The following is a 115343-nucleotide window of genomic DNA, read 5'->3' as shown; positions in this document are numbered from 1 at the left end:
TGCAAAGGCTTATCTCAGAACGCATCCTTACACGAGGAATCGGGTGTATAGCATGACACAGGACAAAATCGGGAATATCTGGTTTGCTACGGCTAATGCTGGTTTGTATCAGTATAACGGGCAGTATATTACTAATTTTCAGTATATCGACAATAAATGGGAAATAATGCCCGAAAATAGCATGGGCAACAAGAAAAACACCTGTAATAATCAGGTGCAATATGTTTTTACTGATAGCAAGGGAAAGGTCTGGATTAGCACTTATGAGCCAAGCGGGCTGTTTCAGTTCAACGGTAAAACTTTCCGTAATTTTGGGGCCGAGAAGCACATAAAAGGCAATGTATTTACTATTAATGAAGATAAAAACGGCAAGTTGTGGTTCAACATGGACAACATGAGCGTGTATAGCTACAACGGTGAAACCCTCACACAGTTTACTGAAAAGGACGGGGCCATAATGGGCTATAACACTTCTGCTTCGGCCGATAACAAGGGGGGTATGTGGTTCGGGGGGCTTTATGCTAAAACGCCTTATAAAAAAGAAGGGTATGTTTATCACTACGATGGCAAGAATTTCAGTAGTTTTCCGGTGAGTAGTCTGGAAAGTACTTATACATGGAGTGTTTTTGTAGATAGAAGCGGAAATTTGTGGATAGGTGCTAAAAACACAAGCCTGTACCGATACGACGGCCATGTTATTACTGATTTTTCGGAAAAAGCTACCAAACAATAAAGCTACGTAGGGTTTGTTGAAGCAAAATGATGAATAATAAAAATTGCGAGATTTTGCGAGAATCTCGCAATTTTTATTATTTTTGTTTGTAGCTAATCAGCAAAAATATGATTGAAACGCCTCCGGCCTACGCCAGTACAAATACTAACTACCTGCTTAGCGAAAGTTTTTTATGTAGGTGTCGTTAAAGTATTTGATATTGGTAATAAAGGAAATATTGTATGGGTCAAGGGCTATGTATCCCCGCCTGATACCTACCAGATCGGTTTCGGTAAGCCAGCCTGCTTTTGCTACATTACTCAGGTAAGTTTCGTTTATTTCGGGCATACCTAATTGCATGATTCCTACGATTTCGCCGTTCAGGTTAAAGACCGGAGACCCCGAAAACCCCGGATGCGCAGGCCCGAATACTACCAGTTGATAGGCAGCCTCTTTCTTGGCAAAAAACTGCGGATAAACATAAATAAGGGTATCGTTGCGAAGCCTGTTCGACTGGTTATCGAAGGCTATCATGGGTAAGGGTGTGTATTTGGGCAGATTACTGCCTGTATTCATGGGCAATGGCTTAACGGGTATTATGCGTTTGAGTTTCAGAATAATGAAGTCGGTTTCAAGCTGGTCTTCTTTGTAGATATGCTTCGAGAAATCGTACTGCTTGCCTGTGTATTTATAGGCGAGGTCTATCTCGACCGAATCGGATTTCAACTGCTTGTTGTCGGTCACGCTGAAATTGTAGTAAACAATCATGCGTTTGGCTCGTTTGGCACTCCATTTCGGATGGTACAGGTGGTAGCAGGTAGCCAGATATTTACCATTAACAATGAAACCGCCACCGGATACCGAATGTTGCCCTCCTTTTTCGTCAACGAATGTTGATTTTACCTGTATAAGCGTTTTAAGCATCAGTGAACTTACCTGCGCCGATGCCCCGCCCACTAAGAAAGTCAGGCCGACGAGCAAAAAAAGTATCCGTCTCATAAAAGTTTCAATGATTCTATCTCAATAACATTCTTCAAAATTAATTGTTAACCATAAAACCAGAAAATTTCTGTCAGTTTCTTTATTAAAAGGCTTTCCCATGCAGGTAGTTATGGGGGGCAGGATGGCGATTATTTTTTAAGTACTGCCTGCAAATAGCCTGTTACTTTGTTGGTATGTGTGAGGTAATCGGGGCTGCGAAGGTGATAAACGGTGTCGTAAAAAGATGAATCGGGGTATACCGAATCAATGGGTTTATTAAGCATTTGTGTGTGCAGTTTTGCTGTAAACTGCTGGTGAAGGTCTTCGATGGCTTCGGCGTTACGTTGGTACTGGCTTTGAGCTATTGACGGATAAACAAAGTATAGCTTGGCTCCTTTCTGTTCAATCTGTGCAATACAGTTATTTATTTTAGCAATATTGTGGCTATAATCAGTTTTTGAAAAGGGCAAGCCGTCTCTGAGCGGCAGGTGGGTTTGTAGCCTGATACTATCTTTTAAATCTCCGGTTTCAGTAAATGCACGCCGGCTATACGCTTCATCGTCGGTATTAACGGGTTTTCTGAACATAAAAAGCAGGATATAGTTCCTGATTTCGCGCGATATGAATACGCCATCTGCCTTGAGTGCTTCCAGCTTATTGGTGTAGTCGATGTATTTACCAGCAGGTTTGTATAATTCACGAAGCAGCCTTTGCACGTTGGCATCGCCTTCGGTCAGGAAATACTCTGGCGAAAACAGTACGATATCGCCGGCTCTTACGTTTTCTTTTACTTCGTTGAGCATAAAAGACAAACCCAGACTAGCCGCTAGCGACATATTCTGGACAGGAAGCCCAAGTTTTTTTTCCATCTCGCGGCTATTGTAACCAAACATGGCATTAGACCCGCCTATAATTAGTATGCGAGGCGAAGGCAGGGTTCTGAGCCGTGCGTGTTTGTCGATAATGGCCCCTGCCATTGTTTGGGCATTATAGGGGTATCGTTGCGCTCTGATATACCTGAACGAAACAAACAACGCCCCTGCAATAAACAAGGTTATGAGAATGGCTTTGATTAAAAACTTTTTCATATCCTGACTAAAACTGAAAGTAAATAAATTGTGAGGATTTTTCAAAAGCTCCGAAAATAAGTATCCAAGTTACAAGCAAGGCGTAAGCCCCCCACCTGAGCCACTTGTTTTTTGTGGCAAGCATAAGGCCAATGCTTTTGTTGCGCTGGTAATAATGAACGCTTTCCATGAATAGCCACGACAGCAACACCACCAAAAGGTATTGTTTTGATAGCCCAAGAAAGACGTTGTCTCGGAGGTAATCGGCGTTGCGGAGGTCGGCAAGGCGAATATTCGAGAACAAGTGCGTAACTATATATCTGGCATCGGCCCATGTGCTAGCTCTGAAAAATATCCAGCCGAAATCAACCAGTACAAACACCAATAACACATGAATGATTTTGGTAAAGAGGTTTGTTATTTTTAGTCTGATTTGTGGCAAGTAGGTGTCTCTGAGGCGGGCGGCTACCAGCAGAAAACCGTGCAAGGCTCCCCAGATAATAAAATTCCAGCTTGCGCCATGCCAAAGGCCGCTCACGAGCATTACCACAAAGAGGTTAAAGAGTTGCCTGAAATAAGGTACTTTGTTGCCTCCTAACGGAATATAGAGGTAGTCGCGGAACCATGTGGAGAGCGATATGTGCCAGCGACGCCAGAATTCGGAGATAGATTTTGAGAAATAGGGGCGGTCGAAGTTTTTCATGAGCTTGAAACCCATGGTTTGCGCCGAACCCAGAGCGATGTCGGAATAGCCCGAAAAATCGCAGTATATCTGAAATGCAAAGCAAACTGTGGCTACAATGAGCGGCACACCTTCATAGCTGGTGGGGTCGTTATAGACGCGGTCGACCATGAGCGAGAGGTTGTCGCCAATTACTACTTTCTTGAACATTCCCCAAGCCATGAGTTTAAGGCCGTCGGTCATGTTTTTATAAGAAAACTCATGTTTTTCATGAAACTGATGCAGCACATTCTGCGGGCGTTCGATAGGCCCGGCTACTAACTGCGGGTAAAACATCACATACAGCGCGTAAATACCAAAATGCCGCTCGGCTTTCTGGTTTCCGCGGTATACTTCAATGGAGTAACTCATGGCCTGAAACGTATGGAACGATAACCCCACAGGCAATAAGATAGACAGATACGGCAGGTGATGTGCAGGTAGTAATAAATTAATGTTTTCGATGAAGAAATTATAATATTTAAAAACTGCCAGCACGCCAATATTGGCAATCAGGCTTATGGTAAGGTAAGCCTTACGTTTTTTACCCTGAGCGTTTTCAATCAGGATTCCGGCAAAGTAATCTATCACGATTGTAAACCCTAAAATGAGGATATAAACCGGAATAAAAAACATATAGAAATAGCAACTAGCCAACAATAGCCATAACCACCGAAACTTATGTGGAATAGCAAAATAGCCTGAAGTCACTATCAGGAAGAAAATGATAAATTCTACCGAGTTAAAAAGCATTATGTGGCGGCCTATTCAAATAAGCCGCAAAATTACATAATAATAAATACAAACAGAAGTACACAAGGAAGCCCAAAACAGGCATGGTGGGGTTGTTGCCCAGCAGACTTACATAAAAACCCTCATAATTAGTACATTATGAGGGTTTTTAAAAACGTACCGTAAAATAATTTTTTTATTATAAGGCTGGCTTTTTTATTAAATGATTTTGGTGGCTGGGTTAAACGGGGCTTAGCGCAGCAAAGTGTTTACAGCTAATCTAAACAAAACAGCCCCTAAAGAAAGGGGCTGTTTGCGTTAATCTAATTTTTATTTTTAAACTCAAACAAAATTTGCATGAGCGTCTTTATCGCAGGTTGTGGGCCTGACGATACTCCCTTTGTGGAGCTAATATCTTTATTGTTTTTTTCCGTCAAAACTCATGCCCATTGCCTCAAGTTTTACTTTATTTACTTTCTGGTCGGCATCACGAAGGAATTTCAGTTTTATTTTCTCGCCGTCGCCGAAGGTATCAGGCCCATCGACAGGTTTGATTTCGGCACCCTGATCTCCAAATTTTACATTCAGTTTGCCGTCTTTGTTTTCAATTTCAATGTAGTCTACTGGCAAGCCTTCCATTTTGTATTTCCCAACGTAGTCGGTCAGGTTGGCTGCTGGTGCAGTGGCCGATGTACCTGTGGCAGCATCTTCAAGGCCATTGAGTTTAAATTCCAGCCCTGTAACTATCATAAGCGACTGATTTTCGGCTTTCGGATTCACAAAAACAACGTATACATCATGAATACCCTGCACGTTTTTGAGCGGAGCAACTAGGGTTTTGGGGTTCATTTCCATTTTTTCGGTTGGCTCCATAAAGACCGATTCCCCTACTAGCGTACCCTTAGGGTTGTCGAGATGTACTTCTACCTTACCCCCTACTGCATTTACCTGTGGCTTAGGAGCCATGGCTAATACAACAAGCTCGCTTACTTCGTTGAGGTCAATCTGGTTCAAGACCATGTAAGCACCCGATTTGGCCGGAATTGCAAAGGCATTGCCACCAAACGACATCTTGTTAACATCTTCGTACTTATCAAAATCGTGTGGGCCTACTTTGGCGTTTCTTAAAGTAAAGTTTTGCTCCGAACGGATTGACGGCAAGCCGTTAGCCCCTTGGTCTTCGTAAGCGGCTCTGATGATATACACACCTTTGCCTTTGTCGTTGCCTGAGGTTTTGGCCGTATACGAACCTTTTAATGGTAACGATTTTTCTTTTGGTTTTTCGTTAGCAAGGTTCAGAATATATTTGACCATTTCGGAGGCATCGCCTGTAGAGAGTTGCGGATGACCCGCCATGGCTACTTCTCCCCATACGCCGCTGCCTCCGGTAATTACTTTTTTCGTGAGGCGTTCAAGGGCATCTTTATCACCTTTATATTTAGCGGCTACCTCGCGGTAAGCTGGCCCGATAGATTTTTTATCGACACTATGGCAAGCCTTACAGTCGCTGGCTTCGATAAGTTTTTTACCTGTGCTGAATGCGGCACTGGCATCGGCCGAGCGGTGGCCTTGTGCAATGGCAATTTTATCAAAACCTTCGGCCAAATAATCGATATTCACAGCCACATTTTCGGGGTCAATGCCGTTGTTGAGGCTACCATCTTCTTTATCGTTTACTTTTACTTCGTAGTTAAAGGTTTTGTTAGGCACATAAAACGATTTGTTTCCTTTAGGCATCTCGAAGGTTACTACCGGAGGTTCGTTTCCGGCCGAAACTTCAATTGATTGAGAATTAATGCCGCCTTTGCCATCGTTTACGGTTAAAGTAGCTTTATAGATACCCGGTTTAGTAAGGGTCAGGTTGGCATCAGGCGTGGTAAATACTTTGTTGAAACCGTCTTTCGAGGTTATTTTCCAACTGTATTTGAGGGCATCGCCATCGGCATCAACGGTTCCTTTTGAGCTAAGTTTCAGGTTGAATGGCACAGCCCCGCCCATCTGGTTAGCGGCTAGTTGCAATTGTGGCTTGCGGTTACCACCGTTGTATTCGATACGAATCAGGCGGGCGTCGTCGTTAGCAGTAAACCATCCTGAACCATATTCGAGCATATATAAATCGCCGTTTTCGGCAAATTCCATATCCATTGGGTTGCTGAACTTGTAACTAGGCATAAAACGCTCCATTGATACGTAGTTGCCTTCTTTATCCATGGTTACGGCCATTATCCAGCCGCGCATCCACTCATATTCCAGAAATTTGCCATCATAGTATTTCGGGAACGCCCTTTGTGCTGTTTTGAAATCGTCGGCGTAAAACACAGGGCCAGCCATAGCGTTACGGCCGCCGCTTCCTACAAGCGGGAATTCTTTTGAAGCCGCATAAGGGTACCAGATAAATGCCTTTTGGGCAGGAGGTAATACGTTCAGACCGGTGTTGTTAGGCGAAGTATTGGTTGGGGCGTTTACGTCCCATTTCTCGAGCGATTCTTTTTTCTCAAAATCATATTTATTATAGGCTTTGTTGTCGCCTACGAAATGCGGCCAGCCAAAGTTACCAGCCTTGCGGGCCTGGCCTACTTCGTCGTGTCCGGCGGGGCCACGTTTTTCGTCAGGTTTGGCGGCATCGGGGCCTACTTCTCCCCAATACACATAGCCTGTTCTTTTATCGACCGAGATACGGAACGGGTTTCTGTGGCCCATTGTATAAATTTCGGGGCGGGTTTTAGGTGTTCCTTTCGGGAAAAGGTTTCCTTCAGGTATGGTGTATGTGCCATCGGGCTGTGGTTTGATACGGATAATTTTACCGCGTAAATCGTTGGTGTTTGCCGATGATTTTTGTGCATCCCATGCGCTGCGACCTTCGCGTTCGTCGCTTGGGCTATATCCGTTCGAGCCGTGCGGGTTGGTGTTGTCTCCGGTCGAAAGGTACAGGTTTCCGGCTTTGTCCCAAGCAATAGACCCCCCTGTGTGGCAGCATTCTTCGCGTTGGGTTGGTATTTCAAGCAATACTTTCTTTGAATCCATCACGAGTTCGTCGCCGCGTAGTTCAAATCTTGCCAATATGTTTTTAGGGGCTTCGGGTACTGAGTAGTACAGGTAAATCCAGTGGTTTTGAGCAAAGTTAGGGTCTTTGTTAAGCCCTAGCAGCCCATCTTCGCCCATCGACTCTTTGCCTTCTTTGTTTTTGTATTTGATACTTACCGGAATTTTAGCAATGGTTTTCAGTTGTTTGGTTTTGGTGTTATAAAGGCGCACCTCACCTTTACGCTGAATGAACAGAATACGGCCATCGTTCAAGACCGAAAGCTCCATAGGCTCGTCGAGTTTTTCTTCCAGAATTACTTTGGTAAAGCGGTTTTCTTCGGGGCGTGCCTTTGAGTAATCGAGGGGTTTGGGGGTTGGCCCACCTGCGGCGTAGCTGATACCTGCCCATAAATGGTTCAGGAAGAGCGGCTCGCTGAAGGTTTCGTCGGTATGCCCCATAGCAGTATAAAACGAGCGTCCGCCGTCATATTCCTGATACCAGCTTATGGGGTGGTTATCGCCGTTTTTGCCTCCTATATAGCTTTTTTCATCTATTTTTACTACTACGTTAATTTTCGGAGAAATATCTTTGAAAGAATAGAACTCATCGCTTCTTTCAAATTCGTCGGGCATACCTTGTGTAGCCCAATGGTTTTTCTTTACAACCATAAATTTACCCTTTTGCACGTTGCTTGGGGTCATGGGGTGGTCGAGGAAATAAGCTCCCGCCAGACCGCCATACCACGGCCAGTCGTACTCGGTGTCGGTAGCGGCATGAATACCTACGTAGCCGCCGCCTGCCTGAATAAAACGCTCAAAAGTAGCCTGTTGCTGGTCGTTGAGTACGTCGCCGGTGGTACTCAGAAACACCACCGCATTATATTTTTTGAGGTCGGTTTCGTTAAAAGCCGAGGCATCTTCTGTAAAAGTTACATTAAATCCTTTTTCTTTGGCCATTTTAGCTAAAGCGGCCTTGCCCGCCCCTATTGACTGGTGGCGAAACGCGGCTGTTTTGCTGAATACGAGCAAATTAATTTTACTTGCCTGTGCCAATGACGACAGCGCGAGTGCCATGGAGGCAAGCAAAGTGAGTAAAAATCTGATTTGTTTCGGTTGCATTTTTTGTAAATTGATAGGTAATTGTGACAAATTTACAAATGAAGATTGTATTAATGTCTTTTTTTGAGACAATATCTTGTTTTTATCTAGTATTTGGCTAAAAATAATGATAAACGGCGCATATTGCGGTTAAAAGACAAAAGTGCATTTATGTTATACCTGATTTTTTTAGAATGAAACCCCTGAGCGAACAGAATTTAATTAGCCAGCTTTCGATTGACTGTGTGATTTTTGGTTTTCATGAACGACAATTGAAAGTATTGCTACCCAAATTTAAAATGGTAGGCGATTTCTGGGCTTTGCCTAGCGGGTTTATTGCGCAGGATGAGGGGATTGACGAAACAGCGCACCGGATTCTGGAAGAACGAACGGGCATAAGCCCTGTATTTATGGAGCAGTTCAGGACTTTCGGGCGGGCGGGGCGTTCAAACAAGGCATTGATGGAGGAAATATTTGCGCTCAATGAGGGGACTTTCGGGGGAATACGGTTTTCGGATGATGATTTGCAATGGTTTACCAGAAGGTTTGTATCGGTAGGTTATTTTGCGCTGGTTGATATAGCGAAGGTGAAGCCCGTAAAAACGTTTCTGGATGAGTCGATAGGGTGGTATAATATCAGGCAGTTACCCAAGACTATACTCGACCACAACGAGATGATTGAAAAGGCCCTGCAAACCCTGCAACTGTATGTTGACCAGAAACCCGTGGCGTTTCATTTATTGCCCGAAACGTTTACCATGAAGGAAGTGCAGGATTTATACGAAACTATTTTTGGCCGCCCTTTCAGGCGTAATAATTTTCAGAAGAAAATTCTTGAACTGAATGTGCTGGAACGCCTCGACAAGAAGTTTACCGGAGCCGCCAATAAAGCACCGTACTTGTATCGGGTGAGGAAAAACTAAGCTCTACCGCCTGCTAGTGAGCTACCTACGGTGGGAAACATTATACTATTAGCGTTACATTAAACAAGAAGCTGCTACCCTCTGCCTAGTTCCTGAACATCTGCCAGACATCGTACCCAAACCGGAGAATAAGCCCGAAAACTACTATCAGGAAAATGATTCTCACAAAGGAATTGCCCCGCAGAATGGCAATTTTGCTGCCTGCGTAAGACCCCAGCATATTGCAGAGCATCATGGGCAGGGCTATCTGAAACATAACAAAGCCTTTGGTAACGAAAAATATAAGCGAGGAAACATCGGCTATGACATTTACTACTTTGGCTATGGCCGATGCCGACAAAAAGCTGTATCCGATAATGCTTACAAACCCAAACACCAGCAAACTGCCCGTGCCGGGGCCTACAAAGCCATTATAAAAGCCAGTAGCCATGCCTATGAGCAAGCCATAAAACGGAACGCTCGCAAGGGCAAAGCGAAGTTTTTCGTGCTGACCCAGTTCTTTTTTTCGGTAGGTGTAAAGGGCTATCAGGGTCATGAGTACCAGAATGGTGGGCTTTAGTATCTGCGCGCTCATGCGGCTCGAAATTAACGCGCCCAAGTATGACAGCACGGCTGCGCCTATGCCTGCAAAAATAACGGTGCGCCAAGGTATTTGTACCTTGCGGGCATACTGATACCCCGCTACCGCCGTACCCATAAACGAAGCAAAGCGGTTAGTGCCTATTACCTGAGGCACCGAATAATGCGGAAACAGAATAAAGAGGGCTGGCACTTGTACTAAACCGCCGCCACCCACGATGGAATCAATAAAACCTGCGAAAAAAGCAGCAATACAAGAAATGAGGGTTACCTGTGACATAATTGTTTTGAATACCCAAAGGCAAGAAGCTGGCCGTGTGCTGAGGCAGCCGGAAAAATCAGGATAAAACGGGGCAATGGGCGGGCCATTTACCCCGTAAAACTGTTAACTATTGTGACCACTCGGTTGGGGTTCTGTCCCAACGGTGGAGTTTGAGTTGCAAGCGTAGGTTTTCGTCCAGTTTTTTGCCGTCGCTGGTAGCGATGTTGGCATTTACGTGGCGGACTTTCCGCATACCGGGAATAATGGTGTGTACGTCGTCGTTGCAGAGAATAAACCGCAGGGCCATTTCGGGCATGGTCATGTTTTCTGGCACGAGTGGTTTCAGGGCATCGGCGTGTTCAACGCTCGGAATCAGGTTTTCAGGCACGAAGTAGGTCGAACGCCAGTCGTCGGCCGGAAAAGTAGTTTCTTTCGTAAACAAGCCAGTGAGTGTACCTTCGTCGAAAGGCACGCGGGCAATAACGGCGATGTCCAGCTCGCGGCACAGCGGAAAGAGAGCATCTTCGGGGTTCTGGTCAAATATGTTGTAAATAACCTGTACCGAATCAATCAGGCCCGTCTTGAGGGTTTCGAGCACGTTGTTTGGCTCCCAGCGGTTTACGCTTACGCCAAAGTGTTTTACTTTGCCTTCTTGTTTTAGTTTGGTTACGGCTTCTTTCCAGTCGTCGTTGGTTGCCCAGGCATCTTCCCAGACATGAAACTGTTGCAGGTCGATACACTCAACGCCCAGATTTTTCAGACTTTTTTCGGTGTATTCAATAATATGGCTGGCCGGAAAGCAGTCTTCCAGCAGGAAATCTGATTTTGAAGGCCAAATAAAGTTTTTAGGCGGAATTTTGGTGGCAAAATGCAGGTTTTTTTGCGCGTATTTTTTGAGTAGGCTACCCAGAATTTCCTCGCTGCGGCCTGCGCCATACCCCCATGCGGTATCGAAGAAATTACAGCCCAACTCAACCGAACGGGCCAGCGACTGCCCTACTTCGTCTTGGTCGGAGCCAGTCCAGCCTGCTAGTCCCCACATACCATAACCTATTTCGCTGACCTTCCAGTCAGTTCGTCCAAATCGTCTATACTCCATGATGCTTTCTGCTAGTTAAGAGTGAATAAGTATAAGTTTTAAAGCTACAATAAGCCAAAACACAAAATTGAATAATGTAAACGTAAAAGCGAAACGTAAGGGCCAAAATATCTGCTGACCCTTACGAATATTTCGGTATGGCTGTGGTTTACTGTACTTAGCCGCCGTGTTTTTGGTTGAGGTAAGCGGCGCGTATCCAAGCCCCGATACCTGTCAGAAAAAGCGCAATGGCTATGCCAAAGGTTATCCATTTGGCTATGCCAGCGTTAGAAGCCAACGCGGCGGCGGCATCGGCACGGTTGGGAAAGGCCGTGAGCATGGTAATGATACCCGCGTTTTCGAGCAAGTCGCAGATAATTACCAACAACGGAAAAACATTCAGCTTTTGCATGAAGCTATCGGCAGTAAAGCCTCTTTTAAAAACATAACTTAGCAGCAACAGGTTGGTAATGGTGTAAATAATGGGGTAAATGATGTCAACAAAGGCCTCTACAAAAAGGTAGTACTTGCGGCCTTGCTCCTGATAGCCGTCGAGCATGGCGTAGGCTTGGTCGGGGGTAAAACCGAATTTGAGGTCGAGTACGCCGAGTTTTTGATCGGGGTCGAATCGGGTCTGGATATAAGGCAGAATGAGCATCGAGATAATCATTTGCAGGGCAAAGAAAACAAGCACGTTACGCCCAGACGCGTACCGGCGTGCCAGATTAGCTATTTTAGTAAGCATGTTATAGGGTTTGGTATAATTGATAGTAAGCAGACAAATATAAAAATAATAATGCGCTTAAATCATAAAAGGCGTAAATCATTCAGAAAAATTGATTCTTCGGCCCCTACCCGATGTTTTTTCTTGAAAATAGCCTGAATTTACCCAAATCAGGCTATTTATGTGGGTAAATTCTAAATTAATTCAGAATTGAAATCATATTTTTGTTAGTATGAAAATACTGGTTATTGAAGACGAAAAAGAACTGGCACAAAACATTGCCGATTATCTGGAGGCAGAAAAATACCTGTGCGAGTTTGCAGTTACTTACGAACAGGCCATAGAAAAAATAAACCTCTATGCCTATGACTGTATACTGCTCGACCTGATGCTGCCCGGCGGCAATGGCTTACAGATTTTGCAAGCTATTAAAGCACAAAACAAGCAGGATGGGGTCATTATTATTTCGGCTAAAAATGCCATTGAAGATAAAGTTACCGGCCTAAAGTCGGGGGCTGACGATTACCTTGCCAAACCTTTTCATTTGCCTGAGTTATCGGCCCGCATTTACTCACTGGTGCGCCGCAAACAATTCAATAATGCCAATATTATTGAACAAAATGAAATACTGATTGATGTACTGGCCAAAACCGTAACGGTAAATGGCGAGGCGGTAAGCCTTACCCGCAAAGAGTTTGGGCTATTGTTGTTTTTTATTGGCAACAAAAATCGTGTTGTGTCAAAAAGTGCAATAGCCGAGTACCTTTCAGGCGATATAGCCGATATGCTCGACAACCACGATTTTATTTATGCCCATATTAAAAATTTAAAGAAAAAACTTACCGACGCTGGCTATGGAAATTACCTTAAAACCATGTATGGCTCAGGATACAAATGGGAACTATGAGTAAATTATTACACAAGCCGCTACGCGTTTTTACGCTCTATGCGCTGGTAATACTGGTGCTGAGTATTCCGGTTTATTACTGGGTAGTTGATACTATCTGGTTAAAAGAACTGGATGTGCATAACAAAACCGTTGAGGGCCACATAAAAGACGGTTTTAAAAACAGTAGCCTTAATGGCAGGCAAATTACTGACGCCATTAATATCTGGAGCCGCATACAACCCGGCGTAAAAATAAGTCAGGTGCGGGCTACTGACATCCGCAAAGACAGCGTTTATGAGGTTATCAGGCCGAACCCCTACGCACATGAGGTTTTTGAGCGTTTCAGGGGGCGTTCTACTTATTTCTATATTCAGGGGAAGCCCTATCATTTATCAGTAGAAACAAATGTGGAAGAAACCCACGAAACCATGCTTGCCATAGCTGTTGTTACTATTTTGTTTTTTATTTTGCTGGTAATAGGTTTTATTCTGCTGAACCGAAAAATTGCTACTACAATATGGCAGCCCTTTAAAAACACATTGAATGAACTGAAACGGTTTGACCTCAACAGCCATAAGTCTATACAATTGGCTGCTTCTGATATTGAAGAATTTGAGGAGCTGAATCGGGTACTTGGCAAACTCATAGACAATAATATTGCGGTATATAATCAGCAAAAACAATTTACCGAAAACGCCTCGCATGAGCTACAAACGCCTTTGGCTTTACTAAAGTCGAAAATAGACTTGCTCTTACAAAATGGCAGCTTCAACCAGCAACAACTGGCACTGATTACAAGCCTGAATACCCCATTGGCTAGGGTGTCGCGCATTAATAAAAATCTTTTGCTACTGGCTAAAATTGAGAATCATCAATATGCCGATGAGCAACTTATACCCCTGAACGAAGTACTGGACGAAACAATAGATATTTTGTCAGACTACGCCCTTAACAAGCAAATCAGGATTGATAATCTTATAGCCGAGCCAATTATGGTTAAAGGCAACAAACACCTTCTGGAAATTATGCTCTCAAATCTGGTTGTTAATGCTATCAGCCATAATATCGAACACGGAAGCATCGCCCTTGCGTATCAGGCTCCGGTGTTCAGCATTGCCAATTCGGGGCTTAATTCATTAAATAAAGATACGTTATTCAAGCGTTTTGTTTCGGCTTCGGCTCAAACAACCAATAGTGGCTTGGGGCTGGCCATTGTAAAAGAAATCTGTAACCGTTACAACTGGCCTATCGATTATACTTTTGCCGAAAACCAACATCGTTTTTTTATAACGTTTCAATAAATTCAGAATTTCTACAAAAAGGTGTCGCTAGTTTGCGTACACATTCCGGCAGATACCGGAATGTGATTTTAACTTACGACGCATATCATGAAGAATTTATTTTTATTACTTTTTCTGATTCCGCTCAGCAGCCTTGCGCAAACATCGGGCGTGAGTGTTTCGGGCCAGATAAAAGACCAGCAAAAGAAAGAAGTTTTGGCTTATGTAAATGTAGTGCTGAAAAACGAAAAAGACAGCAGCTTTGTTATTGGCACAGTTACCAACGAGGAAGGGCGTTTTACTTTAAGCAACATTAAAACCGGCAGGTATATGCTTGAATTTTCGTTTGTTGGGTATCTTACCAAAAAACAACCGCTGTTTGTTGGCAACATGAGTGCTTTTCTGGATATAGCCACCATTGAACTGACCGAAAAGACCGAACTTCTGAACGAAGTAACGGTAACAGCCCGCCAAGATGCCATTGGCAATAAAATGGATAAAAAGACCTTCAACGTAGCCGACAATATCAGCCAGAGTGGTGGGTCGGTGCTGCAAGCTATGTATAACCTGCCGGGTGTAACTATTCAGGATGGCAAGGTGCTGTTACGTGGCAGCGATAAAGTAACTGTACTGATTGATGGCAAACAAACGGCCCTGACGGGTTTCGGAAGCCAGACGAGTCTCGATAATATTCCGGCTTCGGCCATTGAAAAAATCGAAATTATTAATAATCCGTCGGCCAGATACGATGCCAACGGCAATGCGGGTATCATTAATATTATTTATAAAACCAATAAGCAAGAGGGTTTTAATGGAAAAGTAGGGTTGGCCGGAGGTTTGGGCGCACTCTGGATAAAACAAGAAAACCTGCCTTCTATTCGGCCGCAGTATCAGGCTACGCCTAAAATCAACCCTTCGTTGTCGCTCAATTATAGAAAAAACAAAATCAATGCCTTTTTTCAGGGCGATTACCTCTACACCAGAACCCTGAACAAAAACGAGTTTGTTGACCGTTTTTATGACAACGGCGATGTGGTGAGGCAACAAACCAAACGAAACAGGCGTACCAGTTTGCCAACCGCAAAAACAGGTATCGACTGGCGTATCAATAGCAGTAATATGCTGACGGTATCGGGCTTTTTTAGTAGTGAGAAAATACTTGACAACGGCGATGAACCCTTTTTTAATGCCGATTTGACCGAAAGGCGTCGCCTGTGGCAATTTCTGGAAGATGAACTCAAAACTACCGTAATGGCTTCAACGGCGTATCAACACAAGTTTAAAGAGGCAGGCCACTTGCTGAACATCGGCTTCAATTACACGTTTCACCGTGAAGATGAAAAGTATTTCTTTACTAACATTATGCCTACTTTCACGGGGCTTGATGCGTTTAAACTGATTTCGGACGAACACGTGGGCGACTTAACCCTCGACTATATACGTCCGCTAAGGTATGGTCGTTTTGAAACGGGCCTGAAATTCAGACGGAGGGTGATTCCGACCAATATGTTGTTTATTCCTGGGCTGAACTCTCCGCTTGACGTTAATGCCGGCGGGGCTGCTACCTATAAAGAAACGATTCCGGCAGCTTATGGCACTTATATTTTTGAAAACCCCAAATATGAACTCGAAGCAGGCTTACGTGTGGAGTACGTAGGTGTGAGGTATGAGGTTAACCCTAACCATAACACCTACAAAAGCGATGGCTACAATTATGTGCAGCCTTTCCCGAATGTGCGTCTGGCTTATAAAATTAACGATAAAAACAAGTTATCGTTCTTTTATAACCGCCGCGTTGACCGCCCCAATGAGGTAGATATTCGTATTTTTCCGAAATATGACGATGCCGAAATTATTAAAGTCGGGAATCCGGCACTTGGGCCGCAATTTACTAACTCGCTGGAGTTGGGCTACAAAACAGGCTGGGCAAAAGGGTATTTTTATTCGGCGGTGTATCATCGTATTGCCGACGGAACCATTACCCGCATAGCCAGTACTGTACCGGGCAGCAATTTAATTTATGCTATTTTCCAGAATGCCAAACGTAGTTATAACACGGGTTTAGAAGTGTTGCTTTCGCAAGAGGCTGGTGCTGCGCTTACCTTAAACCTGAACGCCAATATTTATAAAAATGTTATTGATGCTTTTAGCGTTGAAAACAAGTATCCGACACCGCACACGTTCTCGGCCGATAAACAGGCTTTAACCTCAGGTAATGTAAAATTAAGTGGAACCATACACCTGCCTAAAAAAGTAGATGCCCAGTTTGTAGCGGTGTATCTGGCTCCCGACATTATTCCGCAAGGGAAAATAGGCGCGCGGTTTTCGGTTGATGCCGGCATAAAAAAGGCCATTCCTAAAGGAGAGGTTTTTCTGAATGCCACCGACTTACTGAATACAATGGTTGTTAAAAAAGAGATTTTTGGCGATGGTTTCAGGTACGTAAGCAAAGACTACTACGAAACACAGGTAATAAGGGCGGGTTATAATTATAAGTTTTAGCTATAAGAATACCCACGTATATTTAGTATCCGAAGTACTAACTTTACTGTGCTACCTGCTCTGAGTGGGTTATTTATAGCTAGTTTATGCGTTGGTGCTTTTGCATTCTGTACAAAAACACCAACGCAATATGACACAAATATCGTCAGGTTTATTCTGCCCAAAAACCTTAAAAACACTAAAATAGTACCGACTAATAAATTTACATAAAAATATATCAACGAATCAGGTTATTTGCTACATTTGTGGCATGTTTCGATTCAAGCAAATAGCCCTTGTTTTTTTATCACTATCGCTAGTGATGAAATCTCTCATTGTGCCGTTAATCTGCCTTGACTACGAGCTTCGCAAAGATTTTATCATTAAAAACTACTGCGTTAACAAAAACAGACCCGAATTGCACTGCGATGGTAAGTGTTTTCTGGCTAAAAAAATCAAAACTGAAACCGAAAAGGAAGAACAAAGTGCGCTTCAGAACTTTATTTATAAACTTCTGGAAATTAATTCCTTCGGCAACCAAAACAGTTTTACGTTTGATAATGTAACCGAAATCAGCGAATTTCCGGCTAACAATTATCTCTTTACCACTAAGGCTACTATTTCGTTTTCTTCTTCTATTTTTCATCCGCCTTCTTATTGCTAACACCCTTTTTTATTGTTTTTTAGTCAGGCTCCGTTCGGTGTCTGCTTATTACTCTATATCTAGTTTTTAAACAAATCATGGGTGTTTTGCTGGAGTATGCGCGTGCGCATAGCTCAGAACACGTATTTATAATTTTAATAGAATGAAAACCTTCTCATATTTACTTATTGCTCTTTTTGTTGCTTTTGCCATTGTTTCATGCCAGAAAGAGGACGAAATTAATCCAAACGACAAAAATACTGTTACGCTTGAGTTTGATAACCGCGTAGGCGACCAGAAATTGGTATTAGGCACAACATCAGCTAAAAATGCTTTGAATGAGGATTTCACGGTTACCCGCCTGAACTACTTTGTTTCAAATATTTCGCTTAAAAACGAAAACGGAACCGTAGTAAAATTCCCGAACAAATATTTTCTTGTGAAACACTCAGACCCTAACTCATGGCTGATTAAACTTGAGGATGTTCCGGCTGGGAATTACAATGAGGTGTCGTACATGATAGGCGTTGATAGCCTGAAATCGGTTTCTGATGTGAGCCAACGCACAGGCGTGCTTGACCCCGCCTCGTACGGCGACGATAACATGTATTGGTCGTGGAATATGGGGTATATTTTCTTTAAGATGGAAGGCAAATCGTCGGCTATTCCGATGAACATGATGAACATGACCGAATATCAGTTTCATGTAGGCGGTTTCGGTGGTATGACGGGCAAAACACCTAACAACCTTAAAACCATTACTTTGCCCATGACAACGGCAGCACAGGTAAGAGGCAGCGTGGCACCGCAGATTCATATCATTAATGATGTGCAGAAGGTTTTCAGCGGCGTAAATCAGGTAAGTATTGCTAAATCTTACATGACCCACGCACCGGAAGCGGGTATTCCGATTGGCCAGAATTACGCCAAGAGCTTCATTGTTGACCATGTGCATAACGAAAAAGACTGATGAAATCGAAATTGGTTATACTGCTTACCAGCGGGTTGGTTTATCTGGGCGTTGCGTGTTCGCACAACAACGCTCAGGTAATCAAGCCTGAAGAATTGTTTAAAGTACCAGCTAATTTTCCGAAGCCCGTTTATGATTTCTCGAAAAACCCCATCACCAACGATGGTTTTGAGTTAGGCAAAGCCCTTTTTTATGACGGGAATTTATCAAGAGACGGAACCATTTCGTGTGCCGAGTGCCACAGCCAGTCCTATGCTTTTACACACCACGGGCATGACCTGAGCCACGGAATTGACAACAAAATAGGTATCAGAAACGCCCCTCCTATTCAGAATATGGCTTTTCAGAAAGAGTTTTTCTGGGATGGTGGCGTGTTTGACCTCGATTTGTTTTCTATTGCGCCTATTGAAAACCCCGTGGAAATGGACGAAAAACTGGGAAATGTGTTAGATAAACTCCGCAAGCAAGAAAAATACACTACGTTGTTTCAGAAAGCCTACGGTAGCAAAGACATCACAACCGAGCGTTTTCTGAAAGCACTTTCGCAGTTTATGCTCACGCTGGTTTCGGCCAATTCGCGCTATGATAAGTACGTCAGAAAAGAAGCGGGCGGCACACTTACAAGCGATGAGTTGGAGGGGCTGGAAATTTTTAAACAAAAGTGCGCTTCGTGCCATTCGGGCGAGCTTTTCACTGACCATTCTTACCGCAATAACGGGCTGCCTGTTTATAATAAAGATGATACCGGACGAATGCGCATTACGGCAGCCGAAACTGACAGCTATAAGTTTAAAGTGCCAAGCCTCCGAAACATTGCCGTTACGGCCCCTTATATGCACGATGGCCGTTTTTATAGCCTTGATACCGTGTTGAACCATTATTCGGACGGGGTAATTGATTCAAAAACGCTCGATGCCGCGCTGAAACAAAATCAGGCTTTAGGTATAGCCCTTAATAAAGATGAAAAGCTGAAACTGATTGCGTTTCTGAAAACATTAACCGACGATGAGTTTCTGAAAAATAAAAGGTTTGCTATTTAGGCGTTATCCTGCTGAGGTAAGCAGCCTGTGAGCCGGAATAAACAATGAACCGAAAAAAATTCATATCGACCCTGACACTTGCTTTTTCAGGCTTGGGGGCGGCAGGCCACAAGCCGTCGGCCAATTGCCTGATAAAAACAAAGCGTATTTGTAATGTGTGCAAATATAATCTGGGGCGAAACATTTATTTCGAGAAGGGCGTGAAAGACGTAGAAGTGGATTGGGTGAAAGAAACCATTAAAATTGTTTATGATTCGACCAGAACCAATGCCGAAAAACTAAAACAGTTTATTGTGTCGATTGGCTATGATGCCGACGAGCTAAAAGCCAACATAAAAAAACGGGAAATACTAAGACCCTGTTGTGAAGATACCATAACGATTTGTAAATAAAATGAAAAAAATACTCCTTCTGTTATTACTAATTGGCGGCTTTGATGCACTGGCCTGCGATATTTGTGGATGTGCCAATGGTAGTGCTTTTGTTGGGCTTACTCCGCGCGCCGGAACCCAGTTTATCGGGCTGCGTTACCGTAGCCGGACTTTCGACTCGCACCTGAATAGTGTGTTGCTTAAAACCCGTGAAACGTACCAGACGGCCGAATTATGGGCGAGGTTCTATCCGGTCAAGAATCTTCAGGTAATGGCGTTTCTGCCTTATAATTCAAATCATCAGTTATTGCTCAACAGTGGCACCGAAACCCTGAAAAATGGCATTGGTGATGCCATTGTGCTGGCGCACGTAAATGTGCTAAATACGTTTCTGGATACCACCAACACAAGCCATATTTACCAAAGCCTGATGATTGGCGGAGGGGTAAAACTGGCAACAGGCAAATTTGAGTACGGGTATGAAGGCGAAATAAATCCGAATTTTCAGTTGGGTACGGGTAGTACTGATTTTCTGTTGAGTGCTATTCATACTATTAAGATACATAGCTGGGGGCTGAATACTGAAATTGGGGGTAGAATCTCGACACGAAGTAACGATAAATATCGGTTCGGAAATCGGATAAATGGCTCATTAACGGCCTTTTACTCGAAAGCGTGGGGAGAGTTTTCGATGATGCCCAATGTAGGGGCCATTGTAGATTATGGTTTCAGGGATATAAAAGAAGGGAAACGAAACTCACAGACGGGAGGTGTAGCCACGCTTGCCAATGCAGGTATTGAGCTATACTACCGTAGGTTTAATGTTGGGGCATCGTACAGGATTCCGATTTACCAGAATCTGGGCGAAGGCGAACTGAAATCGTTGCCACAATATGGCATAAGCCTGACCGTGAATTTTTAAGGTATCGGGTATGTATACGCCTTTGTTTCATCAGGTTTTTGGCCTAGCTTCTGGCATCGGCTTTCAGGCTCCAGTTGGAGCCTATTACTGATGATTGACTAGCGGCTTTCACTCCTGTACTATCATACCTATTGAAATAGTGTATGATAGGTTTCCTTCCGTGAGCTTGTATAGGTTAAAATGAATCACTTATCATGCGTTATAAACCTTTTCTCCACAATTCAAGTTTCATAAAGGTTTTCCATTCAGGAAAATCCGGCTCATTAGGTAATCTTATATTGTTATCAAGCCCATTGCCAATAATTAAATCATGAAATTCATATAATCTTTCTTCCCCACTTTCATCAAAAAGATCGGGATAGTCTCTTACTTTTATGAATAGCTTTTCACTTTCAGTTACTAATTTCAATCTATCCCATCCTCTATTGCCAAAAAACTCCATGATATCCTCAAATCGATATATAAAATAATTCCAATCCTTAGCAACACTAAAGCATTTTTCAAAAAGCTCTTCCAAAGAGTTTAATTCGTTTTCGGCAGTTGTTTGCATTTTATGCTATTTACTATGAAGTTGTTTAAGATATTCACTAAATAAAATAGATGTACAAGAAATAGATAAATTTGTTTTGCGGAACAAAATTTCTAAATCAAATGAGCCTCTGTCCTGCTCCCCTAAGTTGCTACCCATATTAAACTAGAGATTAAGGTTTTTATCAACAAATTGTTGTAGTGGTATTACCCAAATGACCTTTAAAACAAAACAAACTTGACCTTTAAAACAAAGTCCACCCTTTTTGTTTAGTCTACCTTTGTATCATCAATTAATTATAAAAATAAATAAAAAAATGGTACAGAACAACTCAACCCGTGCAACAGTTGCAGGTCAGACAAAAACAGCATCTGAGGTGCTTACTACATTTCTTAACCATGTTGGCCGAGGGAATCCCCAACAAATTGCGTCCTATTTTGCACCAGATGGCTACATTGAAGCCCCTTATGTAGCCTCGATTGGTATGCCCACGATTATGGCTGGCCGAGAAACCATAGAAGCCACCATGCAAGGCTTGTTGCAAAACGCGCCTAACTTCCATTTTACTGATATCAGAATTATAATGGAAACGGCAACAGAAGCCATTGCTGAATACAAAAGTTCTGCCACCTTAACCAACGGACGAGCCTACAACCAAGCGTATATATGCCATGTGGTTACCAAGAACGGTGAAATTGTATCTCACAGAGAGTTTCTTAATACTATTCCGTTTGTGGAGGCTTTTTTCCCGAACGGCCTTTCAGATTTAATCATAAAATAATAAAACAGCCATGAGAGTAACCAAAGAAATGCACCATAGAGAACTTCAAGGAAGCTATGGTATAATGAAGTTTTCATCAAAACTATTGATGAACAACATAGGTATTAGCCTGCTAAATGCCAATAGTAGAAGAGCAAAAGGAAAGAATATTGAGGGCCTGCATTGTGAAGAAAAATATATACCCAGTAATAATGGTGGCCCAGATATTCGTGTTCGGGTTTTCAAGCCATTGAATTTTTCTGGCGAATTACCCGGAATGTTGTATATACACGGTGGTGGATATATGCTGGGGAATCCTGAAGAATTTATGCAAGTAATCAAGAATTTTATTGATGCCAAACCTTGTGTAGTAGTAGCCCCCGATTACCGCAAAGCCGTTGATGCTCCTTACCCTGCTGCCTTCAACGATTGCTACGATACCCTTTTGTGGTTGAACGAAAATGTAAAACATCTGCATATTATTCCAAACAAAATAATAGTAGCAGGCCATAGCTCAGGTGGTGGGCTGGCGGCGGCAGTTTCATTAAAAGCCACCGATACGGATGAGGTTAAAATTGCTTTTCAGATACCGGTTTATCCTATGATTGACGACAGGCAAAACACGGAGTCGGCAAGAGACAATAACTCGGCTGGCTGGAATGCCAACTCAAACAAATTGGGTTGGGCAAAATATTTAGGTGATTTAAAAGAGATACCGCCTTATGCTGCACCAGCAAGAGCCATGAATTATTCAAAACTTCCGCCCACAATAACGTTTGTTGGAGACTTAGAACCGTTTAGAGACGAAACCGTAAATTATGTAAACCAACTGCAAAAAGCCGGAATACCCGTATCATTCAAATTGTTTAATGGCTGTTACCACGCCTTTGAAGTGCTTTTCCCTCAATTAGAAATCAGCAAAGAGGCTTGGAGTTTTTTACTTGACACTTATACCTACTATGTAGAAAGGTACATTTATGAAACCAAATGACCTTTTAAACAAACCTTTTTGAACCTTAAAACAAAGGTAACACTATAAACTTGTTTTACCTTTGTTTTATAATTTTATCAAGACATGGAACATATCACAAAATTCATTACTAACGAAATCAAACTTTCAAGTTTGCGGGATAAGTATTTCAAAACAGAAGTAACACTGGAAGAACATGTGCTGGTTTTTATTTTTTCGGGTGAAACAAAATTGATACAAGCCGATGCCTCGTATTTATTTACGAGTGGTGATGTTTTCCTGATTCCAAGAAATCAGTTAACTACTGTTCTGAATTACCCTAAGGATGGGCTACCACATAGGGCAGTGGCTATTCATCTGTCAACAGAGCGTTTGAAACGAATTTACCAAGATATTACTCCAGCCGAACCTGTTAAAAAAGTTGAAATCTTGAGTTATAAAAACCACCCTTTGCTGGATAGTTACCTTGCTTCGTTATTGCCTTATTTTGACATGAAAGATACTATTCCTGAAAATATAGCTTCACTTAAAATACAGGAAGCCATTAGTATTCTTAGGGTAATAGACAAAAGCATCGATATTGTTTTAGCTAATTTTGAAGAACCCTGGAAGATACCCTTAACGGAGTTTATGGAAAAAAACTTCATGTTCAATATGCCCTTAGAGAAAATCAGCTATTTAACAGGGCGTAGTTTATCAACTTTCAAGCGAGATTTCAAAAAGCTATTCAATACTACCCCTCAAAAATGGCTCACAAAAAAACGGCTCGAATTGGCACATTATAACTTAGTACAAAATAAAAAACCAACCGATGTATATTTTGAAGTAGGCTTTGAAAACCTATCTCATTTTTCTTTTGCTTTCAAAAAACAATATGGCTATTCGCCTACTCAACTGCAATCAAATTCAGCCAGAAAATGAGTATCACCTTATTATCAATTTGGGCTTCGAGGAAGCTACTTTTGAAAAAAAAGAAAATATCCAGCTCAACGAGCTACACTTCAAATACGGCTTTGAATACTATTCGGCCAGCATGGGCAGGAACCCCTCTAGACGATAAAGGCAAATTTATATATCCTGAAAACCCGACGGTTTTAAGTTTTAGAGACATTCTGAAATTTATGTTTCAACAAAACCCTAAAAGAGCATTTAAAAAGCAAGATAACTGGCGTATTTCTGTAATAAAAAACAGCAATTGGTTAAATGATGGCAGCGATAAAATAGTTTGGTTGGGTCATGCAAGTTTTTTTATTCAGTTATCGTCTTTCAGGATATTAATTGACCCCATGTTTGGTGATTTACCGGTGGCCAGACGGTATTCCGATTTACCCGTTGAAGCCAATAAATTAAAGAATATTGATTACATTTTAATATCTCATGCTCATTACGACCATTGTGATAAAAAAAGCATCAGGCTCTTAGCAAAGAATAATCCTGATGCACAAATACTTTGTGGTTTAGGTCTCGAAAAACTAATGAGCAAGTGGGTTAATAACCCCATTCAGTCGGCGGGTTGGTACCAACAGTTTAATGTAATCAAGGATTTGAACATTACTTTTGTTCCGTCAAGACACTGGGCAAACAGAACCCCTTTTGATGTAAATACAACTCTATGGGGAGGCTTTGTTTTACAAATAAATGGTAAAACCATTTATTTTGGGGGTGACTCAGGCTATGGGTCTCATTTTAGAGAAATTGGTTCGGTGTTTCCCAACATTGATGTTGCGTTGATAGGTGCAGGTGCATACGCACCTACGTGGTTTATGGGGCAGCATCATCAAGACCCCTACCGAGCTGTTGAAGCGTTTCATGACACCGGAGCTAAAACGTTTGTCCCGTTTCATTATGGTACTTTCGACTCTGCTGATGAGCCTATGGGCGAACCTGAGGAAATTTTAATTCAACTGAATATAGAGGGAAAAATCAAAAATCAATTAAAAATCTTGAAACTGGGAGAAATGTTTTTGATTTAATACGTATTTCTGTAATAGATTCTAATAAAACATAACGCCGGGCCAGATCGTCTGCATTGTTTTGTGTAGTGGTTCCCTGTGATGGGCGTTCAATAATTTCTTTTGGCTTAAGTACCCGACTTCATCATACGCGTTTCTTGGTATTTCTACTGGAGTAGTCCTAATTCCATGAAAAACTTTCTTTACTCTGCCAGTCTGGTCAAGTTCATTCTGAATCAGCTGTAAAAAATAAGATTTAATATTACAGACAAGATGTGTTTAGGTGAGGAAAAATCTTACATTTTTTATAAGTAATAATTGCAGGCAAGCACTTTGTTTTCAGTCTCAATGATGAGAGTTGAAATGTATCTATTGTCAGATAATAAAAACCTAATTTTCTCCAAAGTGTTGATTTAAATGTTGTTTTTTACAGATTAGCCTACAAGTTGAGGATCTTCAATATGCATAATAAATAATATTTTAACGTGAGGTCGGGATTATGGTTTAATAAAAACGGTTGGTTTAGTTTCATAAAAGTAATAGGCGGCCAATGCTCCAAAAACATGAATAATGGCATTAATTGGACTAAGATGTCTCTAGCCTCTTGGGGATTTTACAAGGGTGTATGATGTAGTAGCTGCTACGCTTTGTGTATTACGAGTTGCATCTGAACCGCTAAACAAGTTAGTTAAATAGTTCCATGTCTTTTTATATAATGGCTCGTCCAATGCACCATCGGGGTCTATACGATTAACAAGGTTATTTTGAGCAAAAGTGTATGTCGTTAGCCACTCTCTTTTCTCAGCCAGTGGATCAACCCTATCAAACCTACCAATAGTAGGATTCAAAGTTCTTGCTCCTGATTGATTCTATTCAGGGTAAAAGTACTCTCTTTCTCTTTGCCCTGAAACTCAAACCTGTTCTGGAAGCCATTTGACTGATTGATACCATTCAAAACCACTCCTCACGGGTCGAATGAAGTGTCTGAGAGTTTCTCTGGTTGTGTGCACTGACGTGGCAACTTATTTTAGGACGAGACTAACTTTTTAGGAGATTAGATTATGAACCTCAATTTCCGTTTGGCCCGTTTCTTATTTCCACAAAGAATTTTTCCGTTTTTGTTTCGAAAAAATTTATTCGTTCTACTTTATTCTTTGTAAAGTATTCTCGCATAGAATATTTTAATAAATCATAGAATAAACTTACATCTCCCTCTGTAATTTTCCTTAAAATATATGTATCATTATATGAGATAAGTATTTGGGATTTATCAAAACTAAGATAATTTGGTTCTTTTAAGTTTACAGTTTTCGTCTTGTCTATTAGCTGAAAAGATTTATAAAGTAGTGCCGACCTTTTATCATCCAAAATAATTGAATAGCTACCTTTTAAAGATTCAGGAAATATAATATTTACATCTAGTTTTCTATCATTTAATATCAAATCATAGTTAAAATTACTATTGAAACTAAAATTCCCCATTTCGTAATTTGAAGCTTCAATAATTTCTTTCTTATCAGATGTATTTTTTAATGATATTTTTTTATAGTATACAGTATCTTCTTTACCCCAAATAGTAAAAACAGACGTATCATTTTTTAGGTATACGTTTGATGAGTCCCGTAAATCAGAAAAACAAAACTTATTTTCTAATTTAAATAAATGTTTTGAAAATGGTTTAGGGGATTGTGTGTAAAATGCGAAATCTTCATTTCTTTTCTCGCAAGATAGAGATAATATGACGCCTAAAATAGGAATTATACGAGAATTAGTCAATGAAATTATATAATGTATTAATGGTTTTTTGATCATTTTTTTGAATTTTATTATCCTTATAGTATTGTTGTAAAGGTTGTGATTCTAAAAGTATGATGCTTTACGATTTCTATGGTTTATCACCAATTTGATGGCACACCAATGATTTAAAACCTTTTTTGAAAAGCTAGTTGTCATTCTATTTAGCCTTTTACAGCTATTTCTTAGTGAAGTATTCACCCCCTCAATAGCTTTAGTAAAACGTTTGCCTATTAAGTGGTTTTGAGGTAATACTGCTTTAAAAGCGTCCCAATTATCTGACTACGCGTCCCTGTACAAAACCATTCTACACTTATGCCATTAAGTTTATCTAGCAATGTCAGTATTGGATTATTATAAAACTTTTCGTTTAAATAATTATGTATTTCCTTTTCTTGACATAAATAAACATACTTCTGCTATTAGTATAGATAATCGCTTAAGAAAGACTAAAAGACAAGTAAATGAAGACTTAAAAGAACTGGCTACCCTGGCAAAAATAGAAACGAATTTAACAACTTATGTAGCGAGGCATACTTTTGCCACAGTCTTAAAAAGGAGCGGTGTTTCAACCAGTTTAATTAGTGAGATGATGGGTCATGATTCAGAAGCTATTACACAAGTTTATCTGGATTCTTTTGAGAATAAGCAAATTTATGAGGCTGCTTTGAATTTACTTTAAGATTCTCGTGAAAAGGTAAATATTAATTTTAAAGAGAGAGAGGTTGTTACTTGTGTTGACCAGTCACTTCTTTATCATTTTTACGTACTAATAGTAAACTTTTACCTACCTCAACAACATCACTGCGTCTTTCTTTTCAAATTTATCACCATTTTTGAAGGTAACTTTAATGGTAATAGCATATAGACCACTTGGAGAAGGGTTAGATAATTCATTTCTCCAACCCCCGTTCCACATAGTATTTATATCGTTTGATTCAAAAACCGGCTCACCCCACTTATTATAGACTAGTAATTGAAAACTCTCAATATCGTTACCGAAAATAGCAAACTCATCATTTTTACCATCCATATTTGGTGTAAAAGTATTAGGAAAGTAGATTTGGCTGCCTATACTTGTTGTCCCCAGAACAATAATTTTAATGGTTTCACTTACTGTACATCCATCATCTGATGTGGCCACTACTGTATAAGTGATGGTCTTATCGGGGGTTGCAACCGGGTTTGCTATATGATGATCATCGAGGTATGTCTCGGGGTGCCAATGATATAAAACATTTGGATTGCTGCTGTTTGTAACTATATTTACGCTTTCGCCTTTATTAATAGTTGAATTCTGTGGGGTGACTGACAAAGTAAATGCCTGATTTACTTGTATCACACGTGTCTGCTTACCAGAACAGCCTGATGGTGACTTGTAGGTATAAGTGATATAATGCTTGCCCTGTCCGGCTAAATTTGCATCAAAAATGTTGTTATTAATTCCAGTGCCGGAAAAAACTCCGTTAGGAGGTGTTGCGGCTAATGCAATTTTCTTATTCCCAATGAGACAAAACGGGAAAATAGTATCGAACTTTACCGTTATAGAACTACTTATAGTAACTTTATAAATCTTCGAATCTACTTCACATCCTTTATCATCTTTTACTTTTACTGTATAATTGCCTGAATCTTTCACCCATAAGGTGCTTTTATCACCCTTTGATACATTATTATTGTTTACTTGCCATTGGTATTGAAGCAGGTTGCTATTGACCGTTTTAAGTTGAATGGAATCGCCGGAGCAGGCTTCATATCTGGCATCAGGGTCGGGTAATGGGGCTGAAATGGTTTTGGTGATAAGGATACTATCTTTATCGCTAAAGCATAGACCTGAATTTTTTTTTGCCTGTATAACGTACCACCCTTCTTTGGTTACAGTAATTTCATTACTGGTCTGAACGGGTGTATTTTTATAAGACCATAAGTAACTATGATTAGAATCCGGATTCTCTACACTTAATTTTATTGAAGCATTATTACAAATATTGGTATTATCGGCCTTAATTTTTGGTGTAGCAACTAAATTTTTCAACTTTACTACTTGTGAGATTGTATCACTTGAACAAGTGCTTTTAAAGCTTTTTACAACCTGATACTCCCCATAATCTGATACGACCAGTTTATTCTGGGTCTCGTTCGGAATATTATCTCCATTTTTTTGCCATTGAAAAACCCAGTTTGCGTTATTATCGGTTTCTAATGTAATTGTTTCTCCCGGGCAAAAAGAGACTTCTGTAGCCTTATTACCCTGATAGGATATAACAGGTGCTGGTGGTGTTGTAAGGCTGCACTGAATCACAGGCAACTGAAAATCGTGCTTTACCACTCCAATCCTTTTGCCGTTTCTCCACTCCTCGCACATAACTGAAAACAAGAAAAGGCCCGTTTTATTGGCTTTGACTGATAGTTGCCCTGAATTTACCTCTATTTTTAAAGCCGGATTACCCGGTATTGCATTGGTTTGATTATAACCGGCACTCCAGTCTACACCATTATATGGTGCTGGTGGCGGGTCATTACGCGAAACCCCGATAACCGGCTTTGGCCCCTGCCAGGGCTCGGCCATATAATACTTTAACTGATCTCCATCTTTATCGGTAGCGCTAAAATCAAACTTAAATAACTTATTGAGGCAAATAAAATCTCCGTTGATGGGAGGGAATTCGGGTGTAGAGTAATTAACTATCTGACCATTTTGTTTGAGTGCCGGAAACTCTGTATAGAACATGATAGTATTATTACCAGGGTCATCAACATTTGTCAGGTCGATATTCCTGCAACAGATATCTGTTACCATATAATAGCCATCAGGGTCATCATATTTATCTATATCAACTTTATAGATATACGCCCTTACATAGGCAGAGATTTTAAAGTTTTTCTGAGCTGCACATGCCGGATTATCAAAAATAATACTTCTGCTCGATTCGTAAGGAACATAAAATTTATCCATTACGAAATTATCTCTTTTGCGGAAAATCTTAATTTCAGAACTATAATTTTTTAATTCATCAATGTAACCAGCATAACCACGCGCATCGTCAATATAAAGATTAACACTAAATCTAAAGTTACCTTTTGCGGCATCCATTTGCTGCATGGAAATGTATCCCCCAAAAATATGATCTGCCCGTACTTTTGAGGGATACACCAAAGAAATCATACAGACAAGGCTAATTTTTAATGCGTGCTTCATACGAACCTGTGTTATCTGTTTCAAAACCCTCCTCAAGTGTAATTTCATCACAAGCTTCATCTAAGGTTTCGAATGTTCCTTTAATTGCCCAACTGCGGGAAATCTTTCCATTTCCCCTACAACCATTTGTTAATATTTTGGTTTCAGTAAATTTCCAGGCTGTAGTTTTTCCGTCATTCAAAATCCCTATTATGCCATATTTATATGGAATATTATAGCTAATATACTTATCCGTCATGGTAGTATGGTCAATCAGAGCTGACCTAACATATTCTCCATCATTTGTTCCTGTGAATCTGTATACTTCAAAATATTTTATATCACTACCTTCGGCAGTCCAACTTAGGTTGTTCTTTAAATTGACAGAATCCCCTACAACTCCAAACGTTAAAATCTGATTGATAGCTGAGGGTGCAGGCCTGCCAAGACCAGCGGTTGAACACGTGTTGTCAGTATAATGATAGGTATAGCTTTTAATTTTCTCTGTAGAGTTTACTCCGGCTTTTCTGCTTATCTGGAAGCGCATTTTTAGGAATATCCTGAATCGTTGTTTTCCCCGGAGGTAGAGGAAACGAGCCCTGATTAAAATATTGTACCAATTCCGGATGTTGTGAATAATCATCAGAACCGTATATAGTGCGGCTGATAACGCCACCGGCTTGTAAAGACCAGCCAAGCCCTACAATTCCGGCTTCCTCATCTACTTTTATGCCCCCTGAGTGATATCCCAATCCAACTGCCACAGAGGCATCACGTACATTGATCTGGTAAAAGGGGATACTGATATTCGCAATACCTGTATGTAAACTGACCGGAGTATCTGCATATTTGCTTAATGATGCCGCTGTTGGCGAAACATTTGAGGTGTTCGGCATACTGAGCTTAACCTGTGCTATCGTTTTGAATGATAGGCAAATGATGAATGATAAATAAAATATCTTGTTCATTGAAATGGGTACTTTTAAACTTATTATCCTTTTATATTCTTACTACGGTACTAATAATTTGCAAAATTTTACTCAATCCAATTATTAGGGTTCGATTTTATTTTATTAAACACTATCAACTAAATCAATCCTTTGTATTGTAATTCTTTTTTTGCATATTCTCTTATCCTTTTTGTTTTACTAATTGCTAGCAGCTTTAATTTCTCTATAGAACTTTCGTCAGATATAGCTGAAAGAGCCTTTATACATTTCCTTGCGAATTGGTAAGAATCATCATAGTTTAAATAATCAAACTTTAATTCAGAAGCTTTATATAAACAATCTACAGTACTTGGGTCAGCAATATCTTTAAGCAACATAGCAATATCCTCGTGTTTAAAGTGCCAAGGCAATTGCAATAATTCACACAATTGTACTACAAAGTAAGGTTTAGAAAATGAGCCCGTACAAATTAATACTATAGCTTCTTCAATCTCTGAATCACTTTTGTTTTCAATTCCTTTTTGTATAAGATTTAAAACATATTCATCGCTCTTGTGAATATCCTTAAAATATTCTCTAAGGAATAGTTCTTTACTTATTTTGCCTGAATACAGGGCAGTAAGTAGTAGATTAATTTCTGTTCTCATCATTCTAACTTTTTATAACTTTGAATATTAGAATTAAAAATGTTTAATGCATCCCTTCTCCCTAAGCCAATATTAACTTGATTATTTTCAAGTTTAAAAAATGCATTATTTTTATTCCAACCTTTACAACTAAAGGTAAAAAAGTGTATGGATGTGTATTCCCTTTATTACGTACTCCTATTTCTAGAAGTTTGGAAGTAGTTCCAAGTTTAACATTAATTTCAAATAAAGTTCTAGTATAATTTTTAGCCTCAGATTTTGTTGGAGATATCATTGTTTCTTTACTAGGACCTGATGGCATTCTTCCCGTCTTTAAAAATAATTGCGCGGCACTCTCAGGCATTGAGCAATAGTATGTTTCTACTGTCTTAGGTGTACCTAACTCTGTAAACTTTAGATTATTAGGAACTAAATTAATATCTACATTTTTTTCCTGCCTTAAAAGCTGAATAGGCAGTTAATAAATTATCAAACTGAGCAGCTTTAAAAGTTGCATCTTTTCCCCAAATCCAATAAGCTGCCGTTGCTATTAACCCTCCTCTAATATTCTCAGAAACCGCATTATCATAAGCTACCTGTTGATTTTTTATAAACTCCATCAATTCTCCCCTGGTGCCATAAAAAGATTTCCCAACGCCTAATTTGTCGGAATATATAAAACTTACAGGTTCATTAAAGTATTCTTCAGCAGGTGAACTTTTTTTCTGAATAATTGGCTCTTTTTTTGTGAATTCGAACCATTGTCTAATCCTGTTACGAATTCAGGGGTATTATTTTCATTAATCCCTTTCAATTTCTCTAAACCATCTAAATCAATATTTGAGATAGGTTCATTCTCCGCATAATCATAAGTACTCTTATAGGTATAATCATCAGCCAAAGGGTCCACCTGTATAAATCTGGCAACAGCCGCATCATACCATCTGAACCGATATTCATACAAGCCGTGATCTTTCTGGTATTCTTTGCCATTGTATCTGAATCTGTCGCTTGGATTGCCATTACCACCGTCTGGTCGGGTAGACATTGCCAATTTTACGCCCCATGGATCATAGGTCGCCTGCTGCGTTACAATCTGTGGATAGCCATGCTCCGGTTTGGTTTCGACTGCTTGCTCGGCACAGCGGCACGCTACACGTAAGTTACCTAAATGATCTTTAAGCTGATATTCATAGCACCAAAGGCTTAACAGCCGTATTAAGCTTAACCTGTGCTATCGTTTTGAATGATAGGCAAATGATGAGTAATAAATAAAATATCTTGTTCATGGTATTAAATCGTCTAAGTTTCAATTTTTCTATCATTTCCTTAAAATTCTTAACAAGAGGGCTTATATTAATTATTGAGCTATGTCAATATTAGACTATAGTTCGAAACATTAAATCGGCTTGTCCCAAGAATTAGCAATGGCTAATAAAAAGCTAAAATTAAAAATAGGTGTCGAATACTTAGCTTTTATTAATAATAAGCTCTCTCAATTTTTCTAAAAAATTCACAAATAACATTTTGTCCACATCTTTCCTCCATATCATTTGTAGTTTACTATTTTTTACAAATAAATTAATTTCTTCTTGAGGTATTTCTGAATCTTTTTTCTCTAAATACTTTAAAGTATTATCTATTAAGTTTATAAAAAAATCTATTCTGTCTCGTGAAATCAACCAGTCTTCAAAATTAAAATGTATATAACTTGGAAAATATCCCAATGAAATCGTTCTTAAAAACTCCTTGTATTCAAGAAACCATTCTGGAGTGGATTCCATTTGCTCACTTACCAGTAATAGATAACTTAAACTGATTTCTGTTATTGAGTCATTTTCCCAAAAACCGTTTTCGCTAAATTCGATAAAACTTGTTGCCATATTTATTCAAGTGTAATTAATCTATTTATGTCTTTTAAGTGTGTTTTATCTATATATTCAAATATCTCTGTTTTTTGAGCTTTATTAAAAAAGCGTACATCTAATAAAATAAAATCAACACTTTTATTAAAATGACTGGTAATTGATTTTTTAAATTCTGACATCTTAAATGATGATAGTGCTTCTTTTGGAATACCTAAATGATCAAATGTTTTTCTTGCATATTTGCCAGTTGTTGCGACAAAATCTCCAGCTTCGGTTTTTAAAGTCGCTCTAAATGTTGTACCAGTTGCATCTTCAAAAATAGATGCTGCTTCAGCCTCAGCATCTCGATAAGCATGCCCTGTTGCGGCATCGACAAACGAATTTAGTATTTCTTTTTTTCTACTGGAAATTTGCAGGCCTTTCAATATACTGCTTATACTACTTTTAATTATTGGAGAAACACTAATAAACATTAAACTTCCGGCAGCTGCTTTTATGAAAATCAAGACTACGGTTGACTAATTACTTAAAATTTGAGAAATTAGTATTTGTAAACTTGATATAATATGACAGCCAAAGCCCATTCTGATATTCGTAGGAAACTTAAGGTATTAAATTATGCCAAAGAAATAGGCAACATCACTAAAGCATGTCGCTATTTTGGAATTTCAAGAGAAACCTTTTATCAATGGAAACGTACTTATGAGGTACATGGAGAAACGGGGTTAATTAACAATAAACCTTGTCCAGTAAATCTAAAACTTCGTACGCCTCAGCATATAGAAGAAAAAATTGTCCATCTCAGAACTACCTACCATTTGGGGCAAAAGCGTATCATGTGGTATCTAAGCAGGTATCATGATATTCGTGTATCAGAAGGGGCAGTGTACTATGTGTTAAAGCGAAATAATCTGAATAAGTTACCTCAAAATCAGCGTAAAAGGTCAATTATGCCATTCAAAAGGTATGAAAAACAAGTACCTGGACATCGTATTCAAGTAGATGTAAAATTCTTGTCTTTTAAAGACCCAGAAGGAAAATTGAAGAAAATGTACCAATATACAGCGATTGATGATGCTACTCGGGCCAGAGCTTTACAAATATTCCCTAAACATAATCAAGAAACAGCTATTAAATTCATAGACTATGTTAGGGAACGTTTCCCTTTCAGAATCCATACTGTTCAAACGGATAATGGCCATGAATTTCAGGCAAAATTCCAACGGTCCGCCGTCGCGGTGGTATTGCGAGGATTTGGGTATGCAACATGTGTATATAAAACCACGAAGTCCCCATCTAAATGGAAAAGTAGAACGCTCGCACAAGACAGATGCACAGGAATTCTACCAGCTCATTGATTACACCGATGATATTGATATCAGAAAAAAGCTTCAGGAATGGGAAATGTTCTACAATTGTCAGCGACCCAATGCCGCTTTAAATGGGAGAACACCATATGAGGTACTAAGGGAAAGATTAATTATTTATGCACAATAATTTTTCTTTTCCGAATCCCTCCTCAATTAAAAAAGGAGGGTTTGGAAAAGAAAAAATCTTCGTCAGCCCTACTTTTGATTGACACACTTGGGTATGGCGTTGCAGCCAGAGCATTACCGTTTACTCCACAAGCATCACATACTCCACAAGTGGTGGTGGTTACATTTAATTTGATATCACTGATACAAGAACCTGTACCATCAGATTTTGTAAGTGTAACCCTATATGTAAATGAGCCTGCACTGCCTGGTTTAATGAATACAGGATTTGCTGTTGAAGTATTAGTGCCTACACTACCTACAGTAGGTGCACTGATATAGTAATCGTTTCCACCGTTGATGGTCGTCCAGCTAAACGTTCCCGGGCTTGGAACAGAAGCAATAGCTTTAATTGCTATGTATTCTCCTAGTTTTATATCGCTCGGAATGTCCTCAGTATAGGTAGCTCCTGTTTTCAGATCAAAACCACAAAGTGTTGGTAAATTATAAGGTCCCGGTTCAAAATGATCCAGATTAGCAGCCGGAATGATTTGGCGTGTCAGCCCTGGGGCTTCCCATTCCAATTTTACAAAACTTGAACTAATCCATTGTTTGTGGATAATCTCGAAATAATATTTCTGACCCCCGTTAAGCGTTACCGTAGCTGTAGCTGGTATATTGTGCTGAGCAGCGTCATCAGGATCTCCATTATCTTCTTTTGTAAGAATCAAAACCTTATTGGCAGGATTATTTGTAGTACTTAACCAAACTTTGGCGCTATTATCAGAAGTCAGATAGAATTTATAATTATTCCCTGCCGATAATGGCGGACAAATAAATCCTCTGATTCTTGCCCCAAAGTTTTGAGTTGTGGAGTTTTGAATATTTACCCCCCCTGGTACTGGTTCGAAGGAAAGAATATCGGGTGCAAAATTTCCTGTAAATCTCGGATTTGTCGTTAAATCACTTGTGCTATATCCGGCAATATTATCCCACCTTTCATAGGTTACTTTATTGTCGACAGTACAGTTGGCTTGTGGTTTGCGGGGGAGGTATTTGCTCAGGACAGTCAAGAATAAAGTTCTTTATTTGTGTAGAATCCTTATTTATTAAATCATTGAGCGTTTCTTTTGATTTATCCTGTACAATCTGTTTTTTCGTAACAATTTCGCTTCTATAAATAGGAACCAAAATTTCGGCTTTTTTCTCATAAACATCGGTTATGGTTGCCCCCGTAAATGAGCGGAGTAGTACAAAATCGGATAACTTAGGCTTTGCCTCAAAATACCCTTTAATAGTAAACTCCTGCCTTGGTATTTGTCTGGTTACTTTTCCTTGTATGAAATCATAATAAGTACCACCGGTTTGCACAAAATTATCCGGTAATAACATTTTTAATGTAAAACCATTTGAACCCTCAAATTGAAATATCAGGTGGGGACTTACGTCTAGAAATTCAGCTGTTATTTTTAGCTCAAATTCCTCACCTACAGCTACAGAGTCTTTGCTTATATTAAGTCTGAAACGTACAGGATCAAAACCAGCGATTGTTTTTATATTGTCAATTTTTTTGAAATTGTGGGCAGTAGAATCGTATCTGTAATACTCCTTTTTAAATAAGTTATCTTCATTTAACCATAGAATATGCTTAAAATCAATTAGCTTTTTAGAGATACTAATAGGTAATGGCTTTACTGGCAGTGGGGAAATAGGCGCAATAACTTCATTGAATAAACGTTCAGCCAGTGTTTCAAATACCTGAGCAGTTTTTGACACAGAATCTTTATTACTTACAATTTCAGGAATATTGATTGGTGAAGGTTCTATAGGGAGTGAAGTAATAGGTTCTATAACTTTATTGGGCACAGGTTCTACCTTTGCATCAAATACCTGAGCAACGTTTGAAACAAAATTACTATTTACTATATCAGTGGCAGTTGGAGGCTGTGCGCTACTTTCGGTTATTGAGAATGTAGGTTGTTGAAATAAACTAGTTCCTGATTTTTGATCCGAAAACAATTTTATATTTCGTACATCCAGAGTGTTGTTTGCTATGAAATTACTTTCAACCTTTTTTAAAGGACGAGTGAAACTTGCCAGAAGAAAAACGGCTAATAGTGAAACGAATAAGTGTTTAGGTCTAATATTTTTCATGCAAGCAGATAATTAAATGCAGGTAAAGAGTATTTTTTAGAGCCAGAAATTTATTTTTTCTCCAGTTGTTCTACTTTTAATTTCAGTGCTTTTATTTCTTTGTTCTGCTCTATCATATACAGCGTCAATTCCTCTACTTTCTTTAAGAGCAGTCGATTCATTTCACCTAAATCTTGGCCTTCGTTTTCAATTTCTCTGGCGGAGGGGATTTCGGGTAAGTGATTGTTTTTCTTTGTAAATTGTTCTATTTCTTCAAGACTAGGCAGTTTATACGTAGGGCTAAAGACATAGTCTGGCCAAGCACCATTTACCTGTTTTTTTACCTTTACTTTTTCGGCTATTATATTTCCGGCTACGGCTAGTTTATAATCTGTCGGGATATTGGCAGTGCCTATTCCGACTTTCCCTCCTTTTAAAATAAAATCTGAAGTTACAGTTTGATTATCCGCATTATTGTTCGCAATACGCCCTAAGACCAGCCCCCCGTTAAATCAGATGTAATTATAGTACCGACAATTCCTCTTGTCTTAAATGTATTAATAGCAGTGCCAGCCTCACAATTGAAACATAAAAAGGGTCTTCCGCTATAAGATTCAGCACCTAAAGTTGAAGCATATCCAGCTAAATTTTGTTGGGGTTTCTTATTTTTGAATCATACTAAAGTAATAATAGATATGCATCCAACAATGAGAACAGGTAGAGCTTTGCAATTGGAAGAAATTGCAAACTCACAAAACAAAGTAACCTTAGGATTTAAGTCTGATCCTCAATTGAAAATTGGTTTGGCAATGGAGGCTGAGGGGTATAGTATGAGTCTTTCTGAATATGTAGAAACCATCGTAGAGAATCGCCATGTACAAAAACAGAGTGCTGTATCCATTCAAGCGGCAAATGAAAATCCTGAAATCTGGCAGTTGAATAATCAGATTAAAGAACTGAAGTTAAAACTTGCTTTTTTCTATGAAGAACCAATGATGAAGAAAGCATTTCAGAATTGTAAAGGTCAGATCATACCTTACACAGATAAAAATGCGATTCCTCGAAGAGATTCCATTATAAACATAGAAGATGTCTATAGAATTTTGTTCAAAACCAATAAAATTGACTAAAGCTATGTTCAAACAAATGCAAAATCCTTTTGAAGAAGTAATTCAAATGCCTAACTCCTACTTTACCGCACATCCCAATTACTTCCATTATCCACAAAAGTCTTCGAATATTTGGAGCTGGATTATATGTATTATAGTTTTAATAGGAGGAGTCTTTCTATTTTTTATTTGGAAAGAGAAAATTAAAATTGAAGAAGACAAGCAAATAGAACTTGATAACACTGATAATAGTCTAGCTAAACTGGAGTGATTGTTTAAACTATGTTTAAACCTAAGTGTTTTATTTATTTTAAAACACAACAAAAATTCCTCATAATTGTTTGGCTATGAGGGATTTGTAATTTGTGACCTCGCAGAGGCTCGAACAGCAACGGCTGCCGCTCTCAACCCAATGATTAAGACTCGTTTAAATATTGTGTAACTAAAACAAAAAAGCACTCACAAGGAAATCCTCATAAGTGCTTGATTATCACGTGACCCCGCAGAGGCTCGAACAGCAACGGCTGCCGCTCTCAACCCAATGTTTAAGAGTCATTTGAATCTTGTGTAAATAAAACAAAAAAGCACTCACAAGGAAATCCTCATAAGTGCCTAATTATCACGTGACCCCGGAGAGGCTCGAACAGCAACGGCTGCCGCTCTCAACCCAATGTTTAAGACTCGTTTAAATATCGTGTAACTAAAACAAAAAAGCACTCACAAGGAAATCCTCATAAGTGCCTAATTATCAAGTGACCCCGGAGAGGCTCGAACTCTCGACCCACTGATTAAGAGTCAGTTGCTCTACCAACTGAGCTACGGAGTCTTTTATATTTCTATTACTAACTCAACCCAGACCCAATGATTAAGACCGGGGCGACGGCTCGCTCTGTTGCTCTACCAACTGAGCTACGGAGTCTTTTATATATTTCTGTCGCTAACTCAACCCAGACCCAATGATTAAGACCGGGGCGACGGCTCGCTCTGTTGCTCTACCAACTGAGCTACGGAGTCTTTTTCGGGTTTGTTGCTTCATCAGCTATCAATAGCCCTCGTATAAAACATCATTGTATGCAAAGTTAAACTTTTCAGGGTTTTATGCAAAATTATTTTCAGAGATGTATCACGTATAGTAACTAAGTTTTATGTATCAGGCTCTAATTAAATCAACCAAATCACTGACTTCTCGCTGAAAAGGTTTTTGTTGGAGAGTCATAACAGTTTGTAGTAATGATACCATTAAATATTTTATTACAAATATTCATAAAAATATTCTTTAAAGAATATTTCTATTTATGTTTGTATCATGAACAAAGCAAATACCTTTTTCATGAATATGAATAATAAAGTTGTGACTAAAAAATGCAAATGTCTCCCGTTTTTCAAGGCTATATGCTTGCAATCAGCTTACTTATTCTATTTTAAAATATACTGTTTTAGTTAAGACTTATGTTGATACGGGTAAATAAGTTGTGTTATCAAGACCCGAACTCAAAGAACTGGATATGCCAATATAGGAGTGTTATGAGTTTGTTACAGCCACTGTTGGCTCCCAGACAACCAATTCTCTATCTGTGGCTATCTACACTTTTACTATTACCAAAGATGCCACTAATAAACAGATTACATTGAATTGGAATACACCACAGGAACATCTCCGTCGGCTATCAGAGAGTTTGGGATTTATAAAAAGCTGTTTACAATGGCGCAACTCCTATGGCCGGACGTATGCAGTCTCTTTGGGAAATCGTAGATGCCGCCGAACCGACAATCACTGACCCTGAGCCACAGCCTGCTTATAGACATATACTATATAAGGGTTGTTTGTCAGAATGGTAAGATTTCAGCTTGGAAAGACGGATTAATTATTAGCCATTACAACTGCTCTTAAGTTTCTGATTTTTTTGGAATTACTTTGTTGAAACCACATAAATAATAAGTAATTAGACTGTTTTACATTGTTTAATATTTAAGCTCCCTCTAATGAAAAAACTTATATTATTAATTATTATTCTGACTGTTGGTGAGCGAGTACTGGCTCAACAGGTGTACCCTAGCAATAGAACTATCTCAAGCCTCGAAAAGAATATACTTTTCAATGCCCATAAGAAATTTACCTTTACACAACAGGGTGTGGCACGGCTGGATAGCAACGAGCTATTTAATGGTATTTTTTATCCATCTTATACAACGCTGGCTCCCAGTGACTCAACCCCTACGGTTATTACGATTGAGAACATAAATGCCCCATCAGTACAAGCAGGTGCATGGATTGGCTGGTCGAGCCGCTATTGGGGTCCTACAAAGTTCAAAATAGAAGTATATAATACAGCTGCAAGCACTCCACCTAATGCCCCACAAAATACATGGTTTACAGTGGCCAATATTGATAACTACACAGCGCAGGATTTTATAGCAGCAATTCCTACTTCTGCTCCGGGAAAAATCAGATTTACATTTTACAAAGCTTCAGGCACAAGCGGGCGTTTGGGTATCAGTGAGTTGTTCTTGCTACATAATGAAGGTGCGCAGGCTTATGAAAACCTGCTTGTAAAGTATGATAGAAACATGAATGTTGTATTGGGTAATGCTGTAAGTACCCCTGACTCTACTCGTGGCGATTTAGCTATTTATGCCAATGCAGCCCCCGACAACAGAGCTTCCTTGAAAATAGGTTATAATGAAAGTAATAACCTGGAGATTTACCGTGACAGGCTTCTAAGTGATATTAACTTTAAAACCAACCAACTTAATACAGGACACATGCGGTTCAGTACCAATAATGCAAACATGACTTTCAACGGGGGGAAAGTAGGGGTTGGTTTGCTTTCGCCTACCTACCCTTTTCAGGTAGAGGGTAGCATGGCAGTAGGTTCAAAAGTTACTGGCAGCATAGCTAGCCTGATAATTTTAGGGCCTAATTCACCTACTAGTAGTAGCAATACAAGAGATATCTCATTCGAGTTTTCGTCGGCCGGAAAAGCACAGATCAGGGCATACAGAGGAGGAAGTTGGGACACTTTCCTGCAATTTCTAACTACGCCTTACGCAACAAATACACCTATTGAACGTATGCACATTGATGGCAACGGAAACATCGGTATTGGCACTACAACTCCGGCATTTTTACTGGATGTTTCGGGTAATCAGGAGGCTACTGTTGGTATACGCGCCAAAAATATGTCTACACTAGCTAATGCTTTTGCCCAGTTAAGAGTAGAGGGTGACGGCGGACAAGGTTATTTGGGGTATTCAGGTACTGGAAACACAGTTACAGGATTACTCGAAAAAGACTATGTGTATTTGCAGGCCGATAATAATACTGCCGGATTAAACATCGGTGCAGGCACAAACGGCACTATCAAGTTCTATACTAATGGTTCGGCAATAGCCAATGAGCGTATGCGTATTGATAAAGACGGGAACGTTGGTATCGGTACAACTACACCCTTAAGCAAAATACATGCTATTACTAATGCAACTACTATAACTCCGCTACAAACCCTTGAAACAAATGGCACAGGCGGAAGGCCATATTCATTATTCAAGGCAGAAGGAACTAATTATGGTTATGTGGGGTTTGGAAAATCAAATACTGATGTTATGTCAGTATTTAACTATCGGAATGCTGCTTTGGAATTTGGCACAAACAACACTACACGAATGGCTATCAGTAACACTGGTGCCGTAGCCATAGGTATCTCTTCTAATGGCAGTTTATCTGTAAAAGGGAATGCAGGTTTATTTACACTTGAAGGCACAGACCACGGTTATATACAGTTTTACCCACAAACTTATGCCAGCGGGCGTAAAGCCTATATTGGTTTCCCTAGTGCCAATGCTACTGTATTAATGCTAACGAATGAGTTTAGTACTGGTACTACCATTATAAGAAATGGCTCAAGTAATACTATTTATACGAACAGCAGCGGTCAGGTGGGCATCAACACCACAGCTGTTCCGACAGGCTATAAACTGGCCGTAGCTGGTGATATGATTGTGGAAAAAGTAAAGGTAAAGAAACAGGCAAACGGGTGGCCTGACTACGTGTTCAGCCCTGAATACAAGCTGCCTAGCCTTGACGAAGTAGAGAAGTTTACCAAACAAAACAGCCACTTGCCCGAAATACCATCGGCCAAAGAAATTGAGAAAGAAGGGCAGGATTTAGGCGAAATGAATCGGTTATTACTGAAAAAAGTAGAGGAACTAACACTTTATATGATTGAGCTTAAAAAACAAAGCGATAAGCAAAGCACCTTGATTGAAACCCAGAACAATAAAATCGACAATCAAAGCAAGCGGCTGGAAGAACAGGAAATGGAAATTAAAAAACTAAAGGCTATTAAAAAATAAATACCATGTGTTTATAGCACCGGAGAAAGAACTGGTTCTTATTAATTCATATAAAATCAAGAAAGCGTATACATTAAACTTAGCTCGGAAATTTACTCGCACAACCTGTTAAGCATAATTGACCATTTTACACTATTTTAAATTTCATGAAAAAACTCTTGTTACTTGTATGTCTTCTTGCCATACAGAAAGCCTTTGCACAGAACACTTTCCCTACCAGCGGGAACGTCGGAATAGGTACCTCTACACCAGCTTATCTATTAGATGTCAATAGTGCTACACAACGACTTTACAACCCTTCCAATTCGGCTACTTTTCGTATTGAAGGCAATGGCACTGCCGCTTATGCAGGGTCTTATATTTATTTAAGTGCTGGTATGCCAAGAAGTGGTGATACTTTTACTAAAGCCCGTATCGACGCTAATCGTGGGGTTGACAGTACCACCAGTTTTCAGTTCGCACGTATGAATGACGAAACATATACAGGCTTGTTTTATCGCTATGACGATGTAGTGGGGCATCGATTCATGACAGTTGCCTCACGCACGGCTACTTCAACAGGTGAAGCCATGCGCATTATGCATGGAGGTGTTGTAGGCATTAATACTACTGCTGCGTATGGTTCGGCCAAGTTATCAGTTGGTGGGACAATAACTTCCAGCATGGGTGGGGTTTTCGGCTACAACATTGGAGCTTCTAATGTGGGGGTCGAAATTGGTGGAGGCCGTATAGCCGACGGCAGTTCGTATCTTGACCTCGTAGGGGATGCTACCTATACAGACTATGGCTTTCGTGCTATTCGTACCGGTACGGCCAACGGAGGTAGTACGCTTAGCCACAGAGGTACGGGTAATTTTGACATCAGTACCAATGAAGCAGCACCTATACGGTTTATTACGACAGGTGCGAGCCGGATGGTGGTAGACCCAGATGGCTTTATAGGTATTCCGACGCCCTATACAGGTTACTCGCTCAGGTTGAATAAAGCGCTAAGCGGTGCGGCTACCACACTAGCCATCATGAACGACGGGGTTATACAGACTGACGTTACAACGGCAGCACGTTATTATCAGGCTAATTTTAATGTGGCTGCCTCGGTCAATCTTCCGCAGCTTGTAGGTTATTATGTTTCTAAAGGTACATGGGGAACCGGTAGTACAGTAAGTGAGCAATCGGGTTTCTGGGTGTCGAGTTCGATGGCCGGAGCTACCAATAACTATGCGTTCAGGGGTTCACTTGCAGCCGGAACAGGCCAATGGAACCTTTTCATGCACGGCACAGCCAATAACTATCTGGGAGGGCGTTTGGGTCTTAACTCTACGGCACTAGCCGACCGCACCGTTCATATAGGTTTACCTATCAGCGGGGCAGCTTCATCGTTTGGTGTACTTAACAACGGTGCTGTGCAAAGTGATGTAAGCTCGGCAGCATACCTGAATTATTCACAGCTAAACACGCAAGCTACTGATTTTACTTTGCCTAATGCGGTCCATTTTATAGCTGCTGAGGGAACCATCGGTGCCGGCAGCGCAGTTACCACACAAACAGGTTTTTGGGTAGCCAACAACATGGTGAGTGCTAGTAATAACTATGCGTTCAGGGGTTCGGTTCCTGTCGGAACGGGCCGCTGGAATTTATATATGGACGGCTCTGCCAATAACTATATAAATGGTCGGCTTGGTATAGGTACTAATAGTATACCAAATAGTAATTTAGCTCTTTCTCTTCCGCTTACCGGAGGCACTAATGCAAATGCTATATTCCAAGTTGCTACTGTTAAAAGCGATGTTACCTCAACTGCTTCCTTCAATAATACATACGCCAGTACAGAAGCCGCAAGTTTCACACTCGGTAATCTTATTCATTATAGTGCTGGCCAAGGAACTATTGGTGCGGGTAGTACAGTAACCAACCAATATGGCTTTTTTGTTGCTGCTTCTTTAACAGGGGCTACCAATAACTATGGTATTTACTCTAGTATTGCCTCTGGTACAGGCCGCTGGAATTTATATATGGCTGGCAATGCAAATAATTATCTTAGTGGTAATGTGGGCATTGGCACTACAACTCCTACTGCCCGACTTGACGTAAGGGGCACTACCAGTACAGATGCACAGACAAACCCACTTATTAATGCCAGAGGTGCCAAAACTAGCTTTGAATTCGGACATCCTAACGCAGCCGGATATGTATCTACAATAGGAGCTAACTATACAAATGGGCGGCCTTTCTTATGTTTTAACTGTGAGGCCGGAACTACCAACGACACCTATAAAACCCGTGGAATTACTGGAACCATGATTACGCCTGACCTATCGGGTGGGTTATTGTTCGGGCGGGTAGCTAATAGCAATGCCGATAATCAGGCATTGACTGTTGACATGACACTCAAAAACGGGCAACTAGGCATAGGAACCAGCACTATTCCGACAGGCTATAAACTGGCCGTAGCTGGCGATATGATTGTGGAAAAAGTAAAGGTAAGAAAACAGGCAAGCGGGTGGCCTGACTACGTGTTCAGCCCTGAATACAAGCTGCCTAGCCTTGACGAAGTAGAGAAGTTTACCAAACAAAACAGCCACTTGCCCGAAATACCATCGGCCAAAGAAATTGAGAAAGAAGGGCAGGATTTAGGCGAAATGAATCGGTTATTACTGAAAAAAGTAGAGGAACTAACACTTTATATGATTGAGCTTAAAAAACAAAGCGACAAGCAAAGCACCTTGATTGAACAACAAAGTGCCGAAATTGAAAAATTAAAGGCGAATCAAAAGAAAAAATAAAAACAGATAATTTTGAAACACCACGGGCAACGCATAAGTGTTGCCCGTGGTGTTATAAGAACTCATGATGTTTTTGACTGGGTTGGTGGTGGAAGTATATCCGGCACATTTTTCAGGAAATAAGGTAAGCCAATTACCTGCGTATAATCTTTTGTTTTTTCGGCTTCGGGTAGGGTTGCAAAATCCATCAGGAAGAAGTGCCGTTTTTGTTCGTTTCTTTTCTTTTTTTGTTCCTTAGTTGGGTCTGTTAAAAGTGGTAGCCAACCTAACAGAAGTTTTTCGGCATTCCAGCGGCGGTGTTCCATTTCGGCCAGAACGGGCAACTCTTCTTCGCTCCAGTAATGAGCCAAATCGTTGGGGATGTTTTTTAGCTCCCGTTTCATTTCTCTGAATTTTACCCAAGCGTGGTCGGCAGCCTGCCTGTTCGATTCCCGATAGATTTCCGGTTCGTTTTTCCAGTTGTTTTCCAGTGCGGCTTCGTCCCATAATTTGGGTTGCCATTTATTGAGTAGGTCAGTGGTGAAGTCCACGTCACGTCCGTAAACATTTTTATAGAGCAAGGCAATGTATTTGGCCAGGCGGTCGCGGTTTTTGTTTTCTATTTCGGTGCTTGTACAGATACTCTGGCTATTACCAAAGCAAACCACGGGTACTTTTCTTTCGGTAATTTTATTGAGTATTTGTTCAATGATAACGACCTCTTCCTTGTCGGGGAAATCATAATGACAGAACACTTTTACATCGCCTGTTTTTTGTGTAATTTCTTCTCTTTTCTGCTCAATACAGGGCAGAATGGCATTCAGTAACGAGGCCGACTGCAAGCCACTTGGCAAACAAACATAGATTGACGTACAATTTTGCGCGCTTACACACTGGTACAACGAGAAATCGGGGCTTACGAGCTCACTCTCGGCTTCGGGCAAGGGTTCAAATCTGATAACGTCGCGTAGCACGATGTGGGCTTTTCTGAAAAAGGTATACTCTTTTACTTCCTTGTAGCGTTCGGCATCAGGCTTGTGTATGATTGAGTTAAAAAGTTGTTCTGTCCTGAATAACTCGGGGTGGGCGGCCATGAATTTATCAACGTTGGCTTGCTCGTCGGGTGTGTAAAAGACCTTAATCTGTAAATAGCGGTCGAGCCTGAAATGCCCCAGACGCAAACACTGAATAGCGATGGCTTGGGCAAGGGCATTGAAACCAATAACAACCACCTGAGCCACATTGGCTCCGGTCTCGAAACGGTCGATAGGATGCTCGTGTGTAACTTTTCGGGCAATGTTCTGGCAGAAATCGAACGGATGAACGAATATTTCGTGCTTGGTTATATCGTTTTTAAGTATAGCGGCAAAAGGCGTAATGAGCGCACGATGGCGGGGGTCGGTCAGGTGAATATACCATTTGGATATGATAACGGTAGAATGGGGTGCTTGTGCTATCTCAATCATTTCCTGAAAGGTTCTGAAATTTTTCTCGTCTGTTTCGTTCAGCACGTATACATTATTTGCCTGCTGGAAATGCGTTTTATCAAGCCCGATTCTGGACGAAGGATTTCCTTTCATGAACCAGATATTGGTGTTTTCAAGCATCGACTCAAGGGCTTCGCCAAGTTCTTCGTAAAGTAATACTACTTTTTTATGTTCATTCTGTTCATTGGCTAAATCAAGGGCCAGAAAAACGGCTTTCTGGCCGCTGCCTATAACAACGTGGAGATTTCTGGAACCGAAAATTTTGGTGCGTATCAGATACGCCCGTAGCTTGACACGGTTGTAGTTTTCGCTCCCGACGGCCAGTATCAAGGCCAGAAAAAAGGCATAGGCCAGAAAAACCCCTCCGAAAATACGGGCGGCCATTATCCAGAGGGTTGGGGTTATGTCTCCTGCCAGATTATTAAAAACCGAGGTATTGAGGGTCAGGAAATTACCCGCAGCAAAGAAGGCATCACCAAAATCATATTTTAATTCCAGAAAGCCAATAGTACCCGTAATTAAAACAAAAACCGCAATTGATAAAGGGAATATGAACTCATAAACGATTTTTTTTGCGTTCAGGAACTGATAGTTAAAGCTCCAGAGTGCCGCCAACGAAGTACCTAGAATTAAGGCTATTGAGGCATCCTGCATCCATTTCCTTTTTGCTATAAATTCTATGCCGCACTTTTGGTGCGATTCAAGATAATAATCAACCATTAGCAAAATGGTGCCTATGAGCAAAGTAACGAGAATAGTAATGCCTTTGGTGGGTCTGTGGTTTCTCATCTCAATTGTGTCTGGTTGGTGCGGCGGGCCGCGCGGTTGTCAGTATGGTTGTACCGATGGGGGCTTACATCGGCTAAGGTTTTTTCAGGAAAACTCTGGTAGAGTCATCAGCAAAATTTACTTCATAAAGATAAAAAGAAATTTTCAGGGAATAGAATTTTTTATTATTGAAATTGTCTAAGGTTTTATTTGGCTATGCTTTCAAAAAGTATGATCTTTGAAAAGATGAAATAGTAAGGCGAACTTTGTAATTATGTCTCAAATAATTATAAAATTAAACTGCCCTTACTGTTTCAGACTATGTGCCCCAGTACAAAAGTATAATTCCATTATAGGTAAAAAATGGCAAAAAAGATAATTAAACTATTCATCCTTGTGGTAATTATTCAAGGCTGTATCGTAAAAACTCGAGTAAATAAAGAAAAGGGACCTTCCGATTATATAATAGACAGCACTTCAACTGTTAGTGTAGCCGTTGATTCTTGCTGTATAGAAATGTATCATTCATTTCTGAAATCAAAGAATTATTTGGATCTTTTTTATTACAATTTTAAACCTAAAAATAAACACTATCTCAATGTAAGAATTATAAAAGAATTCTCAGATAGTAAAATCAAAATATATAAATCTATTGACAACAAAATGATTGAAGAAAAAAGTCTCAATAATATTGAAGAGGCTTTATCCAGATTTTTCAATCAAGGCAATTTTCTTATAATTAATCAAAGTGATATATTATCAAATGATATCGACGCTCTGTATGTAAAAACAAAAGGAGAATTAACATTCACATTAATTAATTACACAAGCTCTATTATTCTTAAAGAGAGTGACAAAGAGAAATTTGCGAATGGAATAGAACTAATTCATTTAATAAATACTAGTAAATGAGTTTTTTGTTTTAAAAACAGCCTAGTAACTGGATTGGTACAATTATAAAAAGATTATTTAACCTACTTTACTATATAATTCATTGGCTAATAAATCATTGCTCTCTATATCAATTAAGTGAGTTTCAGCAACATTTTCTTCCATAACTATCTCATATTCTGATACTTGAAGATATTCCTGTAATGCACTCGATTTTTTTATAAGCTCTATCCTTCCTATTTCTTCGTCCATCCGGTCAGCCAAATATGCCTCTATATCAGGCAAAGTTAGATCTGCATTCAAAGCATCAGGTAAAGGGTATCTGCTCTAGTAATAGTTTGTTTATAAGCATTTTATCTCCCTCACTTCTAAACCAATCTTGACCTCCCTCCTTCCACAAATTGACGATTACAGTCATGGCATAAATAGTTCTGCTTACTGCAATGAGTATGTCCATGCTTCTTTGTATGATTGCTATTACAATGACTGCATTGCATTTTTATCTTTACTTTTTACAAAATAAAAATAGCATTACATTTATAGGACTACCCTTACTTTTTATACCTGCATAATGGATAAAGCTATTTTTCTTAATCAATTCACTTGCATAGCAGAAAAAAAGAAATGCAACTTATGTACCCTATTTACAGTTTATTTTTTAATATTCCGATTTGAAAATCTTGAAATAAAGCTTTTAAAGATTATACATATATTTGGGTAAAAGATAAAGTTTATATCCTTTATCTTTACTACTCCATTTAATACTAGCTAAAACTTTACTTTGCATATTTTTCAAGGTAAATGTTATATTTTTCTTATTTTTATTCACATAGTCTCTTGTAAATTCTTCTAATCTTTTCCATAAGAAAAAGTTAAAGCCTTCATTATAATCTGTTTGCAAGACAATAGTATCGTTAGTTTTATCCACTATTTTGATAGTAATAAAAGTTCTGGCCTTATTTTCTAAAGAATTAGACATTTCTATACTATTAATAAGATATTCTCCCTTCTTCCCTTTGAAAGAATCTACTAAATCAATAGTAAATAGTGTGGCAATATCCTTTACGTAATTTTCGTTGACATATTCTACTTTCCATTTATGATTATGTTTTGTCGTCCAAATGAAAGAAAAATGAAAATTTGAATTAGTTTCATTACTTTTTACACTATCTATAAAACATAATGTCTTACAAACTACACTATCTGTATTTGAGAAATTATTGATAACACTGTATCTAAGATTATATTCCTTAATATATGTTGGGAGTTTCTTTTGAATATTTTTTTCCCAGTTATCATTCCAATCCTCCTTTGGCACATTATTTAACTCATTTGATTCGAAAAAGAATATATATGTAAGGAAAATTAGGAGTAGAATACTAATAAACGCTATAGTTATAAATAAAATTTTCAATATGAATTTTATCATTATTTTTTGGTTTTAAATGAATGAACAAAGAAGTTGTTTTAAGTTTATTTAAAGCTATATTTTTTTCTTAGGATGATAATTGAAAAGCAAAATAATGTAATCCTAGCCAGTGTTTGGCATTTGTCTCGTCTCGAATAATCAAATTTTTAAATCCATCTAAACACGCATTGGTTCTTTCTATGACAAATCTCTCTTTAACTAGGCGTTTCTATATTGCTCATCATCAAGGAGATACCCATATTAAGCATATAGCTCTTACAATCTACCAAAGGCTAGCTTTACTTTCAGGACCTCTTTTTCTACACTCAAAGGTAAAAGGAGTTCACATTTAATTATTTTTTTTGTTAATTTGAACGTGACTGATAGTGTTTTGATTGTTTTGCGTGATTACAAACTTAACACTTACTAATCCTATTTATATAAAATCTAAGAGCTTTAGGCAACTTCATTATTTACTCCGTACTCGTTAAAATCTACCTATAAATAAAAACCCTTAAAAATATTTGGGCATCAGGCTTTAAAAGCCATTTCTTTGTATAGAAAAAGGCAGTTTCGTTGGTAAGTTATCAAGCATAAACCTCTGAGCCACCATGCAAAAAGAGATACACAAAAGATGTTTCGTGATTGGCCCCATGAAAGACATGAAACGGCTGCACACGCTAGCCAATAAAATTGTGAAACCTATACTTGAACCGCGCGGTTTTAAGGTAATTACTCCTGAGGAAGGAACCATTGGCACCGTGATGGACCAAGTGTTGCTTAACCTCGAACAGGCGGATATTCTGGTGGCTGATATTACAGGCAACAACCCCAACGTGATGTACGAACTGGGGGTGTATCATTCGTTTGGCAAGCCGTCGATTATTGTGAAGGAGATAAAATCTGGCGTTGAGGCCGAACAGACACCTTTTGATATTGCGGCGTATCGGTTTATTGAAATTAACCTCACGAAGGTAAAAGCGGCCATTGATATTTTAAGGCCCCGATTTGAAGATATACTGAATAACATAGGGCAGGTTGACTGGTTTCATAATCCGGTAACGAGGTTTTATAATTCGCCTATTGCAGAAATACCCACGGCCATTGGGTTGTCGAAGAACTATATCAAGAATTTTTTACAGATGATGCTGCCCCACTTGTTTCGGAAACAGGAGTTTGCCGAGGGCTTTGAACTGACGGTAGCAGTAGAAGGGGCCAACAAGGAGTTTGTTCCGCTGGATGCCGAAGCACGCAAAAAACTAAAGTTTGAGGTACTTGTGCCTAAAAAAATGCAGATGGCCCACCACGATTATATCAGGAATCTGAAAGAATGGGATAGGCTGGGCTATAAGAACGCCAAGGTGTTCAGGTTGAGCCGTGAGTTTATGATGCACATCCGGTTTGAGGACGACGGCACGCCTGTGCTGGTGGATATTCCGACGGTACTGGCTACGCTCAACGAGTCGATTCAGCACAGAAGGGGTTTGCAACAGAGCCAGATTAACAACAGTAAGGAATGGGACATACTGGAAGCGCAAGAGCTTGAACGCTTTGCTACCAAGTGTGAGCAGTTTAAAAAACGCCTCGAAAACGAGTGGCCATCAATACAGGGCAGGGTATCGGTAGTATGGTACTGGAACCACCAAAATGAAACATCTAACAGTTAACAACCTTTTTTATCAGCAAAAAAGATGCTTAAAATTGGCATTACGGGTCATAGAAAGTTTACTAACGCCACGGAAGTAAGGCAACAGATTGCCGAATTTTTACAAGAACAAACCAAAACTGCCGAAGCTATACTGGCGATTTCGCCTTTGGCCGTCGGGGCTGATACTATTTTTGCCGAGGAAGCCCTGAAAGCTGGCATACGGTTGAGGGTACTCCTACCCTTTGCGCTGGCCGAGTATGGGCAAGATTTTGCCCCCAACGAGTTGCAGCACCTGAACGCCCTCATTGCGCAGGCAGGCGGAGGCTTTGAGGTAGTAACCACATTGGCCGACAACACACCCGACACCCGAAATGAGGCATATATGGCCATAGGCAGAAAAATTACCGAGGTAAGCGATATACTGATTGCCGTCTGGGATGGAAAAACAGCACACGGAAAAGGTGGCACAGCCGACGTTGTGGCCTATGCCCAAGCGCAGGGTAAGAGGGTAGTTGTTATTGAGGCCATACGATAGCCGATAGATTAGTTGGTGGTTTTGCGGTGTTTTTTCAGGTAAGTTTCGGTATTTCGGATGCTCTTGTAGGTTTTGCTTTGCAGACCTATGTCGGTGGTGGTTTGTACGCCATAGCCTTTGCTTTTGCCTTTGCCGATGGCTATGTTATCAGGAAGAATAATATTAGCCCAATAAGCAAGGTTAAAAGCCATCATTTTTATTTCTCCTGTGTGGGTCGGAAAAGGCACCAGCCCCACTTCGCCTAAGGTTTCTATTTCTACGGTCAGGCTTTTATTGAGAACCTGAAATCCAACGGCACTACAAAAGTCAAGAATATTGCCTGCAATGATTCTTTCCAGTTCGGTAATTTTATTTTTCAAGCCTCGTATTTGTATCCAGTTAGAAAAGTTGGCAGAGTTTAAAGGCAAAAAATAGCGAACATAGTACAGTACTGGTTCAGGGCACATAGTTATGGTTGTCATCTGGCTATCTATCTCGATGGTTTGCATTTCTGGCGGCAATTCGTCAAGGTGTTTCATAATAAAAGATGAAATAGCTTCGCAGCCTTCATTAATACCAAATAGCATAGCCTTGCCTTTGTTAGACCTGAAATGCACTAACGGATATTCGTAAACTTCGCCTCCTTGTTGTTTATGATAATGAAAGAGGGGTTCCTGCCAGTCGAGTGCGTTATTAATTAAACTCCTGAAAAACCTTATTTCGCCGCTTCTCAAAGGCGTATCAGGAAATAATAATTTAAGTGTTTTTACTTTTGCCATTATCTGCTTGCGGCTTTTATATTATTGAATACGAGTTTTACCCAACCGAGAGTTTTGTTATTTGCGGTAAGTGTTCTGGTTGCCGGATGTAGTTCAAGGTCGTCGGGTTCAAATAAGAGTTTAATTAACTGATGATAACACGTTAAATCTGCTTTTTTTATTGCTAATGCCATAGAGGTATTTAGAAAATGCTTTCCAAAGCCAATTCTCAACACAGCTCCGTCATTCTTTTCTATTTCTTTCTCAATTTCTTCATAGTCGTTTTTCAGCCCGCCATTTGGAAATATCATTAGTTCTTCCTCAATGAAATCTCTTGAAAATTCATTAATTATGTTTTTCAAAGTTACCGGAAAATTATCGGCTTGCAGAAACTTTAATTCTTTATGAAAAATATTGTTGTTGCGAAACTGGGTGGAGGGTATTTGTATCTGAAAATTAAAAGAAGTATCTTTTTTTACGGTTTCTAATAAAAAGGGTATCCCTTTTTTATCAAAAGCTGAATCTACTACTTTCACCCGCTGCATATACTCAATATTGATTGTGTCTTCGGACACTGACTGGCTGTCGGTTACCCTCAAATAAGAAGCGTCATGACGGCTTGGTGCAGGAGTCTTATCCTTAGCGTTGTTGCCTGTATTATTTTTTCCGTCTTCAGGCTTTAAAAATAAGAGATTTTCAACTTCCCCCACAAAACTCTTATCAATTTTGTTTCTGAAGTCTCTAATTTCTTCTTTCAGTTTTTCAAGTTTATTTTTTTCGTTTTCATTAAGCCTATCTGCCAGTTCAAGCTTCTGTATTTCAGCCAGTTTGGGGTTTAGTTGCAGGTACTTCTCATTTATTTTTTTAATAAATTCCAAAAGTACAGGTTGCCCTTGATTTTTTAACCAATGGTAAAGAATAGCAGCCCTGATGGCTCCTTTTAGCGTACTACCCGAAACATAAGGCCTATTGCGTGTTTTTAACAGTTTCTTTAAGACCAGTTGAGATTCTTTTGTTTCTGTTTCTTTTGCGACTCTTACAATGGGGTATTTCTCGCCCGTTAACAAGTGTTCCAGTTCTATATTCAGGGTTTCTTTCAATAGCTCCGCCAGCGTACCTTTGTGCCTGTTATTGTCAATTTCACTATTGAGTTTCTCGATAAATGCGGCTATTTTTTCGGGGTCAGGATTCTCAATTTTGTTTAGGTCTATGTAATAAAGGTAATCGTTATCATAGATATATTCGGAGAAAGAAGATACCACTTCCTGCTCGTTGCCTATTGAGAGCGGCGAAAGCGTAGTTAAGGTATAATTATAGGTATTGTTTAGTCCTGCCATTGCTTTGTCCAGTTTTTATGTATAGGTAATAAAAAGCCCTTGCCAAAGCGTAAGTATTCATCTTTGGTGGTTGATGCAGGTTTTATACTAGGATTATGGCCAATGGGTTGATTGTGTTCTATCAAAGCTCCTTCGCGTACCATTCTTACCTGTTTGAGAGTATTTTCATGAGGGTCGTTATCGCCGCCTAGCCTTCTGCCTCCTCTAAGGGTGGTCGAATAATAGCGAATACGCTTTAATTCATCTTCAGTAACTGGGGCAATCATTGAAACATTACTGAATGTATCGGGGGCTGGGTCGAGTGGTTTTATTTCGAACTCCTGAACTGATATGCTTCCGAAGGTTCCACAACCGACAGACCTCTCGCCGCCTATTCCTGTTTCGGGCAGTAAACTCAGCACAAGGTCTAGTTTAGAGGCTGTTTCGGCATCAAGCTTATGTTTAAGTAAAAAATAGAAATGAACACTTATGTCGAACTCCTGCAAATCTTGTATCTGAATATTGGCCTGTACATAGAGGGTTCCGGTTTGTTCTTCTGTATGAACCTGTGTTTTAGTGAGGTATGAAACCGAAGATAAAGTGATTTCTGGCCAAAATTTTTGTTTGATTTTATTAGGCTTAATGGCTTTAAGTTCCTTGTTAAGACACAAGAATTTATCTCCTAACAAACATAGTTCTTCACTACTGATATTGTTAAGGTCAAAGCCTTTTTCCCATACTCCTTTTGATACGTACGTAATTTTTTTCTGAGTTTTGTAATTAGCCGAGTCGTTCACCATAGTGTTGAGTACTAAGGGTTTTGGCAAAAAGAAAATATATGTACCGTTTCCGTTGAGGCAATAACAAGCCGATGACATTTCGAAGTCTGTGAGGTCAAGCATAGTGACGAAGTCGTCGGTATCATCAAAGTTTTGATTATATACATTGATAATAGCAGAATAGAGGGTGTCTGCATGAGGCACCTCTGAGGTATGATTCAGGCGTGTTTCATCAATGCTGTATTCACCAAAGTGATACTGGCTGTAAGGTTTACTTTCTAGAATAAGTGCCTTCATAATTCAAATTCATGTTTCTCACTTTCTTGGTAAGTTTGCTCTTTGATTTCTCTGCGGGTTGCAGAAATATTTTTTATTAAAACTTTCCCGTAACCTCTTGAACCTGAACCACCGAGGTAGTCGTCTTGCAGAAGTTCAAAAGCAAGTTTCAACAGTTCCAGATGGCTTGCACTTTTTTTGTCATCGTACTCATCATAAATCATTTCAAACTCAAACTCTGTTCCTTCTGGCACTCTTTCTACTTCTCGGGGGTGTTCTGCCCCACCGTGCATACGCTTAATTACATTTTCCCATTTGGTTTCGGTATATACTTCTTTGGTTTGGGTAGCTTTTGGGTTGGTATCTAAAATATTTTTAGTCAGCTTGCAGTCTCTTACCAGCAGGCGTGTTCTGAATTGGGCTGTTTCATTCTGATTTGTATCTTTTGCTCCTTTGGCATCACCAAAAATTTCTTTAATAATAGATTGATCGGTTTCTACACTTGCGCTTCCGTAATATTTGGCAAGCAACGACCTTAGTTTACCTTTCAGGGAGCTTCCCGGTATAAAAGGAACTCCTTTGCTTTTAACCACACTTAATTGTGCGCTTCCGAGCTCGAAGTCGTTATTGCCGGCACCAATGCGCAAGCCTGTTATAATTTCGATAGTGCCTGTTATTTTTATTTTAGCTATGAGTTTCATATTTATTGTTTTTTATCGCCGTGAAAAAACTTATGGTAATGTAAGAATGAGGTCATAAAACGTTTTACGCTTTTTTGCTGCTCATTGGTTTGTGCGTGAGCCAGCAAATCAAGAAACTTGTTGATTAGTTCACGGGTGGAATTATTAATCTGCTTAGCTGCTACAAAGGCTATTTTGGGTCTAGCCAATTGGAGTTCCTGCACGTTAGTGGTTTCGTTTATAAGCTCAAATATGACCCTCACCTGACCGTTTGAAAGGTATTTACCATCTTTTTTGACAAAATCTTCCAAGTCATTCATGAAGGGTATTAGTTCCTCATCTTTTAATGATATAGTCAGAATTTTTTCCTGATTATTTTTCAGGAACCATCCTATTTCTTCTTTATTATTTTTTTTGTAGTCGCTCATGGGCTTATTTGGGGTTTCGGGTGGTAAATTCGGCTAGGCGGGCAGCAATAGGCAATACCAGAATTGCGTTTGGTTGCCCCTCTTTTTTTAAGGCTTCATCAAGATATTCTTTATATTTATCTTTTAGAGAATCGGTAAAGTATTTCCCTCTTGAGTTGGGTTTTTCGGCTCTTAACTCATAGATAAATCGGGTAAGAGTGGTAATCTGAAACCTTTTCAACCTGACTTCTTCATATACCAGATGTATTCTTTTCAGGCGGGCAATAATACTTCTTGATATTGTTTTGTTTTTTACAGCTTCTGATATCTCTTTTGTTTCTTTAATTACACATTTCCATTGCTCCCATTCTATGGTATAGTTAAAGATGGTAAGGGCATTTTTTTGGGGATATTTTTTTGCTTTGGCAAGGGCTTCTTCGGCTAAAATGGCAAAACTACTTACCGGAAATGTTGGCGATACAAATACCAACCCTGCTGAAAACGTGAATTTGTTGTTTCCTAAGAATGGCAATGTATGTGCATTAAAAAAGGATTCAAATTCGTCTTGTATCAGGGTTGTAAGGTGTATCATGGCATCCCAAGCACCTATGATGAAGGCGTCGTCGCCTCCTGCAAAAATAACAGAAACGTTGTCCCGATAGGCGGCTGTGCTTTCTGGTAGAGTTTTTTCTGAGATAAGTTTTTTTAGTTTTGTATTGAAGAAAGCCGAAAGCAACTCAGAGAGGTTTTTGTTTTCTTCGATGGTCTTAACTTTATCTCTGATAATTGTACCGAGGCCGTCAAGGTCTAGTTTTAAAATACCGAGGTTATCAGTACCGGTTCTGCTTTTAGCCAATAAACCGAGGTGCTCGAAACTTACTACTTCGTTATGTTCGCCTGTTTCAATATCAGTATCAATTGCAGAAAAAATAGTTTTTAATTCGGCACGCCATTTGGGTACTTGCAAGTTGATTGAATTAATCCAATGCGGATATTTTTGCAAAGTGAATACTTCGTCAAAATGAGTAATTATCTGATTTGTAGGCGTTTGTTTGATAATCTTCTCACCTATTTCTTTACCAAAATCTTCATTATCTTTGATTGTTTTCTCGGGCAAGAACAGTAATGAGTGGGCATCTTGTATGTTACAAAAACGGTTCAATGATTTTTCGAGAGCTTTCTTGTTAAGCATTTGCAGGTTTTCGCCGAAAGTTTTTTCTTCCAGATAGCTCACAGATGTCAGAATTAACATTAAGCCTTTTTCTTTCAGTTCACGAGTTATATTTTTTTCTATATTGGCTAATTGTTCTTTTATTGGTGGGGTGTCTGGTATTAATAAGAAAAAATTACCTCCACCATTATAAATCTCGGTAATCTGATACCCGTCTAGTTTTTTCTTTATATAGACAATTGCGAGGTCGGCCAGTATCTGGACATAGAAAGATTTTCCTTTCAGGGTTTTGGCGGCTCCTTTCGATTTGGTATTAAAAATAAACTCCTGAATACCCGAGAGGTCTCCTTTCACCAGTAATTTATTTTGCGTGTTTTCGGGCATTGGGCTAGTTGTATTTTAAAAGATTCATGATATTGCCGATAATCTGTGAGGGAAACTTTGAACTACTTACATGATATTTAAAACTTTTGGCTAAATCATCTTTAAAGAATTGGCTCCCGAAATAAAAATATTTCACATCGCTTGATGATGTCTTGATGAATTGCTGAATGTGGTCTATATCAATTGGTTCAGTAAAAATGATAAGGTCATAAGATGCCGCATTGATATTCGTATCGAATTTCTGAAACTCGATTGACCTGAAATTATTACTTCGTAGCAAATGTTTGAGGTTGTCGTCTGGAACGCCGTAAGATGTAAAAACCAATATTTTTTTCTTATAAATTTCTACTTCTTTTTTTACTCCTTCGTATATTTTATATAGGTTTTCGCTTTCTTGCCTGATAGCTTCTGCAATCCTATCGTCAACTTTTTTCTTGACTCCCTCAAATAATGTTATGAAGTACCCCGCAAGCAATGTTACTACGATAGTTATAAACCCCAAGACAGGTTGCATATTATCAAAGATACCTTCATAGCTTTTTATTTTTTCATCTGCATCTTTCACGCGCTCCTGAAGGCGGCTTATATCTTCTTTCAAGTATTTTATTTCTCTGAGTTCATTGTCGTACCGACTTATTTTTACGGAGTCTGAATCTCGCTTTTGGGCGGGTGCTTCCGAACATAGTAATACGCAAAGGCACAGCAGCCCCAATGTTTTTACTATTGAAAATACAGGCGTGGGAGTACGCAGTGGGGTTGTGAAAAAGAGTGGTGTCATAGCTTGTATCGGGTTGCCGAAACAGTTGTTTTGTTAAGCGGGGCAATTAAAGTAAAAGCCTGATTCCTTGCAAGTTTTCGGAAAAGTATTTATTTTAAGGTGCTTTTTCAGAACTTTGTAAAAGTTAATTGCAGCGGGGGGCTGTTATAGAGGCTTGTTTTACCCCCACCCCAAACCCAACCTATATGGGTTATCGTATTGTATTTTTTCACGATTTTAAAACCATTGAACCATGATGCCAACGATTGAAATGAGACAAGACCCCGACTCTGGCTGGGCAAAATTTTATATTGTGTTTCAGGACGGAAAGGAAATTATGGTGGATGCCACCGAGGAATTTGTGGTTCTGCGGGTAAAGAATACTTCGATGGAAATAACGCATAAGTTCCCGCAGAGTATTGATATAGCGTTGAGTTAAAAAAAACACACCACCCCAAAGGAGTGGTGGTTTGGTGGTTTCTCCAAATAAACTATTTTCTAAAAGGTTTTTCGCTTACGAAAGGCTTTGCTTCATGGCCCACGCCTCGACCGCCCAGTGCGCTGGCGGTCTGATTGTTTCTGGCATTCGAGCAGGGCGGCTTCGGCTTTCAGGCGGGCTTTGCTGGCGGCCAGAACGGTGTCGCGCATGGGTTTTATCAGCCCTTGCAACAGTTGTATCTGGTCTTGCTTGATGCCCTGTAACTCTAGGGCGTTTTTTTGCTCAATATAGGCTTTGGCGGCTAGCTCTTTATAGCGCGCTACGGAGTCGGCAAGGGTATTTACCTGTACCTGCAAGGCTTTGTTTTGCCGAGCGAAATCATCGCGTTCTCTGATTTTCCTGAATGCCCGCTGCACCCAGACTGTGCCTGCTACCGATGCCACTACCAGCACCAGATACAAGCCTGTTTTGAGTTTATTCATGCTCATGTGGTTCGGGTTTTGGGGCAGCATCAAGGCTCTGGGGAGCTTCGCCACCACTGGCAATAAAGGTTTCTATTTTTCGGGTAACCGATGTGGGCGTTTTAATGCCGTAGGTCTGGGCGAGGTTATCGCGCACAGACAGGAACTCGATGCCGGCAAAGAACAGAATGGTGGTCATCATCGGGATGTTCAGGTAATAGCTATCAATAAACGGCACGCCGTCTTTGATGTTTATCAGGAAGAGCATCATCGTGAAAATCCAGAGGGCTATCAGGAAAATAATGTAGCCCAGGGCTTTTTTAATGGTTTTTTCCCTGAGCAGCTTATAATCGTAAGTATGCGTTTTGCGGGCCAGTTTTACCCCCGTGCAGGTGTCGAGCCCCATGAGGGAAAACAGCATGATAAACAGGATACCATCTACCTGCCATGACTGTACGATGAATTTCAGCAAGGCTGAAAGTAGTGTTAACAATGAAATCATATAAGGATGATTCATTATTTGTTGTTCGAGTTTTATGAGTGTGGATTTCATTTTGGAATACCGATGTGGTTGAACCGTTGGGCGATGTTTGATTTACTTGTTGATTGAATGGGTGTTGACCAGCCAAGTGGACTGTCGAGCGTCGAACCGTTGGGTTGTTGGGTGGCGAAGTATTAGGTACCGAACTGCCGAACGTCAGGCCGCCGAGTATCTGGGCGATGGTTTCGACCAGATACGGAAAGCAGGCATCGTAGTTTTTCATGTCGTTTACATTAGATATAAAACAGACTTCAATCAGTACGTTTTTGCCTTGCGGGCGCATCATGCCTAGTTTTTTATGCTGGCTGTTGCTTTCGCGTTTGATACCCCTGTTTTTTATCATTAACAAACTGGCTATGTTTTCTACGAGCCTTTGTGCCAGATTGAGTTCTTCTGTGGTGGCATCGTCAGGTACAAAAACCTCGCAGCCTGTGGCAGTGGTGCTACCTGCATTAAAGTGCAGGTCACACACTGTGTCGTTTGGCTTTGATAGTTTTTTGATTTCGGCAATAGTCTGGCTCAAATCCCATTCGTCAGCGTCGTTCCAGACTTCAACGCCTTGTTTTTGCAAATGCGCTGTAATGGCATTCCTGAGTTTAATTGTTTCGTCGGCTTCCTTGCGGCCATTAAAGACCGCTCCGGCATCTTTGCGGTGGTGTCCTGCTGTTAAAAATATCATGTGTGTGTGGATTTTTGTGCGGTGGCTGTTTTACGCTGTGCCAGCGTATCGGTTACAGTTTATTTTAATTACGCGTTGGTTAATGTTGGGTTGTGTCATGCTTGCACGGTTAATTCTATACGTGTTTATACTACCAGCACCCACAACGGTGTTGTAATTGATTCGGTCTGGTGCGCCTACGTCGGCGTGGTATACTTCAAATAAACAAGCGGCATCATATACGCTAATTTTAACGTCGTAGTAGCCTCCAGTTGGCCTGATAGGCAACCAGAAACGGCAATCTTCGGTAATGTTGGCAATGTACCTGAACTCAGGGTGGTTGTTGGCATATTTGCCATTTTGCTCGGTATTGCTAACCCCGAAGTTCTGCACCATTTTTACCCATACCGTGCCTGTTTCGTCTATAATCTCGATGGTGCTTTTGGTTTTGTTTCCGGTTGTTTTATAGGTAATGCCGAAAGCGGGTATCAGAAAAGGCACGCAGTAGGTGTTGTAGTCCTGCTGAAAGGGGCTATACGGGCCTGTTTCTGACGCTAGCCGACCATACACGCTGTTTTTCAGGTCGTTTTGTTTCAGAAAATACGTCTGGTTGTCAAAGAGCGACAACGTGGCCGGAAACGAACTATCTGTTGCGTTAATGGTATTGGCATAGATAAGGTTTACCCGTCGGCTATTGCTGCCACCGGCGGCCACCCATTTGTCGATGGCAATGCGCCCGCCGCTTACCAGTATTTCGCCCAGACTCACACCCATGTTGCCTACTGTTACGCGTGCGCCATCGTTGCTTCTCTGAAGCTCCGGTTTCAGGGCGGTTGCGACCGATTGCAGAATGTTGTAGTAAGACCCATGCGACTGCATTCCGATAAACAGCACATCGCGGCAGTTGTTCTGTATGGCGGTGGTTCCGTAGTTTATCATGTTGGCCTGCATCTGGTCGGCGGTGGCGGTTCCGTTGTCGTAGAAATCAATGTGATGGATTTCCGTCATAATCTTGCCCTCATAGTTTTGCAGGTAGTCGAGCGTAATGGCTTTGGTGGTGTCGCGGTAGTCGGCTCCGAACCACGTTTTCAGGCCGTCCGATACGTTGCTCCATCCGGCAACATCCCACGAAATACGGTTGATATTGGCGCGGTCGTTAGGCGATACCCCCCCGAACGACAACACTAATTTACCGTTAGTGCCGTAGGTAGTGTTTGCACTAGCCAGAATGGTGCGCAGGTCTGCGGCTAAATCGTACAGCAGTTTATACAGATACCTGTACCAGTCTTTTCCGCGGTTGCTGGCAAATATATTCTGGAAGTCGTCGAGGGAAGCCTCAAATGGGGCTTTTCCGGTGGTTGGTACTGTCACGTCTGCAAAGTTTCCGTACGATGTTCCCCATGCCGTATTCAAGGCCCCTACGTTGGCATATTGGGTGGGTAGCCAACTTCTGAAGCCGGCAATGGTAGAAGGGCTATACCCCGAAAGCGCAATGTATTGTGGCACAGGGCTATCGGCTCCGGGTGGGTAATACTGGTTTGTGAAATTATACCCGTATTCGTTATGCACCGTAAGCAAGGGCGTAACCCAATTAAGCTGGTTTCCCAAGAGGCTGGCGTATCGGTTTACAACCTTCTGAAAGAAATCTTTCATTATGCCTGTGGCATAGGTATTGGCTAGCGACGGATGCCCCGACCCATACGCAATTCGTATCGGGTAGCCCCATTCGTCTTTTTCGTTGTTGTCTAGCCCCCAGAAATCGGCCACGTAGTTGTCGTCTACGTCAATACATACAAACAAGCTCACCTTTGCGCCTGTGTTTTTGGCATGAGTTACAAGGCCGTCTAACTCGGCAAAGTAGGTATTAAAATTGGCGGTGTCGGTCTGCTGGGTATAGCTTTTAAAAATATTGTTGTAAAAAACGGGTATCAGCACATTGGTAGCCCCTATGTTGTTTACCCAGTCGGTGATGCAGTTTTTGGCCTCAATAATGTTTTCCGACGGGTAGTTGTACATATAGCTAATGTATTTTTCGCTACTCCAGTTGTCTGTCAGCAAGGTATACCCCGCCGGATAATTGGCCAGTGCGGCGGTGTCGGTGGCATAATAGCCGTTCAGAGAATTGGCGCGCATATCGGTAATGTTTCCGCTGCGGTTGGTGGGCATCCAATACCATTGCTCGCCCACGGCGTTGGTTTTGCTGAGAACCTTGCGGTAATACAAACCGCAGTATAACCCCGAATTGCTTAATACAAAGTTTTTGAAAACAGGCTTGGTAATGGCCATTGCTTATTTTTTTAAAAGGTTTTTGAGAGATAAAAACAAAATGGCACTTCTGGCAATGCTCAGGCCATCTTTATTGATGCGCCTGTCCAGATGCTCGGCGGCGGTTGGCAGTCGGGTCAGGTCAATGGGCTGAAACGTGCCGTTAAATTCCTGCGCCAGATAAGCGGCGTAAGAGGCTTCGCCTTCGGCCATGATTCCCTCAATTTCTGTTTCGCTTACTTGCTGTGCGGCTTTGGCTGTATCTATTTTTTTTCTGGTTATTTCCGAAATACTGTTCAGCTTGTCTTTTATGGGAAGTGTTTTTCTGACTTCATCTAATAGTTCAAGCGAATAAGAGAGGTCTACGCCTGTCATACTCAGAATAATTTCGTAATTGTCGGCAATTAATAAAGCTTCGTTGTTTGTCATAATTATTGGTTGTTTTATGCAGCTACTAAAGTGAGTTTAAATTTGTTGTGGGGGCCACCCACGAAACTAACAGCAAACTTGGCGTATCCGCCCGATAGAATACTGGCATTCTGCACGTCTATAATTACGCCATCAATGCAAACGCCTGTTTCTTCGCCATAGCCAGGTAGCCTCCTGTTACTTATAAGTTCGAGGTATTTGTCTGCACCGATAATAATACTGCCCTGCGACTGTATATTTAGCGCAGGGGTATCATTCGAATACATTCTTGCTGTATACTGCGAATCAGTTTTTCTATTCCAGAAAATTTTCTGGTAGTCTGGCAGATAAATATCGTTACTTACGCTTCCGCCGTTCCAGATACCGCTGCCGCTACCACCACCCGAACCAAGCATATCGACCGTAGCCAGACGTGACCGTGTGCCGTCGAGGCGCAGGTGATACAGATACCCGTCGGTATCAAGCTGGATACCGTATTCTTTGGTGCTACTGGTTCCGTCGAACAGATACCCATGCAGCCCCAGCGAAATACCCGAATCGGGGTTGGTATACAGAAACGATTCTATGTAGTTATAGTCAACATCGCCGTACATGAAAAGCCCGCGTTCGCCGTTGTTGCTGATGTATTTTACCAGACTGGCGTTGTCTGACAAATCGGCGGTGCTGAGGGTAGCCCAAGTATTGGCCGAACCATTGTATTTTACAACCTGCCCGCTTGAGGCACTTGCGGTTGGGGCTGCCAATTTCAAATCGGCGTAGGTTTTGTTTACCAGATGGCTGCCTGTGGTGGGGGCGGTTGCCAGAATAGCGTTTGCATCAAACGTAACATTGCCACTGAAATGCCCTGTGCCGTTTACGTCGAACTTGTAGGTGCTGCTGTTAGTGCCTATCCAGACATTGCCCGCCAGATAGTTGTTGGCCGTGCCAAGCATATACAAATTCCAGCGGCCTGTACCGGCATTCATTTCGCTTATAAAGGCGTAGTTGTTGGTGCCTACTGCAAGCGTGCTTTCTACATGGTAGCCATACACATTTGTTATGCTGCTGCTTGCGCCAATGATTCCTAGCCCTATGCTGAATAATTTTGCATATTGAAGCGTAAAAGATGCGGCCTGCGTATTTAGCTGAGTATAGTTATAAATGGCTTGCGTGGTAACATCAGCTTGTATTGCTCCCCCGTTCAGTACTCCGAAATAAGTAGCTCCGCCGGAAAGTTTTTTGTTGATTACTAATGATGAAACATCCGATACGGTTCCGACTGCAATATTTGAAGCAAAAGTAACATTACCTGTAAACCTTCCGGTTCCGTTTACATCGAGCAAATAAGCCGGAAGATTTGTGCCAAGCCCCAAGCGGCCATCGCCGCGCAGGCGCATCAATTCAACGTTATTGACAAACCACTTATGACCGTAGGCATTGCCGTTTCCGACTCCAGAACGATACGTCAAATAACCCTCGGTATAGGCAGGCCCAAAGCCAATACCGTAGGCAGGTAACCCGCCTGAGGTATATCCTTGCGCGAAATTAAGCCCTACCGTTTCATTGTTATTATCCCAGAAAAGTGCGAAGCTCAGTTTTGAACTGGCGGCGGTTCCGCCAATTGCAACGTTGCCGCCTCCGGTTTCATACAAAACACTGTTGCCGTGGCTTACAGTGCCTGTGTATTTGCTTAGGTAGCCCGATGTGCCGCTGCCGCTGATTTTGGCATCGAGCAGGGTTTGCAGGTTTGTAACTCCTGATACTGGCAGGGCGGGAATATCGCCCGCTACCAGCGCACGGAAGGCCGGAGTGCCGTTTCCGCCCACGCCGGGTGCTGCAAACACATGATTCTGAGGCTTTGTACTATTAAAGTTCGGAAACTGAGTATTCAGGTAGGTCATATCTGCCCCGATAACAACATTGCCCGTGCCGGTGTCGGCTCCTGTGCTGCTGCTGATACTGAGGCCGTCGCCTACGGCCAGTCGGGTAATAACAGCTTTGCCTGCGGTGGCGGTGTTGAGGTCGTCGCGGGTGATTGACCCATCTGATACCTGTGTTCCTTTGACGTTTGTCCTTGCCATTTACTTGTTATTTGAAATACGAAACCACTATTTTGTCGTCGGTGGCGGGGGCTACGGCCATAGTAATGTTAAGCCCCGAAATGGTGTAATCGTTACCTACGCCTGGTTCTTGCAGCACCCCGTTCAGGAATAATTCTTCTGAACCCGTTACGGGCGTGTAGGCCAGTGTAAAGGTAAAATTGCTGCCATTTTTAGTGCCTGCGGGGGTTTCGCGGGTGACACGGTTGCTCATGTTGAGGTAACTCTGGTTGCTTGCCCCCGTTATGCGCCCGTAGGCATCAAAGGTTATGCCCTGAATGGTTCCGGCGGTTACGCCTGTGGTGGCGAGGTCGATGCTGTCGGAGTTAACCACAATGCGGCCCGTATTGGCCGAAACCACATCGAGTTGGTTGCCTGATTTGGTAAGCCCCGCCCCTGCCACAATTTGCCCACCGCCCGAAAACTGTGTCCAGTTAATAGCCGTTGAGCCAATGGTAATGGCCCCGTCGGTCGAAAGAACCCAGCCCGAATCGGCGTTGGTAGAGCCTTCGGTTACGAATACGTAGCTTCCGGCTTTTAGCTCTCCGGCGGTGTCGGCATCGGCTGCGCGGCTCCATCCACCCGAAGCACATACATAAATGCCGTTGTCGGAGGCGGTGGTCTGGTTTTTAACCAGCACCCTGTCGCCGGCCACAACCGAAACGCCGTCGATGGTTTGTGTACCCGAAAGCGTAATGCTAACGGTAGTAGCTACACGCACACTCTCTTTACCCGATAAACCCGCCTGTGTGTTCTGAATATCGATGAGCCTTGCGGCATCGTTGGCACTTACGGGTGCAGCCAGATTAGTGATTTTCCGTGTACCCATGTCGAGGTCTCCGGTAAAGGCTACGCTGCCGTCTTTCTTGATGAAGTTGGCACCATCGGCCAGTTTGCTGGTGGCTATGGCTGCGCCAGAGGCGATGTCTGAATTGTCGATGGCGAGGTTTTCAATCTGCCGTTTTTTGATTTTTGAAGTTGCCATTTGTTATTGCTTTATGAAGTCGGTTATTAGTGTGTCGTTGGTGTCGGGTGCTAGGGCAAAAGTAATTTCGTGGCTGCCGGTTTCGGTGTAATCGGCTCCTTCGCCCTTGAACTGCCTTACACCGTTGAGATAGACCCGCGTTGAGCCTGCCACAAAGTTGTCAGAGGTCTGAAACACCTTGTTTGTTCCGTCCAATAATCCAATCAGGCCATAATCGGTTCTGAAATAGCTTGAGTCAGGTTTAAAATTATCGGGTTTGTTGCTGAGGTCGCCCCACTCGTTGATAACAATGTTCTGGTCTGGGAACGTGTACGAGCGGTTGTCGGTGTTTTCGGCAATCAGGAAATCGCCCGTGAAATTGCTGGTGTTTCTGAGCTTGAAATTACCTTTTACTTCGGTGGTTGAGGCATCAGAGCCAAGCGTATTATTGCCCTCAGATTTAAGCCCTTTGTCGGTTGTCCATTGGGCTTGTGTGTTATCAAGCTGAAAGAAACCGATTTCGTCGTTTGCCTGATTACGCACCGAAATCCCGACGGGGTTTTCTGCTGTTTCATAAAAACTCATCAAGCCTGCTTGCAGGGCAAACTCGCCGTAGAGTTTGGTTTCGCTGCCGCTGTTACCAATAGACACCTGCTGGGCGTTGCTTCCGATGGGCAACTGAGGCGTATTGTTTACATACTCAGGAATTTCGGCTATTATCTGCGTGTGGCTCCGCCAGTCGGTTTTAGCCTTTACGGGGTCTTCGAGGCCATTGAATCTCAGCACGTTATGAATAACCTTGTTCTGCACGAAAATCCGGCGGATGAGGCTCGTCTGTGGCGACTCCTGAATGGTGAGCGTGTACTGATACGGCCGCAGCAGGTTACGGGTAAACTCGGTGATTTTAATGCGGGAATCAATCATTAAATCATCATCCTGAATCTTCACGGTGTCGCCTACTTCAAAAACATTGGTTGCCGTGGTTAACGATTTCAGGTAAAACTCGTCAATTTCGAGGCTATACTTCACGGTAGGCACAGCGCGGGTGTTCAGAAACTCGATGGCTTTGGCTTCGAGGGTGTTTTCGGCATTGAGTACATAAACGGGCGGCATCGTGATGTCCAGAATGACGTAGGTATCGCCCGTTTGTATCTGAAAGGCAAGCTCGGTGGCCGAGGGCATTTCGAGCCCTTTGGCATCTTTGTTGGGCTTGATGGTAAAGGTGCGGCTGCTGTGTTGGTAGTCTTCGACTTCAAATTCATAGCCCGCCAGATTGCCCGAATTAAACCTGATTTTGGCGGCATTGCCTGCTATCAGGTACAGGGTGTTGCCGGCGGTGTCTTTCTCCTTGAGGTCGAAATCCATGGCCGCATCTACAAACTGCCGCCGGTTGGCTTCCACAATGCCCGATACCGTGCCTACACGGTGGGGGTAGATGTCGTCGAAGGTAACGCTGCCCTCGAATGTGCCATAACTGGTAATTGAGTCGATGTCCAGAATGGGCATATCAGGCCCTGCGCCTACACGCAGGCGCGGGGTATAGTTTTTATAATTGGCGGGCAGGTTTTTATCGCTCCCGTAGGCCCAAAGGGTGTTGATGATATTCTGGGAGTCGACGTTCTCGCGGGCTAACTGGTATAAACCCTTACCCTGCCCATACCTGAACGTAAAATCATGCGGCACGCCTACGTTTCTGATGTGGAGTTTGTTCTGAGGGGCTCCTTCCTGAAACACAAACTGGTACTGGTATTCTTCGCAAAGCCGCTGGAGTACGGCCAGACAGTTTTCGTTATTAAAAACCAGATTTTTGGTGGCTGTGCCTGTCGGGAAATCGCCCAAAGCCCATGTGTCTTCGCCGAAAATACGGTTCAGGTTGTTGATGAGTACGTTCAGGAACATTTCCAGATTTCCGGTAAGGGTAAAATCAGCCGATGTATTGAACGTGCTGGGGTCGGTGTTGCGGTAGGCCACCCGCAGGAGGTCGTACTGCAAGCCTTCAAACACGAGTTCGTACTGGTATTTGCGCTCACCGAGGCGGCTTACTTTGGGTAACTGGTTGAGCCGATACCTTGAAAGCCCGGGTAGCTGGATGTAATTGCCAATGGCAAAGTTTCTGACCGTTGCCGACTCGACGGTCATGTTTATTACGTCTTCGCCCAATAGCACTTTTTTGTGTTCGATACTGGTAATGACACTTACGTGGTTGTGGCTATTGATGGGTTCAGCAACAAAGGGCGAACTGTAAATTAGTATTTGCTCCATACGATTTCAGTGTTTGGGCCCGAAAACCCCGTAATGTTTTCAATGACACCGCAAAACAGCACATAATAAGTGCCTGCGACTGCATAGGTATGTGATTTGGTGAGGTTCAGGCCGAGTGCGTTCAGGGTCGAGGAGCCATCGCCCCAGTAAATGTCTATCGGGTTTTGGGTATGGAACTCAAGCTCAATTTCCTGTTCTGGCTCTGTGGTGGTGGTTTTCAGGAGCATCTTAACTGGCGAAGGCTCAACGAGTTTCAGCGTAAAAGTGCCGAACATCTCTTGTGTGTGCCATTGTTTTTCAAAGGCAATGCCCTCTGGCAGATACACCATGTAAATGAGGGGTTTGTTGGCAATGACGAGTTCGAGCTTACGCAAGCGGGGTTTCTGAAAAACCTCGATAAAGGCGCGGGCTTTCTGGAAGAAATCGAGCTTGCCGGAAGCCCTCATGAAGCATTCGAGTTCAATTTCGCGGGCGTTGTAGCGTGGTGCGCTCAGGTCAACTACTGTGCCGTGGCTACCGGGCCAATCGACGGTTTGTGGTTCTTTGAGCGAGGGCATATCAACGATGCCTTTTGAGGCACTCACATATACGCCGTAATGAAGGAAATCGACTCCATCAATTTTATACAACAGGGCAGCTTCTACACCTGTGGTTTCAGTGAAAGTTTCTTCGGGCATTGTGTGGATAATGGTTATGCAAATATAATATTTATACTTATAATATAAGTATAAATTAAGAATTTTTTTTTTGAGGGGTGAAGGGGGGGGATGCTGAAAGCATATTTAATAATAAAGCAAGACCAAAAAAATAGCCTTTAAATAAAAATTGATAATGATTGAATGCTTTTAACGCATAAAGTAGTAAGATTGAGAAAAAAACAGTGCCAGTAATAATATTAAAGACCGACGTTGGTTTGTAATCAAGTTTAACTTTTTTTATATGAATGAAATAGATTTTAGTACCTTAATGTGGCTTGTTGGTCTAGCCTCTATCGACTTATACGCAGTTATCTGTGTTATCTCGTTTTCTTTGTATTTTAACCTGATTAGTGGTATCCCTACTTTTTTTCATCCGCTTGGCTCTTTATCATGCCTGATAATATTTGGCATTATTTACATTGTTGAGCATTTTGTTGAGAAAATACCCGGAGCAGCTATTGCCTGGAACTGGTTCCATGCCATCGCAAAGCCTATAACTGTACTTATACTGGTGCTGATACTCGCCTTTGAGATGGATTCTTTCAAAATAGGTTTGTATGCCATACCAGCATTAATTCTTTCGGTGATTATCAGCGTACTTGATGGAAAAATTTGGACAATTCTGGGGGCTATTCCGGTAGTACCTATTTTTGTGACCATCATTGAAGATATTATCGTAGGTTTAATGGTTATCAAAAAGATAGCTCCTCATGCCAAAGTTGCAGCATTAAAGGCAAGTTCATTTATATTTATTTCATAGCAAACGAGGGTAGAGGCTAAGCCTTTACCCTGTTTCTTTCAGAATACTGGTAGCTATTTGTTTAAACCCCACGTTCAGCATTTTGTAATGCCCCTACCCCATTACTCTAAGGCATATATTTTTAGTCATTAACAAAGCCAACAAAAATTCCGCAAAATAAAACACCCTTTGTGAGTTTGCCCCGCGCCATTCGGCATATTTCAGTATCTTTGTTAAAATACTTTGTTGTTATGGTTTATAGAGCTTTGTTTCATGTGTGCTTTGTGGTGGTGGTGTTTGTGCTGGCGGCTATTATCAGTATGGCTGCGTATACTGCCTTTATGGGTAGCCTGACGGTGGCTTTCCTGTGGGCCTTCGGGGTGCTGGAGGCGGTGCATCTGGGCTTGGTGCTGCGTGGGCAGTTCAGGCACAAAAACAGGGCGTTGCTTATTAATAACCTGCTTTTTGTGTTGCTGCTGGGGGTGTCGGGCTATGTGGTGTATTTTTATGCGAATCTGAACTCATGGCGCGACCCCGTCGAAAACACCATTGTTTTCAGAACATTCGCCTATTTTTTTGATAATATCTTTCTTATTAATCTGGGTATTTTTATTGGTAATTTCTGGTTTCTGTGCCGTAATCTGCTGCTGTGGAGTTTTAGGGCGGGGAATTAAAAGCATGATTTCTGGATAGACGGTTTATGCTTTGCCTGAAAATATCATATCTGCCACTATTAATATGCCATGCCTGAGAGGGGATTTGGCAAGTTATACACTCAAGAGGTGTCCGTATAATAAATAATTTTGCACTTTTGTAAAAATATTTATTCCTTTACTAAAACCATTATAGAAGCCCGGGTCTATCGAGATAGGTAAGATTTATTATTTGCTAACCTACTCATACGTAGAAATCGAATATGAGTAGAAAAAAGCATCTGTTGCCATAGCGACGGTATGTTAACTTATTTAAATAAACAACAATCTTATTTATATAAAACATTCACTTTTAAAACAGATAAGTATATGGATACGTCAATTTTAGATAATTACGAATCTTATGAATATATTAAAAACATTAAGGGTCATTTAGACGAGGAATATTTAAAAGTCTCTCTAGACTTTTTTATTATGTTTTCAAGATTTGAGTACGCACTAAAAACTTTGCCTCTATTTTCTAAGGAAAAAGAAACAGATTATGGAAAATATTCAGAAGCTAACTGGACAGAATTTACCAAAGAGCTAGCAAAATCAGGAAAAATTGATTATTCAAAACCCGAAAAACTAAAAATAGCAAAAGATTACCTTATTAATAATCCACCTTATAAATTGCTCTTTAGTAAAGTAACAAATAAATTAGAGCCAGAAGAAAATAAAGTAAACGCTAATTATTCTGAAACTAAAAAACTTAGAGAGCATATAAAGTTAATCAGAAATAATTTATTTCATGGAGGAAAATATACAGATAACATGATTGAAGGGAGCAAGGAAAATAAGGAGGCTGTTAAGCGCAATATTCTTCTAATTAAATCTGCGATGATAGTATTGGATAACTGGTTAGATCTATGTAGTGAAAATAGTGGCATCAAAGAACGATTTAATAATATTTGATAGCCAATGGCCATACATGACTAAATACCCGTTCTTACCGATACTTAATTTCTTGTAAGACGCATATTTTGTGTTGGCACTTTTTCCCACAAAAAAAAGCAGGTTGCCCTGCTTTTGGTTACTTGCCGTTTAGGCCCTCAAAATAAGATAGCATTTCTTGTGCGTTCTGGTTGGTTAGCTTCTGGGCGTGTTTCAGATTACGGGCTTTGCCGCTAGGGCGGGTATCGGTGTCGTAATGATACTGGGGCGCATCGGCTAGCATCCGCTGAACTACCCCCCACGGAATCTCCCAGAGTAAATACTGGTAGCTCCAATGAAAATGCGCACAGATGGCTCCGCGTGAACCATACGGGCTGTTTAGTCCGCTGGTGTTGTTTTCTTCTCTACCTGACTCGGAGCGGTTGTCCTGATGGCGGACATCAATCTGATAGAGCTGATAAAATCCCCCAGATTAGAGAGTTGATTCAAATAAAAAGCCACCTGAACGAGCCTTGAGGGTTGTATGCGCCACAGAAAATAGTTGGCCAGCAAGCCCGAAAATAGTTTGATTTTCCATTGCGAATTAAGCACCGCAATGGCTATGGCTAATGCACATTTCCGTGCCGACTCGGCCGAAATCCGCTTGGCTTCGCGCAGGGGGTCGGCGGCAATGGCGGCTTCGTCGAGCGGCAGGCTCAGGAAAATCCTGCTGATAATATCGAGTGTGCCGAGGTAAAGCTGGTGTATCACGAAGGTGCGCTGGCGGGTTCTGGAAAAATATTTCAGCGGGCTGCGCATAGGCACCTCAAACGAAATACCGCGGTTAATTAGCACATCGGCCTCGTTTTGCTCGGCCCTCAGGGCATCAAATAGTTTTTCTATCATTGGAGGGGGGTATTATTGGAGATTTAATGAATGAAAAAGCCCGTGTTTCAGGGCTTTTTCGGGTAAAAAATCAGGTTATCAGGCTCCTTCGCCTGCCACCAATGAGAGTATCATGGGCGGAGTACCGGCTTTTTCGGGTTGTAGCACCGTAATGCTTACTTCCACTTTCAGGGTGTCGGCGCGGCCAAACTGCCCCGTGAATCGGGCCGTAATTTTACCTCTCGGAATCCTGAAAACGATTCCTTCTTTGGGTGTAATCTTCACCGACTTCTCGAGGTTTACGGCATTGCCCGGGTAATTCCATGTGGCGGCTGTGCCAGTGCCGGTAATAGCCCCGCCAAAGACATCAACGCATTGTTGCAAGTCGGGGGCTGCCAACTGAAAGGTAATGGTGGTGAGGCCGGCTTTCAGGGCGGTATGCACGGGCGAGTCTGATTCCTCTACGTAAAACTCGGTTACTTCCGGCTCGGCGGTTTCGATGGTGCATGAGCCTTCGGCGGTTTGCCCGATAACGGCAAGCTCTGTACCCATGCCTTTGTCGGTGGCGATGTCGCCGATTTCAATTTTTGATAAACCAATTGTGATTAATTTTGCCATTGTTTTATGGTTACATTGTGTTGTCGATACGAAATTCAATTCTGAAACTGAGCCTTGTTTGTTTGAGGTCAGGCTCGTCGGAATCGTCCTGACGCGAAGTCCAGAGCGAATAATAACTGCCGTAGGCTTCCCGCAGTACCTCCTGCGCCACAGCCAGAATGGCCTTTACGCGCGCAGTATCTTTGATGCTCTGCTGTTGCCCCCCGATGTTTTGAAAGACCTTCGGCACGTATATATTGACGGTGGCGGCTCCGGGCTGGAGGGTTCCTTCGCCAATAAACAAACTATTGATGACGATGTCTTCTGCCGATGAATCAAGGGGGCGTTCGCCCTTGTAAATGCCTCCTTTAATAAGGCTACTGAGGGCAGAGTTCTGAATCAACTCATACAGGATGTTGTCTTGGTCTGAAGTGGTTTTCATCTGGTTGTCAATTATAACGTGTTTTTTTCTTCTGAAATAGCCTATGGTTGGCAGGTTTCTGCGGTGCAATACCGCCTTGAACCTCTGTGGCCTTCTTCTCCGAATTGGGCCCGGTGGTCTTTCTGGCATCTGAGGTATTTTTTTCTTTTTACTGTTGCTTAATAGTGTGCCTGCTGGTGGTGCGCCCTGTGTTTATCAAAGCCATATTCTGGTATGGAAGTAGTCATGAGCGCAGTAAATAACCTCTGCTTCGAGCCTTATGTGTTGGGTAGTGTCAAGCACCCTGAGGCGGTCGCCGGCATATACAGGCCAGTTGCCCGACGGGCATTGTATCAGGTGCGTTGCCTTGAGGTAGGTTCCATCTGCCCGATGAAACGCCTCTTGCCGGCTGTTTTCGTTGCGGCATTGGCACACATCAACCCATTGGGGTGCGCCCGATTCAAAATCGCCTGTGGCATTCTGCAATGCCTCCGGCCGAACCAGCTTCTGTAATTGATAAGGATACTGCATAATTTTTGTTACCAGAGATATGATTTGTTTCGGACACGCGGCTGGGCTGGCGTAAGGGCATCGGGCTGGTTTAATTGCTCGCTCAGCAAGCGGTAATAAGCCAGTATCCCCTCGCGGTCATAACTGATACTGAACCCCCCTTCTGTTACGCCTGACACCACCAGTAATTCTGGAATAAACGCGTGTAAGGCTTGCTCGGCTTTCCGCTGACCCTCACCCGTATACGTTTCTTCCGAAGCTATTCCGTTTTTCAACAGCAAGGCTTGCAGGTGGTCGGTGCTGAGTGTCACACCGAACTTCAACAGTTTACTTTTTATGTAGTCAGCAACGAGCATCTTATTTTGTCCAGCTAGTGTTTAAACCATCAACCAACCACTTTGCGTTTGCGCTGTTAAGCACCGGAAACGCATTGGCCATAGCCAGACAGGTCTCTACGAGTGGCTCTTCGCTGGCAAAGCGTTTAATAAGCACGTGTTCGCGTTTTACTTTCAGGGCGTTGGCGGTTTCAACGTCTTCGTCGGCCAGGCGCGTGTGGGCGGTGTCGCCCAGCGTTGGGTTTTCCGAGAAAAGCATTACGCCGTTTTCCCACGGGCTTACGTGCGTGCGCTCGCCTCTGATTTCGATGTCGATGAAACTCTCCACCACGCCTATTACGGGCAGCCCCTGCCCTTTCAGTGCGGTGTTAAGGGTGCTAAGGGTTGAGGTCTGGGCAAAGTTGTTGGTCTGGATAACCCACGGAGCCACAAACTCGAGGGTTTCGGCTGAGGCCAGAATGGCATCGGCCATAGGCTGGTCGGTAAAGATATAGTTCAGCCTTTTGCCTTTCAGTTTGGCGGCCTGCACTACTTCTCTGATTTTGCTGATAGGCTTTGAAGTAGCGGCGTTTTCGACGGTAATGCTTACGCTCACGCCCGATTTGTTGGCGGCCGGAATCAGGAAGTCAACGGCGGCGTCGGTCACGATGCCCTCATTGTTGGTGTTCGATAACACCACCTTGCCTGTTGAGGCAGCCCGCAGCGCGAGCCATTCCAGACGCGCATTTACGGCCTTGAAGCAGAAGGCTTGGTCTTCCCATATCCAGTTCAGGAGTTCTTTTCTGGCGGCATCGTCGTTATAGCGTTTCAGAATGTAGTACTCGTTCATCTGGCTTTCGGTCTTTTCACGGGCTACGCCTATTTTCGGGATACTCCCGCTTAGTTTCGACACCACCTCGCGTCTTTTACGAGGTGCGCGCGAATCCCACGAGATTACGTCACCCGCTACCGGCGCGCCGAAATCGCCCTCGAGCGACTCCCACTTCAGAGAGGTAACGAATTTAAGCGGGAAGAGCGTCGGGAAGTAGAAGTCGGCCAGTGTGTACTCGTTGGCCACTGCTTGCATATCTTTTTCGCTAAGTCCGCTGATTAATGATTTTATCATTGTTTAATGCAATTTGAATGAAAAATTTACTGCTGTGCCTGTATCAACGGCACCTTGTTTTGGCTTGTTGCCTGTGTTGCCCCTTCTGCCGGCCATGCTGCCCCACACAGCGGGCGCGGCTACAAAGCAATACAGGTATGTTGCTTGCAGGGCCTTTTTTATGCCCACAGAATATGCGGCAAGGCGGCCTTTATTTGCGCGGTGGCCACAGGTGCATTGGCTTCAATAAGGGTGGCTCTGAGGTAGGCATCAACTACCGTGCTACCGCCCGACTGAATTTTAACTGCACGCCCCGTAACGGCCAGTGGCGTAATTCTGAACGCCGATGTGTTTGAACTGGCCTCGGCAGCGGCCTGAAAAACACCCCCATACTGGGCAATGGCTACGCCTAGCGTAGTGCCTACACTCAGGGTGTCGTAGGAGTCGTTACTGGTGTTGATGGCCGTAATGGCATACGCCTTTGCGCCTGTTTGGGCGGCAATGAAATCGCCCACCTTAAAGCCGTGGCCTTTCAGCACCAGATAGTCGGTGGCCGAGTTAGTGGCTGCCGTATGCAGTTTGGCGGTTTTCAGTACGTGGTAAAGGCCGTTGTTGTCTTTGCCAATTACGGTTCCGGCAGGCACAAGGTAGCCATCGGTCAAATCGGCACTGGCTAGCGTAACACCGCCGAGGATATCCTCCAGCCTTGTGGCAAACACCAGTTTATCGGCCATTTCGCTTTTCCGAAAGTTTTGCATACTTGATTGTGTGAATTAAGAATTAAAAATTGATTTTCCGGTGGTTCTGGTAGGCACACCGGCTGGCTCAATGCCGGCACTAAACACCTGCTTGCCTACCGGAGCCGCTTTGCCATCGTGCTGGGCTTTGCGGGCCTCAATATAGGTTTGGGTGTCGGCCGAAACGCCGCCTTTGTTTGTCCGGCCTACTATCGGTTTCGGAAACCTCCCCGCCCCTTGTTCGCCTGCTTGCTGCCTGATTTCCTCCAGACTGGCTTCGAGTTCGGTTTTGTAGTGTTCAAACTCGGTGTCATCCTTGAAGGTAATGAGGTCAAAATCCTTGAGCTTCATTTGTCTGAACCACTCAGGGGTCTCTTTCAGCAGGTTTTCAAGTGTCGCTCTGCGCGTTTCAAGTGCCTTGCCCGACTCCAGCACACTTACTTTAGCCAGTAAGTTGCGGTTGCTTTCGAGCAGTTCCTGCGCCCACAGCGGGAGTTGTTCATCATGCCCCAGATTAGCCCTGCGTGCATCCGTTTCTTTGTCGGCTTTTTGTCGGGTAATGGCATCGGTTACCCGTTTGTCGGCATCGCCCTGAAATGCCTTCAGCAGCGGTTCAACCCCTTCGATGGCGGTGTCAATTTCGCTTTCCTCTGTAATGCCCGTTTCCAGCCATGTGGCTACGGCCTCGAAAGCCTTTTCGCTAAACCCCAGATTCTTGTATCTGGTTTTAAGCGTTTGCAGAATTTTCCCCTTTAACAACATAAGGTGTAATGTGTGGATTCTAAAGTTGTATGATGATGTAGCAAAGGTAAAAAGAAAAAATTTATACTTACTGCATAAGCCTCAAAAAAAACAGCTACCTTTGCTAATACGCCCACTAGCTAGGGTTTGGTGTTTTTTGGCCGAAAACCACAGCCACCACCTACCCCAAAATTGCCCAATACCCACAAGCACCAACCAGAGGCACAACAAAATAAAATAATAATCTATGCGACACAAACGAGACGTAATTTACCAACTGATGTTCAAAAACGGCAAACCGACCGAATTTTACCGCACCCTGAAAAACATTTATACTTACCACACCCGCGACGAAATCGGTTGCCTTGTGGGGCATCTCTACGAAGCGGGCATTGCCCCTGCCACACCCTTTGAAAACAAGCGGGTAAAAATAAACGTGGTCGAAATCCGCTAAACGCGCCGCCACCGTCAAGCTCCCGACAAGGGATTTTTAATTCTTTTTAAAATTTTCAATTATTTTTGAAAATATTGAAACCCCCTCTTTCCATAAAAAGCACGCGCGCCTGCAAGCAAACTGAGCAATGGGCTGCATCTCTACGAAGCGGGCATTACCCCTGCCACACCTTTTGAAAACAAGCGGGTAAAAATAAACGTGGTCGAAATCCGCTAAACGCGCCGCCACCGTCAAGCTCCCGACAAGGGATTTTTAATTCTTTTTAAAATTTTCAATTATTTTTGAAAATATTGAAAACCCCCTCTTTCCATAAAAAGCTCGCGCGCCTGCAAGCAAACTGAGCGATGGGCTTTTTTGAAAAAAATTTTTCAGAAAAAAATTCAAAAAATTTCACGCGCTTGTAGTAGTAGAAAAAAGTTTAATTTCTTCTGGTTTCCTTTCTTTTAATTAGAGGGTATGCCTTAGGTTATAGTTTAGGTGTTAGTTTAGGTATCAGAAAAGCTGTCAATTTTTAACACCTTTTCTGACACCTTTTTTTCTTGGTCTCAGTTTTTTGATACCTAAAATGCCTTTAGATAGCCGTTTCCCTCTCAATTTTTGATACCTTTTCTGATACCTTTTTTTCTTGGTCTCAGTTTTTTAATACCTAAAATGCCTTTAGATACTGGTTTTCCCTCTCAATTTTTGATACCTTTTCTGACACCTTTTTTTTCTTGGTATCAGTTTTTTAACACCTAAAATGCCTTTAGATAGCCGTTTCCCTCTCAATTTTTGATACCTTTTCTGACACCTTTTGGTATTGCCGTCAGCCTTTAACACCTAAAATGCCTTTAGATAGCCGTTTCCCTCTCAATTTTTAACACCTTTTTTTTCTTGGTCTCAGTTTTTTGACACCTAAAATGCCTTTAGATACTGGTTTTCCCTCTCAATTTTTGATACCTTTTCTGATACCTTTCGGTATTGCCATCAGCCTTTGACACCTAAAATGCCTTTAGATAGCCGTTTCCCTCTCAATTTTTGATACCTTTTTCTGGCGTAGCTTGTGCATAATACCCAAAGCCAACGGTCTCTACTCTTGTTAATGGCTGGAAACGTGTACGCATCTGCATTTTATTATTCAAAAAAAACTGTGTAGCTCGTGGCAGAAAAGCGGTTGTTGGGCAAAATATTTAATTTTCATTTATACTTATATTGTAAGTATAAAATTATTATATTTGCTCCAACAAACTCACACACACACACAATAATATGCCAACAACACTGAATCCGCAAAACATCATCAATATTATCAATAACGATAATTTTGCGAAGGCCATCGAGAACATGATTAGTAAAATCAAAGGACTTGAGGCCGAGGCCGTTGCCGCCAATAACAACATTGCAGACTCTATTCTGAACGTGGGCAATTTGGCCGATGCCTACTCGCTCATTGAGCCGCTGAGCAATTTAGCCGCCCATGTGATTGAAGTCAGAAACGAGTTCGACAATCTGGAACTATCGTTCAGTAAAATGCTCAAAACCAAAGCCGAGGTCGACACCCTCATGCAGGAGGTCGTAAACCTTTCGGCTACTTCGCCGTTTTCGGTGCAGGCTATTGGCGAAAGTACCAAATCGCTGCTCGACTTGGGCAACGGGGTCGGCGGCGTTATTGAAGCCATGAAAATACTAGGCGATGTGTCGGCAGGGGCATCGGTTTCTATCAACGAATTATCGGGTATTTATGCCAAACTCAGCAATCAGGCATTTGTTACGGGCAGCGACCTCGACACCCTGGCAAGCAAGAATATCCCGATTTATCAGGAGTTGGCCAACGTATTAAACCTAAGCGTGGCCGAAGTAGAAAGGCTTGCAGCCACGGGCAAAATCGGTGCCGACGAAATCCAGATGGCGTTTCAGCGTATGGCTGGCGAGGGTGGTATCTTCAACGGCGAAATGGCCAAGCAATCCGAAACCCTCAACGGGCTACTGGCGCAATTGGCCAACGCGTTTACGAATATGTTCAACGAAATCGGGCAAAGCCAGAGCGGCATCATGACCTCGACTGTTAAAGGGCTTACCTTCATTGTAGAACACTATGAAACCATTGGCAAAATCCTGAAAGCTATTATTTACACGTATGGGCTTTATAAAGCTACACTTTTGCTGGTGGCAGTTGCAGAAGAGGTTGTTACATTAGCTACTAATAAACTCAACTTTGCGCTGTCTAAAAACCCTGTTGGTTTTGTAGCAACGGCTCTTGCATCTTTAGTAGCTGTTTTGTGGGCATTTTCAGACTCTACCGATGAAGCTACCAAGAAACAAGAAGAATTTAACAAAGTTCAGGAAGAAAACGCCAGAAAAAAAGAGGAACTTCTTCAAAAAACAACCCAGTTAACCAATGTTATCAGAGATGAAACCGCCAGCCGAGTTGACCAACTCAATGCCTTTGAAGAACTAAAGAAACTGTACCCGGAAGTGTACGGGCAAATGGATATTGAAACGTATAAGAAAAAAAGTGCGATTCAGACCCAGAAAGAACTCAACAAAGCACTTGAAGACATGAAGTTGGCCGAAATTGAGCAAGATTACAAAAAGACGCAGGAGTCTGTGGTAGAACTGACAAAAAAACTCGAAGACCTCAAAGAATCAAAAAAGCTGACGGGGAATCAAGGCAATGGGCTGCAAGAAGGTATTGATAATACCGAAAACGCACTGGAGACAGCCACAATAAGAGCAGCACTACTGAAAGAAGAACTTGAAAAACAAAAAAAACTACATTTTGAAAACAACACCTCCCTTGAAGACCAGCTAAAGTATTATACCGAGATTAAAAATAAACTGGAAAACTCCAAAAAAGAAATTGAAGGCACACTTCACCCCTTCGTGATGGTCAGGAAAGAAGCAGACCTTACGCAGTCGCTCGTTACGCAAATGCGGCTTTATGGCTTTATAAACGATTTGAATGATGTCAACAAAAAAATCAATAATATAAAATGGCTTCTAACCGATAAAAATACCACCTTCACCGAAAGCCTCAGCAATGCCATTAATACCAAAGATGTAGGCGGGTTAATTAACCTTCGGAAATCGGCCGTTACCGAAAACCAGACAAACAGCCTCGTGCAGGCGGTCAGACAACTGAAAGCCGACCTCGACAAGTCGTCTCCGGCTTATAAAGACCTCGAAAAACTCTATAACCAGCTTACTGGCCGCAAAAGCACAGGGTCTTCGGGCAATACGCCTGCCCCTTTCGGCACATTGGCCTACTGGAAGAATATCTCGCAGGAAGCCCAGAAAATGCTCGAAAAGATTAACCCCTTTGCCAAAGGTAGCGAGGCGAAAATCAAGCAATTACAGCAACAGAAAATCAATGCCGACCAAAAAGCCGAAGAAGCAAGCAAGGCAATAGCCATTAAATCGTTCGACGACCGCCTCAACGAACAGAAAAAGCTCTATGCCCAGTATCAGCAATGGGTCAATACCTACGGCACGGCATCGGCCAAAGCCGAGTTCTCTAATCTGGAAGAAACGGGTTATTCGTACAGCCAGTATTTGCAAACCGAAATCCAGAAACTCGAAGCCAAGCTCAATTCGGGCGAGGGTGACACCAAAGACCGCGACAACCTCCTTAAACTCAAAGAGGAATCGACCCGCGTTTTTGAGGCAGAACTCACCGAAAAGAAAAAGAAATACGAGCAATATAACCGTTGGGTGCGCACCTACGGCAAAAAAACGGCCGACGAGCAGTTTAGCGACCTTCAGGCCGCAGGCAGCAGTTTTGAGCAGTACCTCCAGAACCAGATACAGCAGCTAAGCAGCCGCCAGAGCGAAGGGTTAGCCAGTAGTCAGGACCTCGACCGCCTTGTACTCTACAAGGATGCCCTCGAGAACACCACCCACAGCTTTGAGCAATACAAAAATCAGCTAATAGCTGCCGGCGAAAAAACAGGCTCGCTGACCGAATACCTGCGTTTGCTCGGCGAAGAACAGGCCAAAATAAAAGACCCACAAGCCGACCCCGACAAGAGTGTTTTTCTGAATCAGCAAATAGAAGCCACCGAAGCCAAACGCAAGGAGTTACTAAAAGTTTTTCTGACCGAAAACGCCCTGAACGAAGAAAAAAGGCTACAAATACAACAGAAATACACCGATTTGCGCGCTCAACTCGACAAAGAATATGTCGACAAAAAATCAGAAACCTACAAAAAGGCACTGGCACTAATCAATGACGACGAAAAACAGGCGTTAGAGAATAATGATATTGTAGCAGTTCAAAAAAATTCAGCCGCGTATAAGGAACTAACAAAAATAATAGATACAGAAAGCAGAAAACAACTCGTTTTAAAACGTAATACTCTGCAAGCGTATCTGAATGAACTCAAAGAAAAAAACCTCGAAGAGACCGAGGAGTACCGTAAAAAAGAAAAAGAAAAACAACAAGTTGACAAAGAAATAGTAAATAAAGATAAGGCTTTGCTTGATGTTTTTGAAAAATTTGGGCAAGAATTATCTGGCTTGGAAGGCTTTGCAGGAAACTTCGGAAAACTTTTGATGGATGCTTCAAAAGCCGCTAATACCTTATTTACAAGTATACAAGAAGGGGCATCGAGTACAGAAAAAATAACCTCAGTCACTAATTTCTTTTTTTACATATTAGGCCAAATGGTTAATCAACAAAAAGAACAAGAAAGAATTGAAAAAAACAACCTGAAAGTTCTTAAAGATTACAATGAGGCTTTGTTTCAGCAAATAAAGCTGCGAAATACCATTAACTCAAATGGTTTTACTAAAAATTATCAAGGCATAATATCGGATAGTAATAATGCTTTGGCAATGGCTAATTCAAATTATGAAAAATCAATTGATGCCATTCAGCATTCAAAAGGATGGAAAAAGGTAAACTCAGGTTTTCTTTCAGTAACAATCAGGTTAAAAAGTTTGTTGAATCAATATCCAGAACTAATTAATGCGTCAAAAGAGCTTAACACGGAGTTAGCGGAGTATCTGCTAAAAACAGAAGGAAGAATTTCAGAAAATGAACGAATGCTTTTAGAAGATGCTCTTGATGCACAAAAGCAAATAGAATCAGCCAAGAAGCAGCTTGACGACATTATAAATGATTTAGTTGGCCAAATTGGTGACAACTTGCGTAATGCTCTCGTTAATGCCTTTGAGAACGGAACCAGCGCAGCAAAAGCCTTCGGAGATACTGTGAGTAATGTGCTTGAAAGTATTATTTCGCAAACTTTGTTCTCAGCAGTATTTGGGCAAGCATTTGATACACTCAGAAAAGAAATGCAACAGTCCTTATCTGCCGATGGTGACAGGATACTAACTGACGATATTGAACGTTTTTTCAAAGATTATCCACAACTTATTGAGCAATTTAATAGTGGCCTTTTAGAAGCGCAAAAACAGGCCGAACAACAAGGCTTCGATATATTCAAAAGCTCGTCGTCTGATTCCAACTCACTGTCGGGGTCAATCAAGGGTATTACCGAAGAAACCGCCGGCGTGCTTGAAGGGCAAATCAATGCCATGCGTATAACGCAGGCCGTGCAGCTGGATGTAAGCCGGAATCAGCTTCTGGCCCTCACCGAAATTGCTACTAATTCAAGATTTCTGAAACATCTCGAACGCCTCGAAAACATCGAGAAAAAACTTGTTTCATCCAACACCGAACTAAGAGCAAACGGAGGCATCTAAACGGCCCTTCGCTATCCATAGCGGTTCAGACGTGCAGCAGGCCACGAAACCCCCTCACGCCATAGTAAGCGTCTGCGCCGTTATGGTACACAAATACCTGATTGTATCGGCGGTCGCCGAATAAGGCCCCGCCCAATTTCCTGATTTCGGGGGGTGTTTGTATCCAGCTTGATGTTTTGGTGTCAAAATTACCCAGTTGCTGCAAGGCGCGGTACTCGGCCTCTGTCAGCAGCCGGATACCCATGCTTTCGGCCATATTCATGGCACTGTTGGCGGGTTTGTGTGCTTTTCTGGCATGAAGTGCGGGGTGGTCGTAACACACACTTCTGCGCCCTTCGGGGCTTTCGGCCGAGCAGTCGCAAAACAGATAGGTGTCGGTAGGTGCGTCGTAGCCAATTACGTCGGGTTCACCTCCGGTGTACTCCATTTCATGCAACGACCACAGCTTTGCCTCATTGGCTTGCAGCCTTGCGGCTATGGCCTCCCACCGAAGCCCCGCATGGCGGTGCTTGTGCTGCCCGAAGCGGGTTTGCAACGTGCCGAGTATCTCCTGCTGTTGTGCAGGGCTTAATGGTATCATGTTCTTTGTTGAATGGGGTGTTTTGTATGGTTCTCACTTTTGCCGCCTCACTATCTCGTTTATCCAGATAGGTGCAAAGGGCGACGTACAACCTTTCGACACGGGGTAGTCACGGTAAATACCCAGTTTCTCGCCAATAGCAATGGCGCGTTCGCGGTATTCAGGAAAATGAATGCCAATATTAGCCAGCGTTGAGTTCATCGTCCATTGTACCTCTGGTGCAGCTTTGGGCATTTCGGTTTCGATTTCTTGCAGCAAAGCGGGCAAATCAAGCACCTGTGGATTACGCGCCACGCAGCCACTCGTGAGGCTCCAGGCAGCCCGCCGGCACATGGGGTCGGTTGAAACCAACCACGCTTGCCGCAGGGTTTCTTTATCGGCATATTCCTTGATAACGTACGAATAAAGCCAGTCGGCCGTATGCACAAACCGCTCCGACTTCACCATGCCCGTAAGCATTTCGTTGGTCAGTTTCTTGGGGTCCATAATTAAAATAGCCACCAGTCGGGCTTCAATATTGCCTGTTTCCCAGAGTTGAAGCGCCAGCGGATGATTAGCCTTGATTTTCTTGGCCAATGCCCGAATATCGCCCATTTTCACGCCAAACTGATTGTCGCCAGCCCCGTATTTACGGTTATGTGCGCGTACGCTTTCATGGCCGAGGGCCTCGAGTTGTGTCAGTACTTCTGTGTGTGTCATGCGTTGTTTTTCGCTTTAGGTTGTTGGCCGCACCAGCCATTTTCTATGCCAAGTTACAAAACAAAACTTATGGCTACAAGTATCAGCCCGCCTGTTATGCCTCTGGCTGCACTGGCTTTATTACCCAAACCATAGGCAAGGCCCTTGCCTTGCTGTGGCTGCACTGGCACGGGCATTATGCCGCAACGAGCCGCCTATCGGCCGGACGCAAGTACCACGACACCCCCGTTAGCACCAGCAGCAGCACAGGCCCGAAAAGCTCAATGAGGGCATCGCCCACGGCAAGGTGCGAAACCACCGCGCCCGACATCGCAAAAAAGAAACCCGCATAGGCCCACTCTTTCACCAACCGAAACTTCGGCAACAACACCGCCACCACGCCAAGCAGTTTCCAGACTCCAATCAGGGGCAGAAAATAAAGCGGATACCCAAGATGCGCCATCATGTCGGTTTCTTCTTTCATGCGTATCAATTGCACTACCCCGCTCGACACCATGCCCAGCGAAAGCCACCCCGTGGCTATCCAGTAAATAATTTTGTTTCTTTTGCTCATGTTTTTATCGATTTATAACTGTTGCTTATACGCACTCATACCACCCCGAACGCCTTGCCGCGCAAGAGGGGCGGGTTAGTCGGTTAGCCCTTTGCCATTGAGTATCTGCGGCATACACTTCTCGACCCTTGCCTGACGCGTACTGGCCTGTTTGGCCTCCGAAAAATGCAGCAGATAGCCCCGTTGCCTGCCCGGCGTGAGGGCCTCAAAAGCGGCTTTCAGGGCGGGGTTCTGGTCGAGCTTCTGCCGAAACTCTTCGGGCATCCCGAACTCTCTGGTTTCTTTGAGTGCCACTTTCAGCCCCGCTTTTTCAACCTCAATGGCCTCGTAGATGTAGGCTTTCAGCGCAGCTTTTTTTGCTTCAATATCAGGCAAACCCGTAAACCTTACCTGCCGCGCCGCCTGCACGTTGGCAGTTTGCTGAACAAGCATAAGGCCAGCATCCTGCAACAAAGCCCCCTTAAAAAACATCAAAGCGCAGTAGTCTTTAAAGCCGTGTATCAGCACAATGTTATGTTGCTGAAAAGTATAGCAAGGGCAGCCCCATTTGAGTTCTTCGGTCAGGCCGCAGTCGAGCGCAATATTTCTCAAGGCCGCATACGCCTGCTGCCACTGGCTGGTTTTCTCAAAAAAGAAATCAACCTTCGGGTTTGTTATACGTGTATCCATAATAGTTAGTAGTATTTTGGCTGGCTCAGCACCTGCTGCAAGCGGTTATGTGCCATATTGATACCCTGCGCAAAGGGCAGTTGTAGTTGCATATTACGTAGCTCGACCGACTTGTAAATAATCTGCATGGTAAGTTTGCTGGTGTGGTCGGTTAGTTTTTCAAAATCCAGGAACTCCAGTTGAGCCTCAAACGGCGTGTTTTCCATCTGAAACGTGCGCACAATGCGGCGGTCAGGCACGAAATCATGAATAACCCCGCTAGCCTGAAACACCACATTGCCGTGGGGGTCGGTGGTCTGAAACTGCCAGCCACCATATTTCTGATTGTCGAGTTTCAGCACGCGGGTGCCCATCCATTGCGCCACAATGTCGGGTTCGGTATAAGCCCTGAAAAGCAAGTGCAGGGGTAGGTCGAAGGCACGGGTGACGACAATCTCCTGTTTGCCCTCGGCGGCGTGTATTTCGGTTTTGCGCTCCATGTTATTGGTTTTTATATTGTTGCATAATGGCCTCCAGTTTATTAAAGCGGTCGTCCCACAAGAGGCGGAAAGGCTCAATAAAATCGGCAACTTCTTTCATTTTGTTAGCATTGATGTGGTAATACATTTCGCGGCCGTTCTGGTGCTGTTTCAGCAGTTCGCATTCGGTCAGAATCTGCAAGTGTTTTGAAACCGTAGGGCGTGCGGTATCGAAATTAGCCGCAATGGCTCCGGCGGTCATGGCCTGCGAGGTAAGCAGCAGCAGAATGGCGCGTCGGGTGGGGTCGGCTATTGCCTGAAAAACATCTCGTCGTAAGTTCATTATGTAGTCATTTGACTACAAATATATATGTAGCCATTTGGCTACGCAAATTTTTAAGGGGATTTTTTTTTGGGAGGGGGTAGTGCGGGAGAATAAGGGTATTAACTATCTTTTTTTATCAATTCTCTGATTTTATTAATAACGTTCAACCACATAGCATCTCTTTCAATTTCTGTAAAAGCCCTGAGTTCCGACTTACCATTCTGGTTAATATAATTATCATTCAACCCAATAACTTTACCTTTGTTATGGGCATTAATTTGCCCAAGTTTCGGAGGGTTGGTAGCTGTGTCATCATAATCTTTTATTGGCGTATTTGTCCAATCACAAGGCTTTATAATTATAGGTATTATCTTTTTGCCTTCTTTAAATGCTCTTGGCATTTCTACCTCATAGATATAAGGTACATTTAAAAAACTTCTACTTACCAAGCATATAAAATAATCACACTCATCAATTTTTTGCTTCAAGACCTCATCCCACTTGTCTGCTAATTCTAGTTGTCGGTCGTCAAAAACTTCTACAAGATTTTCTCTTTTTAGCGTTATCATGTGTTCTTGTAGCTCGTTTTTATAATCTTCGTCAAACTTAGAATAGGAGATAAATATTTTTTTCATAGAACTAAATCGTTTATTCGTAAATACTTGAAAAGGCTTTACAGGTATACTTTTATTTATTATATCTGAGCCATCCAGATAATAGCTCATAATTATTCGTTCGGATATATTTTGTTCTGATAAATCAATAAATTTTACCCAATGTTTTGTATCCATAGAAATATATAAATCATCAGGAATATACCTTTTGTTTTCAAAAAGTTCTTTATATAAATCCTGTTCTTTCTTAGAATCTTCTATGCCCCTTGATTCTCGAGGGGAGAATTCATTATAATCGACTGGTTTAAAATCCCAATACATAGCAATAATTACATAAAACAAGTAGTGTGTCAACAGGTCTTTTTCTATTTTATTGATAGCAATTGAAGAAATAAATACTTTTATTTCTAACAATTCAAAATTGAGATTAATTAATATTTTATGTTTGCCACCAAGCGTAAATAGTAGTTGGTCTCGCCAAAACTTTTTGTAGTCAGGTTGTCTGCCAAAAAAACAAACCATCTGATTAATTAAACCTAGAGGTAAAAAGTTTTTAAACCTTAACGTAAAAGTAGGGTCAATTAAGCCAAAAGTAAACAAATCATATTCAGCTTGGTTATCCTTAACAAGTGGTAAAAAATTAGGGATAATATACTCCCTACCTTCATGTTCAAATATTACTTTTTGTTCTTTTAATAGCTTTAATAGTTCGTCATCTACTCCCTGAAATTCTTTTTTGGGTACTATCCCCTTGAACTTTGTAACTAACTCTTTTTTTAATACAGTGCTATGAATATGCTGAACCACACTGGCAGGATTTAGCCAAACTTTATTTTTATTTATACTTTGGTAATACAATACTAAACCTTGATTATGAAACTGTTCTAATTCTACCCTCAATGATTGTAATCTTTTTTTTCCTTTTTTATCTGCCGGAGTATACATAGGCAGTAGGTCTTGTAGTGTGGTACTCTGCTGCGCTGTTTTTGATAAAATATATTCATAAAAATTAATATACCATTGAGGTTCCTGCCGTTCTCTTTCATTCTGTATAGATTCAATAAGTTCGTCCAGACAAGACTGAAGATATTTGAGCGCTTGTTGGTTTCTGACAGGATTAAAGCTGTGTTTCAATGAAACATAAAACTGGTTGTCAACTAATTCATTAACCGGAATTTGATGGTATTCAGGCTTTTTATTTTCTTTCGCATGAGTCTGAATAACGAAAACAGGGTCTTTGTTTTCATTATTTAAATAATAATTCTTTTGGGCTAACCAATAGTTTAAGTTAAAGTTTTGTGAAGGTATTTTAGCACTATCAAGTACAATTTCATTCTTATTCGTGGCTTTGTCCCAAAGTAACAAATGTATGGAGCCAATGCTTAAAAAAACCCTGTAAATGCCATGATAATAATCTTGGCCTCCAAAATCATAAAATACTGCTTTAGGTAGCTTAGCTTTGTTAGGATAAAAAGCGATATTCAATACATGGGTACTTTTCCCTTTAAAGTTAAGGTTATTTTTTAGTAAAAAGTGTAACAGACTTGATTTACCACTGCCGTGGTTACCTAATAAAATAATTTTAACAGGAAATTTTATCGGATACCGTGGTTCTTTTTCTCTACTTAAAATATTTTTAATTATTTCCAGATGATTTTCAAATCTAGGAAGCCTAAGACTATATTTAGTTTCAAAAGGATTATCGTCAATATATAAAGTCTGTAATTGGGACAAATTTTGTAAAAAACTAATATCCTGAATTTCATTATTACGAAGGTCTAAAAACTGTATCTGAGACAGGCTTTCTAAAGAATCCTGAATTTGATTATTGCTCAGGTATAAAGTCTGTAATTGGGACAAATTTTGTAAAAAACTAATATCTTGAATTTGATTAGAGCTCAGGCTTAAAGTCTGTAATTGGGACAAATTTTGTAAAAAACTAATATCCTGAATTTCATTATCACTTAGGTTTAAAGTCTGTAATTGGCGCAGGTTTTGTAAAAAACTAATATCATGAATTTGATTATTGCTCAGGTCTAAAGTCTGTAATTGGTGCAGGTTTTGTAAAAAACTAATATCATGAATTTGATTAGAACTCAGGTCTAAAGACTGTAATTGGCGCAGGTTTGATAAAAAACTAATATCATGAATTTGATTATTGTAAAGGTTTAAAGACTGTAATTGGCGCAGGTTTGATAAAAAACTAATATCATGAATTTGATTATTGTAAAGGTTTAAAGACTGTAATTGGCGCAGGTTTGATAAAAAACTAATATCATGAATTTGATTATTGTAAAGGTCTAAATACTGTAATTGGCGCAGGTTTGATAAAAAACTAATATCATGAATTTGATTATTATAAAGGTCTAAATACTCCAATTGAGTTAGGTTTACTAAAAAACTAATATCATGAATTTGATTATTGCTCAGGTCTAAATACTGTAATTGGCGCAGGTTTGCTAAAAAACTAATATCATGAATTTGATTATTATAAAGGTCTAAATACTCCAATTGGGGCAGTTTTTGTAAAAAACTAACATCATGAATTTCATTATTTCTAAGGTCTAAAGACTGTAATTGAGGCAGGTTTTGTAAAAAACTAATATCCTGAATTCGATTATAGCTAAGGTCTAAAGTCTGTAATTGGGGCAGGTTTGATAAAAAACCAATATCCTGAATTTTATTATTAAAAAGGGCTAAAGACTGCAATTGAGTTAGGTTTGATAAAAAACTATAATCCTGAATCTGATTATCGCCCATGTGTAAAGTCTGCAATTGGGGCAGGTTTGATAAAAAACTAATATCACGAATTTGATTAGAGCTCAGGCATAGAATCTGTAATTGGGGCAGGTTTGATAAAAAACTAACATCACGAATTTCATTATCGCTCAGGTCTAAAGACTGTAATTGGGGCAGGTTTGATAAAAAACTAACATCACGAATTTGATAAACATAATGACCATGAAGGTATAAACACTGTAATTGAGGCAGGTTCTGTAAAATAGTTAACTCTGCTCCATTGAATCTATTAAAACCATTATTGTTCTTTGAATTTATCCATTCTTTTTGTTCTGGGTTATAGTATCTAGTACCTAAGTTTAACCTTTTGAGCCAAACGCAATCCAGTAATTCGTTGGGTAATTCATTTTCGAGACCACAATTCCCTAAGTCTAAAAAAGGGTCTTGGGTTCTTTTGTTTTCTTCAATTAATTGTAAAGCTAATTCCGTCATAGCAAAAGGTTAAAAAAAATCAGTTTTCCAAAAATAGAAATTTAATCCCGTATATGTAAGCAACTGTTTGAGTTATTTGCATCCATACAAACATCATGTTTTAAATTCGATTGCTTGAGTGGCTAAATAATACCCCCTCCCCCGCAAAAAAAACTCACTGCTACGCCCGAATTGCATTTATTTAATTTATTTTTGTACATACCCCCTAACACCAAACTATTCAATGAAAAAAATCTTCAAGAAAACCATGTACATCCTCCTGTTTCTGGTGCTTGGTATCGTGCTTATCGGGCTGATACTGGCGTTTCTGCCTACCGAATCACGTACCCACCACGTGGGCATTTCGCCCGAAAAAGCCGCCGAAATGCGGCAGGCGTTCAAAGAGCCGCATCATACTTTTACTACCTCTGACGGCGAAACGCTGTTTCTCAGACGCTGGAACCCCGACACCCTCAGCCCCGCCCGTAAGGACATCGCCGTGCTGATTTTCCACGGCATTACTGCCCATAGCGGTGCTTACGACATGGCCGGAAAAACGTTGGCCGCGGGTGGCTATACGGCTTTCGGGCTCGACTACCGCGGGCATGGCCTTTCGGGTGGGAATCGGGCCGACAGCCCCAGCAAGGAACGCTTCACGGCCGACCTCGCCGAAGCCGTGAGGGTAATCAAAGGGCTTGGGTTTCCGAAAGTGGTTGTCATGGGGCATAGCCTCGGCGTGGTGTCGGCCATTACTGTTGCCAATGCCATCCCGACCGAGCTTACGGGGCTAATTTTGCTTTCGGCTGCTTACGAACGCCGCAAAGAGGCCGAAGTGGTGGCTCCATCGTTATTCCAGAAAGCCAAAATTGTGGCCAGTTCTATACTGCGCCCGTCGCATCAGGCGGTTGAGTACTACCGCGAGGGCATGACGGTTACCCAAGACCCCCTCTTTAATTTTACCTATACGCTGCGCTTCGTGACCATGATACCCGTCAAAGACCTTAAAATCGGGCAGGATATGCACATTCCGATACTGGTAGGCATTGGCGACAAAGACGAGCTTTTTACGATTGAAAAAGCCCGCGAGATGTACGACCGGATTCCGGGCAACCAAAAAGAATTCATGATTATGAAAGAAACCTACCACGCCAAAATTCCGGTTGAAAGCTGGCAACAGTGCGTAGCGTGGCTCGATAAAACTTATGTAAAATAACACGCCTGCACATTTGCTCAGCCCTGCGGGCAGGGGTGGGCAGGTGTGCCTGTGGGTGTGCGCAGGGCTTTATACATTTCGGGCAATATCTGCAACAGGTGGGGCTGGTATAATTTTTTACTGTTTAGGTATACGTAAAAAAGATATACCATGAAAACAGCAACCAACAACCGCAAAACCTCCGACACGATTCTTTACGTGTACCTGATTTGTGCCTGCTGGGCCACCGTTTCTTATTTTGTTGCTCAGGGGCAGTACTTCGCGCTAAACCTGCAAATGGCTCTGCTGGTTTTTCTGTTTGTGTGTACCCTGCTTGTGGTGCAGAATGCCTCGGCCGATAGCTTTTATCTGCCTCCTTTAGGGCTACCGGTATCTAATAAACGTTGGAAAAAGTGCATCGACTGGTGGAGTAAACTCCCCGACGACGAACTAGCGCGTAATATTGGCCGATTAAACGCCATGAACCGCAAAAATGCCGATACGCTGCTGAGGGTTTTCGAGCATCTGGAGCTTTTCGAGAAGTGTTCTGTCATTAAGCGCACAATCGGATAAGCGAAGTGTTTTTGTGGCAGCCAGCTACGGGCCTTGTTTTATTTTTTGTCGGAAGTTGGTTAGGAACTGCCGAAAATTTATTTACTTCGGATCAAAATCATGAAAAAAGCTATATGCACCTGCACGCAGCCATGTTGGCTCTGCCGCGGCAAGGCTATTTTCCTGACCTGACTATTAACTAATCGGTTATTGCCCGCTTGTTTTACTCGCTGATTCGCTTATATCATGACAAAAATATTTGTTTTTCTGGTTTCGGTGCTTGTTTCCTTCTTGGGTGTTTTCTATCCGGTCTATACACCTACGCACGCCCCGCCAGCCATACAAGTACAGGAAAAACCCCGCGTTGCCTTTACTTTTGACGACGGCCAAACCAACGACATCGGCACTTATAAACTCGAAGACTGGAACGAACGCCTGCTCAGCCACCTGAAAAAACACCAACTCAAGGCCATTCTGTTTTCGTCGGGGGCTAATAAAACTACGCCTCGGGGCAAATACGTGCTAAGCTCGTGGAACAACGCAGGCCATCTGATTGCCAACCATACCTTTACGCACCCTAGTTTCAGCAGCAAAAATGTAACGCTCGAAGGCTTCAAAAAAGAACTTCTCCAGAACGACTCCATCATTAAAGCATACTCGAATTATACCCGTTATTTCAGGTTTCCGTACCTGAAAGAAGGCAATACACCCGAAAAAATAGACGGTTTCAGGGCCTTTATGCAACAACAAGGCTATAAAAACGGACACGTAACCATCGACGCCTCCGACTGGTATATCAATAACCGCCTCATAGCCCGACTTACCCAAAACCCTAAAGCCGATATTTCGGGTTTCAGAGAATACTACAAAAATCATTTGCTGAACCGTGCTACTTTTTACGACTCGCTGGCCTATGCGCTATCAGGCAGGCGTATCAGCCACGTAATACTGCTGCACCATAATCTGGCGGCGGCTCTCTTTCTGGACGACCTCGTTCAGCATTTTAAAGCCAATGGCTGGGAGGTAATGGCCGCCGATAAAGCGTATCAGGACAAAATCTACGACGAAGTGCCGCGCAATATTCCGGCGGGCGAGAGCCTCATCTGGGCATTAGCCAAGCAGTCGGGCAGGTTTGAAAAAATACTACGCTACCCCGCCGAAGATGGCGAATACGAAAAACCCGCCATGGATAAACTCGGCTTGTAGCTTCATTATTCTGTAAGCATATTACTTGTTTTTGCCCCCTTACTTGGCTCTACACACCCGTTTGTGCCTTGATTCTAGCTACACTGAATATTCTGATTTAGCATTACAATGGTAAATCGAATGCGGCACACATCTCAATTCAATCTACGCTGAATGGGGTTTCTGACTATACTAAAAGGTATGATTAGTCTTAGTTATGATGTCTCAATTCTATCTACTCTGAATGGGGGTTTCTGACGTAAAAGAAGGTATGCCCGTATATGAGGTGATGTCTCAATTCTATCTACTCTGAATGGGGGTTTCTGACAAAAACGATCGACTATGAGGCTTTTGGAAATCCGAATGTCTCAATTCTATCTACTCTGAATGGGGGTTTCTGACTTCGTATTTGGAGGAAGAGGAGATGGCAGACTGTCTCAATTCTATCTACGCTGAATGGGGGTTTTGACATTACGGAAGAGCTCTGCCAATTCGGTGGTGAGTGTCTCAATTCTATCTACTCTGAATGGGGGTTTCTGACAGGAGATGAAAGAGACCATAACAAAACAGTATGCGTCTCAATTCTATCTACGCTGAATGGGGGTTTCTGACTTTTTTGGGCATAATTTAACACTATTAAACAACTGTCTCAATTCTATCTACGCTGAATGGGGGTTTCTGACTACGCGAGAATCTTGATGAGTTTCTCAAATATGTGTCTCAATTCTATCTACTCTGAATGGGGGTTTCTGACACCTATTAGAAACAAAAAAACAACGAATGCTATGTGTCTCAATTCTATCTACTCTGAATGGGGGTTTCTGACAAGAAAAGGACTTCTTCAAAATGTCCAAACAAGAGTCTCAATTCTATCTACTCTGAATGGGGGTTTCGGACACCGTTTCTCATCAGCATCATTAAATGGGTAATTTACTGTCTCAATTCTATCTACTCTGAATGGGGGTTTCTGACGACACTCGAGCAAAGTCTGGCGAGATTGCATCACTGTCTCAATTCTATCTACGCTGAATGGGGGTTTCGGACTGCACAATCTATGAAAATGAGATTGAGCGTTTCGCGTCTCAATTCTATCTACGCTGAATGGGGGTTTCTGACTCTAAAAGAAAACTCAGCTAACTTTGATAATAATCTGTCTCAATTCTATCTACGCTGAATGGGGGTTTCTGACACACATCCGATAAATACGACTTCTATAGCCCTATGTCTCAATTCTATCTACTCTGAATGGGGGTTTCTGACTCTTTTTTTACTCTGGAAAAACCTTACCTTATTCGTCTCAATTCTATCTACTCTGAATGGGGGTTTCTGACGGGAAAGAAAAAATAGTTGATTCTCTGCGTTCTGAGTCTCAATTCTATCTACTCTGAATGGGGGTTTCTGACGATATTAATAAGCAAACAGCGAACAAGCTTCTGTCTCAATTCTATCTACTCTGAATGGGGGTTTCTGACTTACAACCAAGTACGGAAAAGAAAACGAGTGCATGTCTCAATTCTATCTACTCTGAATGGGGTTTTCTGACCCTGTTACTTGCATAAAACCCTGACAACAAGCCAATTAACCCTATTTTGTTTGTTAACGAAATAGGGCATTTTATGCATTTGCCCTCAAAACGTGCTTTTTGGGGGTATATACGTACCGGCGGGTTTTTCATGATGTCAAGGAACAAAGTTTGGGGGCTGTGGCTCCGCTAAACAAATATACCATTTCAGGTGCTAAATACCAACCCCTTAACCCAAATAATACGCACCTTGCGTGCCAGCAAGCATATTTTATGGCTAATAGACTAACTTATGGGCAACAAAATGAGATAAAGTAGCAGAAAACAATATTTTTTTCATAAATTTTGTCACCTGAAAGCATCCCTGAGAATATATACATTCCAGAGGCCTGCCCTAATGGCCCCTGCCCGACTAAACCCATTTTGCTATGCTTAAAAAGCTATATCCTTTACTATTGTTTTTATCGGTGGGGTGTCTGGCACAAAACCAGATGTACATTCATACCTACGATAATTACACCCTGTATACCATTGACGTAGACAACTGTAAACTGACGGTGGTAGGCGATATGCCCGATATTATGTACGACATCGCCATTTCGCCTGCCGGCCAGTTATATGGTTTTTCGAGCAAGAGTGAGCTTTACCGCCTCGACAAAAACACCGGAAACGGCGTAATAATAGCGGGGCGTACCGATAACTTTGTGATGAACGCACTCGTTTACGGCCCCGACGACTGGCTCTATGCGGCCGATTTATCGGGCGGTATTTTCCGTATTAATCCGGTTAATGGGCAATATAATTTTCTGGGCTATTGCGGTTTCCAGTCGGGCGGCGACCTCACCTTTTACGAAAACAAACTGTATCTCTCCGACCGCTCCAGCAACCTTATCGAAATCAACCTCAACGACGTAGGGCGGTCAAAATACATTGGCCGCATGAATTACCCCGATGTTTTCGGGATTATCACCGTGGGCGAAATTGATTGTAAAGGGGCCAAATCGAAGGTATATGCCACTGCCGACAACGCCATTCTGGAGCTTGACATCAAAACGGCACAGGTAAAAAAAATATGTTCGCTGCCCATTAACCACATTGGCGGGGCGGCGTCGCTCAGCGAGTCGTCAAAGGTGGTGCGGCGCAACGCCGGAACCGATACCGCCATTGACCTCTGCCAAAGCGATACCGACAAAAACCTGAGCCAGTATCTGCTCGGCGAAAAGGGCGGCGAGTGGTACGAAGTCAATAATCAGGCTTTCGTAGCCAGTACCGAAACCCTCAGGCCGCAGCAACGCAAGGCAGGCCAGTATGTGTTTGCCTATACCATTGGCGAAGGGCTTTGCCGCGACACCGCCACCGTCCGTGTGCAGATACTCCCCCTGCCCGTAACCAAGCAAATCAATATTACCAACGCCAGTTGCCAAGCCAACAACGGCAAAATCGAAATCATTACGCCGGAGGTATCGCCGGAGTTTGTCCTGAACGGCATCACCCGCCAGCCCTCCAACACTTTTTCGGGGCTTAAAAGCGGCACTTATACCGTGTCGGTTATCAACAACAAGGGGTGCCGGGCCGATACCAGCGTTACGGTTCCGTCGGCTCAGGCTCCACCCATCGACAAAATCAATATCCAGCTCGCCAACTGCCAGAACACCAACGGCCAGCTAAGCATCATTAGCCCCGTGCCGGGCCTGACATACAGCATCGACACCAAGAGTTTCCAGCGGAACAATGTTTTTTCGGGGCTGCCAGCAGGCACCTACACCGTGCAAGTGCGCGATGCCAACCTTTGCATCAGCAGCCAGACTGTAACCCTCGGCAAAAGCGATACCCCCGTTGTGGCGGGCATACAAGTAACCAACGCCCGTTGCAACAATCCGGACGGCGCGTTCCGGTTCAGTGTTTCGGGCGGAGTGTTGCCATACAGTTATTCGCTCGATAAACTCAATTTCTCGACCCAGAGCGAGTTCGGGAATCTGGCTGAAGGCAAGTATCAGGTAACGGTTAAAGATGCCTCCGGCTGTGTGGTAACGTTTGGGGTAGATGTGCTGTCGTCTTGTGGGAACGACCTCTACATCCCCGATGCCTTTAGCCCCAATGCCGACGGCATCAACGACAACCTACGGGTGTTTTCGTCGGCCACCGATTTCGTCATTCAGCACCTTACCATCTACGACCGCTGGGGGAACATCGTCCATAGTGTGCATCAACTACCCGCCAACTCACAGACCATTCTGTGGGACGGCCGCCATAAGCAAGAGTTCGTCATGAGTGGGGTGTATCCGTACGTGCTGGCTGTCGAGTTCAAGAGTGGCGAGCGCAAGCAATACAGCAGCACCATACAGGTAGTTCGCTGAGGCATTCGGGCAGCAAACACCACTACCGATACTAAATATACGCAACAACCCACCAGCGTAAACCTACCCACCCGACAATGTTTTAAAATTTATTGGCATATTGCTCAAATTTACTAGCCAAACCCGTATATTTGTTTAACGGAGCCACAATTCGCAAACCTTGTTCCTTGACATCCTGAAACCCCGCCGGTACGTATATACCCCAAAAAAGCACGTTTTGAGGGCAAATGCATAAAATGCCCTATTTCGTTAACAAACAAAACAGTGTTAATTAATTTATTATCAATACATTACACAAACAACAGGGTCAGAAACCCCCATTCAGAGTAGATAGAATTGAGACAATAGAGTAATAATACGAAGTAGAAATTTATCAGTCAGAAACCCCCATTCAGAGTAGATAGAATTGAGACAGTGATATGCCAGCTCGAGGTTTTCCCTTTCAGCGTCAGAAACCCCCATTCAGCGTAGATAGAATTGAGACAACTGACGTAAGTCTTCAGGACCAAATATAAAGTCAGAAACCCCTATTCAGAGTAGATAGAATTGAGACTTATCAGGGGAGATTTTGAGTTCTGCCTTTTCGTTAGAAAAACCATTCAGCGTAGATAGAATTGAGACAGTGATGTATGACGGAGAACAAATTCATCAATGGAAGTCAGAAACCTCCATTCAGTGTAGATAGAATTGAGACATTCGCCAGATTCAGTTTGTTGAGTCGGGTTTTAGTCAGAAACCCCCATTCAGCGTAGATAGAATTGAGACATCGTCACTGTCTTTAAATCCTTAGCTGCAAGATAAGTCAGAAACCCCCATTCAGCGTAGATAGAATTGAGACGTCTCTACTTTTTGTTGTATTCGGGGAAGGAGTTGTCAGAAACCCCCATTCAGAGTAGATAGAATTGAGACTGCAATCTTTTTTAGATTCTCATCAACTACTCTCTGTCAGAAACCCCCATTCAGCGTAGATAGAATTGAGACGGTAAAAGATTTTCATTCTGTAGATGCTTTTTGAGTCAGAAACCCACATTCAGAGTAGATAGAATTGAGACAAGTAATCAAGAGATTCGTAGATAACAGGACGAAGTCAAAAACACCCATTCAGAGTAGATAGAATTGAGACACCACAGCATCAATATCGTCAATCGTCACACTAGTGTCAGAAACCCCCATTCAGAGTAGATAGAATTGAGACACATCACGGTCATCACGCTTGACGATTCCTGTGTTGTCAGAAACCCCCATTCAGCGTAGATAGAATTGAGACAGCTCTATGTTAAAACTAAAGAACACATCCTTACGGTCAGAAACCCCCATTCAGCGCAGATAGAATTGAGATGTATCAACATGGTTTTTTACCACAAAGACTGGACTGTCAGAAACCCTCATTCAGCGTAGATAGAATTGAGACTGCATCCAAGTCGGAGTAAGAATAGTGTATCCATGTCAGAAACCCCCATTCAGAGTAGATAGAATTGAGACTCATCACCTGCATAGGTTGGTCCTGATACTGCTCTGTCAAAAAAACCATTCAGCGTAGATAGAATTGAGACAGAGCATCTGTTGTACAATAGATTACATCAGCATTAGTCAGCTCCCCCCATTCAACGTAGATAGAATTGAGACTGAAAACATTCTACAAGCAAAAATAAGTTGAAAAGTCAGCCCCATTTAGAGTAGATAGAATTAAGACTCTTAATTTTTTAACGGATCCAGCTTTCAACAAGTCAGAAACCCCCATTCAGAGTAGATAGAATTGAGACTTATCAGGGTAGATTTTGAGTTCTGCCTTTTCGTTAGAAAAACCATTCAGAGTAGATAGAATTGAGACATTGCTTACACCTTCATCATTACACCATTTAACAATCAAAACCCCCATTCAGAGTAGATAGAATTGAGACGCTCTGCTTTGCATGTCAAAGTAATTCTTAACAAGTCAGAAACCCCATTCAGAGTAGGTAGAATTGAGACAACTGACGTAAGTCTTCAGGACCAAATATAAAGTCAGAAACCCCTATTCAGAGTAGATAGAATTGAGACATAAACTCTTTATCAATTGGTATATGCAGAGATAAGTCAGAAACACCCATTCAGCGTAGATAGAATTGAGACTTCAATAATATTTCTGTAGTGTTCATCAAAATGTGTCAGAAACCCCATTCAGCGTAGATAGAATTGAGACATCCTATTGTCATAATTTTAAAAAGAGGTTTCATGTCAGAAACACCCATTCAGAGTAGATAGAATTGAGACATCGGAGCAAACTCGTCGCCTGCACAGTCAATCCGTCAGAAACCCCCATTCAGCGTAGATAGAATTGAGACTTTAATACCTCGAAAGACGGATCACCCTCCATAATGTCCGAAACCCCCATTCAGCATAGATAGAATTGAGACAAGTTGTACAAAGTTTTGCAACCAGCGTCACTAGTCAGAAACCCCCATTCAGAGTAGATAGAATTGAGACATTGCCATGTCTCGACAAATCAACCGTCAAAGCGGTTATTTTACCACCCCCAACATCATGAAACATCGTGTACGATGGCGTGCATCGGGGCTATCAAACAAGGCGTACAGGGTTTCAGGCATTTTGAAACAACCGTCCGTCGTGGCTGTGTAAAACAAAAAAGCCGTCAGGTTACCCCAACGGCAAAAGCAAAAGTTAAAATATACAGGGTTTGGCTTAAAACTGATAATTATTGGCTCGATAAAGCCGGATACCTTCCCAGTTCGGTAGGCGTTTCGGCCTGCCTCACCAGAAAATCGGCCACATCGGCGCGGCTGATACTTCCAATATTAACCCCCTTAAACAAACGGTTCTCGACCCGATAAGCCTCCGTTAAAGACCCGTCCGTCAGGCGGCCCGGTCGCACCATTACCCATTTCATGCCCGACTGCGCTATTATCTCCTCCATACGGGTTTTATCGGCATAAACCTCTTTCAGCAATAGCCAGAAAAGCAGGCGCATCAAGGCAGCATTATATTGCCCGCTGTTACCCGCCCCAAAACCCGTTAGCACAATTACCGGAATACTGATAGGGGTTTGCTCGTGCAGCCTCACAAGCAACCGCGCAAAGTCAGAATAAACGGTAGTTGGTTTCCGGCTCTGCCCCGTGCCGAGGGTCACAATCAGGGCATCGGCCTGTGCAAGCAACTGTGGCAGTTTATCGGGCTGCGTGGCATCGCCCGTTAGCCGCACGAGCGCGTCCGTATCAGGAACAGGCACTGCCGAGCGCGACAACGTAGTTACCCGATGCCCGCGTTCAAGCGCACGCCTGACCGTTTCCAGACCCACCCCTGCCGAAGCACCAATAATGCTGATATTCATCGATAATACTGAAAATGTTTTGGGCAAAGGTATAAAGCCAGCAAGCAAATTGTAGTAAATTGGCGCAAAAAACCACTATCCTTTAGGATACCACACCAAACCCTGACATGAAAAACAAAAAGAAACAAGTACAACTACGCGACGTACAGGATGTAATCGATATCATAGGCGGACGCTGGCGCGGGGCTATTCTGGCGAGCCTGTGCGACAAACCCAAACGATTTAACGAACTCAAACGTGATATTGGCGATATTACGCCCCGTATCCTGACCAAAGAACTCAAATACCTCGAAATGAACAAACTCATCAGCCGCAAGGCCGACACCACAAGCGTGCTTTATAGCCTCACCGAACACGGCTATTCGCTCGACCCGCTCATCGGGGCCATTGTGCAATGGGGGCAAAAGCACCGCGAGGTAATTCTGGCCGAACCCTCTCTGGCCTGACAAACCCACCGCCACATACAGCCAGCGGGTAGCTTTTTACCCCGCCCACCAGCCGTTTTTCAGGATTTTTCAAAAAAATATTTGCCAGAGTATTGACAAATCAAAACTATGTCGTATATTTACGACATAAATCATTCGCTCATTTATGACATACGCAAAAACAGAGCTTTTTCAGGCAGACCAACAGGAAATAGCAAAAATAGCCAAGGGGCTTTCGCATCCGGCGCGCATTGCTATTATTCAGTTTCTGGCTAAAAAACAGGTTTGTATTTCGGGCGATATTTCTAACGAATTACCCCTGAGCCGCACCACGGTGTCGCAGCACCTTAACGAGTTAAAAGAGCTAGGCATTATTCAGGGCGAAGTAAGCGGCCTGAACGTTTGCTATTGCCTCGATTTAAAAGTGCTGGCACATATTAAAAACCTGTTCGGAACTTTTTTTGACCAAACCACCCAAACAGCCGCAGCAGGTGGGTGTTGTTAAAATTTTTTGCCCAACAATGTCGTATGTTTACGTTATACGAAATACTTTTTTCATTACATAAAACTTTAGAATCATGACAGCAACCGAAAACGAACTGAAAGCCCTCGTAAGGCAGAAATACAGCGAAATAGCCTTACAAGATAAAGACACCAACGCCGCCTCGTGCTGTGGCGCCGGTGGTTGTTCGACCGAAATTTATAACATCATGACCGACGACTACAACGAATTGGCGGGCTACACCACCGATGCCGACTTGGGGCTTGGCTGTGGGCTACCAACCAAATTTGCCAGCATCCAAACTGGCGATACCGTTGTTGATTTAGGCTCAGGAGCCGGAAACGACTGTTTTGTGGCCAGAGCCGAAACCGGCGAAACCGGCAAAGTTTTTGGCATTGATTTTACACAGGCCATGATTGAAAAAGCACAAGCCAATGCACAAAAACTGGGTTTCAGCAATGTGGAGTTCAGGCTTGGCGACATCGAGGATATCCCGCTCAAAGATAACCTTGCCAACGTAGTAGTAAGCAACTGCGTGCTTAACCTTGTGCCTAACAAAAAAGGCGTTTTTACCGAAATACACCGCATACTAAAGCCCGGTGGGCATTTCAGTATTTCTGACATTGTGCTGGAAGGCGAACTACCCGAAAAAATAAAAGAAGTAGCCGAAATGTATGCCGGATGCGTAGCCGGAGCCATCCAGAAAAAAGAATATTTATCGTTAATTCATGAAACGGGGTTTCAGCGTGTTACTTTGCAGAAAGAAAAACCAATTATTATTCCTGACGACATACTGGCCAATTACTTAAACGCCGAAGAAATAGAAGCATTCAGAAACAGAGCCGGAGGCATTTTCAGTATCACGGTTTATGCCGAAAAAGCAAATTTATCAAAATCAAATTGTTGCCCGCCTGATTCGGGCTGTTGTTAAGCACCATGAAAAACATATTGGTTTTATGCACTGGCAATTCGTGCCGCAGCCAGATTGCCGAAGGCTATTTAAAATACTATGCCGGCAATAAGGCAAACGTTTATAGCGCAGGGGTAGAAACACACGGCGTAAACCCCCGCGCCATTGCAACCATGCAAGAAGACAACATCGATATTTCGGGCCATACCTCGAACCACGTTGACGAGTACCTGAACATTGATTTTGATTTTGTGATAACCGTCTGCGACCACGCCCGCGAGCGTTGTCCGGTTTTACCAACACAGGCCCGCAAATTTCATTACAATTTTCCTGACCCTGCCAAATTTAAAGGCGAAACAGAAGAAGCAACCATGGCGGAGTTCAGGCGCGTAAGGCAGCTTATTAAAGACTATTGCAAGGCATTTGTGGCCGAAAACCTGTAAGCCTCCAGCAATAAAATAAACAGCCTTTGGCCGATACAAACCAAAGGCTGTTTCTGCCGTGTGCCTCGGCGCACGGCAGGTTAGTTTTTTCATATATTGCAGGCCCTTTCATGTAGCTGCGCCATAGACGCTCTAATAGCCCATAGCCCATAGCCTCTTGGCCGAGTATCTACCCAAAAACGGTAGTTAATATACGCACACGGTCATGATTATCTGGACGAAGCTCCCCCCCGCAGTTTTATCAACTGCGCAAAGCCTATGAGCAGGAACGCCATAAATACCGGATAAACCGATAAAAAACCCGCCGTTGCCGATAGTTTCAATACCAACGCGAAAACAATATGTAACACAGCCGTTAGGAGCATCCCGATGGTGCCGATAACAAAAAATGGATTGAGTTTTTTCATCATAAATACCAATTAAGGTTTAGCTATACACAAAACTAGCCACGGGTTTTGGCTCCCTCAAACAAATTAGGATAAACGGCAAACCGCCCGTGTTAACGCTATTCATAGTAGCGTGGGTATTACCACACAAACGGAATCAGGGCTTTGGTTTGTTGCCTGTAAGCCTCATACTGCTCTCCGAAAAGCTCGGCCATTACCTGCTCTTCTTTGCGGAGTTTCAACCAGAAAGCCACCACCATAATTACCACCGCCAGAATACCGCGATAATCGCCTACCAGAAGGGCGGTTCCGGTAAAAAGCAACAGCAAGCCCGTGTAAATCGGATGCCTCACCCATTTATATGGCCCTGAGCGAATTAGTTCGTGGTCTTGTTTTTTCTGTACCGACAAGCTCCAGTTACGGCCCAGCAGGTAGCGCGCCCAACAAGCCGTAATCAGCCCCAACAAGGCCAACAGAAAGGCAACAATGCTCACAAAGTCGGTATGTGGTACAAAGCTCTCGCGGAGCCACGTATGCCCGAACCACTCGCCGGGCCCAAGCAGGTACATCGATACAAAAATAGGCAACCAGTAATACAACAGGCGTTTCCAGCCTGCCTCTTGCTGAGCCGTTGCTTTACTATCAAGGCTCGACACAGCCCAATAAAGCATCAGTATGCCCCACAATACGTTTATCCCGATTTTAATATACTCTCTCATAATTCCAGTAATTTTACAGAAATCTCCTCAATAAAGCTACCCAACTCCGTTGCGGCAATTCCATTGGGGCAACTCCGTTGCGGCAACTCCATTGCGGCAATACATTTGTTATGAGTAAAGTTAATTAAAATCAGCATTGCCCAATACCCAAACCGGATGAAAGGCGCAAACCAAAGACAAACCCCTGCTGAGGGCGTGCCTGACGGAACGCGCCCTATGGCTGCCGAACCTTTGGCTTTCAGTTCGGTAAAACATCGGTCGGGTGGTTTACTTCAAAAAACAGCCTTGTACAAGGTTCAGCCCGCAGCTTTTATCTTGGAGTAATTGGCCTTGCAAAGGCGTTGGAAACCCTCAACCTTACAACCCAGATTTTAGATTTGTTCGGATTAACCTCTATTGACTTTAAAACTCCGCCACACCTAATAGTTTTACCTATCAGTTCGTTGGGGTCTATGTTGCCAGCGTAATCAAAATATTCAAAGCAAAATATACTTGTCTTATTCGTATTTGCCGAAATCGTCATTCCTTGTAACTTACCGTCTTCATTTTTACTTAATTGTAAAGAATTAAACGCCTCTCCCTCACGTTCCACACAAGGGTGGGCCGGCATTACAATATATTGCCCTTTATAGTTCGTTACAACTTTCTCAAATTCGTCGAAGGTCATCTGGTCGAGCGTTACCATAGCAGCCGCAGAAAAAATATTCATATAAGTTACCATTCCGCGTATGTCGGAGTTATCGTTTGTGGTTGTACTTAAAAGTTTGCTCGTTTTTTCATACGCAGACTTGAAATCTTCCTGCTGTAAAAAGGGAATTATTTCTCTGAAGTTTTCGTAAGTTATTGTTTGCCCAAACGAAGATGTCGCAAAAATTAGCGATGCCAGAAAGCTCAGCATTAGTTTTGTCATTGATATATAAATTTACAGGTTTAGCCACTTCAAAAAACAGCTTTCTGACAAGCATACTCGCGCTTTTACACAACTTACACAAGCAAACGAAATTAATTGATGTTCCTACTAGCAGCGTTTAGCACAGCACCACAGAACAGGAGCATACGCAGATAACAGATAACTCAGGGTATTTTTACAACATGAAACTTGAATAGGTACTGCGCCAGATTGTAACACCTCAGCCATTCATTAATAGTGCGTTTACTTCTCTTAAACGCTTGCTTTCTGCAATAATTTTGTAGTGCTAAACTTATTTTTATATACGTTAGCTTTATCAGGTTTACCTCATGAAACAACCTGATAAAAGCCATCAGACAGAAGCAAGGCTTAGGGCTGGCGTTCGCCCAGGCAGTAGCACAGCCCGTCGGGGGCCACTACGAAAAACACTTTCCAGCGGGTTTGGCCGTGTTGTTGCATGGTGTAGTTGGGCTGCTCGTTAGCCAAGCCATTGGCTTTTAGTTCGGCAAAGGCATCGGCCACGTTGCTTACCTCAAAAAAACAACCGTCCTGTGTGGGGTCGCCGCCATTTTCGGCCAGCCCGATACGGATGTCGTCTCGGCTCAGCACCGCCGATTTATGCGGCGAATCCTGCTGTGCTGTTAGCTTAAACCCCATTACGTTTTCATAAAACGGCAAAGCCATTGCTAAATCGTTCACGGGCAAGCGCATGGTATCCTGCTGATAAGGCCACGCGTTTTTGTAAATCACCTGAGTTGTTACCATAGCTGTTTATTAGTTAGGTTCTTTGTAAAGTTAATAATAAAAAAAGTAATCTATCTGTTTTTGGTGTTTTGGCTGCGCCACATCAATACTCCTGCCAACACCAGCCAGCTTACCAACCCTAAAACGAATATCGTAAAGCCCGACACACTGATAAAATTAAAGCCCGTAACAACCCCCACCATACCAACAGCAATAATGCCTCCACCATAATAGCCCAGCCATTGCGGCAAACGCCTTGTAACTAAAATCATAACCGACCACCCACCTACTGCAAAAGCACAGGCCGCAATAAAAATATAATCGAGCGCAGCATTGAGGTATCGGCCATAATTCAGGCTGGCATTAACAATATCTTTGCTCACATCTGCATTAAAATACCGCTCTACATAATACGGAAACACCAGCCCGTTAATAGTGCCTGCCAGCATGGCGGCAATAAGGCCAGCACAAAAAACAAAAAAGGGTAACAGGGCTATGCGGCTAGGTGTTTGCAACAGTACCGACAAACCCCACGCTCCAAAACCCATAATGGGCAAGCAGAAAATGGCCAGCGAATGCGAAAAAACAATTATTGGCTGAATATTAATTATGTGCTGCATACTACCTCCTACCGGATGAAGCACCATTGCGAGTGTACCCAGCGCCGAGCCTAAGCAAAGCATCAGTCCGGCTGACTGTCTGAACCGTTTATCCATACGAATAAATATTAAGAATTAAACTATGATAATTTTCACAAAGTTGCAGCATGGGGCGCAAACAAGCACTTGATTGAAATCAAGAAATAGGGAGTATCAGTACATACTTCTGACGCGGCTTAGGGTTTCGGGCGTTATTTTGAGATAAGAGGCTATCATTTTGAGTGGAAACTGCTGCAAAAGTTGTGGTCTGGTTTCGAGCAAGTGGGTGTATTTTTGTAAGGGCGTAAGGGCATTATCGAAATAATGGTTACGGGCAATGGCTTGCTCGAGCAGCTTGCCCAACTGAAAAAACACAGGCGAGGTTTCGATGAGATAATGCACCGTGTAGATGCTCATTTCGAGCAGTTCGCCGTCGGAATAGGCTTTTATCTCAGTGGTAGAGGGCCTCTGCCCTACAAAGCTCTGATAGTTAATTACCCAGTCGTTGGTCAGATACAAATCAATGATGTTTTCTTCGATGTCGTTCATAGAAAACTGATAAGCCACACCCGACACCAGAAAACTTGCCGACTGGCAAACCACACCTTCGGCCAGTAGAATATCGTTTTTCCTGAACGGCTTCCGAACCAGATGCTGTTCAATAAAGGCTAGCTCATCGGCCGAAAAACGGCCTATTTTTTCTAAGGCAGTATAAAGCATTCGTTCAAATCAGAAAGCCAAAGATAATCAAAAGCTGGCATTCATACACAATAAACCCTATTTGAACCGCCAGTTTAAGCAAAGAACCACTATGAAAGTACCGTAAAATAAAAAACAATGTTTGTATTTCTACTTCTTGGGTATTTTCATCAATATTGTGGTGCTCTGAAACGGCATTGCAACAACACCCGCATATCATTTGCCGACTTACGTGTTTTTGCTTCTGTTGCCACTATGGCCGCAGGCCCCGACACAGCCTAGCTTGCCTACTGGCATACTGTGCCCTGCTCAAGTCGTTCAAACAGATTTCCTGCTGCTATCAGCAGGAAATCGACTTTGGGCATTGGCCGAGGCCGAAAGTTTTTTTTCTGATGCACATCAGTACATACAATACAGGTTACCTGACAAACTTTGGTAATCAGGTAACCTGTATTGCTTATTGCTCATCTGCGCTTATACGCCTTTCTTCTGGTCGCTGGCGTTTCTTACCCCTACTTTATAGCCCTCCTTGCTGGTACATTCACCTACCTGTTGCACCACAATCAGGGTATCGGTTCCGGTAATTTTCCGGCTCAGTTTAATAATACTTCCGCTGCCGTCGCCAATTTCTTTCCCTGAGCCGTCGTATACCCGTATACGTGCGCCCGGCACGCTACTGGTTACCACCACCACATCGCTCCCCACCACCGGATGCGCAATTTTAGGCGCGGCAAGGGCATCGCAGCGGCTACCTTCGGGTGTTCGGGTGGTTGGGCCTTTGATACACAACTCCTGAAAGGCCGTCATGACATCGCCGGCACGCAGTTTACGGCCTATTTTGGTAGCAATATCAAAGTTATTGATGTACGAAATCGGCATCGTGAACTTGGCACTTCCGGCCCCCGTTACAGTTACCGTTGTTACACTCCCGTTGGTTAAGCCCGAAAGCGCAATAAGCTCTTGCCCGTCGATAATGGCAGGCGGATTAAACTGCGGAGACCCCAGCGACGCAGGCGCGGCAATAGCCGTAACAGGGGCCGAAATCGGGCTTTTATCGTTGCAGAGCGATATTTCGGCCGTAAACTTGTCGCCTACACTAAACGGGCGTTTCGAGGGCGAAAAGATTGTCCAGCCCGAACCACCCCCGATATAAGTAACAGGCGAGCCGCCATTTGAGTAAATGGTTACGTTAGCCCCCGGCACGTGCCGCACAGCTATTACGTTGGCGCATTCGTATACAAGAGAGGGGTCAATGGTAGGAGCAGGCAAGCCAGAGGGGTAGTCGGCCTTGTAGTCTTTCACGGTTACTTCGTTCGATGGCCCCGACACCACCCCGTTAAATTCCTGCGTGGCTTTTACTTTATCTCCGGCACGCAAAGCAGGCAAGCCGTTAAAATCCGTTTTGTCGGGGTCGCGGGCGGGCGATATTGTCCGCACCAGCGTGCCATTTACGTAAAGATTTACTTTGGCATTGAGTATTACACCCCTAACGGCCACCGTAGTAGCACACTGATAAATAGGGTCAAAAACAATAGGCGGAGAAATAAAGGAGGGGTCTTCCTGCGGATTAACCTTTACCACCACGCCCGGGTCGCCCGGGGCTGCTCCACAAGCATTTTTCAGGGCATTGATATGATTCATATAAAAGCTGATGCCCGACAAATCGCCCTGCGGCATGGTTCTGATAGGCATAGAACCTACGGCATTAGCCAGTACCATCGAACAATAGCCACTCAGGCGGTTAGATACCTCAGGAAAACGCCCCGCCGAACGGCTCGTGTGGCAACTGGTACACTTACGGTCCGAGTCAACAGCATCCAGCAAAACACTTGGGCCGGGGTTATGTACCCAACTGGCATCTACGAGGGGGTCATGCCACACCGGCGATTTCAGTTTATCAATAATACCCGCAAACGGTGGTTTATCGGGGTGAACTACATACGGGTTTTCACCTGCGTGGCAATCGGTACACATTCCACCCGTCGACTCCTGCAATTTAAGGTCGGTTCCGCCTACCCATTCATTAAAGCTCACCCTTACATTTCTCTTAAAGGTTTTCCCTGTCGGGTTATCAAAGAAACAAGCCTTTCCGGTATTCGTACCGAGGCATATTACCCCAAAAAGCGTAGCGTTGTCAGACACCTTGCCGTCTCTGATTGGGTATCGGGGCAAGGCAAGGCATACCCCCTTCGGCGACTCGCTCTCATACAACCACAGTTCTGCCTGCGCTCCTCGGCTGATAAACACGTTGTCGATAATCCCCTGAAATTTCCATTCGCCTGAGAACATCTCACGCGGCACAGGCACACCCGCTTCGAGGCACTCCTTGCGGTAGGCTTCACCATTATTGACCGTCGTCAGAGCGGACGAACTCACCCCCAAACCTTTGAGTTTTGTTATTACCTCCATTCTAAGCCCCTTGTTCCAGTTGCCGTCTTTATCGGGTAGCACCGGATTCTTCTGTATTTCGGTCACATATTTCCAGCGAAGCCCCTTGTTAATAATGCTCAATTGTGCAAAATTATCAGGCTTGAGGGTTTCAATGAGCCAATCCAGATACAAGGCATTTGCCAGTACTTTGTCGTCAACCAGTTGGTAAATATCCTTTTGCTTGCGCTCTACTTCGGCTTTCAGGGTAGCTTTTTTATCCTGCCCGGCCAGTTTTTGTAGCTTATCGATATAAAATTTTTGTGCGCTTTCAATAAATTGCTGCTCGGGTTTAATTTCCTGCCCGTCGGCACCAATTAAGGCCCCATGCCCTACCGACACCACTGGGTCGGTCGTAAATCCGGCTACTTCTTTGTTCGTGGTACACATCTGGCTCACGAACACGTACAACGCTAATGTCAGCATTAGCACAATAGATTTCGCTCTCATGATAAATAATAGTTAATGTGAGTATTCTTACTGAATTTCCGTAAGAAAGCGCAGGAATAAAGCATTTATTTATCTAACGGTATAGATATTTATTTAGTGGTACACCACCACAGATGAACCGCCGTATATCAGGCAGAACAATTGGCATAAATTCCTATATTTGGGTATTAAAACCAATCAATTCTTATGAGCGATTTCAGCGACCAACTGCATTTAAAAACCACACAAACTACCGATGCCCTCCAGATACTTTCCAAAGCAGGAGCCAAAGGCTATGTATTTCAGCCCACTAATGGCTGGGTAACTTTTCTGGCACAAGAACGCAATAAACTAAGTGCCTATAACGAGGGGCTGCTGCTCCATTTCTCGCGTACCAGCGATTTTCTGGGTTGGGGCTTTACGCTATACGAAGGAACCGAACTTGTTTCGGAGTATTCTATTCAGGATTATTTCGATGGGTTTATCATCAATAAAGAACAGTTAAATTTCGACAAACTGGTGTCGGTGCTAGCCCTCGACGAAGCCACCCAAGAAGCACTCAATACGCTTTTCTCGATTGATAACCCCGAAGAAGCAGAAGGGGGCGATTTCAGCTTTGCCCAATTACTGGGGCTAGAACACATCGAGTATCTGGCTTTTGAAGTAGTTGATGCCGACATCGATAATGTGCTTGAAGAATACGAAGACCTTATTTGTTACAACCCCGCCAGCTAGCCTAGAGGCTGATACCTTCTCGTAGCAAATACGGAAATGTATCAGCCCTATTCTTACCCATCTACAACAGCTAAAGCCCTTACTTGCCTTAGCCTACTGCATAAGGTTTTCTGTTATATCTTTGTTCTGGGTTGCTTCGATAAATTTTGTGGTTTGAAAATAACGATTGTCAGTATACCCCACACCGTAATAAGCATACCCATGTAATTGGTCATGTTGGCATCGGTAAAATCGGCCAGAAAAGCAATATCAATCGTTGAATGAAAAATGGCACAAATCAGTATACTTGCTTTTGAAGAATTATACAGCCACGTGAGTAAAATACTGCCCGTTAACAAGCTGAAAAACCAGCCCGCAGCTCCGGCAATACCCATGCTGGCCATTCCGGGTCGGTATAAAAATAAAGGCCAGTGCCATAAAGCCCAAAAAACGGTCAGGATAATACTGGCTGTAAGGGCGTTGAATCTGCTTTGCAGACGAGGCAAAGCAAAACCTCGCCAACCGACCTCCTCGCCAAACCCAAAGAAAACAAGGTTGTAAAGAAAGAAACCCGAAAAACCCAAAGCCGGATACTCCTTTGCCACAAACAACCCCGACAGCCTTACAAAAGTGCCGCTTGCCACATAATTAATAACAGCCGCCAACACTGCCAGCAAAAAGGGGCTACACAAGGCAATAACAACATAAATCAGGGGTTTTGCCTTAATCATCTGCTTTAATAGCTGCTTCAAGCCCGCCTTTTTATGGTAGAGCCATGCAGTAATAACCGAAGCCAGCAACGGCCCAAGCCCACCGATGCCATGATGAAACGGCAAAACAGGTAAATTATCAATACCAAAAGCATGGCCGTATAGCGGAAACCAGATTAACCAGCTAATAATATAAGCTAAAGCAAAATACGTAATCAGGGGCTTCATAGTTTGTGTTGTTTATCATGAATTGTGGGTGGTAAAATTACTTTTCTTCGTGCAATTTTTGCGGTATCGGGCAATTAAATTTTAACAAATTTTTCCCCTCAACCACAAGGTATTTCCTGCCCGTGTCTGGCGGCTAACTGCGGGCTAAACAGGCTTTCAGCCCTGCCTGAATGCCTGACAGGTACCATAAAATAAAAACAACACCTTTTGCTTGCCTGTGGGCAAGCATTTGTGTAATGTTGTTAGTTTATTCTCAATTATTTGCTTCAATACGCTGGCAAGTAAATATCATGTACTGTTTTGTAGGTCTACTAAAATTAACTGACATGAAAAACGTTAAAACCCTAGTTTTTACCCTGTTATGTATACTTGCTATGCTGCCCGCACTAGCACAAAATGCCCCGCTGAAAACAACCCCGCTGAAAGGCTTGGTGATTAGTAAAGAGGGCTACCCATATACTGGCATAACTGTAATGGTGAAAGGAAGCACAATAGGCACCGTGACCGATAGTAAAGGAGAATTTACGCTAAACGTAAAACCTCGCGATGTGCTTGTTTTCTCAGCAGGCAATTATATGCAGAAAGAGTGGGAAATCCTTTATATTGAGACAACAGATTTTATTTTTAGGTTAGATAATGATTCTTCTGTTTTTGCAATTCAAAAACCTCCCTTACCTAGATATGTTGTAGATGACGAACGAATAATGCTGGAATTAGATCAAACATTACCGGGTTTTGTTATTCCGCCGCCAACCCCTTCGGCATATAACAGGCTTGATAAAGCCTACTTTAAATCTGCCCGAACATTCGGCGATGTGGACTCCCTCCTGACCAACGCCTTGCATAAAGCCGGCTGGGGCGACACCCACTATTACAGGGTAATTGATAAGAATAGAAAAAATTTACAGGGTTTTGTGCTGATTTCGCAAATAGAACAAATTCAGGAAAACGGCCAACCACTACCCAATAACAAACGCTGGGAGTTAAAACTCCAAACATGGAAAAACGGCAATTTCTGGGATTACTTCACCTCACTGTTTGTGAATCGGGAGGGTTACTTTAAGTTAAGCCTTTTTGTCATTACAAACGTAAATCTAGCGGGGTCAGAAGAAACCGCCAGTTTTGAACAGGCCAAAAGCTGGTTTAGCAGGGGAGCCTCTGCCCTACCCGATGGCATAGCCTCCATGCCTTACTCCGATAAATTCACCTGCACCGCTTACGTATACGAGTTCAGGCAAGTAACCAACCAGTTCAGCCTGCTCGAAAACCGCTGCAATACCGACCAATACCTGAAAAATTCGGGCATTTTGCAGATACTGTCCAGATAAACCGTTGGCTTTATGGCTTATAGGCATACATTACCCCTATGCCGTAAAATAAAAAAATGCCTTTTTTCTTTGGAAATCTCAGACTTTTTTTTAATCTTGTATAAGCTACTTTAATTAGGCTGTTTTTGTATATCAAGGCAAAAAACAATTGGTTTTACCAGTATTTTACCCTTTGCCTTAGAACCTAAGCAGCATAAAAATATGAAACCCCTTCTGATACCCCTCATGGCCCTGTTGGTTGCCCTGCACCCCTTGCAGGCGCAACAAAAAACCGCCCCCAAATTTCAGAAAGCAATAAGCCCACAAAAAACTTTGCCCCCGCCAAAAGAGGCAACAAACGTAAAAATCCAAACGAAGGCCAGCCCCAAAGTGGTGAAGGATACGTCGTTTTCGGCAATAAAACCCAAAACAAACCTCGAAAAAGTAACTCCCTCAAAGCTGCATCTGGCAACGGCCGACACACTTATTTCGCCTGTTTCTATCTTTTTTCAGGGCAAGGTAACCGACACCAAGAACAACCCTTTGCCGGGTGTAACAGTACAGGTAAAAGGCTCGACCAAAACAGTTATGACAGACATTAACGGTAACTTCGTAATAAATGTAAAGAAAAACGATGTTTTGCTCATTAACCAGCCGGGGTTTCACCACATGGAAATAAACGTTACGCAGCAAACTGGCAACAACACCATGTTTGCCATGCGAATAGCCAAACCCCCTGCACCCGACTTGCCGGATTCGGAGGCCGCCGTTATGGAAGACGAAATGCCCGGCTTCATGATTCCGCCGCCACAGGCTTCGGCCGCAGCTATTCTGGACAAAGACTATTTCAAAGAAGCTAAAACACTCGGCGAGGTAGATTCTATTCTGGTAAAAGCCTTAAAAACTGCCGGCTGGGGCGACACCCGCTATTACAGAGTGATGGACAAAAACAAGAAAACCCTCGATGGTTTTATTCTGATTGCACAATTGGAACAAACCCGCGACGACGGCGAGCCGATGGACGGCTCTCAGCGTTGGGAACTGAAGTTTACGGCTTGGGCAAAAGGCGATATGCTCGATTATATCAAATCTTTGTTTGTGAACCGAAGCGGCTATTTCAGAACCTGTGTTTTTGTTATTTCAACCGCCAACCCTTTGGCTTCTACCGCCAGTACTAACCTGAATCAGGTAAAAAGCTGGTTCTATGGAGCCAGCATTGGTTTGCCCGCCAGTATTGCCAATACCCTCTATTCGGGTCAGTTCAATTGCACGGCTTATATTTATGAATTTAAACAAACCTCCAGCCAAGCAGCAGAAATGAATCTGAACAGAGGGTGGGACACCGCCCGATATTTAAGCTCTTCGCGCATTTTACAAGGACTCAAAAAATAAACCCATGATTTCAAAACTTGTTGCTCAACGTAATTTACTCATTTGCTGGGGAGTAGGTACATTGCTTTTTGTAGCCATTGCCATTACCCAACAAGCTGGCCAGAAATTCGGCAAAGACTCTGATGCCTTCTGGGACTGGTTCCTGCCAAACTTTATTCCTACCCTTACACTTATTGGCGGCTCGTATGTGGCACTTGTGCAACAGGGAGACCCCGACAACAAACAGATTGACAAAGGCAACTACTGGCTTTGTTTCTGGATAATGGTATTGTACTTTGCCTTGATGCTACTCATATTCGGGCTGATGAGCTACGCCATCGACAAAAGCGAAAACAAGCTCACCCCCCTCGAACACCTCCGTAACTACTCAAAAATAATAGTTGCCCTCCATAGCCTTGTAACGTTAATGCTGGGTATATTTTTTGCGAAAGAAAAAAGCACAGGCACACCCGCCGGCAACAAAGCCGGAGGCAATTAGGCATTACATGGGCTTAGTAACCCAGTTTCGTGAGGAAATCCTGCCGGAATTTCGACACCTCAGGGCCGAAGCGTTTATCGAACCAGATAAAATGCCCCGCTCCTTCGAGCGTATGAAACTCAATGGTAGTGTTACCCGCTGCGCGCATTTCCTCAACAAAGCGTTTGGCACTGGCATAAGACACGTTGCGGTCGTTAGTGCCATGCAGCACAAGCGTAGGCGGTAGTTGTTTGCGCACCAGAAACAGCGGCGATATTTCTCGCGCCTGATTCTTATCGGCCAAATCTTTGCGTAGCCAAGCCGTGGTAGCGTCGGTCAGGTCATATACCCCTGCATTTATGAGCAGCACGTTAGGCGTGGCACTCAGGTGCAGGTTATCGGTTTTTTCGTTCCAGTTGTCGGCCAATGCCGTAGCCAATACCAGATGCCCCCCTGCCGAGTTCCCCGAAGCCACTATTCGGCTGGTATCAATGCCGTACTGCTGCCCATGCTGGCGTAACCACCTGATGGCCGAGCGGGCATCTTTCACGGCCTCGAAGGGCAAAGTACCATGCCGCCCATACGTACGGTATTCAACGGCACAAGCTACCCAGCCCTTGCGGGCGTACTCTTCGCAAGCCGGAAAAAACCAGTCGGGTTTCCCTTCCGACCAGCTACCCCCATGAAAATACACCATCACAGGCTTGCGGGTATCGGCCTTGTTTGTTGCGCCAAACAAATGAATATACAGCTTATACGGCCCAACTGTTTTATAGGCTTGTATGAGATGCCCCTGCCTACCGGCCAAGTCTTCGGCATAGAGTTTTTTAATGGGGTTGGTATAGGCGGTATCCCGACACCCCCGCAGGAAATCATTATAAATAGGCTCTATGTGGTTAATGCCGTCGTTATCGATATGCTTATATAGGTAATCATACTGCCAGAAATCCTTACACGCAGGCTGCTGCACATACAAGGGTATTAGTTTCCAGATGGCCTCCAGATGCTTGTTATCATGGTTTTTATACTGGCTTTTGCGCAATTCGCGGCTTATCTGATACGAAAAAAAAGTTTGCGCATAATTAACAAAATCGGAGTTTTTCAGCAATTCGGGTTTATTAAAATCGGGCAGATTAGCCGCCATCCGCTCAGGAATCGCCGAGGCTTCGGCGGCGGCTTTATCGCCATAAATGGCATGGCTAATGGGGTATTCTAGCAGTAATTTATCGAAATAATACTTGATTTCGGTCTGTTGAGTATCGGCAAAGGGTTGGTCGAGTTGCTGGCGGTGTTGCTCAAGCACAGCCACAA

110 protein-coding genes, 1 tRNA gene, 3 pseudogenes and 2 CRISPR repeat arrays (2 of these 116 cut by a window edge) are annotated in these 115343 nt (G+C 42.6%); of the genes and pseudogenes, 44 read left to right on the top strand and 70 right to left on the bottom strand.

Features of this window, described 5'->3' with window-relative positions; genetic code table 11:
* On the top strand, window positions 1-733 hold the 3' portion of the coding sequence (locus WAA15_RS16615; RefSeq protein WP_337043931.1) for a ligand-binding sensor domain-containing protein. The gene continues 413 nt to the left of window position 1, outside the view; only the last 733 of its 1146 coding nucleotides appear in the window; its start codon lies off the left edge, out of view; it ends in the stop codon at window positions 731-733.
* A 156-nt stretch (window positions 734-889) separates the two neighbouring features.
* On the opposite strand, the gene WAA15_RS16610 is transcribed toward WAA15_RS16615, so the two are convergent.
* The 4 genes from WAA15_RS16610 to WAA15_RS16595 all read right to left on the bottom strand — a co-directional run bounded on the left by WAA15_RS16610 (window position 890) and on the right by WAA15_RS16595 (window position 8356).
* Entirely contained in the window at window positions 890-1711 is an 822-nt protein-coding gene (locus tag WAA15_RS16610; protein ID WP_337043930.1) for a trypsin-like peptidase domain-containing protein, read from the bottom strand.
* Between the two features lie 131 nt (window positions 1712-1842).
* The gene (locus WAA15_RS16605; RefSeq protein WP_337043929.1) at window positions 1843-2781 is read right to left on the bottom strand and encodes a hypothetical protein; all 939 of its coding nucleotides are present in this window, start codon (window positions 2779-2781) and stop codon (window positions 1843-1845) included.
* 7 nt (window positions 2782-2788) lie between these two features.
* Entirely contained in the window at window positions 2789-4234 is a 1446-nt protein-coding gene (locus WAA15_RS16600; protein ID WP_337043928.1) for an MBOAT family O-acyltransferase, read from the bottom strand.
* A gap of 396 nt (window positions 4235-4630) precedes the next feature.
* Entirely contained in the window at window positions 4631-8356 is a 3726-nt protein-coding gene (locus tag WAA15_RS16595) for a ThuA domain-containing protein (protein ID WP_337043927.1), read from the bottom strand.
* 173 nt (window positions 8357-8529) lie between these two features.
* Between WAA15_RS16595 and WAA15_RS16590 the strand changes: the two genes are divergently transcribed.
* On the top strand, window positions 8530-9258 hold the full coding sequence (locus WAA15_RS16590; RefSeq protein WP_337043926.1) for an NUDIX hydrolase: 729 nt from the start codon (window positions 8530-8532) through the stop codon (window positions 9256-9258).
* Between the two features lie 85 nt (window positions 9259-9343).
* Here the strand turns inward: WAA15_RS16590 and WAA15_RS16585 are convergent, their stop codons facing one another.
* The 3 genes from WAA15_RS16585 to WAA15_RS16575 form a co-directional block, all read right to left on the bottom strand.
* On the bottom strand, window positions 9344-10117 hold the full coding sequence (locus WAA15_RS16585; RefSeq protein ID WP_337043925.1) for a sulfite exporter TauE/SafE family protein: 774 nt from the start codon (window positions 10115-10117) through the stop codon (window positions 9344-9346).
* A 109-nt stretch (window positions 10118-10226) separates the two neighbouring features.
* Complete coding sequence (locus WAA15_RS16580) at window positions 10227-11198, bottom strand: aldo/keto reductase (RefSeq protein ID WP_337043924.1); 972 nt, start codon at window positions 11196-11198, stop codon at window positions 10227-10229.
* Between the two features lie 157 nt (window positions 11199-11355).
* Window positions 11356-11922, bottom strand: coding sequence for a hypothetical protein (locus WAA15_RS16575; RefSeq protein WP_337043923.1), 567 nt, complete (start codon window positions 11920-11922; stop codon window positions 11356-11358).
* A gap of 211 nt (window positions 11923-12133) precedes the next feature.
* Between WAA15_RS16575 and WAA15_RS16570 the strand changes: the two genes are divergently transcribed.
* The 8 genes from WAA15_RS16570 (at window position 12134) to WAA15_RS16535 (ending at window position 20497) form a co-directional block, all read left to right on the top strand.
* Entirely contained in the window at window positions 12134-12808 is a 675-nt protein-coding gene (locus WAA15_RS16570; protein ID WP_337043922.1) for a response regulator transcription factor, read from the top strand.
* Window positions 12805-14091 carry a sensor histidine kinase gene (gene porY / locus WAA15_RS16565; protein WP_337043921.1) on the top strand — a complete coding sequence of 429 codons (1287 nt, stop codon included), beginning with the start codon at window positions 12805-12807 and terminating at the stop codon, window positions 14089-14091. Before WAA15_RS16570 ends, porY begins: the two co-directional genes overlap by 4 nt.
* Window positions 14092-14178: 87 nt before the next feature.
* A complete protein-coding gene (locus WAA15_RS16560; RefSeq protein ID WP_337043919.1) occupies window positions 14179-16572 on the top strand; it encodes a TonB-dependent receptor domain-containing protein in 2394 nt (797 codons plus the stop codon).
* A 301-nt stretch (window positions 16573-16873) separates the two neighbouring features.
* Window positions 16874-17215: a hypothetical protein gene (locus WAA15_RS16555; protein ID WP_337043918.1), complete on the top strand. Its 342-nt coding sequence runs from the start codon at window positions 16874-16876 to the stop codon at window positions 17213-17215.
* A gap of 142 nt (window positions 17216-17357) precedes the next feature.
* Window positions 17358-18164 (top strand): MbnP family protein, encoded by an 807-nt coding sequence (locus WAA15_RS16550; protein WP_337043917.1) that lies wholly within the window; start codon window positions 17358-17360, stop codon window positions 18162-18164.
* Window positions 18164-19204, top strand: a complete 1041-nt coding sequence (locus WAA15_RS16545; RefSeq protein ID WP_337043916.1) for a cytochrome-c peroxidase — start codon at window positions 18164-18166, stop codon at window positions 19202-19204. Before WAA15_RS16550 ends, WAA15_RS16545 begins: the two co-directional genes overlap by 1 nt.
* 44 nt (window positions 19205-19248) lie before the next feature.
* Window positions 19249-19596 carry a heavy-metal-associated domain-containing protein gene (locus WAA15_RS16540; RefSeq protein ID WP_337043915.1) on the top strand — a complete coding sequence of 116 codons (348 nt, stop codon included), beginning with the start codon at window positions 19249-19251 and terminating at the stop codon, window positions 19594-19596.
* 1 nt (window position 19597) lies between these two features.
* On the top strand, window positions 19598-20497 hold the full coding sequence (locus WAA15_RS16535; protein ID WP_337043914.1) for a hypothetical protein: 900 nt from the start codon (window positions 19598-19600) through the stop codon (window positions 20495-20497).
* A gap of 199 nt (window positions 20498-20696) precedes the next feature.
* On the opposite strand, the gene WAA15_RS16530 is transcribed toward WAA15_RS16535, so the two are convergent.
* Window positions 20697-21047 carry a hypothetical protein gene (locus WAA15_RS16530; RefSeq protein WP_337043913.1) on the bottom strand — a complete coding sequence of 117 codons (351 nt, stop codon included), beginning with the start codon at window positions 21045-21047 and terminating at the stop codon, window positions 20697-20699.
* Between the two features lie 295 nt (window positions 21048-21342).
* Between WAA15_RS16530 and WAA15_RS16525 the strand changes: the two genes are divergently transcribed.
* The 4 genes from WAA15_RS16525 (at window position 21343) to WAA15_RS16510 (ending at window position 24729) form a co-directional block, all read left to right on the top strand.
* Window positions 21343-21807, top strand: a complete 465-nt coding sequence (locus tag WAA15_RS16525; RefSeq protein ID WP_337043912.1) for a nuclear transport factor 2 family protein — start codon at window positions 21343-21345, stop codon at window positions 21805-21807.
* A 10-nt stretch (window positions 21808-21817) separates the two neighbouring features.
* The gene (locus WAA15_RS16520; RefSeq protein ID WP_337043910.1) at window positions 21818-22777 is read left to right on the top strand and encodes an alpha/beta hydrolase; all 960 of its coding nucleotides are present in this window, start codon (window positions 21818-21820) and stop codon (window positions 22775-22777) included.
* An 84-nt stretch (window positions 22778-22861) separates the two neighbouring features.
* Window positions 22862-23677: a helix-turn-helix domain-containing protein gene (locus WAA15_RS16515; protein WP_337043909.1), complete on the top strand. Its 816-nt coding sequence runs from the start codon at window positions 22862-22864 to the stop codon at window positions 23675-23677.
* A 92-nt stretch (window positions 23678-23769) separates the two neighbouring features.
* Window positions 23770-24729 carry an MBL fold metallo-hydrolase gene (locus WAA15_RS16510; protein WP_337043908.1) on the top strand — a complete coding sequence of 320 codons (960 nt, stop codon included), beginning with the start codon at window positions 23770-23772 and terminating at the stop codon, window positions 24727-24729.
* A gap of 476 nt (window positions 24730-25205) precedes the next feature.
* Here WAA15_RS16510 and WAA15_RS24575 read toward each other — a convergent pair.
* The 4 genes and pseudogenes from WAA15_RS24575 to WAA15_RS24570 all read right to left on the bottom strand — a co-directional run.
* Window positions 25206-25304: pseudogene (locus tag WAA15_RS24575) on the bottom strand (IS982 family transposase); the annotation flags it as partial.
* Window positions 25305-25556: a hypothetical protein gene (locus WAA15_RS16505; protein ID WP_337043907.1), complete on the bottom strand. Its 252-nt coding sequence runs from the start codon at window positions 25554-25556 to the stop codon at window positions 25305-25307.
* Window positions 25557-25776: 220 nt separating this feature from the next.
* On the bottom strand, window positions 25777-26484 hold the full coding sequence (locus tag WAA15_RS16500) for a hypothetical protein (protein ID WP_337043906.1): 708 nt from the start codon (window positions 26482-26484) through the stop codon (window positions 25777-25779).
* 84 nt (window positions 26485-26568) lie between these two features.
* Window positions 26569-26772 (bottom strand): annotated as a pseudogene (locus WAA15_RS24570) (IS1 family transposase); the annotation flags it as partial.
* A 67-nt stretch (window positions 26773-26839) separates the two neighbouring features.
* Here WAA15_RS24570 and WAA15_RS16495 point away from each other — a divergent pair.
* Complete coding sequence (locus WAA15_RS16495) at window positions 26840-27184, top strand: tyrosine-type recombinase/integrase (RefSeq protein ID WP_337043905.1); 345 nt, start codon at window positions 26840-26842, stop codon at window positions 27182-27184.
* 105 nt (window positions 27185-27289) lie between these two features.
* Here WAA15_RS16495 and WAA15_RS16490 read toward each other — a convergent pair whose 3' ends face one another.
* From WAA15_RS16490 to WAA15_RS16450, 9 genes are all read right to left on the bottom strand, one after another.
* Window positions 27290-29701 carry a gliding motility-associated C-terminal domain-containing protein gene (locus tag WAA15_RS16490; protein ID WP_337043904.1) on the bottom strand — a complete coding sequence of 804 codons (2412 nt, stop codon included), beginning with the start codon at window positions 29699-29701 and terminating at the stop codon, window positions 27290-27292.
* The gene (locus tag WAA15_RS16485) at window positions 29679-30227 is read right to left on the bottom strand and encodes a hypothetical protein (RefSeq protein WP_337043903.1); all 549 of its coding nucleotides are present in this window, start codon (window positions 30225-30227) and stop codon (window positions 29679-29681) included. Before WAA15_RS16485 ends, WAA15_RS16490 begins: the two co-directional genes overlap by 23 nt.
* Window positions 30175-30648: a hypothetical protein gene (locus WAA15_RS16480; protein WP_337043902.1), complete on the bottom strand. Its 474-nt coding sequence runs from the start codon at window positions 30646-30648 to the stop codon at window positions 30175-30177. The genes WAA15_RS16485 and WAA15_RS16480 overlap by 53 nt, the downstream gene beginning before the upstream one ends.
* A 119-nt stretch (window positions 30649-30767) precedes the next feature.
* On the bottom strand, window positions 30768-31280 hold the full coding sequence (locus WAA15_RS16475) for a hypothetical protein (protein ID WP_337043901.1): 513 nt from the start codon (window positions 31278-31280) through the stop codon (window positions 30768-30770).
* Window positions 31281-31338: 58 nt separating this feature from the next.
* Window positions 31339-31620, bottom strand: a complete 282-nt coding sequence (locus WAA15_RS16470; RefSeq protein ID WP_337043900.1) for a hypothetical protein — start codon at window positions 31618-31620, stop codon at window positions 31339-31341.
* Between the two features lie 70 nt (window positions 31621-31690).
* Window positions 31691-31876 (bottom strand): hypothetical protein, encoded by a 186-nt coding sequence (locus WAA15_RS16465; RefSeq protein ID WP_337043899.1) that lies wholly within the window; start codon window positions 31874-31876, stop codon window positions 31691-31693.
* Window positions 31877-31938: 62 nt separating this feature from the next.
* A complete protein-coding gene (locus WAA15_RS16460) occupies window positions 31939-32352 on the bottom strand; it encodes an RHS repeat-associated core domain-containing protein (RefSeq protein WP_337043981.1) in 414 nt (137 codons plus the stop codon).
* Between the two features lie 373 nt (window positions 32353-32725).
* Window positions 32726-33139: a hypothetical protein gene (locus tag WAA15_RS16455; RefSeq protein ID WP_337043898.1), complete on the bottom strand. Its 414-nt coding sequence runs from the start codon at window positions 33137-33139 to the stop codon at window positions 32726-32728.
* 2 nt (window positions 33140-33141) lie between these two features.
* The gene (locus WAA15_RS16450) at window positions 33142-33630 is read right to left on the bottom strand and encodes a hypothetical protein (RefSeq protein ID WP_337043897.1); all 489 of its coding nucleotides are present in this window, start codon (window positions 33628-33630) and stop codon (window positions 33142-33144) included.
* Window positions 33631-33690: 60 nt separating this feature from the next.
* Here WAA15_RS16450 and WAA15_RS16445 point away from each other — a divergent pair.
* Window positions 33691-34621 (top strand): annotated as a pseudogene (locus tag WAA15_RS16445) (IS481 family transposase).
* 22 nt (window positions 34622-34643) lie between these two features.
* On the opposite strand, the gene WAA15_RS16440 reads toward WAA15_RS16445, so the two are convergent.
* Together WAA15_RS16440 and WAA15_RS16435 are read right to left on the bottom strand one after the other, a co-directional pair.
* Entirely contained in the window at window positions 34644-35672 is a 1029-nt protein-coding gene (locus tag WAA15_RS16440; RefSeq protein ID WP_337043896.1) for a PA14 domain-containing protein, read from the bottom strand.
* The gene (locus tag WAA15_RS16435) at window positions 35611-36753 is read right to left on the bottom strand and encodes a hypothetical protein (protein ID WP_337043895.1); all 1143 of its coding nucleotides are present in this window, start codon (window positions 36751-36753) and stop codon (window positions 35611-35613) included. Before WAA15_RS16435 ends, WAA15_RS16440 begins: the two co-directional genes overlap by 62 nt.
* 674 nt (window positions 36754-37427) lie before the next feature.
* Between WAA15_RS16435 and WAA15_RS16430 the strand changes: the two genes are divergently transcribed.
* Window positions 37428-37862 carry a hypothetical protein gene (locus WAA15_RS16430; protein WP_337043894.1) on the top strand — a complete coding sequence of 145 codons (435 nt, stop codon included), beginning with the start codon at window positions 37428-37430 and terminating at the stop codon, window positions 37860-37862.
* A gap of 4 nt (window positions 37863-37866) precedes the next feature.
* Window positions 37867-38112: a hypothetical protein gene (locus WAA15_RS16425; RefSeq protein ID WP_337043893.1), complete on the top strand. Its 246-nt coding sequence runs from the start codon at window positions 37867-37869 to the stop codon at window positions 38110-38112.
* Between the two features lie 482 nt (window positions 38113-38594).
* On the opposite strand, the gene WAA15_RS16420 is transcribed toward WAA15_RS16425, so the two are convergent.
* Window positions 38595-38667 (bottom strand) — tRNA-Lys (locus WAA15_RS16420).
* Window positions 38668-39824: 1157 nt separating this feature from the next.
* Here WAA15_RS16420 and WAA15_RS16415 point away from each other — a divergent pair.
* Window positions 39825-42194 (top strand): hypothetical protein, encoded by a 2370-nt coding sequence (locus WAA15_RS16415; protein WP_337043892.1) that lies wholly within the window; start codon window positions 39825-39827, stop codon window positions 42192-42194.
* Window positions 42195-42340: 146 nt separating this feature from the next.
* Entirely contained in the window at window positions 42341-44977 is a 2637-nt protein-coding gene (locus WAA15_RS16410) for a hypothetical protein (protein WP_337043891.1), read from the top strand.
* A gap of 62 nt (window positions 44978-45039) precedes the next feature.
* Here WAA15_RS16410 and WAA15_RS16405 read toward each other — a convergent pair whose 3' ends face one another.
* Window positions 45040-47232 (bottom strand): hypothetical protein, encoded by a 2193-nt coding sequence (locus tag WAA15_RS16405; protein ID WP_337043890.1) that lies wholly within the window; start codon window positions 47230-47232, stop codon window positions 45040-45042.
* Between the two features lie 342 nt (window positions 47233-47574).
* On the opposite strand from WAA15_RS16405, the gene WAA15_RS16400 reads away from it, so the two are divergent.
* The gene (locus WAA15_RS16400) at window positions 47575-48123 is read left to right on the top strand and encodes a hypothetical protein (RefSeq protein ID WP_337043889.1); all 549 of its coding nucleotides are present in this window, start codon (window positions 47575-47577) and stop codon (window positions 48121-48123) included.
* 57 nt (window positions 48124-48180) lie between these two features.
* Here the strand turns inward: WAA15_RS16400 and WAA15_RS16395 are convergent, their stop codons facing one another.
* The 3 genes from WAA15_RS16395 to WAA15_RS16390 form a co-directional block, all read right to left on the bottom strand.
* Window positions 48181-48405: a hypothetical protein gene (locus WAA15_RS16395; RefSeq protein ID WP_337043888.1), complete on the bottom strand. Its 225-nt coding sequence runs from the start codon at window positions 48403-48405 to the stop codon at window positions 48181-48183.
* A 65-nt stretch (window positions 48406-48470) separates the two neighbouring features.
* Window positions 48471-48599: an IS1/IS1595 family N-terminal zinc-binding domain-containing protein gene (locus tag WAA15_RS24565; protein ID WP_442892804.1), complete on the bottom strand. Its 129-nt coding sequence runs from the start codon at window positions 48597-48599 to the stop codon at window positions 48471-48473.
* Between the two features lie 197 nt (window positions 48600-48796).
* On the bottom strand, window positions 48797-49531 hold the full coding sequence (locus WAA15_RS16390) for a hypothetical protein (RefSeq protein ID WP_337043887.1): 735 nt from the start codon (window positions 49529-49531) through the stop codon (window positions 48797-48799).
* 590 nt (window positions 49532-50121) lie between these two features.
* Here WAA15_RS16390 and WAA15_RS16385 point away from each other — a divergent pair.
* Window positions 50122-51177, top strand: a complete 1056-nt coding sequence (locus tag WAA15_RS16385) for an STING domain-containing protein (protein ID WP_337043886.1) — start codon at window positions 50122-50124, stop codon at window positions 51175-51177.
* Between the two features lie 24 nt (window positions 51178-51201).
* A complete protein-coding gene (locus WAA15_RS16380; RefSeq protein WP_337043885.1) occupies window positions 51202-51693 on the top strand; it encodes a hypothetical protein in 492 nt (163 codons plus the stop codon).
* 8 nt (window positions 51694-51701) lie between these two features.
* On the opposite strand, the gene WAA15_RS16375 is transcribed toward WAA15_RS16380, so the two are convergent.
* Genes WAA15_RS16375 through WAA15_RS16345 form a run of 7 tightly spaced genes read right to left on the bottom strand, consistent with a single transcriptional unit; the run spans window position 51702 to window position 58221 of the window.
* Complete coding sequence (locus WAA15_RS16375) at window positions 51702-52451, bottom strand: CRISPR-associated endonuclease Cas6 (RefSeq protein WP_337043884.1); 750 nt, start codon at window positions 52449-52451, stop codon at window positions 51702-51704.
* Complete coding sequence (gene csm5 / locus WAA15_RS16370) at window positions 52451-53767, bottom strand: type III-A CRISPR-associated RAMP protein Csm5 (protein ID WP_337043883.1); 1317 nt, start codon at window positions 53765-53767, stop codon at window positions 52451-52453. Before csm5 ends, WAA15_RS16375 begins: the two co-directional genes overlap by 1 nt.
* Complete coding sequence (gene csm4, locus WAA15_RS16365; protein ID WP_337043882.1) at window positions 53755-54822, bottom strand: type III-A CRISPR-associated RAMP protein Csm4; 1068 nt, start codon at window positions 54820-54822, stop codon at window positions 53755-53757. The genes csm5 and csm4 overlap by 13 nt, the downstream gene beginning before the upstream one ends.
* A complete protein-coding gene (gene csm3, locus WAA15_RS16360) occupies window positions 54819-55502 on the bottom strand; it encodes a type III-A CRISPR-associated RAMP protein Csm3 (RefSeq protein WP_337043881.1) in 684 nt (227 codons plus the stop codon). The genes csm4 and csm3 overlap by 4 nt, the downstream gene beginning before the upstream one ends.
* 2 nt (window positions 55503-55504) lie before the next feature.
* Window positions 55505-55909, bottom strand: a complete 405-nt coding sequence (csm2, locus tag WAA15_RS16355; protein WP_337043880.1) for a type III-A CRISPR-associated protein Csm2 — start codon at window positions 55907-55909, stop codon at window positions 55505-55507.
* A gap of 4 nt (window positions 55910-55913) precedes the next feature.
* Complete coding sequence (cas10, locus tag WAA15_RS16350; protein WP_337043879.1) at window positions 55914-57443, bottom strand: type III-A CRISPR-associated protein Cas10/Csm1; 1530 nt, start codon at window positions 57441-57443, stop codon at window positions 55914-55916.
* A 4-nt stretch (window positions 57444-57447) separates the two neighbouring features.
* Window positions 57448-58221, bottom strand: a complete 774-nt coding sequence (locus WAA15_RS16345; protein ID WP_337043878.1) for an NARF domain-containing protein — start codon at window positions 58219-58221, stop codon at window positions 57448-57450.
* Window positions 58222-58453: 232 nt separating this feature from the next.
* Here WAA15_RS16345 and WAA15_RS16340 point away from each other — a divergent pair, with 232 nt between their 5' ends.
* Window positions 58454-58639 carry a hypothetical protein gene (locus WAA15_RS16340; RefSeq protein ID WP_337043877.1) on the top strand — a complete coding sequence of 62 codons (186 nt, stop codon included), beginning with the start codon at window positions 58454-58456 and terminating at the stop codon, window positions 58637-58639.
* A gap of 92 nt (window positions 58640-58731) precedes the next feature.
* Here WAA15_RS16340 and WAA15_RS16335 read toward each other — a convergent pair whose 3' ends face one another.
* Genes WAA15_RS16335 through WAA15_RS16295 form a run of 9 tightly spaced genes read right to left on the bottom strand, consistent with a single transcriptional unit; the run spans window position 58732 to window position 68974 of the window.
* Window positions 58732-59121 carry a hypothetical protein gene (locus tag WAA15_RS16335; RefSeq protein WP_337043876.1) on the bottom strand — a complete coding sequence of 130 codons (390 nt, stop codon included), beginning with the start codon at window positions 59119-59121 and terminating at the stop codon, window positions 58732-58734.
* A complete protein-coding gene (locus WAA15_RS16330) occupies window positions 59114-59506 on the bottom strand; it encodes a phage holin family protein (protein ID WP_337043875.1) in 393 nt (130 codons plus the stop codon). The genes WAA15_RS16335 and WAA15_RS16330 overlap by 8 nt, the downstream gene beginning before the upstream one ends.
* Window positions 59445-60320, bottom strand: coding sequence for an N-acetylmuramoyl-L-alanine amidase (locus tag WAA15_RS16325; RefSeq protein WP_337043874.1), 876 nt, complete (start codon window positions 60318-60320; stop codon window positions 59445-59447). The genes WAA15_RS16330 and WAA15_RS16325 overlap by 62 nt, the downstream gene beginning before the upstream one ends.
* A gap of 30 nt (window positions 60321-60350) precedes the next feature.
* Window positions 60351-62585 carry a beta-galactosidase gene (locus WAA15_RS16320; protein ID WP_337043873.1) on the bottom strand — a complete coding sequence of 745 codons (2235 nt, stop codon included), beginning with the start codon at window positions 62583-62585 and terminating at the stop codon, window positions 60351-60353.
* A 3-nt stretch (window positions 62586-62588) separates the two neighbouring features.
* A complete protein-coding gene (locus tag WAA15_RS16315) occupies window positions 62589-62993 on the bottom strand; it encodes a hypothetical protein (protein WP_337043872.1) in 405 nt (134 codons plus the stop codon).
* Window positions 62994-63007: 14 nt separating this feature from the next.
* Window positions 63008-65053, bottom strand: coding sequence for a hypothetical protein (locus tag WAA15_RS16310; protein ID WP_337043871.1), 2046 nt, complete (start codon window positions 65051-65053; stop codon window positions 63008-63010).
* Window positions 65054-65060: 7 nt separating this feature from the next.
* Complete coding sequence (locus tag WAA15_RS16305) at window positions 65061-66056, bottom strand: hypothetical protein (protein ID WP_337043870.1); 996 nt, start codon at window positions 66054-66056, stop codon at window positions 65061-65063.
* A gap of 3 nt (window positions 66057-66059) precedes the next feature.
* On the bottom strand, window positions 66060-68297 hold the full coding sequence (locus WAA15_RS16300) for a hypothetical protein (protein WP_337043869.1): 2238 nt from the start codon (window positions 68295-68297) through the stop codon (window positions 66060-66062).
* Window positions 68282-68974, bottom strand: a complete 693-nt coding sequence (locus WAA15_RS16295; protein ID WP_337043868.1) for a phage tail domain-containing protein — start codon at window positions 68972-68974, stop codon at window positions 68282-68284. Before WAA15_RS16295 ends, WAA15_RS16300 begins: the two co-directional genes overlap by 16 nt.
* 262 nt (window positions 68975-69236) lie before the next feature.
* Between WAA15_RS16295 and WAA15_RS16290 the strand changes: the two genes are divergently transcribed.
* The 3 genes from WAA15_RS16290 (at window position 69237) to WAA15_RS16280 (ending at window position 71341) form a co-directional block, all read left to right on the top strand.
* Window positions 69237-69755 carry a hypothetical protein gene (locus WAA15_RS16290; RefSeq protein WP_337043867.1) on the top strand — a complete coding sequence of 173 codons (519 nt, stop codon included), beginning with the start codon at window positions 69237-69239 and terminating at the stop codon, window positions 69753-69755.
* A gap of 230 nt (window positions 69756-69985) precedes the next feature.
* A complete protein-coding gene (locus WAA15_RS16285) occupies window positions 69986-70408 on the top strand; it encodes a hypothetical protein (RefSeq protein ID WP_337043866.1) in 423 nt (140 codons plus the stop codon).
* 348 nt (window positions 70409-70756) lie between these two features.
* Complete coding sequence (locus WAA15_RS16280) at window positions 70757-71341, top strand: hypothetical protein (RefSeq protein WP_337043865.1); 585 nt, start codon at window positions 70757-70759, stop codon at window positions 71339-71341.
* A 118-nt stretch (window positions 71342-71459) separates the two neighbouring features.
* Here the strand turns inward: WAA15_RS16280 and WAA15_RS16275 are convergent, their stop codons facing one another.
* The 9 genes from WAA15_RS16275 to WAA15_RS16235 all read right to left on the bottom strand — a co-directional run bounded on the left by WAA15_RS16275 (window position 71460) and on the right by WAA15_RS16235 (window position 76630).
* Window positions 71460-71603 (bottom strand): hypothetical protein, encoded by a 144-nt coding sequence (locus WAA15_RS16275; protein ID WP_337043864.1) that lies wholly within the window; start codon window positions 71601-71603, stop codon window positions 71460-71462.
* A gap of 95 nt (window positions 71604-71698) precedes the next feature.
* Window positions 71699-72205, bottom strand: a complete 507-nt coding sequence (locus WAA15_RS16270) for a hypothetical protein (RefSeq protein ID WP_337043863.1) — start codon at window positions 72203-72205, stop codon at window positions 71699-71701.
* 78 nt (window positions 72206-72283) lie between these two features.
* The gene (locus WAA15_RS16265) at window positions 72284-72802 is read right to left on the bottom strand and encodes a hypothetical protein (protein WP_337043862.1); all 519 of its coding nucleotides are present in this window, start codon (window positions 72800-72802) and stop codon (window positions 72284-72286) included.
* Between the two features lie 10 nt (window positions 72803-72812).
* The gene (locus tag WAA15_RS16260) at window positions 72813-73223 is read right to left on the bottom strand and encodes a hypothetical protein (RefSeq protein WP_337043861.1); all 411 of its coding nucleotides are present in this window, start codon (window positions 73221-73223) and stop codon (window positions 72813-72815) included.
* Between the two features lie 195 nt (window positions 73224-73418).
* Entirely contained in the window at window positions 73419-73733 is a 315-nt protein-coding gene (locus tag WAA15_RS16255) for a hypothetical protein (RefSeq protein WP_337043860.1), read from the bottom strand.
* 8 nt (window positions 73734-73741) lie between these two features.
* Entirely contained in the window at window positions 73742-74068 is a 327-nt protein-coding gene (locus tag WAA15_RS16250; protein WP_337043859.1) for a DUF6706 family protein, read from the bottom strand.
* Window position 74069: 1 nt separating this feature from the next.
* Window positions 74070-75152, bottom strand: a complete 1083-nt coding sequence (locus WAA15_RS16245; protein WP_337043858.1) for a major capsid protein — start codon at window positions 75150-75152, stop codon at window positions 74070-74072.
* A 158-nt stretch (window positions 75153-75310) separates the two neighbouring features.
* Window positions 75311-75889, bottom strand: a complete 579-nt coding sequence (locus tag WAA15_RS16240; RefSeq protein WP_337043857.1) for a hypothetical protein — start codon at window positions 75887-75889, stop codon at window positions 75311-75313.
* Window positions 75890-75904: 15 nt separating this feature from the next.
* Window positions 75905-76630: a hypothetical protein gene (locus WAA15_RS16235; RefSeq protein WP_337043856.1), complete on the bottom strand. Its 726-nt coding sequence runs from the start codon at window positions 76628-76630 to the stop codon at window positions 75905-75907.
* A gap of 226 nt (window positions 76631-76856) precedes the next feature.
* Between WAA15_RS16235 and WAA15_RS16230 the strand changes: the two genes are divergently transcribed.
* Both WAA15_RS16230 and WAA15_RS16225 read left to right on the top strand, forming a co-directional pair.
* The gene (locus WAA15_RS16230) at window positions 76857-77063 is read left to right on the top strand and encodes a hypothetical protein (RefSeq protein ID WP_337043855.1); all 207 of its coding nucleotides are present in this window, start codon (window positions 76857-76859) and stop codon (window positions 77061-77063) included.
* Between the two features lie 1248 nt (window positions 77064-78311).
* Window positions 78312-82748: a tape measure protein gene (locus tag WAA15_RS16225; protein WP_337043854.1), complete on the top strand. Its 4437-nt coding sequence runs from the start codon at window positions 78312-78314 to the stop codon at window positions 82746-82748.
* Window positions 82749-82773: 25 nt separating this feature from the next.
* Here the strand turns inward: WAA15_RS16225 and WAA15_RS16220 are convergent, their stop codons facing one another.
* The 7 genes from WAA15_RS16220 to WAA15_RS16190 all read right to left on the bottom strand — a co-directional run bounded on the left by WAA15_RS16220 (window position 82774) and on the right by WAA15_RS16190 (window position 89877).
* Entirely contained in the window at window positions 82774-83328 is a 555-nt protein-coding gene (locus WAA15_RS16220; RefSeq protein WP_337043853.1) for a DUF4256 domain-containing protein, read from the bottom strand.
* A gap of 33 nt (window positions 83329-83361) precedes the next feature.
* Window positions 83362-84027 carry a DNA alkylation repair protein gene (locus tag WAA15_RS16215; protein WP_337043852.1) on the bottom strand — a complete coding sequence of 222 codons (666 nt, stop codon included), beginning with the start codon at window positions 84025-84027 and terminating at the stop codon, window positions 83362-83364.
* Between the two features lie 175 nt (window positions 84028-84202).
* Complete coding sequence (locus WAA15_RS16210) at window positions 84203-84580, bottom strand: DoxX family protein (protein ID WP_337043851.1); 378 nt, start codon at window positions 84578-84580, stop codon at window positions 84203-84205.
* 75 nt (window positions 84581-84655) lie between these two features.
* Window positions 84656-85249 (bottom strand): YdeI/OmpD-associated family protein, encoded by a 594-nt coding sequence (locus WAA15_RS16205; protein ID WP_337043850.1) that lies wholly within the window; start codon window positions 85247-85249, stop codon window positions 84656-84658.
* A 5-nt stretch (window positions 85250-85254) separates the two neighbouring features.
* Window positions 85255-85728 carry an SRPBCC domain-containing protein gene (locus WAA15_RS16200; protein ID WP_337043849.1) on the bottom strand — a complete coding sequence of 158 codons (474 nt, stop codon included), beginning with the start codon at window positions 85726-85728 and terminating at the stop codon, window positions 85255-85257.
* Window position 85729: 1 nt separating this feature from the next.
* A complete protein-coding gene (locus WAA15_RS16195; protein WP_337043848.1) occupies window positions 85730-86050 on the bottom strand; it encodes an ArsR/SmtB family transcription factor in 321 nt (106 codons plus the stop codon).
* Between the two features lie 101 nt (window positions 86051-86151).
* Window positions 86152-89877: a leucine-rich repeat domain-containing protein gene (locus tag WAA15_RS16190; protein ID WP_337043847.1), complete on the bottom strand. Its 3726-nt coding sequence runs from the start codon at window positions 89875-89877 to the stop codon at window positions 86152-86154.
* A 223-nt stretch (window positions 89878-90100) separates the two neighbouring features.
* Here WAA15_RS16190 and WAA15_RS16185 point away from each other — a divergent pair, with 223 nt between their 5' ends.
* From WAA15_RS16185 to WAA15_RS16165, 5 genes are all read left to right on the top strand, one after another.
* Window positions 90101-91069, top strand: a complete 969-nt coding sequence (locus tag WAA15_RS16185; RefSeq protein ID WP_337043846.1) for an alpha/beta hydrolase — start codon at window positions 90101-90103, stop codon at window positions 91067-91069.
* Window positions 91070-91219: 150 nt separating this feature from the next.
* Window positions 91220-91621, top strand: coding sequence for a hypothetical protein (locus WAA15_RS16180; protein WP_337043845.1), 402 nt, complete (start codon window positions 91220-91222; stop codon window positions 91619-91621).
* A 5-nt stretch (window positions 91622-91626) separates the two neighbouring features.
* On the top strand, window positions 91627-91803 hold the full coding sequence (locus WAA15_RS16175) for a hypothetical protein (protein WP_337043844.1): 177 nt from the start codon (window positions 91627-91629) through the stop codon (window positions 91801-91803).
* 43 nt (window positions 91804-91846) lie between these two features.
* Entirely contained in the window at window positions 91847-92806 is a 960-nt protein-coding gene (locus WAA15_RS16170; RefSeq protein ID WP_337043843.1) for a polysaccharide deacetylase family protein, read from the top strand.
* A gap of 201 nt (window positions 92807-93007) precedes the next feature.
* A CRISPR array of direct repeats spans window positions 93008-94328; the repeat unit is 37 nt; unit sequence GTCTCAATTCTATCTACTCTGAATGGGGGTTTCTGAC.
* 407 nt (window positions 94329-94735) lie between these two features.
* Window positions 94736-96664: a gliding motility-associated C-terminal domain-containing protein gene (locus WAA15_RS16165; protein WP_337043842.1), complete on the top strand. Its 1929-nt coding sequence runs from the start codon at window positions 94736-94738 to the stop codon at window positions 96662-96664.
* 317 nt (window positions 96665-96981) lie between these two features.
* Window positions 96982-99130: direct repeats of the CRISPR family, unit length 26 nt; unit sequence CCATTCAGAGTAGATAGAATTGAGAC.
* A 229-nt stretch (window positions 99131-99359) separates the two neighbouring features.
* Here the strand turns inward: WAA15_RS16165 and WAA15_RS16155 are convergent.
* Window positions 99360-99992, bottom strand: a complete 633-nt coding sequence (locus WAA15_RS16155; protein ID WP_337043840.1) for an NAD(P)-dependent oxidoreductase — start codon at window positions 99990-99992, stop codon at window positions 99360-99362.
* A 107-nt stretch (window positions 99993-100099) separates the two neighbouring features.
* Here WAA15_RS16155 and WAA15_RS16150 point away from each other — a divergent pair, with 107 nt between their 5' ends.
* From WAA15_RS16150 to WAA15_RS16135, 4 genes are all read left to right on the top strand, one after another.
* Window positions 100100-100438, top strand: a complete 339-nt coding sequence (locus WAA15_RS16150; protein WP_337043839.1) for a winged helix-turn-helix transcriptional regulator — start codon at window positions 100100-100102, stop codon at window positions 100436-100438.
* 145 nt (window positions 100439-100583) lie between these two features.
* Window positions 100584-100922, top strand: a complete 339-nt coding sequence (locus WAA15_RS16145; protein ID WP_337043838.1) for an ArsR/SmtB family transcription factor — start codon at window positions 100584-100586, stop codon at window positions 100920-100922.
* Between the two features lie 73 nt (window positions 100923-100995).
* Window positions 100996-101850 carry an arsenite methyltransferase gene (locus WAA15_RS16140; protein WP_337043837.1) on the top strand — a complete coding sequence of 285 codons (855 nt, stop codon included), beginning with the start codon at window positions 100996-100998 and terminating at the stop codon, window positions 101848-101850.
* Between the two features lie 5 nt (window positions 101851-101855).
* The gene (locus tag WAA15_RS16135) at window positions 101856-102272 is read left to right on the top strand and encodes an arsenate reductase ArsC (protein WP_337043836.1); all 417 of its coding nucleotides are present in this window, start codon (window positions 101856-101858) and stop codon (window positions 102270-102272) included.
* Window positions 102273-102481: 209 nt separating this feature from the next.
* Here WAA15_RS16135 and WAA15_RS16130 read toward each other — a convergent pair whose 3' ends face one another.
* Together WAA15_RS16130 and WAA15_RS16125 are read right to left on the bottom strand one after the other, a co-directional pair.
* Window positions 102482-102682: a hypothetical protein gene (locus WAA15_RS16130; RefSeq protein WP_337043835.1), complete on the bottom strand. Its 201-nt coding sequence runs from the start codon at window positions 102680-102682 to the stop codon at window positions 102482-102484.
* A gap of 116 nt (window positions 102683-102798) precedes the next feature.
* On the bottom strand, window positions 102799-103377 hold the full coding sequence (locus WAA15_RS16125) for a methyltransferase family protein (RefSeq protein ID WP_337043834.1): 579 nt from the start codon (window positions 103375-103377) through the stop codon (window positions 102799-102801).
* A 156-nt stretch (window positions 103378-103533) separates the two neighbouring features.
* On the opposite strand from WAA15_RS16125, the gene WAA15_RS16120 reads away from it, so the two are divergent.
* Window positions 103534-103701 carry a hypothetical protein gene (locus WAA15_RS16120; RefSeq protein ID WP_337043833.1) on the top strand — a complete coding sequence of 56 codons (168 nt, stop codon included), beginning with the start codon at window positions 103534-103536 and terminating at the stop codon, window positions 103699-103701.
* Here the strand turns inward: WAA15_RS16120 and WAA15_RS16115 are convergent.
* The 4 genes from WAA15_RS16115 to WAA15_RS16100 all read right to left on the bottom strand — a co-directional run bounded on the left by WAA15_RS16115 (window position 103688) and on the right by WAA15_RS16100 (window position 106389).
* Entirely contained in the window at window positions 103688-104287 is a 600-nt protein-coding gene (locus WAA15_RS16115) for a hypothetical protein (RefSeq protein WP_337043832.1), read from the bottom strand. The two genes, WAA15_RS16120 and WAA15_RS16115, sit on opposite strands and share 14 nt — an antisense overlap.
* A gap of 369 nt (window positions 104288-104656) precedes the next feature.
* The gene (locus WAA15_RS16110) at window positions 104657-105052 is read right to left on the bottom strand and encodes a VOC family protein (protein ID WP_337043831.1); all 396 of its coding nucleotides are present in this window, start codon (window positions 105050-105052) and stop codon (window positions 104657-104659) included.
* A gap of 50 nt (window positions 105053-105102) precedes the next feature.
* Complete coding sequence (locus WAA15_RS16105) at window positions 105103-105747, bottom strand: hypothetical protein (protein ID WP_337043830.1); 645 nt, start codon at window positions 105745-105747, stop codon at window positions 105103-105105.
* A 96-nt stretch (window positions 105748-105843) separates the two neighbouring features.
* Entirely contained in the window at window positions 105844-106389 is a 546-nt protein-coding gene (locus WAA15_RS16100) for a Crp/Fnr family transcriptional regulator (RefSeq protein WP_337043829.1), read from the bottom strand.
* Between the two features lie 117 nt (window positions 106390-106506).
* On the opposite strand from WAA15_RS16100, the gene WAA15_RS16095 reads away from it, so the two are divergent.
* On the top strand, window positions 106507-106650 hold the full coding sequence (locus tag WAA15_RS16095; protein ID WP_337043828.1) for a hypothetical protein: 144 nt from the start codon (window positions 106507-106509) through the stop codon (window positions 106648-106650).
* Between the two features lie 192 nt (window positions 106651-106842).
* Here the strand turns inward: WAA15_RS16095 and WAA15_RS16090 are convergent, their stop codons facing one another.
* Window positions 106843-109245, bottom strand: coding sequence for a hypothetical protein (locus WAA15_RS16090; protein WP_337043827.1), 2403 nt, complete (start codon window positions 109243-109245; stop codon window positions 106843-106845).
* 186 nt (window positions 109246-109431) lie between these two features.
* Here WAA15_RS16090 and WAA15_RS16085 point away from each other — a divergent pair, with 186 nt between their 5' ends.
* On the top strand, window positions 109432-109959 hold the full coding sequence (locus tag WAA15_RS16085) for a hypothetical protein (RefSeq protein ID WP_337043826.1): 528 nt from the start codon (window positions 109432-109434) through the stop codon (window positions 109957-109959).
* Window positions 109960-110072: 113 nt separating this feature from the next.
* Here the strand turns inward: WAA15_RS16085 and WAA15_RS16080 are convergent, their stop codons facing one another.
* Complete coding sequence (locus WAA15_RS16080) at window positions 110073-110876, bottom strand: type II CAAX endopeptidase family protein (protein ID WP_337043825.1); 804 nt, start codon at window positions 110874-110876, stop codon at window positions 110073-110075.
* A gap of 326 nt (window positions 110877-111202) precedes the next feature.
* Between WAA15_RS16080 and WAA15_RS16075 the strand changes: the two genes are divergently transcribed.
* The 3 genes from WAA15_RS16075 (at window position 111203) to WAA15_RS16065 (ending at window position 114053) form a co-directional block, all read left to right on the top strand.
* Window positions 111203-112204: a carboxypeptidase-like regulatory domain-containing protein gene (locus tag WAA15_RS16075; RefSeq protein ID WP_337043824.1), complete on the top strand. Its 1002-nt coding sequence runs from the start codon at window positions 111203-111205 to the stop codon at window positions 112202-112204.
* 201 nt (window positions 112205-112405) lie between these two features.
* Window positions 112406-113575, top strand: coding sequence for a carboxypeptidase-like regulatory domain-containing protein (locus WAA15_RS16070; protein ID WP_337043823.1), 1170 nt, complete (start codon window positions 112406-112408; stop codon window positions 113573-113575).
* A 4-nt stretch (window positions 113576-113579) separates the two neighbouring features.
* Entirely contained in the window at window positions 113580-114053 is a 474-nt protein-coding gene (locus tag WAA15_RS16065) for a hypothetical protein (protein ID WP_337043822.1), read from the top strand.
* A 13-nt stretch (window positions 114054-114066) separates the two neighbouring features.
* Here WAA15_RS16065 and WAA15_RS16060 read toward each other — a convergent pair whose 3' ends face one another.
* A protein-coding gene (locus WAA15_RS16060; protein WP_337043821.1) for an alpha/beta hydrolase crosses the window boundary here: on the bottom strand, window positions 114067-115343 show its 3' portion. 220 nt of this gene lie beyond the right edge of the window; only the last 1277 of its 1497 coding nucleotides appear in the window; the start codon falls outside the window, past its right edge — the gene reads right to left on this strand; its stop codon occupies window positions 114067-114069.

The sequence above is a fragment of the Emticicia sp. 17c genome (assembly GCF_037153985.1).
Taxonomy (GTDB): domain Bacteria; phylum Bacteroidota; class Bacteroidia; order Cytophagales; family Spirosomataceae; genus Emticicia.
The sequence above is the reverse complement of the archived record's forward strand: the minus strand, read 5'-3'. Positions and strand labels throughout refer to the sequence as shown.

What these genes read in the sequence shown, in the direction of transcription:
- WAA15_RS16610 (WP_337043930.1), bottom strand. Translation starts at nt 1,711, where the DNA reads ATGAGACGGATACTTTTTTTGCTCGTCGGCCTGACTTTCTTAGTGGGC.
- WAA15_RS16605 (WP_337043929.1), bottom strand. Translation starts at nt 2,781, where the DNA reads ATGAAAAAGTTTTTAATCAAAGCCATTCTCATAACCTTGTTTATTGCA.
- WAA15_RS16600 (WP_337043928.1), bottom strand. Translation starts at nt 4,234, where the DNA reads ATGCTTTTTAACTCGGTAGAATTTATCATTTTCTTCCTGATAGTGACT.
- WAA15_RS16595 (WP_337043927.1), bottom strand. Translation starts at nt 8,356, where the DNA reads ATGCAACCGAAACAAATCAGATTTTTACTCACTTTGCTTGCCTCCATG.
- WAA15_RS16590 (WP_337043926.1), top strand. Translation starts at nt 8,530, where the DNA reads ATGAAACCCCTGAGCGAACAGAATTTAATTAGCCAGCTTTCGATTGAC.
- WAA15_RS16585 (WP_337043925.1), bottom strand. Translation starts at nt 10,117, where the DNA reads ATGTCACAGGTAACCCTCATTTCTTGTATTGCTGCTTTTTTCGCAGGT.
- WAA15_RS16580 (WP_337043924.1), bottom strand. Translation starts at nt 11,198, where the DNA reads ATGGAGTATAGACGATTTGGACGAACTGACTGGAAGGTCAGCGAAATA.
- WAA15_RS16575 (WP_337043923.1), bottom strand. Translation starts at nt 11,922, where the DNA reads ATGCTTACTAAAATAGCTAATCTGGCACGCCGGTACGCGTCTGGGCGT.
- WAA15_RS16570 (WP_337043922.1), top strand. Translation starts at nt 12,134, where the DNA reads ATGAAAATACTGGTTATTGAAGACGAAAAAGAACTGGCACAAAACATT.
- porY (WP_337043921.1), top strand. Translation starts at nt 12,805, where the DNA reads ATGAGTAAATTATTACACAAGCCGCTACGCGTTTTTACGCTCTATGCG.
- WAA15_RS16560 (WP_337043919.1), top strand. Translation starts at nt 14,179, where the DNA reads ATGAAGAATTTATTTTTATTACTTTTTCTGATTCCGCTCAGCAGCCTT.
- WAA15_RS16555 (WP_337043918.1), top strand. Translation starts at nt 16,874, where the DNA reads ATGAAATCTCTCATTGTGCCGTTAATCTGCCTTGACTACGAGCTTCGC.
- WAA15_RS16550 (WP_337043917.1), top strand. Translation starts at nt 17,358, where the DNA reads ATGAAAACCTTCTCATATTTACTTATTGCTCTTTTTGTTGCTTTTGCC.
- WAA15_RS16545 (WP_337043916.1), top strand. Translation starts at nt 18,164, where the DNA reads ATGAAATCGAAATTGGTTATACTGCTTACCAGCGGGTTGGTTTATCTG.
- WAA15_RS16540 (WP_337043915.1), top strand. Translation starts at nt 19,249, where the DNA reads ATGAACCGAAAAAAATTCATATCGACCCTGACACTTGCTTTTTCAGGC.
- WAA15_RS16535 (WP_337043914.1), top strand. Translation starts at nt 19,598, where the DNA reads ATGAAAAAAATACTCCTTCTGTTATTACTAATTGGCGGCTTTGATGCA.
- WAA15_RS16530 (WP_337043913.1), bottom strand. Translation starts at nt 21,047, where the DNA reads ATGCAAACAACTGCCGAAAACGAATTAAACTCTTTGGAAGAGCTTTTT.
- WAA15_RS16525 (WP_337043912.1), top strand. Translation starts at nt 21,343, where the DNA reads ATGGTACAGAACAACTCAACCCGTGCAACAGTTGCAGGTCAGACAAAA.
- WAA15_RS16520 (WP_337043910.1), top strand. Translation starts at nt 21,818, where the DNA reads ATGAGAGTAACCAAAGAAATGCACCATAGAGAACTTCAAGGAAGCTAT.
- WAA15_RS16515 (WP_337043909.1), top strand. Translation starts at nt 22,862, where the DNA reads ATGGAACATATCACAAAATTCATTACTAACGAAATCAAACTTTCAAGT.
- WAA15_RS16495 (WP_337043905.1), top strand. Translation starts at nt 26,840, where the DNA reads ATGTCAGTATTGGATTATTATAAAACTTTTCGTTTAAATAATTATGTA.
- WAA15_RS16490 (WP_337043904.1), bottom strand. Translation starts at nt 29,701, where the DNA reads ATGAAGCACGCATTAAAAATTAGCCTTGTCTGTATGATTTCTTTGGTG.
- WAA15_RS16485 (WP_337043903.1), bottom strand. Translation starts at nt 30,227, where the DNA reads ATGCGCTTCCAGATAAGCAGAAAAGCCGGAGTAAACTCTACAGAGAAA.
- WAA15_RS16480 (WP_337043902.1), bottom strand. Translation starts at nt 30,648, where the DNA reads ATGAACAAGATATTTTATTTATCATTCATCATTTGCCTATCATTCAAA.
- WAA15_RS16475 (WP_337043901.1), bottom strand. Translation starts at nt 31,280, where the DNA reads ATGATGAGAACAGAAATTAATCTACTACTTACTGCCCTGTATTCAGGC.
- WAA15_RS16470 (WP_337043900.1), bottom strand. Translation starts at nt 31,620, where the DNA reads ATGCCTGAGAGTGCCGCGCAATTATTTTTAAAGACGGGAAGAATGCCA.
- WAA15_RS16465 (WP_337043899.1), bottom strand. Translation starts at nt 31,876, where the DNA reads ATGGAGTTTATAAAAAATCAACAGGTAGCTTATGATAATGCGGTTTCT.
- WAA15_RS16455 (WP_337043898.1), bottom strand. Translation starts at nt 33,139, where the DNA reads ATGGCAACAAGTTTTATCGAATTTAGCGAAAACGGTTTTTGGGAAAAT.
- WAA15_RS16435 (WP_337043895.1), bottom strand. Translation starts at nt 36,753, where the DNA reads ATGAAAAATATTAGACCTAAACACTTATTCGTTTCACTATTAGCCGTT.
- WAA15_RS16430 (WP_337043894.1), top strand. Translation starts at nt 37,428, where the DNA reads ATGCATCCAACAATGAGAACAGGTAGAGCTTTGCAATTGGAAGAAATT.
- WAA15_RS16425 (WP_337043893.1), top strand. Translation starts at nt 37,867, where the DNA reads ATGTTCAAACAAATGCAAAATCCTTTTGAAGAAGTAATTCAAATGCCT.
- WAA15_RS16415 (WP_337043892.1), top strand. Translation starts at nt 39,825, where the DNA reads ATGAAAAAACTTATATTATTAATTATTATTCTGACTGTTGGTGAGCGA.
- WAA15_RS16410 (WP_337043891.1), top strand. Translation starts at nt 42,341, where the DNA reads ATGAAAAAACTCTTGTTACTTGTATGTCTTCTTGCCATACAGAAAGCC.
- WAA15_RS16405 (WP_337043890.1), bottom strand. Translation starts at nt 47,232, where the DNA reads ATGAGAAACCACAGACCCACCAAAGGCATTACTATTCTCGTTACTTTG.
- WAA15_RS16400 (WP_337043889.1), top strand. Translation starts at nt 47,575, where the DNA reads ATGGCAAAAAAGATAATTAAACTATTCATCCTTGTGGTAATTATTCAA.
- WAA15_RS24565 (WP_442892804.1), bottom strand. Translation starts at nt 48,599, where the DNA reads ATGCAATGCAGTCATTGTAATAGCAATCATACAAAGAAGCATGGACAT.
- WAA15_RS16390 (WP_337043887.1), bottom strand. Translation starts at nt 49,531, where the DNA reads ATGATAAAATTCATATTGAAAATTTTATTTATAACTATAGCGTTTATT.
- WAA15_RS16385 (WP_337043886.1), top strand. Translation starts at nt 50,122, where the DNA reads ATGCAAAAAGAGATACACAAAAGATGTTTCGTGATTGGCCCCATGAAA.
- WAA15_RS16380 (WP_337043885.1), top strand. Translation starts at nt 51,202, where the DNA reads ATGCTTAAAATTGGCATTACGGGTCATAGAAAGTTTACTAACGCCACG.
- WAA15_RS16375 (WP_337043884.1), bottom strand. Translation starts at nt 52,451, where the DNA reads ATGGCAAAAGTAAAAACACTTAAATTATTATTTCCTGATACGCCTTTG.
- csm5 (WP_337043883.1), bottom strand. Translation starts at nt 53,767, where the DNA reads ATGGCAGGACTAAACAATACCTATAATTATACCTTAACTACGCTTTCG.
- csm4 (WP_337043882.1), bottom strand. Translation starts at nt 54,822, where the DNA reads ATGAAGGCACTTATTCTAGAAAGTAAACCTTACAGCCAGTATCACTTT.
- csm3 (WP_337043881.1), bottom strand. Translation starts at nt 55,502, where the DNA reads ATGAAACTCATAGCTAAAATAAAAATAACAGGCACTATCGAAATTATA.
- csm2 (WP_337043880.1), bottom strand. Translation starts at nt 55,909, where the DNA reads ATGAGCGACTACAAAAAAAATAATAAAGAAGAAATAGGATGGTTCCTG.
- cas10 (WP_337043879.1), bottom strand. Translation starts at nt 57,443, where the DNA reads ATGCCCGAAAACACGCAAAATAAATTACTGGTGAAAGGAGACCTCTCG.
- WAA15_RS16345 (WP_337043878.1), bottom strand. Translation starts at nt 58,221, where the DNA reads ATGACACCACTCTTTTTCACAACCCCACTGCGTACTCCCACGCCTGTA.
- WAA15_RS16340 (WP_337043877.1), top strand. Translation starts at nt 58,454, where the DNA reads ATGATGCCAACGATTGAAATGAGACAAGACCCCGACTCTGGCTGGGCA.
- WAA15_RS16335 (WP_337043876.1), bottom strand. Translation starts at nt 59,121, where the DNA reads ATGAATAAACTCAAAACAGGCTTGTATCTGGTGCTGGTAGTGGCATCG.
- WAA15_RS16330 (WP_337043875.1), bottom strand. Translation starts at nt 59,506, where the DNA reads ATGGGGCTCGACACCTGCACGGGGGTAAAACTGGCCCGCAAAACGCAT.
- WAA15_RS16325 (WP_337043874.1), bottom strand. Translation starts at nt 60,320, where the DNA reads ATGATATTTTTAACAGCAGGACACCACCGCAAAGATGCCGGAGCGGTC.
- WAA15_RS16320 (WP_337043873.1), bottom strand. Translation starts at nt 62,585, where the DNA reads ATGGCCATTACCAAGCCTGTTTTCAAAAACTTTGTATTAAGCAATTCG.
- WAA15_RS16315 (WP_337043872.1), bottom strand. Translation starts at nt 62,993, where the DNA reads ATGACAAACAACGAAGCTTTATTAATTGCCGACAATTACGAAATTATT.
- WAA15_RS16310 (WP_337043871.1), bottom strand. Translation starts at nt 65,053, where the DNA reads ATGGCAAGGACAAACGTCAAAGGAACACAGGTATCAGATGGGTCAATC.
- WAA15_RS16305 (WP_337043870.1), bottom strand. Translation starts at nt 66,056, where the DNA reads ATGGCAACTTCAAAAATCAAAAAACGGCAGATTGAAAACCTCGCCATC.
- WAA15_RS16300 (WP_337043869.1), bottom strand. Translation starts at nt 68,297, where the DNA reads ATGGAGCAAATACTAATTTACAGTTCGCCCTTTGTTGCTGAACCCATC.
- WAA15_RS16295 (WP_337043868.1), bottom strand. Translation starts at nt 68,974, where the DNA reads ATGCCCGAAGAAACTTTCACTGAAACCACAGGTGTAGAAGCTGCCCTG.
- WAA15_RS16290 (WP_337043867.1), top strand. Translation starts at nt 69,237, where the DNA reads ATGAATGAAATAGATTTTAGTACCTTAATGTGGCTTGTTGGTCTAGCC.
- WAA15_RS16285 (WP_337043866.1), top strand. Translation starts at nt 69,986, where the DNA reads ATGGTTTATAGAGCTTTGTTTCATGTGTGCTTTGTGGTGGTGGTGTTT.
- WAA15_RS16280 (WP_337043865.1), top strand. Translation starts at nt 70,757, where the DNA reads ATGGATACGTCAATTTTAGATAATTACGAATCTTATGAATATATTAAA.
- WAA15_RS16275 (WP_337043864.1), bottom strand. Translation starts at nt 71,603, where the DNA reads ATGCTAGCCGATGCGCCCCAGTATCATTACGACACCGATACCCGCCCT.
- WAA15_RS16270 (WP_337043863.1), bottom strand. Translation starts at nt 72,205, where the DNA reads ATGATAGAAAAACTATTTGATGCCCTGAGGGCCGAGCAAAACGAGGCC.
- WAA15_RS16265 (WP_337043862.1), bottom strand. Translation starts at nt 72,802, where the DNA reads ATGGCAAAATTAATCACAATTGGTTTATCAAAAATTGAAATCGGCGAC.
- WAA15_RS16260 (WP_337043861.1), bottom strand. Translation starts at nt 73,223, where the DNA reads ATGAAAACCACTTCAGACCAAGACAACATCCTGTATGAGTTGATTCAG.
- WAA15_RS16255 (WP_337043860.1), bottom strand. Translation starts at nt 73,733, where the DNA reads ATGCAGTATCCTTATCAATTACAGAAGCTGGTTCGGCCGGAGGCATTG.
- WAA15_RS16250 (WP_337043859.1), bottom strand. Translation starts at nt 74,068, where the DNA reads ATGCTCGTTGCTGACTACATAAAAAGTAAACTGTTGAAGTTCGGTGTG.
- WAA15_RS16245 (WP_337043858.1), bottom strand. Translation starts at nt 75,152, where the DNA reads ATGATAAAATCATTAATCAGCGGACTTAGCGAAAAAGATATGCAAGCA.
- WAA15_RS16240 (WP_337043857.1), bottom strand. Translation starts at nt 75,889, where the DNA reads ATGCAAAACTTTCGGAAAAGCGAAATGGCCGATAAACTGGTGTTTGCC.
- WAA15_RS16235 (WP_337043856.1), bottom strand. Translation starts at nt 76,630, where the DNA reads ATGTTGTTAAAGGGGAAAATTCTGCAAACGCTTAAAACCAGATACAAG.
- WAA15_RS16230 (WP_337043855.1), top strand. Translation starts at nt 76,857, where the DNA reads ATGCGACACAAACGAGACGTAATTTACCAACTGATGTTCAAAAACGGC.
- WAA15_RS16225 (WP_337043854.1), top strand. Translation starts at nt 78,312, where the DNA reads ATGCCAACAACACTGAATCCGCAAAACATCATCAATATTATCAATAAC.
- WAA15_RS16220 (WP_337043853.1), bottom strand. Translation starts at nt 83,328, where the DNA reads ATGATACCATTAAGCCCTGCACAACAGCAGGAGATACTCGGCACGTTG.
- WAA15_RS16215 (WP_337043852.1), bottom strand. Translation starts at nt 84,027, where the DNA reads ATGACACACACAGAAGTACTGACACAACTCGAGGCCCTCGGCCATGAA.
- WAA15_RS16210 (WP_337043851.1), bottom strand. Translation starts at nt 84,580, where the DNA reads ATGAGCAAAAGAAACAAAATTATTTACTGGATAGCCACGGGGTGGCTT.
- WAA15_RS16205 (WP_337043850.1), bottom strand. Translation starts at nt 85,249, where the DNA reads ATGGATACACGTATAACAAACCCGAAGGTTGATTTCTTTTTTGAGAAA.
- WAA15_RS16200 (WP_337043849.1), bottom strand. Translation starts at nt 85,728, where the DNA reads ATGGAGCGCAAAACCGAAATACACGCCGCCGAGGGCAAACAGGAGATT.
- WAA15_RS16195 (WP_337043848.1), bottom strand. Translation starts at nt 86,050, where the DNA reads ATGAACTTACGACGAGATGTTTTTCAGGCAATAGCCGACCCCACCCGA.
- WAA15_RS16190 (WP_337043847.1), bottom strand. Translation starts at nt 89,877, where the DNA reads ATGACGGAATTAGCTTTACAATTAATTGAAGAAAACAAAAGAACCCAA.
- WAA15_RS16185 (WP_337043846.1), top strand. Translation starts at nt 90,101, where the DNA reads ATGAAAAAAATCTTCAAGAAAACCATGTACATCCTCCTGTTTCTGGTG.
- WAA15_RS16180 (WP_337043845.1), top strand. Translation starts at nt 91,220, where the DNA reads ATGAAAACAGCAACCAACAACCGCAAAACCTCCGACACGATTCTTTAC.
- WAA15_RS16170 (WP_337043843.1), top strand. Translation starts at nt 91,847, where the DNA reads ATGACAAAAATATTTGTTTTTCTGGTTTCGGTGCTTGTTTCCTTCTTG.
- WAA15_RS16165 (WP_337043842.1), top strand. Translation starts at nt 94,736, where the DNA reads ATGCTTAAAAAGCTATATCCTTTACTATTGTTTTTATCGGTGGGGTGT.
- WAA15_RS16155 (WP_337043840.1), bottom strand. Translation starts at nt 99,992, where the DNA reads ATGAATATCAGCATTATTGGTGCTTCGGCAGGGGTGGGTCTGGAAACG.
- WAA15_RS16150 (WP_337043839.1), top strand. Translation starts at nt 100,100, where the DNA reads ATGAAAAACAAAAAGAAACAAGTACAACTACGCGACGTACAGGATGTA.
- WAA15_RS16145 (WP_337043838.1), top strand. Translation starts at nt 100,584, where the DNA reads ATGACATACGCAAAAACAGAGCTTTTTCAGGCAGACCAACAGGAAATA.
- WAA15_RS16140 (WP_337043837.1), top strand. Translation starts at nt 100,996, where the DNA reads ATGACAGCAACCGAAAACGAACTGAAAGCCCTCGTAAGGCAGAAATAC.
- WAA15_RS16135 (WP_337043836.1), top strand. Translation starts at nt 101,856, where the DNA reads ATGAAAAACATATTGGTTTTATGCACTGGCAATTCGTGCCGCAGCCAG.
- WAA15_RS16130 (WP_337043835.1), bottom strand. Translation starts at nt 102,682, where the DNA reads ATGATGAAAAAACTCAATCCATTTTTTGTTATCGGCACCATCGGGATG.
- WAA15_RS16125 (WP_337043834.1), bottom strand. Translation starts at nt 103,377, where the DNA reads ATGAGAGAGTATATTAAAATCGGGATAAACGTATTGTGGGGCATACTG.
- WAA15_RS16120 (WP_337043833.1), top strand. Translation starts at nt 103,534, where the DNA reads ATGAAAGGCGCAAACCAAAGACAAACCCCTGCTGAGGGCGTGCCTGAC.
- WAA15_RS16115 (WP_337043832.1), bottom strand. Translation starts at nt 104,287, where the DNA reads ATGACAAAACTAATGCTGAGCTTTCTGGCATCGCTAATTTTTGCGACA.
- WAA15_RS16110 (WP_337043831.1), bottom strand. Translation starts at nt 105,052, where the DNA reads ATGGTAACAACTCAGGTGATTTACAAAAACGCGTGGCCTTATCAGCAG.
- WAA15_RS16105 (WP_337043830.1), bottom strand. Translation starts at nt 105,747, where the DNA reads ATGGATAAACGGTTCAGACAGTCAGCCGGACTGATGCTTTGCTTAGGC.
- WAA15_RS16100 (WP_337043829.1), bottom strand. Translation starts at nt 106,389, where the DNA reads ATGCTTTATACTGCCTTAGAAAAAATAGGCCGTTTTTCGGCCGATGAG.
- WAA15_RS16095 (WP_337043828.1), top strand. Translation starts at nt 106,507, where the DNA reads ATGTTTGTATTTCTACTTCTTGGGTATTTTCATCAATATTGTGGTGCT.
- WAA15_RS16090 (WP_337043827.1), bottom strand. Translation starts at nt 109,245, where the DNA reads ATGAGAGCGAAATCTATTGTGCTAATGCTGACATTAGCGTTGTACGTG.
- WAA15_RS16085 (WP_337043826.1), top strand. Translation starts at nt 109,432, where the DNA reads ATGAGCGATTTCAGCGACCAACTGCATTTAAAAACCACACAAACTACC.
- WAA15_RS16080 (WP_337043825.1), bottom strand. Translation starts at nt 110,876, where the DNA reads ATGAAGCCCCTGATTACGTATTTTGCTTTAGCTTATATTATTAGCTGG.
- WAA15_RS16075 (WP_337043824.1), top strand. Translation starts at nt 111,203, where the DNA reads ATGAAAAACGTTAAAACCCTAGTTTTTACCCTGTTATGTATACTTGCT.
- WAA15_RS16070 (WP_337043823.1), top strand. Translation starts at nt 112,406, where the DNA reads ATGAAACCCCTTCTGATACCCCTCATGGCCCTGTTGGTTGCCCTGCAC.
- WAA15_RS16065 (WP_337043822.1), top strand. Translation starts at nt 113,580, where the DNA reads ATGATTTCAAAACTTGTTGCTCAACGTAATTTACTCATTTGCTGGGGA.